Genomic DNA, 115,343 nt, shown 5'->3' on the forward strand with positions numbered 1-115,343 from the left:
GCCCTGCTTGCTGCATTTCGGCTACAATCACGGTGCCCGATTCGAGCGCTGCTTTAGCTTGAATACGGCGCATTAACTCGCTGTTGGTTGAATCAATCAGTGGTTGCACTTCAATATTCGCGATATTAGCGCCTAACTCAGTATAGTGCTGCTGTATACTTTGCTGATTAAGTAAACCTACTTGGTTATTTAAGCAATAGCCTTTACCCGTAACTTTAAATACATCTAAGCCCATAGCCTGTAAGCTTTGAATATGCTTACTTACCGCCGCGCGACTTATTCCTAATTCATCACCTAGTGCTTGCCCAGAGACAAACCCACCTTCATTCAGTGCATTTAAAATAGCCAGCTTGTTTCCATCAGGTGCTTTCATACTGATTGCTCCAAAGAGATATGGCATTCATTGTGTTGATCAATTAACCGCACTTCGTGTTCTAAACTTATGTTGTAACGTGTTAAAACAATATCCTGAATGTGAGCAATCATATTAATTAAATCATCCCCTGTACTATTACCATGATTAACTAGTACCAGCGCTTGCTGTTGATGCACTTCTATATCTGCAATTTTATATCCCTTTAATCCCGCTTGCTCTATTAACCACCCTGCAGCCACTTTATGGTGACCGGCACCATGCGGGTAATGAGGTACCTCAGGATATGTCGTAATTAACTGCGCTAATTCACTATTAGTGATAATAGGGTTCTTAAAAAAACTGCCTGCATTAGCCAGCTTATAGGGATTTGGGAGTTTGCTGTTACGCGTTTGTATCACTTGTGCGCACACTTGCTGTGGCGTCGGGTTTTTTAGTTGTTGTAGCGGCCCATAACTGAGTACTGGCTGCCATATTTTGGACAACTTAAAGTGCACTTGGGTGATCACTGCTTTATTTTTTAGCGCGTGTTTAAATACCGATTCACGATAAGCAAAGTGACATTGCTGATTAGTTAAAGATTTAAAGCTACCGCTATCAATATCAAAATAGTCAACAGCTTCAATAAACTGAGCTATTTCTACGCCATAGGCACCAATATTTTGTACTGGTGCAGCGCCGACTGTACCAGGGATGAGAGCTAAGTTTTCAAACCCCGCAATACCTTGTTCCAGCAAGTAAGTCACTAATTGATGCCAATTTTCACCGGCAGCTACACTAACTAAAAAGTCATGCGAGCGCTCAGTTATAGTAATGCCTTGGGTTGCCATTTTAATGACCGTGCCTGCATAGTCATTTAAAAAAATAGTATTACTGCCCTCACCCAACAAACAAAAAGGGACTTTAAAGCACTGACTTTTAAGCTGCGCTGAGTCGGTAATCTCGACAAAATTTTGGCATTGGCTACTTAATGCAAATGTATGTAGGGGTTGTAATGAGTGCGGCACAAAGCCCTCTAAAGGTAGCAGTAATTAATCGCTCTAGTTTAACTCATCGTCGCAAATTGCGCATCAGCTTGTAAAAATTGTTCAACCCACTGCAGCAATCATGATATAAAACCTGCACTTTTTTTATTTGTACTCAAGGTAATTATGAAAATCACACCTCTTTTTTTAAGCCTCGCTATGGCAGGTATGTGCTCGCAAGCAATGGCCAGCGCTATTGATCAAAATTCCTACGCCAACCTTGATGATGTTATCACCACGCATTTAAACCTTGATTTAGACATCGACTTTGCTGATAAGCAATTGGAAGGTTTTGTTGAGCATACGCTACAGTGGCAAAATGCCAACAGTAAAAAGCTAGTACTTGATACCCGTGATCTTGATATTGATAAAGTGATGTATCAAACGGCAAATGGCAATTGGCATAAAGCTAGTTTTAACCTTGCTAACCGCGATGATGTTAAAGGCTCAAAATTAACTATTACCTTTAAAAATCAAGCACAAAAAGTTCGTATTTACTATAACAGCCGCCCAGAAGCGTCTGGCTTACAGTGGCTAACGCCAGAGCAAACTGCCAGTAAAACTCACCCGTTTATGTATAGCCAATCGCAAGCGATTCATGCACGTAGTTGGATTCCAGTGCAAGACACCCCTGCAATGCGCGTAACTTATAATGCGCGCATTCATACCCCTGAGGATATTCGTGCGGTAATGAGTGCTGATAATAAAGATGCTCTTTATAAAGATGGTGATTACCACTTCACTATGCCACAAGCAATTTCACCTTACTTAATTGCAATTGGTGCAGGTAACTTAGAATTTAAGGCCATGTCTAAGCAAACTGGTATTTTTGCAGAGCCAACTATTTTAGACGCCTCGGTTGCTGAATTTAATGACACCCAAGCGATGATCGACAAAACCAATGCCATGTACGGCGACTATGCATGGGGTCGTTATGATTTACTTATGCTACCACCTAGCTTTCCGTTTGGTGGTATGGAAAACCCACGCTTATCATTTATTACGCCTACGGTTGTTGCCGGCGATAAAAGCTTAGTTAATCTGATTGCGCATGAACTTGCACATTCTTGGTCTGGCAACTTAGTGACGAACGCTACATGGGAAGATTTATGGTTAAACGAAGGTTTTACCTCTTACGTTGAAAACCGCATTATGGAAGAGGTATTTGGGCGTGACCGTGCTGTTATGGAACAAGCACTTGATGCAGCTGGCCTGCGTGCGCAACTTAAAACCATTGATGCCCCAGATACACGCCTTAATTTAAAACTAAATGGCCGCGATCCGGATGATGCGTTTAGCTCAGTGCCTTACACAAAAGGTCAGCTATTTTTAATTTACCTAGAAGAAAAATACGGCCGTGATAAGTTTGATGACTTTGTTAAGACCTATTTTAATGAGTTTGCATTTAAATCGCTAACCACTGCGCAATTTGTTTCTTACATCAAAGCTAACTTAATTGAAAAGTATCCAGGCGTAGTGACCATGGATAAAGTAAACGAGTGGATTTTTCAGCCAGGTTTACCAAGTGATGCACCTAACCCAACCTCTGACGCGTTCGATAAAGTCGATACTGCAACAGCGAGCTGGTTAAAAGGGGATACAACTGCCGCACAATTACCCACTACAAATTGGACTGTGCATGAGTGGCTACACTTTTTAAACAACTTACCGCGCGATTTAAGCATTGAAAAAATGACTGAATTAGACGGCGAGTTTAACTTAACCCAATCAACCAACGCAGAACGTGCGTTTGCATGGTACATGCTAGCAGTAGGTAATGGTTACCAACCGATTTACCCTGCGCTTGATAAGCATTTATCGGGTATTGGTCGTCGTAAGCTTATCGTGCCGCTTTATAAAGCGCTTATTACCAATGGTAAAAAAGATTGGGCACAAAGCGTATACTTAAAAGCACGTCCGGGTTATCACCCACTGGCACAAGGTACCATTGACGCATTATTTAAATAGCGTTATCAATAAATTAAAAAGGGCCAACTTGGCCCTTTTTTAATGCTTAATTATTTTGTTACTTTATCTAAAAAAGCCTGCCTTTCAGCGAGCGTTGCTTGTTGCCACCAAAAGTCGAGCATATTGGCAGCGCTTGGCATGCCCTTACCATTAATTGGCGCAATCGGTTTAATTGGGCGGCTTGGTTTTTGTGGACCGGCAGGGGTTTCTGAGGCCTGCTGATTAAACTGTGAACTTTGTAGTTGTCGTTCAGCTATCACATTTAATGGCTCAGCTAAGGTACTGCCTTTTGCTTTTAAGCTTACTTGCGGTGCCTCAGCAAATACTTTCGCTGCCACCGCATTTTCAGCACGATTAAATACTAAGGTGTAATCTTTACCTGCTTCAACAGTTACATTGACCCAAAAAGGCTCTGACTCAATCACTTCGTGATCGTCATAACCTAAATCATATAAATCTGTGTATTTAAGCTTTAACTGATAAGTACCCGGTGCTAATTCAACATCATCAACACGACTAAAAATCGAACTTTCAATGACTCGTTCACCCACTTGTAAAGGAACAAACTCCTCGGGAAAGTGAATGTTTTCTGCCAAACTAGATGCACTCACCAAGAGCGCCGCTACACTGCCTAATAATATTGATTTACGCATAATTACTCCTTTAGTTGATTTCAGTTTGACACTGCTGGCAAAATTTGTCATTAGTGACATACATATTAATCGAACAAATTAGAGTCATCATTATGAGTCAAGAGACTATTTTTACTAAAATTATTAATCGTGAAATTCCTGCTGACATTATTTACGAAGACGACCTAGCACTTGCATTTAAAGATATTAACCCTCAAGCACCCTTTCATGCGTTGATTATTCCTAAACAAGCCATTGCCACGATTAATGATGTCACTGAGGAAAACTCACATCTTGTTGGTCATCTATATGTGGTAGCGGCTAAGCTTGCCAAACAACTTAATTTTAGCGATGACGGCTACCGCGTGGTGATGAACTGCAATGAACACGGTGGACAAACCGTTTACCATATTCATTTGCATATGCTGGCGGGAAAAGAAATGGGCTGGCCTCCGTATCAAAACACTAAAAAAGTTGCGCTATAATCACCCATTAAATCCTGTATCTTAAAAAATACATTAAAAATACGGCGTTTTTCTTATATACCAAAAAAACAATTACTTATTTGCAACATTTTATGTTTAAATAATTGGAAATCGCACCTTTTCTCCAGTGAAATTGTTATTCCCTAATACAAAAGGTGTGCAGGGATCGTGGTAAGATTAATTAGCCAGCTTTATAAAAGAGTAAAAAAACATGAGCAGTTCAGCCTTTTTGTTGTTAGACGAAGAACCAATTAACACTATTGGTATTAACGTTTTAGAGCCTTTGTTAAAAACACAGGGCCTTGACGTAACTACGGGTACAAATATTTTAGATGTTCCGGTAGGTACTCGCTTATTGTTCATTGAAACATCAAGTAAAGACGCGTGGACTAAGCTAAAAGAACAACTCGTTAATTTGCGTATCAAATGCGATATTGTGTTGTTTAATTTAGATGAAAACCCAGAGCTTGCTAATCGTGCATTACTCAGTGGTATTCGCGGTGTATTTTACACCACCGATAATGCTGATGTACTCATGAAAGGGATTCGTTTACTACTTGAAGATCAGCTTTGGTATCGTCGCGATATTATGTGTAATGCGCTTAACCGCATGCTGCAATTTAATAAAGACGCATTACACAAGCTAACCGATGGTGATATTGAGCCAATCAAACTCACTAAACGTGAAAAAGCAATTATCTCGTTAATGAGTAATGGTTCTAAAAATAAAGAAATTGCTGAAGAGTTAAGCATTAGCCCGCACACGGTTAAGACTCATTTATACAGTGCATTTAGAAAAACTAAATGTCGTAACCGTATTGAACTACTCTCTTGGGCACAACAAAATATTCCTGACGAGATTCGTTAAGGCTTATTTTAATAAATTCAATACAGGCACTTTAGGTGCCTGTTTTTATATCTTCTTTAAAAATCGCTGTTGGGGTCTTAATGCTCGACTCATTTACGCTTTATTTTGCCAGTATCGCTGTTATGACAGTGATGACGTTACTAAATTTTTTAACTTGGCGTACCAACAAGCATGTTCCCGGCACGTTACTTTATATTTCCTACCCTTTACTACTATTAGCCGCTATTGTGGGCTTTGCGCTCATAGGTAAAATCCCTGAAAAGCTTGCCATTACCTTTGCTAATAGCATGATGTTTTTAGCGTCCATTGTGCATTGCTTATCGCTGAGTCAGTTTTTAAATTATCGTGGTCGTGGTTTTAAATTTGTTTGCCTATTTACCGCTGCCAGCGCTTTATTGCTTGTTTACTTCACTTTTTTTCAGCCATCTATGCGCTCACGGGTTTATATTTCTGACTTTCAACATATTGTAGAAGCCGCTTTTTTACTATTTGTTTTTTTTAAATATGCGCGAAAACCTTATCCTAATGCCAGTATTGTTTACATTATTATTTTAACCTTGGTTGCAGCCAGTTTTATCACTCGAACTATTTTTATGGATCGCGTTGCACAACAAGATGCAATATTAAACCCATGGTTTGACTCACTATTATTTTTGAACAGTGTGATTGCCCCTATGTTTTATGCAGCCGGTATGGCGCTATTGTGTAATGAACGCAGAGAATTAAGGCTTAATAAACTTACCGAAAAAGCACACAAAGACTTAGAGATTCGCGGGCTCTTTTTATCAACTATAAGCCATGAAATACGCACCCCATTAAACGGCATTTTAGGCAGCGCACAACTGGTGTTAAACCAAACTAGCGACAGCCGCAATAAAGCTTATTGTGAAGCCATTATCAACTCAGCTGAGTCACTCAACTTACTAGTAGATAAAGTGCTGGAATACGCAAGCTTAGATCAGCATGACGAAGCCTTGTACGAAGAAGACATAGAGTTCAAAACTTGGCTACAAAACTTATGCCTGCTGTTAAGTCCTCTGGCCGAACAAAAACAGCTTAAATTTGAGCTTGCCTGTAACATCCCTGATAAAGCCTGTTATTACTGCGACCAACAAAAGCTCAGACAAATCATTATTAATCTTGTTGGTAATGCGATTAAATTTACCGACACCGGCACAGTAAAAGTACAGATTGATTTAATTAATGAAACTCAGCTCGATCATACTCTTAAAGTAAGTGTACTCGATTCGGGCCCGGGTATTGAAAAAGATGAAATTGATTACTTAACTGAGCCCTACATTCAAAGCAGCGCTGGTAAGGAAAAAGGCGGAACGGGGCTTGGTCTGGCTATAACTAGTCGCCTTCTCGATAAAATAAATAGCCAACTAGAAATCACCAGTGAGCTCGGAGTGGGTAGCGTATTTAGCTTTAACATGACACTAGCCATAGGTGAACTTAGCCTTGTAGAGCAGCGCCATCAAAGTAAGGATTATTTAACCGGACTTGATGTGTTACTTGTTGAAGATTTAGATTTAAACCAAAAAATAGCTGTTGAATTTATGGCTGACGACGAGCATAAAATTAAGCTCGCCAAAGATGGCAAAAGTGCGATTGAGTTGATGAAAAAATATCACTTTGATGTGGTGTTACTTGATATGAACTTACCCGACTTAACAGGGCAGCAAGTGCTAAAAACACTCAAACGAGTGGAGCATAAAAATCAGCGAACTCCGGTGCTGGCCTTTACTGCCAGCTTGAGCCCTGATGAAATAAAAGAATACTTAGCACTGGGTATTAAAGACATTGTTGGCAAGCCATTAAAGCAAGAAAAACTACGCCAAGCATTGAGTGATTCACAGTCAACACAAACAGCTAATATTGCCGTCGAGCTGATTGATACGTTATACGATGAAACCGCAACAGAGACCTTAACAAGCTCTTTTAGTATTGATGAAGTATCTTCTATCTATAATGAATTTATTCTTTCTGCTCGTAATAAGCTGAGCCGTTGCCAAGCTTTATTAGAGCAAGACCCCGAGCAATGCATTAAGTTATTACATCGCCAAGCCAGTACCGCAATGCAACTTGGCTTTAATAGCTATGGACTGGCTCTTAAAAAAATAGAACGACGCCTGCTAGATAAAAAACCATTAAATAACTCGTTAAATGAAGCCAGCACACTGTGGCAACACAGTTTAGAGGCGTATTTAAAGTATGTGCGCCAAGGGCTAGGGTAATACGGTTACGGGCTACCAAGTTTCACGACAGTAACAAATGATCAACCATATTTACTATTTATACTGTTATTTTCTACCGTATATATCGTCAAATCGCTCTATATCGCTTTCATCTAAAATGGCACCCGTTTGAACTTCAATAACAACTAAGGGTTCGGGCTGATTATTCGCTAAGCTGTGCAGTTGTTTTGCACCAATATAACAAGATTGGTCGTGAGTCAGCGTCAAGCTTTGCTGGTCAATACATATATCTGCAGTACCTGAGACAACCACCCAATGCTCGGCACGGTGCTGATGACGCTGGGTTGAGAGCCTAGCCCCACTTTTTACGGTAATTTTTTTAACCTTAAAGCCGATACTTTCTACTAGCGTACGATAATTTCCCCAAGGGCGGTAAACCACCTGATGATGCGCCAGTTTGTCATTTTGCGTAATTGCCAATTGCTTAAGTATTAAAGGCAAGCCTTCAAGCGAATCTTGCTTTGCAACCAAGGTAGCATCATGAGTATGAACAATCGCTAAATCGCTCACACCTAAAGTAGCAATTGTGTGTCCATCTTCACTAATAACTAGGTTATTAATACTGTTTTGTGCAATATGTTGCTGATTTTGACTATTGCCCTGCGAATCCTTTTTACTCAGCGCAGCCAGTGCAGAAAAACTGCCGACATCGCTCCACTTTAACGCCACTGGCATTACCACTACATTATTGCTGCGCTCTAAAATAGCGTAGTCAATTGAGTCACTTGGGCAAGCTTCAAGTGCATGGGCATTTGCTCTGGTAAACGCTAAGTCTTTTTTAAAATCAGTAGCATTAGCAACACTTTTAGCTATTTTGGGGGCAAAGCGTTCCAGTTCTTTTAGATATGCCGCGGGAGTAAATAAAAACATACCACTATTCCAACTATAACCGCCCTCAGCTAAATAGGTTAATGCAGTTGCTAAATCAGGCTTTTCCTTGAACTGGTCAACTTCAAAGCAACAGGTACCTTCGATTGCTGCGCCCTGTTTTATATACCCATAACCTGTGTGTGGCTCTGTTGGCGTAATTGAAAATGTAACTAATTTACCTTGCTCAGCAAGTTTAATCGCATCAGATAACTGAGCCGTTAATCCGGTAAAATCTGCAATATGATGATCGGCAGGCATCACCAACAATGGGCCCGTGATATTATTTTTTAAGGCATAGTGCGCGGCAAGGGCAATAGCTGGTGCGGTATTTTTACCTTCTGGCTCAAGTACTATGGCATGGGGTTTTGCAAATGCAGCCTGCTCCGCGGCAATAAATCGATGCTGCTCATTACAGACCAAAATAGCGGGATTAAAGTCCTCAGTTGCAACCCGTAATAACGTACTTTGTAATAATGACTGCTGATTTTTATCATCCAGCAAAGATAAAAACTGCTTTGGCATTGCTTGGCGCGATAGCGGCCAAAGCCGTGTGCCAATGCCGCCTGCTAAAACTACCGGTGTAATAAGGGTTGTATTCATAAAGCCGCCAATAAAAATATCAGCGGCTATTTTAGCACTTTATTGGCTAGGCGCTAATTTATACCAATGTAAAAGCATCTGCATCTAAATGTGCCGGGAATTTAGCTCTAAACTCATCAAGCGGCGCTTTATTTAACGTGATTGTTAATAGTGCTTGCTGGTCGTCATGCGCTTTAATCAGTGGCTCACCTTTAAAGTCATACACTGCGGTTCCACCGCTGTGGTCAATACCATTACCATCTTCGCCAACCCGATTTACGCCAACCACGTAGCACAGGTTTTCCATTGCTCGCGCCATTAATAAGGTATCCCACACATTACGCCTTGCCGCAGGCCAGTTGGCAATATTTATCATCACGTCGTAGTCATTGCTATTGCGCTGAAACACCGGAAAACGTAAATCGTAGCAAACTTGCGGTAAAATTTTAAACCCATTGAGTTCAAACACTTCACGGGTTTGTCCTGCTACTACAAATTCGCCCTCGTTACCCAAACAAAGTAAGTGGCGCTTATCGTAATAACGTACCTCACCACTTGGTTGTACCCAGTAAAACCGATTCGCTTTTTTACGTCCTTGGGTTACCAATACCGAGCCTGCAAATACCGCATTATAGTGCTTCGCCTGTGCCTTTAGCCAACTCAGTACTGAGCCATTTTCAGGTTCGCCACAATCAAGGTTAACCGCAAATCCAGTGGCAAAGGTTTCGGGCAATACAATTAAATCAGGTTGATTGGTGATATTAGCAAGCTGTTTTTCAAACATAGCTAAGTTAGCATCTTTATCAAGCCAGTGTAGCGAACTTTGTAGTAGTACTAACGTTAAATTTAACATGGTGATAGAAGACCTTTATTGCATATATTGATAACAACTAATTATAGTTTACATACAGTAAACAAAAATACCCTAATAACAAACAACATCTGTTATCATTCCGTGGTGATAAAAGTGTAAATAATTAAAGGATTAGGCATGAGGTTAGCTAGTTTTCTCACTAAAGGAAATATTGTCGTAATTGGTGAGTGGCAACTTAACATTGATCTTCAAACTATTAGCGACGGCGATAATACCAGAGAGTTAGAGCCTTTATTATTCAAATTATTATGCTATTTTATTGAGCATAATGGGCGGATAATTCCTCGTCAAGAACTCGCTGAAAAGATTTGGCTACAAAGCTATGTAGATGATAATGCGATAAATCGAGCTATTTCAGAGTTAAGAAAAGCTCTCAAATCAGCAAAACAGCCAGGCCAAAGCATTAAAACCCATTACCGTACTGGCTACAGCTTATTCATTCCGATAACAATGCCAGAAGCGTCTCCAATAATAGCTTCTACAGAATCTGTTGAAACTATTCAAAACGTAGTCTCGGTTCAAAAAAGCACTACTACCTCTAATAATACCTATTTCACAATTGAGCGCTCGCGAAAGCTCATTCTACCTTTACTTAGTTTTATTTTATTACTTGGAGCATTCGTGGCTGTTACAATGACATCCACCGATCAAAAACAAAAAAAACAGCAAACACATTCAGCGCCAACGCCTAAAGAGCTAAAGCTCTCCGCACAAACAATATCTTGGCACAAAGGTACGCATTACAATCTCAAACTGTCCCCACATAAAGATAAGCTTGCTTTTTTAGTTGATAGTATGGACAAGAATACTAAAACCACACTTTACATAATTAATTTAGAAACGGGAAAAGAGCTATTGATCGACTCAGGCTACCTTGTGGTTAATGGCTGGTCTCATGACAGTGAAAGACTATTTTATACCCAATGTAAAAACTCTACCAAGGCAGAATGTGAGATAATTCAAGCAAGCGATTTATTGAGTGCGCAGCCCAAACTTCAACATCTAGATAACCCACTTTTAGATTCAAATTTAAAATATATATATGATTACACTGAAATAGACAACACAGCCATATTTTCACGTAATAATTATCGTAATATTGCTCATTTAACAGCCTTGTATTCATTAGATTTAGATACTAAAGAAGAGATTCGAATTACCAACCCCAATATTAATGGTACCGGAGATTTATTATTAGCCGTCATACCAAATCCAAACCGAATTATATATGAGCGCCATCAAATTACCCACTCTGAAATATATATGTCTAACTTAGATGGTAGCTCTCCTATGAAGCTCTTCGATCAGCCATATAGAACATGGGTTATAACTTATGATAGAAAAAATAATGAACTACTATGGTATAACCGCCATAAAAGCTCGATAGAATCATATTCTTTAGATGAAATGCAGATGTTGCCAGCTATACATGCCCCCATAGCAAGATCTAACTACGCTTTTTCACTAAGCAAAAATAGTATTTTAAGTAGTACAGATCTGCATGATCATGATTTATTAATTTTGGATTTAGATAAAAATACTCAAGCAGAAATTGCTAATTCAGCTAAAAATGAAGCGAATGGCTTCAAATTAGAAAAGCAAAAAACTTACTTTCAAGTAAAAAACTTTCATGGGGTTAGCCATTGGCTAAAACATAATAGTCAATACAAAGACATTACCTCTATTATTGGTAAAAATAATAAGGTAATGGATGCTGATTTAAGCCAGAGTGCATTACTGACATACAATAAAGAAAAATTATTACTAACACTTTTAAACACAAATGACTTTTCTGTCATCGAGCAATGGCCAGCTAGAGGAAGTGTAATAACTGCAAAAATTAACGGCCAATACATCGCCCTATTAAGCACAGACAAGCAGATGAATAGCACATTGAATATTTACGACCGTCAACAATCTACATGGGATAAAGTTGATATCTTAACGCCATTTTCATTTGACTGGATCAATAGCACTGAACTCATTGCAAACAATAAAACCCAGCAACTCATCCAATATGACGTGGTAAGCCACCAATTTAAAAAGCTATCTCTATCGAAAGAGCTACAAAAAATAAAACAATCATTACAGCAACTCAACTACGATAGCGGATTTTTATACTTTACTACCGAAACTGATATTTACAGAGCACCTCTCGATAAGCTTACAAAGGTTGAAACTGTATTTAGCCTCTCGAATAAAGGAATGAGCTTTATACTTGGTAGTAACATTCAAGATAACACTCTTCATCTCTCAGTTTTAAGAGCACGAAATAAAAACTACATTGAGCTTTATACTGACGTCACAAAAAATACGCATGCAACCGAACGGCCTGTGTCTTTTTTTAGTCTCTAATTTAAAGTGCTTAGCATTCTGCCATTGCCTATATAAATAATGGCAGAACACAAGCAACCTCTTCATACCTTGAACTTGCTACTGCGGTAACTTTAACTCTCCCGAAAGAAAGCGAGGAGCATTTAAAATGAGCCTAATAGGCTGAAGCCTCATAAGCCTTTTTTTGCAAGTAGCACAACTATATTGAAACTATAGCTTACTAAAATATCTATTACGACTTATTTATGATTTTCGTAAATTTTGTCTAATGGCTCAGAAAGGCCGCTCTCTTGCACTATACGTACATGTTTACGTTTTAATTCGCGAGCACTGGTAACGCCACAAGAATGTGCAATAAGCCCTGCCCCGTAATGGATGTATTTATTATAATTTGCGACCCGCTGCGCTTTATCTTCAACATTCAAACCACGTTGTAAACGTTCATTATGCGTAGTAATCCCTGTTGGGCAAGTATCTTTATTACATTGCATAGCCTGAATGCAGCCTAGTGCAAACATATGCCCTCGCGCAGAAACTACAAAGTCGGCTCCTAGTGCTAATGCCCATGCGACTTTGGATGGCACAATTAATTTACCCGAAACAATAATTTTAACTCGCTCTCTAAGACCATGTTTCTTTAATAGCTGTATAACTAAAGGAAGGCTTTCTTTAAGCGGTAACCCCACAGAATCTAATAAAGATTGTGGTGCTGCGCCGGTACCGCCATCCGCACTATCAATAGTAATAAAGTCGGGTGCGGACTCAATGCCACGATGATTAATCTCGGCGAATAAACTTTCTAACCAAGTATGTTCACCAATAACCGCTTTAAAGCCTGTCGGTTTACCCGTTGCAGTTCTGATGGTGGTAAGCATGTCTAGAATATCGTTTGGATTTTTTATTTCTGGGTGCCCGTTTGGACTAATCGAATCCTGCCCTTCGGGTATATCTCTTATTTTGGCAATTTCAGCATTCACTTTTCGCCCAGGTAACATGCCGCCTTTTCCGGGCTTAGCACCTTGGCTCATTTTCAGTTCAAACATTTTAACCGCTGGATGTGCAGCAACGGCTTTTAGCTTTTCTGTACTTAAATTTCCCTGCTCGTCGCGTACACCATATTTTGCGGTGCCAATTTGAAATACAATATCGGCACCTCCTTCTAAGTGATATGGGCTAAGGCCGCCTTCTCCCGTGTTCATCCAACATCCTGCTAATTTTGCCCCCTTAGATAGTGCACGCACAGCAGGGCTTGATAGCGCACCAAAGCTCATGCCCGATATATTAAATAGCGAATTTGTGGTGTAAGGAAATTTACAGTAAGGGCCAAGAGTTACGTTGCTCGGCGCTAAGGCTTCTTCATCTAAGGTAGGAAATGCACAGTTCATAAACATGACGGTGCCTGTGGCCTCTAAACTTTGAGTTGAACCAAAAGCGGCCGTGTGATCAACATCTTTAGCCGCGCGGTAGACCCAACTACGCTCGGCACGATTAAAGGGCATTTCTTCACGATCGAGGGCAAAAAAATACTGTCTGAAAAACTCACCTTGGCGCTCAAAGAAATAACGAAAACGTCCAATCACGGGATAATTACGCCTAATAGCATGCTTTGTTTGCGTAACATCTCGAATATAAAAAATAGCAATTAATACAACCAGCAACCCCAATGCAACAATAAATAGGCTGGCAAACACATCGATACTGAACATTATAAACTGACTCATTACTTATCCTTAAATGCTAAAAAAGCGTGATGCCATCAAATAACACCACACTTTTATAGTTTCAAAATAATGCGCTTTTAGCTATCTGTTTTTGCTAACTCCACTTGTATATACAAACGTATTTGTTGCTCAAGCACCGACAAAGGCACTGAGCCATGGCGTAATATTTGATGATGAAACTCACGAATATCAAATTGTTGACCTAATGCTTGCTCAGCCTCTGCGCGCAGACGCTTAATTGTTAACTCACCAATTTTGTAAGACAGCGCTTGTGCTGGCCACGAAATATAACGGTCGGTTTCCGTTTTTACATTATGCAATGAAAGCGCCGTATTATCAGCCATAAAATTCATTGCACGCTCTCGACTCCAGCCATACATATGCATCCCCGTATCAACCACTAAACGTGCAGCACGCCACATTTCGTAGGTTAAACGACCAAAGTTGCTATATGGGTCTTGATAAAAACCAGCCTCAACCCCTAAGTACTCTGAATATAACCCCCAACCTTCACCAAATGCTGATAAATAGGCATCTCGGCGATAGCTAGGTAAGCTTTCAAGCTCTGCATTGAGTGATATTTGTAAATGATGGCCCGGTACGGCTTCGTGCAGCGTTAACGCTTCTAAAGCATAGAGTGGTCGTTTATCTAAAGCGTACGTGTTCACCCAATAGAAACCGGCTTGATCATCACGGCTCGAACCTGAATAGCGCCCAGTAGTGTACTTAGGTGCAATATTGGCGGGCACCGGCGCTACGCCATAGGGTTTGCGTGGTAAGGTATGAAATAATTTAGGTAACTGTGCATCCATTTTTTTGGCAATGTACGCGGCCTCTTTTAATAATTGTTCAGGCGTTGTGGCGTAAAACTGCGGATCAGTACGTAAAAAGTGGATAAATTCTGCAAACGTGCCCTTAAAGCCCACCTCTTTGATGACCGCTTCCATTTCACTGCGAATACGCGCCACCTCAGCTAAACCCAACTCATGGATTTCTTTTGGGGTCATTTGTGTCGTGGTGTAATACTTAGCACGATTTGCATAAAAGGCTTCGCCATTAGGAGTTGACGAAATACCAATATCACTGCGCGCGCCAGGTAAGTATTCAGTATTAAAAAAAGTTAAGTAATCTTTATAGGCTTTAATAACTTGGCCACTGATAGTGGCTTTAGCCTGTTGTTGTAACGCTATAAATTCACTATCACTTAAACCCGCGGTATTGTTTAAAAACGGCTTGTAAAATTCAGACTGTGTTACATCATCAACAATATAGGCAGTAATAGAATCTTGGTAGCCAATTAATACCGCTTTGGGTTGAGTTAAACCAACTTCTAACCCTTTACGCATCCAGCCTATATTTTGCTCAAAAAAGCGCGGCACTTGCTGTAATCGCTTTAGGTAGTTTTGATAATCTTGTGCAGTTTTATAATCCGAGCTATTAACAATAAACGATAGGCTTGAATGAAAGCCATACTCTGACGTTAAAGGCATGTAGTGTGCGTTAAATACATATTCATCAACACTATTTTGCACTTGCGCTCGAATAATACTGTAATTAATTTGATTCTCGTCACTCAGCTTGCTCATATCTATTGCATCTAAATCAGCCAATAACTGGGTGTTTTTTTGATACTGCAGCGCTAAAAAGTCAGCCGATAAGTTAGGTAATAAATAGCCATCAACTCCCTCAGGATTACTATATGGGCTTACATTTTGGCGGTGTTGTACGATATTTTCAGCGGTTTGCGTAAATTGCTGATCGGCATTAATTGTAGTGAGCTGACACGCGCTTAATGAGCACATTAAGGTGACACTTAATAAGGAAAGGCGCATTTTTTTTGAAAGAGATAAATTCATAGTTATTGAGCTTAATGACGTTACAGATGTGGTAAACCTATCTTAGGCTGAATAAATAGCAAATAGATATACGACCAACTGCGAAAAATATACGCCAGCAGTCATTTTATTAACTTAAGTTAATTAGAGTAATTGCTCAAAAAAGCAACGGTTATTGAATTTATAGCGTCATTTTAACCAACTACGACTCATTTTACTTTTAAATCACAGATATAATGATTATTGTATCTGCGCTTGGAAGCAAATTGCCTCATTGGACGAGTTTTATAAATCAGCATTTATGCGTATTTGGTTGGTAATTGCAAATGATGTTCCATGACTCCATGGCTATAGCACAAGAAAAAATGACAAAAGTATGTATGTTTTTAGAGCATCATGTTTTGCCTCCTACCCCCTTAAATTTTCAAGTTGTGTATACATACATTAGTAAAATCCATTTTGCGCTTAACAATGCTATTGATGATGCCATAGATGCAAATCAAAATATTGATGAGCTATTTATTGAGCAACTCTATTTTGAATATTTAAATCAGGGTCATAAAACCGAAGTAGCAATGATTGAAAACGTCAATGGCGTGATCAATTCACTATCGCGAAATGCACAGCAAACAGAAAAAAAACTTAACGATTTTGCAGGCCATGTTAATGACTGCTTGCATTCTTTAGATGAAAATAATATTGCTAACAGCCGCCTCGCTTTAGAAAGGTTAAATGAGCAAACACAGTTACTTCTCTCACAACAAGCGCAATTTAAACAAGAACTTAGCCAGGCAAAAAAACTACAAGAAGCCACTAAAAAACAACTTAATACCTTGCGCAAACAACATGTGATTGACCCACAAACAGGCTTATACAAACGCCATTATTTAACTAAGCAAACACAATTATGGCTAAAACAAGACAAGTCAATTTCAGCAATTGCCATTCAAATTGATAATTTAGAGCATTTTATTAATAACTTTGGTGATGCCATTGGAGAAGTGATTTTAAATAAAGTAGCTAAGCAAGTTCAAAAGTATGTTTCACAAAGTGGCTTAGCCGGGCGCTCTGCAAAAGACCAATTTATCGTTCTACTTGCTAACATTGAGCCAGAAACTGCTAAGCTGATTGCAGAAAAAGTAATAGCTGGAGTTGAAAAACTACGCTTTATAAGTTCAAAAAGCGATCTAAAACTCCCTCCCATTTCTCTCTCATTAGGGATTACGGAACAACAACAAGGCGACTTTAACCAACTAGTTAAAAGTGCCTCAAACGCGGCGTTTAAATCACGCACATCTCAATAACCCAGTACACTGTTCAAACAATAAAGTTAACTGATAAATCATATTCAAATTGCACCCCTAGTGCACAATCAAGTACACTAGTCTTTATTACCACGATAGAGATTAATCATGAACGAGAACCCTGAAAAGACCACGCATTTTGGCTATAAAACTGTTGCCGAAACCGAAAAAGCTTCTATGGTTGCTGATGTATTTCATTCTGTTGCGACAAAGTACGATGTTATGAATGATCTCATGTCTTTTGGTATTCATCGTTTATGGAAACGTCAAACAATTGCCAGCTCAGGTATTCGTAAAGGTCATCATGTATTAGATTTAGCCGGCGGTACTGGCGATTTAACTGCAAAGTTTAGCCAGCTTGTTGGCGAAACCGGTCAGGTTGTTTTAGGTGATATAAACTCTTCAATGTTAAAAGTAGGCCGCGAAAAGCTGCATAACTTAGGCCTTGTAGGCAACATTGATTACGTACAAATGAATGCCGAAGCCTTACCTTTCCCTGATAATAGTTTTGATTTAATTACGATTGCTTTTGGCTTACGTAATGTCACCGACCAAAATAAAGCATTGCGCTCTATGTACCGCATTTTAAAGCCAGGTGGTCGTTTACTCATTCTTGAGTTTTCAAAACCAGAGCAAGAGCTTCTCAGCAAGGCGTATGACTTTTACTCTTTCAACATTTTACCTACTATGGGTAAACTAGTTGCTAACGACAGTGAATCATACCAATACTTAGCAGAGTCAATTCGTATGCATCCAGATCAAGAAACCCTTAAAGCGATGATGGTGGAAGCAGGGTTTGAGCAAGCGACTTATCAAAATCTAACTGGTGGCATTGTTGCCCTGCATCGTGGATTTAAATACTAAGGTTAGTAATTTATGGCGCTTGAAGAACACAGTAAAGAACAACCGGCTGCAGGCAATTTTTTTATGCTACCGAGCTTTGTACTTTCGCTTATTGAGCAAGTATTAAATCAAGCGCTTAAACTCGATCCGAGCTTACTCGATAAACTAAAAACGGTAGAGCATCAGCGCTTATTAGTTGAGGTTAGAGACTGGCAGCAAAAAATAGCCATTACTTATGCCAATCAGCAGCTACATCTTTACACTGCATTCGAACATGCTGACGCTGATTGTATGATCAGCGCCAATATAGATACCTTGTTAGCACTGAAAAACCCAGCCATGCTGACTCAACTTATTCGCCAAGATAAGCTTGATTTACAAGGCGATTTAAATATAGCTCAACACTATAGTTCAGCCTTTTCAAGTGTAGAGATTGATTGGCCAGAGCAACTAGCAAAGCATATTGGCGACGCGCCTGCACAACAACTTTATTTGCACTTGCAGTCGCTTAAGCAGCAGGGTAAAAAAGCAAAGTCTCAGCTCGATAATACTTTTATTAGTGTGTGCCAAGACGAACTGGCAATCACCATTCACCCATTAGAGCTTGAGCAATTTAAACAACAAAATAGAGCACTAAAAGGCCATGTTGCCGCCATTGAGCAACGTATTAACGCCCTAATTAAAGCCCTTTAACGCGCTAAGGATTTTTTGTGTCAACTGCCCGACTGTATTACATAACTAAAACCCTGCTTAGCTTCGGACTTGATGAGCTTGTACCCAAACATAAAGTACCTTGGTTTGCTAAACTTGCTCGTGGCAGTTTGTTTTGGTTGCGCAACCAACACAAAGATAAACCTCCTGGCTTAAGACTTCGTTTAGCACTACAACAACTTGGCCCTGTGTGGATAAAGTTTGGCCAAATGCTTTCAACTCGGCGCGATTTACTGCCTCATGATATCGCCTTGGAATTAGCCTTTTTACAAGATCAGGTAGAACCGTTCGAAGGTGAACTAGCCCAGAGAATCATCGAAAAAGCATTAGAAATAGATGATATTAGCCAGCTATTTAGCGAATTTTCACAAATACCTTTGGCATCGGCCTCAATTGCTCAAGTGCATACTGCTACTCTTGTTGATCCTCAAGGTGAATCGCAAGATGTTGTTATTAAAGTTATTCGCCCTAATATTGAGCAACAAATCAACGCTGACTTAGCACTAATGGAAAAATTGGCTAAGGTTGTCGGTAAGTTAATTAACGAAGCCAAGCGATTACGCCCAGTGGAAGTGGTTAAAGAGTATAAAAAAACATTGCTCGATGAGCTCGACTTAATGCGTGAGGGCGCTAATGGCATTCAATTAAAGCGTAACTTTGAAGGTTCAGAATCGTTATACATTCCAACAGTATATAGTGATTATAGCCGCAGTAATGTACTGGTTATGGAGCGTATTTACGGTATTCCGGTTTCGGACACTGAAGCGTTGATGGCACAAAACACCAACATGAAGTTATTAGCAGAACGCGGAGTAGAAGTGTTTTTTACTCAAGTATTCCGCGACAGTTTTTTTCATGCTGACATGCACCCGGGTAATATTTTTGTGTCACGCGAAAACCCGCATAATCCTAAATATATTGGTATAGATTGCGGTATTGTTGGAACTCTTAACAAAGAAGATAAACGCTATTTAGCTGAAAATTTCATTGCCTTTTTTAACCGCGACTACCGCCAAGTAGCACAGCTACATGTTGATTCAGGCTGGGTACCACCTGATACCAGCATTGAAGAGTTTGAATTTGCTATTCGCACCGTGTGCGAGCCTATTTTTAATAAACCACTAGCTGAAATATCATTTGGTCATGTATTGGTTAACTTATTTAATACCGCACGTCGTTTTAATATGCAGGTTCAACCGCAACTCGTATTATTACAAAAAACCTTGTTGTATGTTGAGGGCTTAGGTCGTCAGCTATACCCACAACTGGACTTGTGGAAAACAGCAAAACCATTTTTAGAAGACTGGGTTAAACAACAAGTGGGCCCGCTGTCTGTGCTAAAGCAAATGTATGCAAACTTACCGTTTTGGGCAGAAAAAATGCCTGAACTACCCGATTTAATTTATCAAAATTTAAAGCGAGCACCACACTCTCATGCACCTGAAATTAAGGTTTCACATAAACCATTGGTTTTAGGACTGTTTAGTAGTGCTGCGATGATTGTCTCAGCTTTATTTTATTTACAACACAACTTAATCGCTGCTGGCGTTGTCTTAAGCTGTGCTGTTATTGGCTTTATAGCGGCTTGGCGCCGCTCATAAACTAAGTGCTATTTACATATTGCTGAGTATAATCAGCGTACACATACAATGAAATTTGGAGTAAAAGTTATGCTTGGAAATGTTGGTTGGGCTCAATTACTAATTGTTTTAGTTATTATTATATTACTTTTTGGCACTAAAAAGTTGCGTGGTATTGGTGGTGATTTAGGTGGCGCAGTTAAAGGCTTTAAAAAAGCTATGTCTGATGACCAAAATGCTGAAAAACAAGCTAGCGAAGATAAAACTGAACAGATCCAAAAATCATCAGAATCAACACCAATCGATTCAAGTACAACTAGCAAAACTAAAGATAACGACAAGGTTTAACTAGCATGGGAATGTGGGAGCTTGTTGTGGTATTTATTGTCGGCTTGGTAGTACTAGGGCCTGAACGCTTACCTGTTGCTATTAGAACCGTAAGCCGCTGGGTTAAAACAGCCAAAGCAATGGCTAACTCAGTAAAAGCTGAAGTGAGTGAAGAGCTTCGTGTAAACGAGCTACATGAAAACCTAAAAAAAGCAGAGCAACAAGGTCTTAAAGATTTAAGCCCTGACCTACAAAACTCTGTTTCTGAGCTGCAACAAGCAGCGCAATCAGTTACTCACAGCTATAAAAAAAATCAAAGCCAAGCCACTAATAACCAAGCAACAGATGACTCTAAGTAATTATGGCACTCTCTTTTTTCATGCGCTTAATGCAGGTATAGAAAACAATGACTGAAGAAGTAAAATCAGGATTTGTCGCTCATTTAATCGAGTTGCGTGACCGGTTGATAAAATCGCTATTGAGTATTTTAGTGATATTTATTGGTTTGGTTTACTTTGCAAACGATATTTATACGTTTGTAGCTGCTCCTCTAGTCGCTCATTTACCTAGTACTGCCACTATGATAGCAACGGATGTCACTGCGCCATTTTTTGCTCCCTTTAAACTAACGTTGTTTGTTGCTTTATTTGCGGCCATCCCTTGGATTTTACATCAAATTTGGGGATTTATAGCCCCAGGTTTATATCAGCACGAAAAGAAAATGCTGATGCCAATATTAGCTTCCAGTATTTTCTTATTTTATGGTGGCATTGCTTTTTGCTACTTTGTAGTACTGCCAATTATTTTAGGGTTTTTCACCAGTGCAGGTCCTCAAATGATGACCCTAGCCCCAGATATCAGTAGCTATTTAGGCTTTGTTCTTAAGCTATTTTTTGCTTTTGGCATTGCATTTGAAATTCCAGTGGCGATTATGTTGCTCTGTTGGAGCGGTGCAACAACCACACAAAGCCTAAAAGAAAAGCGCCCTTATATAGTGGTCGGCGTATTTGTAGTGGCGATGTTTTTAACGCCACCAGACGTTTTATCACAAACTCTATTAGCACTCCCTATGCTGCTGTTATTTGAGCTTGGCTTAATTTTAGCGAAATTTTATACCGCAAAACCACAACAAGAATCTGAGGAATAATATGAATAAGCATTTACTTTCTTTACTCGCTTTAACAAGTGTACCGGTTTTAGCCGCAACTCCTATCAATGAACAAGCGTTGCAAGCCTGTAGTTTTATTGAAAACGATTTTAATCGTTTACTATGCTATGACAACACCATTGCCGGAAAATCGCTCACTCAATCAGCTCGTAAACAGCCAGAGCAACCTGCTCAAGCTAATGTAAAAGCTGACACGTCTACCGTAACAGCACCCGTGGCTATCAAAGAAAAAGAATTTGGTTTAGAGCACAAAGAAATTACTGAAAATGGGGAAGAGTCTATTACATCAATAATTTCATCTGTTAAAAAAGCACCTTATGGTGAGCTAATTATTACTTTAGAGAATAATCAGCAGTGGCGTCAAATTGGCTCAGATAGCTTGAGATTAGATGAGGGCGATACCGTTATTATTAGCCGTGGCGTATTCAACTCTTTTTTACTTAAAAAAGCAGATCAAAACCGTTCAATTCGTGTAAAACGCACCCAGTAATGCAATACACCTTAATTGATGCTGGCGTAAATTTAACTAATCATCAATTTGATGGTCAGCATCAAGAAGTGCTCGCTCGGGCAATAGAGGTCGGTGTTAAGCATATGCTAATTATTGGCTGCGATATCAGCTCCAGCGAAGAATCATTAGCACTTGCTGCACGCTATGACCAATATGCTAGCGCGGGTATTCACCCTCATGATGCAAAAACAGCAACCTCTGAACTTGAGCAACAACTCACTCAGCTAGCTCAACATGAGCAGATTATTGCCATAGGTGAGTGCGGGCTAGATTATAATCGCGACTTTTCTCCAAGAGATGTGCAGCGTGATGTGTTTCGTCGTCAGCTCGCATTAGCTGAAAAGCTAAACCTGCCTGTTTATTTGCATGAACGCGACGCCAGTGACGACATGCTTGCTATTTTAAATGAGTTTACTGTACGCGGTGTACTGCACTGTTTTACTGGTGATGCACAAGCACTCGCAGGTTACTTAAATTTGGGCCTTTATATTGGTATCACCGGCTGGGTATGTGACGAACGACGTGGCAAAGAATTACAACAACTGATCCCTAGCATTCCCATTGAGCGTTTATTAATTGAAACCGATGCACCCTTTTTAATCCCTCGCACTGTTAAACCTAGGCCAAAATCAAGACGTAATGAGCCAGCATTGCTGCATTATGTTTGTGACACGCTTGCTCAGCTTTATGGTATTCCTGCATGTGATGTTGCAAAGCATACAAGTGAAAACTTTAATCATTTGTTTGGAATAGAGAAAAAATAATGCGAACCTTTTGCGCTTTGCTGGTATTCACTATGGTGTTTTATGCATCCTGTTTTCCTGCAAGTGCAATCGAGATAAATAGCGAATTTAATTCAAAAACAATAGAAGGTATTCATTATTCGTTTGTTCCTACCTCATTAGAAGATGCACGACAAAGCAATTTACAAGAATGGCTGCTACTTAATAATAAGCCACTTAATTTAGGCCTTGAGTCTCGGCCTGTGTGGATTCAATTTCAACTAAATAATTACCTTAATGAGCCAATAGAGCCAATCCTATCGTTCGATAACCCACTTCTGAACAATATATACCTGTACCACTTTATAGGTGAGGAGCAACTAAAATCGGAACATATTGGTGATGCTCTGCCTTTATCTGATAGAGCGATTAGAAGTGAGTCTTTGCTGGTTAAATTAACTCTTCCCGCTAACAGCGAAACCACCGTTTACCTCGAAGTTAATAATAATGCGGGAATTGGGCTTCGCGTCCCTCTCACCTTATGGCAACAGGATGCATTATTAGCCCATAAAAGCATGGTTAACTTGCTTTATGGATTGCTGATTGGATTTATTTTTTCACTGGCTATCAGTTGCATAGTTTTATTTGCTTTTTCACGTAAACATTATTTTGCTTATGCAGGTGTGATTACATTGATGCTTAGCCTGTTTTTAGCTTACTTAGGCGGGTTTGGATTTCGTTATGCTCCCTCAAGCATAGCTGGCCTGCAACAGTTAATGATGCCTCTATTGCTTATGCTGATCACAATACTGCTTCTGCCCTTACAGCGGCATGTGTGCAAACCTAACGCCTCTAAGCTACTCAAGGGTCAAACTGCTATTACGACACTGTATGCGTTAATTATCGGTTTTATATGGTTATTACCTACTCCCAGTGTAACTTTATTTGCCATCTCAACTATACCTATAATTCTTATTTACCACGTGATAACTACATTACTTTATTTGCGCCAGCAACCGACAAGCCCTAATAAAAGCTTATTAATTGCCCTTATATTGTTTTTCATTATTGTGATTCATTTTGCCATTGCATTAACCGGCCTTTATACAGTGACTCGAGCTAGCTTAATGATAACCTTTGCAGCGTCCTTAGGTTGCTCATTTTGTTTAAGTTATACCGTCATAAAGTTATTTATATTACAACGCGATGAGCAAGTAACAGCGCAGCAAGCATTAATTGCACAAAACGCTGCACAAGATGCGCTATTAAATGAGCGGATTGAATTACAAGAGCGCACCCGCCAAGAGCTTGAAAGCCAAGTAGATGAACGCACCTTTGAGTTACAAGTAACACTGAGGGAATTAGAAGATAAAAACCGCGAACTTGAACAACTCAATATGGAAGATGCCTTAACAGGCATTAAAAATAGGCGCTTTTTCGATAAAAAACTAATTATGGAAATTCGTCGTTCGCGCCGCGAACAAACGCCACTGAGCATTATTATGTTAGATATTGACAAATTTAAGTCAATTAACGATAACTATGGCCACCTAACCGGCGATCAAGTTATAAGGGCTGTGTCTGATACCATTAAACAACAGCTTAAGCGCCCACTAGATGAAGTAGCACGTTATGGTGGTGAAGAATTTGTCATTTTGCTACCTAATACTAATAACCAAGGTGCACTGGTCATTGCAGAGCAGACACGCTTAGCAATAGCAAATAATAGTGTGAATGTAGCGGGGACTATTATCGACTTTACCATTAGTGCCGGTGTTTATACTCAAATTGCCGATGATATTCATAACCCTGAACTATTTACTGATTATGCCGATAAGGCACTCTATTTAGCAAAACAACATGGCCGCAATCAAGTGGTTAATTTTTCAATCCCACAGTAGGAGCGTATACTTATGGCCCAATCTGGACTAGACCTTTTCCCATATACTCGCATGCGTAGAATGCGCCGTAATGATTTCTCTCGTCGCCTTATGGCTGAAAATCAGCTGAGTGTTAATGATCTTATTTACCCTGTTTTTGTGCTTGAAGGCAAAAACCGTCGTGAAAGCATTGAATCGATGCCCGGTATTGAACGCTTATCAATTGATCTACTGATCGAAGAAGCTAAAGAATTATTTGATTTAGGTGTGCCTGCGGTGGCTATCTTCCCTGTTACGCCTGCAGATAAAAAATCATTATATGCCGAAGAAGCGTATAACGATGATGGCTTAGTACAACGCACTGTTCGTGCTTTAAAAGAAGCCCTCCCTGAACTTGGGGTGATCACTGACGGGGCGCTCGATCCATTTACTACTCACGGGCAAGACGGCATTATTGATGACGAAGGCTATGTAATAAACGATGTAACCACTGAAATATTAGTTAAACAAGCATTATCACATGCAGCTGCAGGTGCCGATGTTGTTGCTCCATCAGATATGATGGATGGCCGTATTGGCGCAATCCGCGAAGCGCTCGAAGCGGATGGCTTTATTCACACTCGTATTATGGCTTACTCAGCTAAATACGCATCTAGCTACTATGGCCCATTTAGAGATGCCATAGGATCTGCTGGTAACTTAAAAGGCGCTGATAAAAAAACCTACCAAATGGATCCTGCTAACTCAGATGAAGCAATTCGCGAAGTCGCGCTTGACCTTCAGGAAGGCGCCGACATGGTAATGGTTAAACCTGGTATGCCATACCTTGATATTGTACGCCGCGTTAAAGATGAGTTTGGTGTACCAACATTTGCTTATCAGGTAAGTGGTGAATACGCGATGCATAAAGCCGCTATTGATAATGGCTGGCTGAGCGAAGAAGCTACTATTATGGAATCTTTATTAGCATTTAAACGCGCTGGCGCAGACGGCATCCTGACTTACTTTGCTAAGCAAGCTGCTCGCTATTTAAATAAATAATAACGACATATTGATATAAAAGGGCTTTATTGCCCTTTTGTATATTTAAAGGCAGCCCTTTTTTATGCGGCGTTATTCCCATTCCTGAAGAGTAATAACACTACATAGGCCTCTCCTCACCCAAAACTAAAAACTAAAAACACAACGTATTTTCAACCTCAAAAAATAAGCAAATCTCAACATTGTTAACATTCTGTATTCTATTTGTAATTATTTTTCATTACACTAAGCGTCCCATTTGGGGAAACAAAAACACGGGAAAAATAATAATGTTGAAAACAAAAATAACGCCATTGGCGCTTGTATTAGCAAGCCTCAGTGCACCCGCTACCGCTAACCTCGTTATATCTGAGTACGTAGAAGGCAGTAGCTATAATAAAGCAGTAGAACTATTTAATAATTCGACTACCCCTCTGTCATTAGATGGCTACACGCTAAGCCTCTATTCAAATGGCAATACAGATGCAAATAATACATTCGATTTAACAGGTGAACTTGCTGCAAACAGCACTTACGTCATTGTTAATGGGAATGCATCAGCAGAACTAAAAGAAAAAGCTGACCAACTCAGCGCCGTGACTAACTTCAATGGCGATGATGCGCTGGTACTTACTCAAGGCTCTGTGGTTATTGATAGCTTCGGCCAACGCGGTGTAGACCCTGGTTCATTTTGGTCAGAAGGGGGCGTGAAAACACAAAATAAAACATTGCGCCGCAAAGAAACCGAACTAAACGGACGCACCGATGCCGATGGCGTTTTTAATCCAAGTGAGCTATGGCTGCAATTTGATCAAGATGACTTTAGTGATTTAGGTATCTTTGCAGGGAATTCTTCACCTAGCCCTGAACCAGACCCAGAACCTGAAGAGCCTTTATTATGTGGCGCTGATAAAACATTAATTAGCAGCATTCAAGGCGAAGGCGCAAGCAGCCCACTGGTTAACACTGCTGTTGAGTTTGAAGGTGTAGTAACAGCTGACTTCCAGGCTGATGATCAGCTCAAAGGCTTTTTTGTTAACTCACTGAGTTATGATGAAGATACAAACCCACTTACCTCTGAAGGGGTATTTGTTTACTTTACTAATACTGATGTTAATGTTGGTGACCACGTTCGCGTACGAGGTACTGTTGAAGAATATTTTGATGCCACCCAAATTGGCAATGTTAGTCAAGTTGCTATATGTGACACCGGTCTTTCAGCTTACCCGATTAAAATTACTTTACCCGTTACCGATCAAAGTGAATTAGAAGCGTTTGAGGGTATGTTAGTGACCTTAGAGCAGCCACTTATTGTTACTAACAATTATGGTTTAGGTCGATATGGTGAACTAGAGCTTGCTACTGAACGCTTATACCAAGGTACTCAAGTTTCACTTCCTGGCGCGGCTGCGAATGCGGTTGAAGCGCAAAATCTAAATAAAAAAATACTCTTAGATGATGGCTCAACTCGTCAAAACCGCGATCCTATCGCTTACCCTGTCCCAGGATTATCAGCAGAGAATACTCTACGCACAGGCGATACAGTAAATTCTGTAACAGGTGCGCTAGCTTACAGCTTTAGTACTTACCGTATTCACCCAACAACAACACCTCAGTTTATAGCAACCAATCCACGCACCGATGCGCCAGAGTTAAACCCTGACGCTGATTTACGTGTTGCCAGCTTTAACGTACTTAACTACTTTAATGGCGATGGCCAAGGCGGTGGTTTTCCAACTAGCCGTGGTGCTGATTCAGAAGCCGAGTTAATTCGCCAACAAGCCAAGCTAGTCAGCGCTATTAGTGCTTTGCAAGCGGATGTGATTGGCTTAATGGAAATTGAAAATGACGGCTTTGGTGAATTCAGTGCTGTTGCAAGCTTAGTAAATGCACTTAATGACGCTGATAGTCAAAATCAGTATGCATTCGTGGATTTTGGTGTTGATAAAATCGGCACAGACGCTATCACGACTGCGCTTATTTATCGTGCTGATAAAGTGCAGCAAGTGGGTACTGCAGCAATCACTACCGATGCGCCTTTCGATTACAGCAACCGTGCACCAATTGCACAAAGTTTTAAATCTTTAGATACAGAGGAAGTCTTTACTGTTGCCGTAGCACACCTAAAATCTAAAGGTGGTTGCAGAAGTGCCACTGGCGGCAATGCAGATCAAGGTGACGGTCAAGCATGTTGGAATGAAATCCGAACTGCTGGCGCAAATGCATTTGCTGATTGGCTAAATAGCAAACCAACAGGAGTTGATGATGAAGATATCATTCTTGTTGGCGACATGAACGCGTATGCAATGGAAGATCCTATCCGTGCATTTGCTGATAAGGGCCTTAAAAATGTGGTTGCTGAGTTAGATGGCAACACCTTAGGTTATTCTTACAGCTTTTCTGGTCGTGCAGGAAGTTTAGATCACGCCCTAGCAAGCCCGAGCTTATTAAGTAAAGTAGTGAGCGCCAGTGATTGGCATATTAACGCCGATGAGCCTATTTCACTTGATTATAATGTTGAATTTAAATCTGACGCACAGCAATCAAGCTTGTATGCTCAAGGACCTTACAGAGCATCAGATCATGACCCTGTTATTGTCGATATTCGTTCAACGATTATCGCGCCACCTGAGCCAGAACCAGAGGTGATCACCGGTGAAATTGATAATATTCGCGGCTGGTTTTGGTGGAAAAACTACCGCATTGATATTCCTGAAGGTTATGACGAGCTAACTATTAGCCTAGACGGTGGATGGGGCGATGCAAACTTATTTGTTAGACACAAAAGAAGCCCGACTTTGTTTAGAAGTGACTGCGCATCAATTAGTAGAGGAAACGCAGAAAACTGTACATTTACCAATCCTAAATCGGGTAAATGGAAAGTCCGCGTAAATGGCTTTTTACCATTTGGCAATGTAAAACTCACTTATAAAGCAACCAAATATGCTGATTAACTTCGACTTCAATAACCGGTTCATGACTTAAAGTTATTGCCAGTATCTACTTGAAGTAACTCAAAAGCCGCATTCGCGGCTTTTTTTATTTTATATACAAATGTAATTCAGACAGGCTTCAGCAAGCACTGCTTATTATCTATGCAAGCATTGACTTAGTACACATCTAACTCAAGGTAACTCTAACACTGTTTGTTTTTCGAAAAGTCAAAATGCGTTATGGCGGCTTGATTGAAAGTGAAAAACAACTTGTCCTTCTAATCCATACCAAGAGCAACTGAGATAAACGTCAATCTTAGCAGTAAACATATTTTTTATAAAGGATTCAAAATGAAAGCGCGCATTCACCTTATATCTACTTATCAAAGGGTTTTTAAAAAGCCTTTGTTTGGGATGTTGATGGTTTTTTCACTGTGGGGAACTAACAGCGCCATTGCTGCAACTTCACTTGAAGCCGCAATACCGCAGAGCAGTTTATTTGATGTGCTAAGTGCGCGAGCTAAAAAGCTTGCTGAACAAGATTACATTGCACCAAAAGAAATACAGTTAGATGCGCTTAATAGTATTGATTATCAAGACTACCGCTCAATCCGCTTTAAGCAAGACCAATCGGTATGGAAAGATGAAGGGCTTTATGAGCTGCAATTATTTCACCCCGGTTTTTTATATAAAACGCCAGTAAAAATCAATATCGTTGATCAAAATGCAAAGCTTAGCCGCCTTCCATTTAGCACAGAGTTTTATCAATATGATGGAACAGCAGCACACCTAAAAGATGAAATAGCAAAAAGTATTGAAGGTACGCAGTTAGGGCATGCTGGTTTTAGATTACATTACCCATTAAATAACGATGACTATAAAGATGAGGTTATGGTATTTCAGGGCGCTTCTTATTTTCGCTTAGTTGGGCCTAACCAAGTTTATGGTTTATCTGCACGAGGACTGGCGATTGATACCGCACAAACATCTGGTGAAGAGTTTCCTTCATTCAAAGAATTTTGGTTAGTTAAACCAACACCCGAGCAAACTAATATTACTATTTTTGCTTTACTTGATAGTCCATCAGTAGCGGGAGCTTACAAGTTTGAGATAGACCCTAACACGCAGACAAGTGTTGGCGTCGACATGCAAATTTTTGCCCGTAAAGATGTTAAAAAGCTTGGTATAGCACCATTAACGAGTATGTTTTATCACGGTGAAAATAGTACCAAGTTTTTTGATGATTATCGCCCTGAGGTACACGACTCAGACGGTTTGCTCACGCAATCACAAGAAGGTAACTGGGTATGGCGTCCACTTAATAATCCATCCCAACTTAGCGTAACCTCTTTTTCATATGAAAATCCTAAAGGCTTTGGCCTTGCACAGCGTGACCGTGACTTTAATAACTACTTTGATATAGAAGCGCATTATCATGACCGCCCTAGCTTTTGGATAGAACCACAAGGTGAATGGGGGAATGGCCGTGTTGAGCTTGTTGAGATTCCAACAGATACTGAAACTAACGATAATATTGTAAGTTATTGGGTTCCTGAAAAACCGTTCAAAGCAGGAGAAGCATTAAAGTTTAGCTACAAAATATCGACCTTTAATGATTATCTAAGCCAAAATAATTTGGCTAAAGTGGCTAGAACACGCATTGGCAGTGCAGCATTGCCTGGTGAAGATAACCCACCTCCAAAGAGCCATCGTCAGTTTACTGTTGACTTTACTGGCCCTGATATCAATCAATTATCTGAAAAATTAGTACTTAGCGCAGACTTGCAACTTACCACAGGTGAAGCGCGTGATATTACAGTGCAAAAGCTACCAAAATCATTAGGCTGGCGAGTTGCCTTCAAAGTCGCCCCAAAAGACAGTAATCCTGTAGATATGCGTTTATCGCTAAAACTACGTAACAAAGCAGTGAGCGAGGCATGGAGCTATGTTTGGTATCCAAATGACATCAAGTAAACAAAGTACTGGCACACCAATGCCTTTTAAAACACTTCGCGTATGGTTATTTGCTATAGCTGCTATTGGCCTCTCAGGCTATGGCATTTCAATTATGTTTGAAATTTTAAACTCAAATGGCATGACCTTGCTTGAATATGCACTGCTTGCTTTGTTTTCTATTACCTTTGCTTGGATAGTCACCGCGTTTTGTAGTGGCTGCATTGGTTTTATACTGCAGCTATTTCGTATAGATCCGCTCACGCTTAGAAGAATAAAACCGGTCTCCATTAACAATGAAGTACTATCACAGCAAAAAACGGCTGTAGTTATGCCTATTTATAATGAAGATACCCATAGAGTTATTGCTGGCTTTGAAGTGAGCTTGCAATCGTTAAAAGCCACTGGGCAATTAAAACACTTTGATTTTTATTTACTGAGCGATACACAAGACGCAACTATTGCCAGTAATGAATTAAGCGCATGGCATGCTTTATGTGAACGTCTTGGCGATACAGCAAAACAAATATTTTACCGTCGTCGTGAAGATAATAAACATCGTAAAGTAGGTAACTTAACCGATTTTTGCGAACGTTGGGGTAGCCAATACGAGCATATGATTGTATTGGATGCTGATAGTGTGATGACGGGTCAATGCATGCTAGAACTCACTACTAGTATGCTGAATAACCCACAAGCGGGATTGATTCAAACTATTCCTATTCCTGTGCGCCAAGATACTTTTTTTGGACGCTTTTTACAGTTTGCTTCGATTCTTTATAGCCCAATGTTAGCTACTGGCTCTGCTTTTTGGCAAACCGATAAAGCCAATTACTGGGGGCATAATGCCATCATTCGTGTTAGTGCGTTTATTGATTGCTGTGGCTTGCCAACACTCAAAGGTAAAGCCCCCTTTGGTGGAGAAATTTTAAGCCATGATTTTGTGGAAGCTTCTCTATTACATAGCGCAAATTGGGACGTATTATTACTTGCCGATATTGAAGGCAGTTATGAAGAGGTTCCCAGTAATATCTTAGATTATGCTGTACGAGATAGACGTTGGGTTCAGGGTAATATTCAACACCTAGGTTTACTTTCATCAGCAAAGCTAAAGCTAATGAGCAAACTGCACTTTTTACTAGGTGCAACAGCGTATATTTCATCTCTTATTTGGTTGTCTATGCTGGCATTAAGTACCATAGATGCGGTAACACGTGCTTTAAATAGTGATGTCTACTTTAATCGTGCCTATCAGTTATTTCCGACTTGGCAAATAGCCAAAACAGATCTCATTGACTCATTACTTTACCTAACAATTATTATTTTGTTATTACCTAAACTTATGGGCGTCATTGTTACTTTAGTGCACCGTAAACAGCGCTTTGGTGGCGCATTAAAGCTCATTTTAGGATCTGTCATTGAAACCATTTTTGCTATTATTGTGGCACCATTGATGATGGTATTTCATGCGTACTTTGTAGTCTGTGTATTTTTAGGCAAAAAAGTAAAATGGGATGCTCAACCGCGTGAAGGTAGAATGGTGCCATGGAAAGAAGCGTTTGGTTATACATTGTTTTCTTCGCTTGTTGCCATTGTATGGGGTAGCGTTGCTTATTACTTTACACCGGTCTTTTTTTGGTGGTTATCTCTTATTTTATTAGGGCTCATCCTCGCTGCTCCTATTGTGCGTTACTCAAGTAGTATCAAGCTAGGCATTAAGCTAAGGCAGTGGGGCATTTTCCTCTGCCCGAGTGAAGTAGATGACGATGCAACATTAGCGGCTCTTAAAGTACACCTCAAAGAGATAGCCGTTCCACCTGTAGGGCGTTATTCAACAGCAGCACCGCTGTTACCATTAGAGCATAAAGTGACAATGCCTATTCAGAACTTTAGTAGTGAATCACATCGAAAGAAGTTTAAAGCACTCATCACAAAAACTGCTAATAAGCTAAGTTAATGCCACTACAAATAAAAAAGGAGCAACCTTGTGTTGCTCCTTTTTTTTAGCTGCGTTTACACTTATTTTTTTAAGCCATGTTCATTTAATACGACGGGCTTCATTATCTTTAAATCAATCATGCTTTATAAAAGTTAAACAATAAAAAACCCGCAGCAAGTGCGGGTTTTTTAAAGAGTTAGAGTGCTAATTACTTAGCAGCATTTTTCTCTTTTTCTGCAGCGATTACTGTGTCAGCTACGTTTTGTGGACATGCAGCGTAGTGTGAGAACTCCATAGAGAACTGACCACGACCAGATGTCATTGTACGTAGTGAACCGATGTAACCGAACATTTCTGATAACGGTACGTCAGCTTTAATACGAACGCCAGTTAAACCAGCTTCTTGATTGCTTAGCATACCACGACGACGGTTAAGGTCACCAATTACATCACCTACGTGATCTTCTGGTGTGAACACGTCAACTTTCATGATTGGCTCAAGAAGTTGTGCACCCGCTTTAGGGATAGACTGACGGAAAGCGCCTTTAGCAGCGATTTCGAAAGCAATTGCAGATGAATCCACGGCGTGGAAGCCACCGTCGAAAAGCTCAACTTCAACGTCAAGTACTGGGAAGCCAGCTAGAACACCTTCACCCATCATTGACTTAAAGCCTTTCTCAACTGCAGGCCAGAATTCTTTAGGTACGTTACCACCAACAACTGATGAAGTGAACGCGAAACCTGAACCCACTTCGCCTGGCTTGATGCGGTAATCGATTTTACCAAATTGACCAGAACCACCAGATTGTTTCTTATGCGTGTAGCTATCTTCGATTTCACGAGTGATAGTTTCACGGTAAGCAACCTGTGGTTGACCAACGATAAGGTCTACACCGTAAGTACGCTTAAGGATATCTACTTTGATATCTAAGTGAAGCTCACCCATACCTTTAAGGATAGTTTCGCCTGAATCTTCATCAGTCTCAACTTGGAAAGATGGATCTTCTGCAACCATTTTACCGATAGCAACACCCATTTTCTCATTACCGCCTTTATCTTTAGGCTGTACAGCAATCGAGATTACTGGAGTTGGGAATACCATTGGCTCAAGTGTTACTGGGTGCTTAGGATCACATAGAGTGTGACCAGTTTGCACGTTTTTCATACCAACGATAGCGATGATATCGCCCGCTTGTGCTGTAGTAAGCTCTTTACGCTCATCTGCTTGCATCTCAACCATACGGCCAACACGCTCAGTTTTACCTGTAAATGCATTAAGGATAGTGTCACCCTTGTTAAGCACACCAGAGTAGATACGTACGAATGTTAACGCACCAAAACGGTCATCCATGATTTTGAATGCAAGCGCTTTGAAAGGTTCGTCTGCAGATACAATTGCATGCTCGCCGTTTTCGTTACCTTCTTCATCCATAAGAGGTTGAGGATCAACTTCTGTAGGTGCAGGTAAGTAATCTACTACTGCGTCAAGAACAAGTTGCATACCTTTGTTTTTGAATGCAGAACCACAGAACGTAGGGAAGAATGCAAGGTCACGAGTACCTTTACGGATACAACGCTTGATATCTTCAACTGAAGGTACTTCACCTTCCATGTATGCTTCCATTAGGTCATCGTCTTGCTCTACAGCAGTCTCGATAAGCATTTCATGGTATTCGTCAACTTTGTCTACCATGTCTGCAGGAACGTCAGTGATTTCGTAGTTTTCAGGAAGACCAGTGTCATCCCAAACGTATGCTTGCTTGTTTAAAACGTCAACAACACCTACGAATTCATCTTCAATACCAATTGGTAAAGTCATGATAAGTGGAGTAGCACCAAGTACTTTTTGTACTTGCGCTGTTACACGGTAAAAATCAGCACCCATACGGTCTAATTTGTTTACGAAGATGATACGTGCAACACCTGATTCGTTCGCATAGCGCCAGTTAGTTTCTGATTGTGGCTCAACACCACCAGAACCACAGAATACACCCACACCGCCATCTAATACTTTAAGTGAACGGTAAACTTCAACTGTGAAGTCAACGTGTCCAGGAGTATCGATAACGTTAAAACGGTGATCTTTCCAGAAACAGCTTACTGCCGCAGACTGGATAGTAATACCGCGCTCAGCTTCTTGATCCATGAAATCGGTAGTCGATTCACCATCATGAACCTCACCTGTTTTGTGGATAGTACCTGTAAGCTTTAGGATACGCTCAGTAGTTGTGGTTTTACCCGCATCAACGTGCGCGAAAATACCAATGTTTCTGTACTTCGATAAATCTGCCATTAATTTTACTCTTAATAAAGTCGATAAATTATTCGGCGGGAGTATAGCATTACTTAAAGCGAACATCACCATAGAAGTCGCTTAAAATGCAATCAATTTATAAAAAACTTGCTTTAAAGATATTTTGGGGTATGAGATGGGCTTGATAGGGGCCCGTTATAAACTGAATTTAAATGACTTAAGTGCTTAATAAGTGCAATGCAGTGATGGCATGAAGCATATAAAATTATTTTGCTCCATGCCCATCATTAGTAAAATTACTCAAAAGTCATGGTTTTGACTTTGTCGTTAATAACTAAATTACCCGCCGTTTTGGCTTTAATTTCATCAACACTTACTCCTGGCGCGCATTCTAACAAGTGAAAAGCGCCGTCTTTAATTTCTAATAAAGCGAGATCCGTAATTACTTTATTAATACAGGCAACACCGGTTAGTGGCAGGCTACATTCACTTAATAGTTTTGACTCACCATGTTTGTTTGCATGGGTCATGGTGCAAATAATATTTTTTGCCCCAGCCACTAAATCCATCGCTCCGCCCATACCTTTAACCAGCTTGTTAGGAATCATCCAACTAGCAATGTTGCCATTTTGGTCAACTTCAAAAGCCCCCAAAACAGTTAAATCAACATGCCCACCGCGGATCATGGCAAAGCTTTCTGCAGAATTAAAAATAGCGGCACCAGTTGCTGCGGTTACTGTTTCCTTCCCCGCGTTGATCATATCCGCATCCACTGAGCCAGCGTGTGGATATGGCCCCATTCCTAAAAGGCCATTTTCCGATTGCAACATCACCTCAATGCCTTCAGGCACATAATTCGCGACAAGTGTTGGTATACCAATGCCTAAATTGACGTAGTAGCCATCTTCGAGTTCCATCGCCACGCGTTTTGCTATTTGCTCTCGTGTTAATGCCATAACTATGTACTCCTTATTGCTCGGCCGGTTGCGTTGTGATTTTTTCAATCCGTTTTTCAAATTCACTTTTAATAACACGGTCAATATAAATACCGGGTGTATGAATTTGGCTTGGTTCAAGCTCGCCTGGCTCGACAATTTCTTCAACTTCGAGCACGGTTATTTTACCTGCGGTTGCGGCTATGGGGTTAAAATTCATCGCTGTATGGCGGTAAATGCAATTTCCATAGCGATCCGCTATCCACGCTTTCACAATAGCAAAATCACCGGTAATACTCGGCTCAAGTAAATAATCACGGTCGTTAATAGTGCGTGTTTCTTTGCCTTCGGCGACCGGAGTACCTACACCTGTTGCCGTATAAAAGGCAGGAATGCCCGCACCACCGGCACGCATTTTTTCGGCTAGCGTCCCTTGTGGCGTTAGTTCAACATCTAACTCACCACTCAACAACTGCTGCTCAAATAACGCATTTTCACCAACATACGAGGCAATCATTTTACTAATTTGCTTGCCTTCGAGTAGCAACCCTAAACCAAAACCATCAACACCACAGTTATTCGACACTAAGGTTAAGTCTCGGGTGCCTTGGCGCTTAATCTGTGCAATTAATCCCTCTGGAATACCACATAAACCAAAACCACCAGCGATAACTGTCATACCATCTTCAAGACCCGCCATCGCTTCGCTGTAACTTGTAACTACTTTATCAAAACCTGCCATTGGCTCCTCCTATTGTGCAGTCCAACCGCCATCAATGGCGATCGCTTGGGCGGTAATGTTACGAGCTGCATCGGCCATTAAAAAACTAACGGTATGTAGGATCTCGTCTAAGCCGATAAATGCTTTTTTCGGCATGGGCGCTAGCATAATCGTGTCGATCACTTGTTGCTCAGAAATACCATGTTCTTTTGCTTGTGCGGCAATTTGCTGTTCTACCAAAGGCGTTTTCACATAGGCAGGGCAAACAGTATTAATAGTAATATTGGCATCCCCTGTTTCGAGTGCCATAGTTTTAGTAAAGCCGATTAAGCCATGTTTTGCAGCGATATAAGCCGACTTATATTTAGAGGCGACCATCGCATGAATAGAACCAATATTTATGATTCGACCAAAGTTTTGCGCCCGCATACGTGGCAAAACTGCTTTACTCATCATTGCGGGGCCAACCAACATCACTTGCTGTAAAAGCAGCCACTTATCTGCAGGAAAGTCTTCAAGTTTTGCCACATGCTGTATTCCTGCATTATTAATTAATACATCGATAGGTTGCGTAAAGGTGTTAAAAAAGTCCTCAATCGCTTGGCTATCAGCAACGTTAAGTGCGTAACCATGAGCGTTACCACCCTGATTAACTATTTTTTGCGCTGCTTGTTGAGCCTGTTGCTCATTAAGATCGGTAACAATAATAGTATGCCCAGCAAGAGCTAACTGCTCAGCAATATAAAACCCTATTCCACTAGCTGCACCGGTGATTAAAACGTTTTGACTCATACTGCTATTCCTCTAAAAACTCACTGATAAGCTGCGCTTTAGGCAAGATTGAAAAAATGCCATCCAAATGTCCCCAACCGCCTTCAATTTCAGAAAGCTGAACGTCTTTCCCCAGCGACTTCATTGACTCATACACGGTTCGCATATTTTCAGGGCGTAGAAGTAGGTCATTGGTGGCAGGTAATAACAATGTTTTAGCGCTGACCTTTTTAAGTGCTGTACTTAAGTCTTGCTCCATACCGGCAGTAAACAGTTGTGATGCCCGTACCAAATACAATACGTGATTTGCATCTTGGGCTTTTGCTCTTGCCATGGCTCTTTGCGCCAGTGTTTGGCTTAATTTTGGCAAGATACGAATGTCTTTTAACGCGCCTTCATCAAGTACGTTAAAGTCAGGGAAGCTAGCGTTATAAATAATCGGGTGCATGGCATCTTGGGTAATATTAAGCATGGTGGCGGCAAGTCCATCTAATGGGCGTTCCTTGCCGTAGTAATTACCTTGCTGCCAGTTTTTATCTAACCGAATTGGCAATGCCCACTTTTCAAGGGCAGCGACTGTCCATGCATCCATTTTTGCAGCGCCAATCACATGAATTAACCGCTCTACTTTATCTGGGTAACGCGTTGCCCACTCAAGAGCTTGAAACGACCCCATTGATGCGCCCATCACGGCATGTAACTTAGTGATACCTAGACTTTCGAGTAAACGCTTTTGCACATTCACAAAGTCAGTAATCGTAACCACAGGAAAATCTAAACCATATGGTTTACCTGTTTTGGGATTAGTTGACGCTGGGCCTGTGGTGATTACATTTTCATCATGCCAGTTGGCATTGACTAAGGTGTCAGAGCTGATCACAAAATACTTGTTAGTATCTATGGCTTTTCCTGAGCCAATTAACGCATCCCAGTACCCTGCTGCGGCGTCGTCGGCTGAATATTTACCTGCAGCATGAGAGGTTCCAGAAAAATAATGAGTGATCAAAATCACATTATCTTTGGCTTCGTTAAGCTCACCATAACTTTCCCAGCCAATATCAACCTGTGGCAACGTTGTACCTGAAACCGTTGTGAAGTTTTCAGTGCTAAAATGTTGCTTTTCTACTAGTAATGGCTCTGCTTTATCAGCGCCAAACACGGTACTACTAAATAAAAACAGCAACCCTATTAATAATATTATTCTCATTGCAATTCCTTAAAAAGTGATGAATAAGCTTAGTGCAAGAGCCACCCCAACCAATGGGATAACCACGGTCAATGCAGCTAATGGCCAATAAGCGCGTTGATGTGTTTCTTTACAAATGGCCCTAATGGTTGTGACCACGTAGCCATTATGTGGCAGGCTATCTAATGCACCAGAACTAATAGCAACCACTCTGTGTAATTGCTCTGGATTAACTCCCATATCCAAATATCCAGGAGCCACAAGCGGTAGTGCAATCGCTTGCCCGCCGGATGCTGACCCCGTTAACCCAGCTATGACGCTCACTGCAACAGCAGCCCCCACCAGCTCATTACCTGGCATATGAGTCATAGCATCAACAGCAGCAATAAAAGCCGGTGATACTTTAGCCACAGCGCCAAACCCAACTACAGCTGCAGTGTTACCTATCGCCACTAAGGCACCAGTGGTACCCATATTGATTGCATTGGCCATGTTATGGAAATACTTATAATTAATGACCACAATACTTAAAACACCACCAAGCAGCGCCACAATCAGCGCAGTTTGCTGTAAAACATCATGTAATATAAATGATAGAAGTAGCACCACCAGCAAAGGAATAACGCCGGTGATTGGGTGCGGCCGCTTACGCTCTAAAATAACCGGATCGTCGTCTCTAGCAGCAAAGCGCTCACCTTTGGCAACCGCCTTTTTAATCATTTTATTTAGCCAAAAGTAACCTACTGTCGCCATAAAAATAGCCACCACTAAGCTTACTTCCCACGCGGCATAAGGTGAGGTACCTAAATGCTTTACGGGTATCCAATTTTGAATTTCAGGCGAGCCCGCAGAGGTCATAGTAAACGTCACTGAACCAAACGCTAACGTTGCAGGTATAAAGCGCCGTGGCAAATCAGCGTCTTTAAATAAACTGAGCGCCATCGGGTAAACCGAAAACGCCACTATGAATACGCTAACTCCGCCATAAGTCAGTACGGCACAAGCAATCACCACCGCGAGCACCGCATGCTTCATACCTAATTTGCCAACAATGTAACTGGCTACACTGTCTGCTGCGCCTGTATCTTCCATAAATTTACCGAACAACGAGCCCAGCAAAAACATAAAAAACCATGCGCTTAAAAATCCAGCAAAGCCATCCATATACGCGTTAATAAAATTACTATCGGCAGTCACCGGGAATATAGCCATCCCACTAGTTAGTGCAACCAACAATGCACATATTGGCGCGGCAATAAATAAATTGACCCCACGCAACGTTAAAATTATTAGCAGTATTAAACCGCCTAACAGCCCTATCATACTCAGCATAGACATTCCTATAATTATTGTTATTACCCAGATGAGGTGACATCGCAGTAACTGCTGTTAGTTTTATCGCTCAGCGAAAATAAAGACATAACACTAAGGTACTACATGCTTTAAACTTGGCTTAAAAGCAAGATAAGTCAAGGTGTTAAAAACATATAGCACTATGGTACTAATTCATTTTTTAACACTATCTTCTACATTAAGTGCAGGTGACATGAGCAAACAAATAATCAACTAATAACAACAGGAACACACCAATGATAAAGCTCAAACAAAATATCACACCCGTTACACTCGCTGTTTCACTGGCCTTATTAAGCACAACAAGTGTGGCAGCTGAACAAGCCTCTACAGTAAAAAAAGCAGAGTTAGAGCGAATAGAAGTAACCGCTCGCAAAACCGTTGAAAACTTACAAGAAGTTCCGGTTGCCGTAACCTCAATTGGCGCACAAGAATTAGCAGAAAATGGCATTAGTGTGATGACCGAGGTACAGCAGTTTTCGCCCAACACCACACTACAATCAAGCCGAGGCACTAACTCTACTATCACTGCGTTTATTCGCGGTGTAGGTCAGCAAGACCCTCTCTGGGGTTATGAACCTGGTGTAGGTATTTACATTGATGATGTATACATCGCCCGCCCGCAAGGTGCCGTGCTCGACTTACTTGATGTGCAGCAAATTGAAGTATTACGTGGCCCGCAAGGTACGCTATATGGCAAAAACACTATTGGTGGTGCAGTAAAGTATGTCACCAAAGAAATGAGCGGAGATGCAACGCTAAATATTCAAGGCACCGTAGGCAGCTACAGCCAAAAAGATTTAAAAGTTACTGGACAGCTCCCACTTATTGACGAAAAACTCTATGTTGGTTTTGGTTTTGCCACATTGAACCGTGATGGCTATGGTGAATTTTTAACGTCTGCGCTTGATAACCAAGATCGCGAAAACTACAACAAAGATGTTACCGCTGCACGGGTTACGCTAGAGTACACCCCAACCGATGACTTATTCTTTCGTTTAGCGTGGGATAAAACCGATGATGACTCTAACGCGAAAGGCGGATATCGCTTACTTCCAAGCATATTAACTAATGCGCCTGTGCCAGATAGCGTGTATGACTCTTATACTAGTTTACCAACATGGAACAAAGTAGAACTTGAAGGTATGAGCTTAACTGCTCGCTGGGATATGAGCGCAAACACCAGCATTAAATACGTTGCAGCAACAAGAGAAAGCTATTCACCAACCAATATCGACTTTGATAATACCTCTTTACCTATTTTTGATGTTCCAGCCATTTATGACGATGAACAAACCACGCATGAATTGCAGCTAAATCACAGTGGCGATGACTACAAATTAGTATCGGGCTTATATTACTATGATGGTGAATCTTGCGGCCAATTTGAGGCTGTACTAGGTGTGCTTGGTCAAAGTTTAGGGGCCCCTGGGCTTACTCGTGAAGTAAGCGGTTGTAGCAACTCCACCAGCAAAGCAGCTTATATACAAGGAAGCTATGACTTTGATGAAAAATGGTCAATGACTCTAGGCGCACGCTATACCAAAGACAGCAAAGAAGCGATTGTAAATAATGGTCTTATTTTTGACGTTGTTTATCCTGAATCAGGTTGGATCCCGGGTTATGTACGCCCTGAAGGCCAATTAGTGCCTACCGTACTCGATGACAGCGAAGATTGGTCACGCTTTACACCTCGTGCCGGTGTGGAATACCAATACAATAACGACATTATGTTTTTTGCTAGTTACTCGCAAGGCTTTAAATCAGGGACATTTAATCCACGAGCTACAACAGCAGAACCAGCAGCAAGGCCCGAAGTGGTTGACTCTATTGAGTTAGGTATGAAAAGCGAATGGAATGATAATTTACGCGCAAACTTAACCGTATTCACACTTGATCACAAGGATCGTCAGTATATTTCGGTATTACCTGGTGACAGCGCCGCAGATTTAAACCAGCGCTTAGGTAATATTGGCGAGTCTAAGTCTGATGGCGTTGAATTAGAACTTAGCTATGTTGCAAGCGATGCACTAACTTTCGACGCGTCAATCGGTTACATCGACAGTAGTTTTGAAAATGTAATTGATACCAACCCTGATACCGGTGAAACATTTGATAAATCAGACCGTTTTAGTGTTTCAAACACCCCAGATCTAACTTTCAACTTAGGTGCTACCTATCGTTTATACACAGAAATGGGCGACTTCGTTATAAATGGTAATTACTATCACCGTGGTGATTACGCACTGTTCGAAGAAGATAGCCTCTTAACACAAGACGCCTACGGATTATTAAATATTGGTGTTACTTGGTACAGCACAGATGGCCATTGGACTGCGGGTATTTATGGTAAAAACCTAACCGATGAAGAATACATGATTGGTGGTTATCAGTTCGTGGCTCCTGATCCGTCAGATCCAACTGATACCAGCAAATACACGCCGGGTCTTGGTGGCGATAATACCTTGATTGGTTACTACGGCGACCCTCGCGCAATATCACTCACTGTGGGCTATCGTTTTTAAAATTTAATTTAAGCGTTAGGGTTTGCCTGTTTATCCCCACAGACAAACCTTGTTTCACATCGCAAAATCACATATAACTTAATGCATTGGAGACTATTTGAAATGGCTTGTGCTGTGAATACCATAATTGCTGATGACCATCCTTTATTCAGAAGTGCGCTACGTCAAGCAGCAGCGACTTCCGTACCAGAACAATATATAAAAGAAACCAGCGATATCGACGGGTTGTTTAGCTTATTAAAATCACACCCCGAGATAGAGCTGATATTTTTAGATTTAACAATTCCTGGCGCCAATGGTTTACAAGCGCTCTCACAACTAAGAAATCAATACCCTGATATATTAATTATTATGGTATCGGCTAACGAAACCCCCACTATCATAAAACAAGCCATGAGCTTAGGTGCTGCAGGCTATATTCCAAAGTCATCATCCCTTGATGTGATCAGTGAAGCCATTGAACATGTACTCAATGGAGACTCTTGGTTGCCAACAGATATTGACTTAACTGATGTGGTTGTTAATGACGAACAGAGCAATTTTGCCCGCAACCTAGAAAAACTCACTCCACAGCAATACCGTGTACTCGCGATGATAGCCGACGGGCTTTTGAACAAACAAATTGCCTTTGAAATGTCGATTCAAGAAACCACCATAAAACAACATGTATCGGCCATTTTGCGAAAGCTGAATGTGTATAACCGTACCCAAGCAGGCATTTTGTTTAATCAGCTATCTCAAGTTGGTAAGTTAGAGGCGAGCTAATATAGTGTACGTCTCTAAGTCAGTCGTTTTATCATTCTTTTTAATGCCGGTGCTTTAAGTGGTTTGTACAATAAAGGATAACCTGCATCGAGTACGCGCTCGCGTATTTGCTCATCGTGGTTTGCAGTATTAACAATGGCAGGCAGCGTCATTAATCCTGCTTGTTCAATCACCTCAAGACCCGTTACACCGTCATCCAACTGATAATCAACAATAAGTAGCTGTGGTAGTGTATTTTCTGCTTTGAGTTGCTCAAGTTCAATTAAGTTAGTGGCCGTGGCAATTTCACAGCCCCAGTTTTCTAGCAACTGTTTCAGCGCTTCAAGTACATTACGATCGTTATCCACAAGCCAAATACATAAACGACCCAATTCAGTTTCTGAATTGGCAGGTACATGCGCAGTGGCTGGTGTTTTTAAACTAGGTTTGCATGGCATGGTTAAAGTAAATTGGGTGCCTTGATTAAGTTGCGACCCCATTACTAACGGGATCCCGAGTAAGTCACAAATTCGTTTGGTGATCGACAACCCTAAACCAAGTCCTTCAGCATTGGGTTTTTCACCCAATTGTTTAAATTCCTGATAAATACTCTGCTGATCACTAGTGGCAATACCTATGCCTGTGTCTTCAATCACAAACGACACATGGCGTTCATCAAGTAAGACTCTTAAGCGTACTTCACCGTGCTCAGTGTAGCGAATCGCATTACTTAGTAAGTTTCTTAGTACACGCTTAAGTAATGCTTTATCTGTGTAAATTCGCGCTTCACACGACTCAACAACAAAGCTGAGGCCTTTTTCTTGAGCAAGAGCTAAATAATCATTACGCAATGGCTCTATTAAACTACTCACATTAAATTCCGTTAGCTGTACTTTAAACGAGCCCGAATCGAGCTTAGTTAATTCCAAAATACTTGAAAGTAACTCTTCCGCACTGCCTAATGAATTTTTAATATTCATGGCTAGCTCTTTAAGCTCAGTATCTTGAGCTTTTTCGTTCATCAGCGAGCAAAACAAACTTGCTGCATTAAATGGCTGCAATAAATCGTGACTCGCTGCGGCAAAAAAACGCGTTTTACTTACTGTTGCTTGCTCTGCTACTTGCTTAGCTTTAGAAAGCGCTTGGTTAGCCTGTGTTAATGCCGCAGTTCGCGTAGCCACTTTTTCTTCAAGGCTTACATTAGCTTGTGTGAGCGCTTTTTGTTGTTTTACAAATTCACTTATGTCGGTATAGGTCGTTACAAATCCACCGCCAGGTAAAGGGTTACCTTGCATTTCAAATACTCGCCCATCGTTGTGAGCACGCTGATATTTATAAGCACTACCTTGCTTTAAATACCCTAAACGCTTATCAACTTCAGTATTAATATCCTCACCACGAAATAAGCCTCGCTCAGCGTTAAAGCGAATAATATCGGCAACAGGTCGGCCTATATACAAAGCACTATCAGGATAATTAAACATCTGCTTATAACCTTGATTCCAGGCTACCAAGCGAAGTTCCCTATCAACTACGCTAATGCCTTGCTGAATATTTTCGATTGTAGACTGCAGCAAATCACGATTAAATTTAAGTACTTGGCTAGCTTCATCTACAAACTCGGCGACTTGCTCTAAAGGCTGACGCTGCTCATTTTTCGCTACATCTAAAATTAGCCGTGCTGATGCGCCACCAATAACCGCTGACATTTCACGCTCAACTAATAACTCAAGCTCAACATTAGCAATCCGCTTCCATTGGCTTTTTTCATGTGGGAAATACTGCTGCACTAAAGAGTGGCTCGCGTCTTTTTCAGCAAAACGCTGTAATAAAGCACCTAGGTCTTCATAATTGAGTGGCTGTAATGCAGTGTTTAATCGCGAGTCATTTAATTGTGAAATAAACTTATTACTTTGTAGACGCTCAGCAAGCGTTGCACGACTAAATAGTGGTACAAGCAAATACACTAGCGTATTAACCCCTAACGACAATAGTAATGATTGGCTTATACTTTCTAAACCCAATGAAAATAAATCAGTAGGAGCCAACCACTTAATATTCCACGGCCCTTCAACTAACCAACTGCTTTGGCTGCCTAAGCCACTGGCCAAGTTCGGTAGTAATAGAGTGTACCCCCAAATAACAAAGCCGCTTAAAATCCCAAACTGTGCACCACGACACGATGCGTGTCGCCACCACAAACCAATGATCATCGCAGGAGCAAATTGTGCCACCAAGGTAAACGACATTAGCCCAACACTGGCTAGCGTGGTAGTTTCTGCAAGCACTCTATGAGTGAAATAGCTAAGTAACAATATCAGCACAATCACTATTTTACGCGCATGCAGCAAGTGATTTTTATCTAGCCCTCGGCTACTTGAAGTTAACTGTGAACGACGTAAGATAAACTGATTGATAAAATCGTTAGTGATCATCACCGACAACACAATTGACGAGACGATTACCATACTGGTAGCCGCCGAAAAGCCACCTAAAAAGGCAAGTAAGGTTACCCCGCTATTGTCTGCCGCCATTGGCAACGCTAATACAAAGGTATCTTGACCTACACTATTGCCGTTAAAGTAAACCAGCCCCGCATAAGCAATGGGTAATATAAATAAATTAATGGCCAATAAATAAAGCGGAAATAACCACCGAGCGGTAGCCAGTTCATTATTATTGTTATTTTCAATAAAGCTCATATGAAACTGGCGTGGTAAACATAACGTTGCCAGTATCCCTAAAAAAGTATGCGCAACATATACATAAACAGGGCTTTGAGTTGCCGCAACTTGATTAGGTATATTTAGCGCTAGTGCTTGCTCGTAGAGTGCAACTGGGCTATCAAATAAAACAAAACAGACATATAAACCCACCCCAATAAAAGCCAGTAACTTTACTATTGATTCAAAGGCAATACTGGCGATTAGTCCAGGGTTATGCTCGCTAGGTTTAAGCCTTCGGGCACCAAATAAAATCGCAAATAAAGCCAGTAATAAAGTGATATAAAACGTACTATCAGCCCACACTTGGTTACTTTGAGTAGGGGCTCGGTCGGTGACTAAGTTGATGCTCTGCGCAGTTGCACTTAGCTGAAGAGAAATATACGGCACAATCGCTATTACTGAAATAAGTGAGATCAGCCCTGACAGACTTGACGACTGCCCATATCGCGTAGCAATAAAATCAGCCAATGACGTGAGTTTTTGTTGTCGACAAATATGTGCAATACGGCAATACAATTGCCAGCCAAAAATAAATAATATAATAGTGCCCGCATAAGTTGGTGCTAACCACCAACCATTACTTGCGGCTTGCGCAGTTGTGCCATAAAAAGCCCATGAGGTACAATATACACCCAGTGACAGACCATAAATCATACCTTTGAATGGCAGCACCTTACGCCTATCTGCCCACCCCGCCACTGCAAATAATACTCCTAGGTACACCACGGCAATAAGGCTAATAAACCAAATAGAAAACATATTTTTGTTCTTGTTATTATTTTTATAATACTTAACTTAGCATAAGGAGAATTGCAGCAAAAATCAGCCCTTACTTTAGTGCTATAAATGAACAAAAAGTTAAAATAAGAATTATTTGCATTTAGGTGTTGACAGTTACTTAGATCTAACTGATAATCAATCTCAACAAGAAGGAAGTACATTGCTTTTTGTGACGGTAAAGTTCATTTGTTTCTCGACCCTGAAACAACGTGTGGCTCACGTTAAAGCTAAGATTATCTGTTATTAATCACAACGCCCCTTGATATTGATTGCAGATAATCGTCTATTACTTACTTGCTACATTGCTCATATCGGTGACGGTTGATATGAAACTAAAAAGCCCTTACGGGCTTTTTTTATGCCTGTAATTTAATATACAATCAGCCCAAAGTTAATGAGAATTATTTGCATTAAGATGTTGACAACCACTCAAATCTAACTGATAATCACTATCAACAAGAAGGCGGTACATTGCTTTTTGTGACTGAAAAATTCATTTGTTTCTCGACCCTGAAACAGACGTGTGGCGCACGCTAACAGCTATGGAAACCTGTTATAAACCACAACGCCCCTTGCTGTTTATGACCTGTTTCCGCCCTACTCATTTACTTGCTACATTGCTCATATCGGTGACGGTAGATATGAAACTAAAAAAGCCCTTACGGGCTTTTTTTATGTCTGTAATTTAATGCGTAAGGCTTTAACCTACGCTTTAAAAATTAACGGCGGTTTTTTCGTGCACGTGCTCGGCGTTGTTTTTTCTCTTCTTCTTTGGCTTGCTTTTTAGCCTCTGCAGCAGCGCGCAATCCAGCCACCATTATTTCTTCCTCTTCACGCATGGTAGGTGTTTCCATGGTGATGCGGCCAATAATACCATCTCGTAATTCATTAATTAGAATTTCTGACATTTTATACGTATCGATTTGGTTACCACCGCGAATACAGCCGCGTTTTTTACCCGCCATTTCAACAAACTCCCAATCACTTTCTGGTAGCTCATCTAACTTATAACGTGCTTTTAAAAGCTCAGGATAAGCATGCAATAAATACTCAGCGGTGTAACTTGCTACTTCTTCGTACTCAATAGCGGTATCACGTATCGCACCGGTTGCGCCTAAACGATAACCTGAGTTTTCGTTTTCTACTTTTGGCCACAGCATCCCTGGCGTATCGTAAAGCATAATGCCATCATCAAGCTTAATACGTTGCTGCGCCTTAGTTACTGCAGGCTCGTTACCTGTTTTAGCCACTATACGCCCAGCAAGCACATTAATAAGCGTAGATTTACCTACGTTTGGAATACCCATGATCATGGCTTTAATTTGCTTATCGGCACCGACTTTATGTGGCACTAACTTTTTACATAGCTCATTAATTCGATGCACTTCAGCCGCTTTATCGTTACCAAATGCAATGGCTTTTACGCCATTTTCTTGCTCAAAATAGTCTTTCCAGGTTTGCGTCATTTTAGGATCAGCTAAATCGGCTTTATTGAGAATTTTGATGACCGGCTTACCTTCACGCAGGGTAGCCACCATCGGGTTTTCGCTACTGTAAGGAATGCGCGCATCTAGCACTTCAATGATCACATCCATTTGTGGCATTATTTCTTTAATTTCATTTCGGGCTTTATTCATGTGCCCAGGGAACCACTGGATAGCCATTTTTAACTCCTAACATATAATTTGTAGCTATTTTAACTGGCAATTCATTTAATTGCGCTATACTGGCGCAAATTTTTTCAGATTAGATATTATGGCTCTCAAATCTACCATTATTAAAGCGCAACTATCGCTTAGCGATATGGACCGTCACGTATACCAAGACTTTAATTTAACCTTGGCACAACACCCTTCAGAAACTGAGCAGCGCTTGATGATCCGCTTACTAGCGTTTGCACTTAATAGCTGTGATGGATTAGAGTTTACTAAAGGTTTATGTGCTGATGATGAGCCGGAGCTTTGGCATATTAATTACAGCGAAGAAATAGAGCTGTGGATTGAGCTGGGGTTACCAGATGAAAAGCGCCTTAAAAAAGCCTGTAATAAAGCTAAAAAAGTAGTTTTATATACCTATGGCGAGAATAACCAAGCTATTTGGTGGCAAAAGCATCAGCCTAAATTGTACGAGTTTAAAAACTTAAGCATTTTTAGCCTTGATTATGCTGCTACTCAGTTATTAGCTGCGTTGGTTGATCGTAATATTAAATTGGCTATTACCATTCAAGATGGTGAAGTTTGGGTTAATACCGACACCACTAACATTGAGATAAAACCTCAGCAATTAATGTAATTAGAATAGGTTATACCAATTGCATTAAATTAGTTATCCATTATAGCGACAAAGAAATAAGTCGATAACAAGGCGAAAATGATGACATATAGTTGCTCTATATAAATAATTTTTAACGCAGGTAGCGGATTATTTAATACGCTAGAATGATCATGTTTTTAATAAAATTGGTATTTGGGGGCGTATGAAAGTTAAACGCGTTATTGTTTTACATGGCTTGTATATGTCTGGCTTGGTTATGCGCCCGTTATGTTCGCGTCTAGAAGAGTCGGGGGTTAAAGTTTTAAACTTAACCTACAATACTCGAGACCCTAATCGAGATGCTATTTTTACGCAAATAGATGAGTTTATTAGCAATGAGCCTTCTGCTTTAGTCTGCCACTCTATGGGAGGCTTAGTTGCCCGCGCCTATTTAGAAGCAAACTCAGCGCCAAGTCATCATGTTGAAAAGGTGATCACCTTAGGGACGCCACATACTGGCAGTCATATTGCTGAGAAAATGCAACAAAAAGGGTTTGAGCTATTATTAAAAAATAGTGTTGAATTTTTACTCTCAAAAAATGGTGATTGGCCTTTTAAAGCCAAGCTATATAGCATTGCCGGCGACTTACCGATTGGCTTAATGCCACTCATTGTAAAAGGCAGCCGCTCTGATGGCACCGTATTACTAGATGAAACCAAACTCAAAGGTATGGCTGAACACAAGGTGTTTCATTTAAGCCATACCAGTATGATTTACTCTCGCCAAGTCGTTAATTATATTCTTGAGCGCTTGAACGAGGACATTTAGTCCTCAGCTGCAGCGGCCACTTTATAGCTGATCAAAAATATAATACCTAACACCAGCGGCATGGGTGCAGCGATATAACCAAAGGTATCAGAGTTTGCAAAACTCGCACCCGCTAAGTGCGCAACTAATCCAACAACAAACGCGACCAAAGCAATACCAATAACGATGAGTTCAGCTTTATTCTCTTTACGTGTTTTAGCTTCCATTATTTCTCTCCGCATCTAATCAAGTAGCCCCTTAACTTAATAAAGTACTCTCTATCAAGTTGGGTTATATTGATTATGCGCTTTACTTGTGCGCGTTTTTTGACCTAAATCAATAAATAAAATAAGTCTGTGCTGAGCCTTTCAAAAGCTTGTTTTAGATCATATTTTGTACTCACAAAATAAACAATTTCGCTGCTCAAGGTAGTATTTTTATAAACACAACCCATATCTATTGAACAGCGTTAGTTAATTCATTTATAAAACCACAGATACGCTGATAGCTTTTAGCTATGGCATCAATATGTATAAACGATTTTATTCATAGACGATTATGAGCAATACTTATTTTACTGAGCAATATGTGAAAATTCATAAAAACGGTTATTTAAGGAGCAAGGTATGTCGCAAGTAAATGCAATTGGTTTAAACAGTACAAAAAGTGAAGATATTATTAAGTCACTGAATACGCTTTTAAGCAGCTATCAAATTCAATATATGAATGCGCGCGGTTTTCACTGGAATATTAAAGGCCGAAACTTTTTTGAATTACATTTAAAGTTTGAAGAAATTTATAACTTACTACTATTAAAAGTAGATGAAATCGCAGAACGTATTTTAACGCTTGATGGTGCACCGCTACATGCGTTTTCAGATTACTTAGAAGTAAGTGAAATTAAAGAAGCAAAAGGGATCAGCGATGGCGTAACCGCAGTAGAGAACTTACTTGCCGGATACAGCAGCTTAATTAAAATGCAGCGCGATATTCTTGCACAAGCCGCTGAAGCTGATGATGAAGGTACCGCGTCATTAATGAGTGACTACATTAAAGAGCAAGAAAAACTAGTGTGGATGTTAAAAGCCTACCTAGATTAAGTTATTTTAAAAAATAGAAAGCCTCAGTTATTACTGAGGCTTTTTTGTGATAATCATATACTGGCTATGACAAAGCGATAAAAAAGGCCATTTCTAGCGCTTTTTCTTCTAAGCTCTTAAAGCGACCCGATGCCCCACCATGCCCTGCATCCATGTCGGTTTTAAACACTAAAATATTATCATCGGTTTTATATTCACGCATTTTAGCCACCCATTTCATTGGTTCCCAATACTGTACTTGTGAGTCATGCAAGCCGGTTGTCACCAATATATTGGGGTAGTGTTGCGCACTAATATTGTCGTACGGTGAATACGCTTCAATAATCTCGTAAAAATGGGGGTCGTTTGGGTTACCCCATTCATCATACTCATTTGTTGTAAGCGGAATGCTTTCATCTAACATGGTGGTGAGCACATCTAAAAATGGCACATGGCAGCCCACTCCACAGTAAAGTTCAGGCGCTTGATTTACCACAGCTCCCATTAATAACCCCCCAGCACTGCCACCAGAGGCAAACACTTTACTTTTGTTGCCGTACCCTTGCTCAGTGAGCGCTTTGGTTACATCTATAAAGTCATTAAAGCTATTTTGTTTATGCTGTTTTTTACCATGTTCGTACCATGAACGCCCTAGCATTTCACTACCACGCACATGCGCAATTGCATAAACAAAACCACGGTCGAGTAAACTCAGTGATGTACTTGAAAAGCTTGGATCTATGGTGATCCCATACGCGCCATAGCCATATTGAAATAACGGATTTGAACCATCTTGTTTAAAACTATCTTTACGATAAACCAACGACACCGGTACTTTTATCCCATCACGAGCGCTGACCATGAGTCGCTCTGACTGATAGTCTCCTACGTTAAAATCACCAAGTACTTTTTGTTGTTTAAGTAAGGTTTTTTCACCGGTGGTTAAATCAACATTATAAAGCGAGCCGGGAGTCGTTAAGCTCGAATAGTAAATGCGTGCATGAGCTACATTTGGCTCTGGGTTCATCGCAATAGCGGCGTAGTAACAAGGATCATCAAACTCAAGGTTCATTCGCTCGGCGTTTTGATTAACCACAACAAAGCGTGCTTGGCCTTGTTCGCGCTCGCTAAGCACTAAAAAGTCGTTAAATAGTTCAACGCCTTCTAATAATACAGTTTCACGATGAGGGGTATGTGTTTGCCACTGGTTTTTATCAGCAATGGTATTGCTTGTCGCGGTCATTAATCTAAAGTTTTTAGCCTGCCAGTTAGTCACTATATAAAAAGTATCACCAAGCTTATCGATATCAAATTCATGGCCCTCTTCACGCGGCATTAAAGCAGTAAATTCGCCATGGGGTTGATTGGCATCAAGTATCCACATGTCGTTAGTTTCTGTGCTTGCTAAATCGATAATAATTAAGCTTTCATCACGACTTTTACCCAACCCCATAAAAAAGCTACTGTCTTGCTCTTCATATACCAACACATCTTGGTCTTGCTCGGTCCCTAGCTCATGTCTAAAAACTTGATAACCCAATAAGGTTTTTAAATCCTTTTTTACATAAAATACGGTTTGATTGTCGTTCGCCCAAACAACCTGCCCCTCGGTATTTTCAAGTACATTGTCGAGCATTTTATCGTTGTTTAAATCTTTAAAGCGAACAGTGTAAATACGTCTGCCGTCGGTATCCTCAGAGTATGCCATTAATTGCTCACTGGGGCTCAGCGCCACTTCCCCTAGCTCATAAAACTCATAGCCGTTAGCAAGTTCATTCACATCAAGTAGCAACACTTTATTAGCCATTGCCATACTGCTACTGCGATAATGGCGTGCATATTCATCATCTCCGCGAACCTCTGAGTGATACCAATACTGGCCGTCTTTTACCGGTACAGTGTTATCATCTTTTACAATACGGCCTTTAAGCTCTTCAAATAATGCACTTTGTAATGGCTTAATAGGGGCTAATTGCTCATCACAATAAGCGTTTTCTTGTGCTAAATGCGCGAGTATTTCGACACTTTTTCGTTCATCATCGCGCATCCAATAATAATCATCACTGCGTGTTTTTGCGTGAGTTGTAAGCGCATAAGGTTGCTTTTTAGCAATAGGAAAATTAGGCAATAAGCTTAAAGAATAATCAGAAGAAGACACAAAAAAACCGCTTAAAAAATAACAATGGCGGCCAGTTTATCATAAAAATAAAAAAGCCCACTCATAGTTGAGTGGGCTAAAGCGGTATAAATTCGATAACTAAAAACTACGTGAATTTTATTGTTGTCGTTATACCTAAGGGAAGTTGATTTACTGTACTTGCTGCCAAGCCATAGTCCAGCTCTCGCCAACGCCAGGCTCAAACATAGTGTTATGCTCATCTACACGGCAAAATTCGCTAAATGGCCATGCCTTACACTGGTATATATGCCCAGTTTTTGGCTGTAATACTTTGGTGCCCGCACTATACATATCGCCATTTTGAGGATAAATTGCGTCGTATCCAAGGCTATTTACAGCAATTAATTTTTTATTTTTTTCAGCGCGATTAAAATGGACCACCGCGCTACAAATACCACTGCTTTCAAGTGCAAATATTTTGTTATGTCGATACGCAACAACCAATCCTTGCTCTGTCATTCTGCCAGCGCACACCAGTGGAATATGCATATTAATATGCTCAACTACCAGTAAACTCCAAGCATGGGGTTCCCCCTGTTCAGGGGAAAGTATTTCATAATCAAACGCTAGCTGAGTTAATTCGCCATGCTCATCGTAAAAGCTCACACTAACCGTATCACCAACAAATAGCTGGCTATACTGATCCAGCCCAAGACAACCAATAGTTAACCATTCTCCACACGTTAATGATGAATGTATAAACACTGCAACACCTTAAAGAGTCAAACGTCTCGCCCATATCATATGGCTTACAACAGGCAAACTAGCTCGTAGGCTAATATACGTTAACCAACATCAACCATTGTAATCAGCAACGTCACAACAATCAAACAAAAGAATGTAACTGAAGTTTAAAAACAATACTTAAGTATAGAATCATAAAAATAAAAAAAGCCAACCGCTTTAACGGTTGGCTTTTTGATTTAACTGCATGATATGTGTGATGTTAACTTACACTCACCTTTTTACTTGCGAACGGGCGTTTAATTAGAGCGCCTATATCGGTTAAAATAATATACAAACACGGTACCAAAATAAGGGTGATCAGTGTTGCAAACATAACCGCAAAACCAAGTGCTACCGCCATAGGTATTACAAACTTAGCTTGTAGACTGGTTTCAAACATAATCGGTAATACGCCGGCAAAGGTAGTAATTGAGGTAAGTAGTATCGGCCTAAAGCGTGCACAGCCTGCCTCAATAACCGCATCTTTTATACTAATACCCGCGCGACGCGCCTGATTAATAAAATCAGTCATTACTAATGAGTCATTAATAACTACCCCAGCCGCGGCAATTAAACCAAAGCCCGACATTAAGCTAATATCTAAGCCAAACCAAAAATGCCCCCATATTGCGCCCGTTAAACTAAATGGAATAACCGACATTACAATTAATGGCTGAGAGTAACTTTTTAGCGGCACGGCAAGTAATATGTAAACTAAAATCATACCACCAGCAAAAAACAGTAACTGCTCATCTGCTTGTGCCTGCTGCTCTTCAATTGCGCCACCTAGTTCTGACTTAACGCTCGGATATTCGTCCAACAATTGTGGTAGTAGATTTTCTTTTACTTGCTTAACCACTTCGCCTGGCTCAATTACTTCTTCGTCTATGTTGCCATACACATAAACAGTACGATAACCGCCTTCACGACGAATATAACTAATACCAGGGGTTTCAGTTAGCTCAACCACATCTCCCAGCAGCACTTCCCTACCTTGTGGCGTGGTGATAACCGCGTGTTTAAGCGATGAAAACGCTTCACGGGTAAGTTTAGGGTAACGTACCATCACCCGCACTTCTTCACCGCGGCGAATAACACGTTGCGCCTCGCCACCATAAAAACTCGCACCTACTTGATTTGCAATTGAGGCCAAATCTAACCCTAAGTCAAAAGCGACTGGTTTTAAGCTCATTTGTACTTCTTTGCTAGCAGGGTCAATGGTAGAGCTTATGTCGAATAAGCCTTCTTGTTGCTGCAATAATCCAATAAAGCGACGCCCGGCTTCATTCAATGTATCAATGTCAGAGCCATACAGTAAATAGCCGAACTCACCGCCACTACCGCCGCCTCCACCGCCAACATCATCCTGAATAGTTAGCGATTTAACACCTGCAATATTTGGCATAGCTTCACGCCAGCGGCGCGAAAGCTCAAAGGCATTATAAGGGCGTAAATCTTCATCAACCAATGGCGCCAGTAGTTGCGCTTCTGTACGACCTTGATTAAATACCAATACATCGCGAATCATTTTTTGCCCTTCTTCGCGCGCTGTTTGCTTATCTATTTCAAGCACCATGGCTTCGATTTGGCGAATAGCATTAATCGTTTGGATGTCTGATACGTTATCGTTCATCTCAAGATTAATTTGCGGGAAGTCATGCGGCACTTTAGGTGATGGGATCATTCTCACCTGATTAGACGATATTAACGCAAAGGTGAAAATTAATAGCGCAACAAAACTAAATAGCACCGTCCAACGCCACTTTATACAAGTAACAATAAACTGCCTATACGGCCCATTTACAAAACCAAAAAAGCGCTTATTAAAGCGCGCTCGCCAACCGTCAGGGTTAATAGGAGAAAAGTGAGTATGCGCAATGTGTGCCGGTAATATCAGCTTAGATTCAATCAAGCTAAATATTAAACATAAAATTACCACCACTGAAATACCTATAAAAAAGGAACTTTCAGGGCCGCTTGAAAGCGTAAATGGCGCAAACACAGCAATGGTTGTTAGTACACCAAAGGTAGCAGGGGTTGCCACTCGTTTGGCGCCATTAACCACATTAACAACACCACCGCCTTTTTTTTCTATTTCGGTGTAGGCACTTTCACCTATGACAATGGCATCGTCCACCACAATCCCCAGCACCATAATAAAGGCAAATAAAGACACAATATTAATCGTGATACCAAATAATGGCATCAGCATCATCGCACCTAAAAAGCACACTGGTAAACCAATCATTACCCACAGTGCCAGCTTAAAACGTAAAAATAACGAAAGCATAAGAGCAACTAAAATTGCACCTTGCAGCAAATTAGCTTTCATCATATCTAAGCGTGCATTTAGGTAATAAGTAAAGTCCATTAGTGGCTCTATACGAACACCCAATGGCAGTTCTTTATTTTTTTTATCAATATACGCTTTAACTGAATCGGCCACCGGAATAATGTTTTGATCTTCGGTGGCTTTTACCGACAAATAAACCGCGTTTTCGCCATTAAATTTAAAGTAACGCTCACCTTCAACAAACTGATCTTTGATGGTAGCAATATCTTGTAGCAACACTTTGGCACCGTTCGCACCAATTTTTACCGGAATTTGCCTAAATTCTTCACCAGAATAAAACTGATTTTCTACTCGAACCGAAATAACACCAGCATCAGTTTTTAATTGTCCCGCCGAAAAATTAGCCGAATAACGACGTACCGCGTTCGCTACATCCGATAAGGTTAAATTATATTGGCGAAGTGTGTCGGGCTCTATTTCTATGGCAATTTCATCCAGTGGCACATCATTTACCACTAAAGATACATTCGATAACTGCAATAATTCATCTTCAACCTGATTTGCGATTGGCTTAAGTTCATTTAGCGGTAGGTCGGCAACGAGCGTCATACCAATTACATCTTGGCGAAACTCTATTTGGCTAATGGTAACCGGCTCCATTCCCGCTGGAAAAGTTGCAATACCATCTACTCGCAGCTTGACCTTATCGAGAACGTCGGTGAGCTCTGCGTCAGTATTAATTTCAAGGCTGGCAGAACCACCATTACGAAAAGCGCGATACACCCCTTTTTTTATCTCAGTTATATCTTTTAACGACTCTTCAATTTTTATTAAGATGCTTTCTTCAATTTCCTGTGGCGACGCCCCAGGGTAGTTTGCATTCACCGTAATATAGTTAACTTCTATATTGGGGAACATTTGTCGCTGAATGGTAAAGTAGCTTATAAGCCCCATGACAATGATAAAAAACATCATCAAATTGGCAGCAACAGAGTTATTAGCAAAATAAGCAATTAACCCTGTTTGTTTGGTTGTATTGGGCTGTTCTGTGTTATTCATAACTCACCCTACCTTAAAGTTTTTCAGTGGATGCGTTTTCTGCTGCATCTGTACTTTTAGTCTCTGTTAAACCGGCTATTTTTACTGCCATTCCTTTTTGTGGATATTCCGGCAAGGTAGTAACAAGCTTGTCGTTGGCTTCTAAGCCATCACTGATATAGAAGTATTCACCTTCTTCACGAATTACTTTCACCTTACGCGGCTCTAACTGTTGCTCATCATTAACTACCCACACGGTTTGGTTATTTACTAACTCTTGCGGTAAACGATAAATGTTATTGAGCATAGTGCCAGCAAAGTTTACTTGTACATAAGTGCCAAATTTAATTGCAGGCTGCTGATTAGTAAGACCATAAGGATCTTCAATTCTTACTACTAAACTGCTCATGCGAGTCGCGTTATCAACAATCCCTAAATCGCGATCTATTACTGCTTGGCGAGTAAACCCATTTAATCCTGTTTTAATAACCGTTGCAGTTACCCCTTTAACACGCTCAGGTAAAAACACACTGTCAAAGCCAGCGATCGGAATAATCACTTCAGCGGTTTCAATATTATTCAGCTCGGCAACTTGAGCGCCCATAGTGACAAACTGACCAACACCTACATTACGACTCACCACTAGTGCATCGTATGGTGCGCTCACTTCACAATTATCTAAATCGCGTTGTGCCCTTTTCAATGCAGCTTGGGCCGATTTAACCGATGCCTGCGCACTCAACACTTGTGGTTTACGTAAAAATAAATCTGTACGCGCTTTATTTGGGAAACGTTTTGCTTCGTCTTCTGCTACTTTAGCTTGCGCTTGCTCTTCAATTAACATCGCTTGCGCGCGGGCAAGTTCAGCCTCGGCTTGCAGTACTGCTGCTTCGTAGTTATCTTTTTCAATTGTAAATAAGATTTCGCCACGACCCACGACCCCACCGGCCACAAAGCTTGGATGCCAGCTAACTACCTCACCGGATACTTGCGCTGAAAGCTGGGTATTTTCTAGCGGCTGCACTTCACCATAACTATTAATGATAACTTGATGATTGTTAGCGGAAACAGCTTCAACCTGCACCGTTGGACGAGTGTCTATGACTTCTTTTTTATCTGACTCTTTTGCAATCGCATTAATTGCAGCAAAACCAACCACACCTAATGTTAATGCTACGAACGGAAAAATCCACCTAAGTACATTACCTTGCATCTGTTTATTACTCCCAAATTACTATTAACACCATGATACCAAAGCTTAATGAAACATTAACGTGACATTTGTAAGCAACTGTTACAAAAAAGTATAGGTTAGGTCTTATGCAGTGAAGTATAAATCAATAAAAACCCTCACTGAGTCGCTTATAAATGTATTGTTACAAATTTTTACCATTATAAATCATAAAGCTAATCACTTTGAGGTAGTATTTAGGAACGATACTGTACGAAATAGCATGACAAACCGTACAGTAAAATTACATTAACAACGACAAAAGACAAATTATGAAATTAACCACACTTACCTTGGCGCTTAGTATAGCGCTTGGCAGTAGCTATACTGTTGCTGCAGAAAAAAAAGAAGAAAAAAAGCCACAAACATTAAGTGAAATGATTAAAGGCCAAACCGAATTTGCTGGCATTTTTAATCTTTACCAAGATGAAAAAACCGGTGACCACCTAATGGTAATTAACGAGTCACAGCTCGATACCCCTTTTGTTTATTTTGCACACACCATTGATGGTGCGACTGATGCGGGTCATTTTCGTGGCGCGTACCGTGAAACAAAGTTAATTGAATTTAGAAAGTACTTTGATCGTATCGATATTGTTAGTAAAACCCCGCGTTACTTATTTAACGAAAATAGCGCGCTAGCTAAAGCCAGCGAGGCAAACATTAGCGAAGCGGTACTTGCAAGTATAAAAATAGAAAAGCAAGAAGAAGGTAAAATAGCCTTTAATGTTAACAAGCTATTTTTAAGTGAAGCACTGCATAAAGTATCACCAACGCCTAATCCGAACGATAAAAATGCTAAAAAGCGTTTTAAAGTAGGTAAATTAGATGATAAAAAATCACGTATTATCAAACAGCGTCCTTACCCTAACAATCTAGATGTGGTGGTTGACTATGTATTTACTAATAGTAGCCCAACCGTTCGAGGCTCAGGTGCGATAAGCGATCCACGAAGCGTGTCAGTAAAAGTTCAGCACTCATTTGTAGCTTTACCTGATAATAGCTACCAACCTCGTTTTGATGATGCGCGCATTGGTTATTTCACTAATCAGTTTGATAAAATGACATCAACTGACTGGGCACCATACCAAGATGTAATAAAGCGCTGGGACCTACAAAAGAAAGATCCAAACGCAGCACTTTCAGAGCCAGTAAAGCCGATTACCTGGTGGATAGAAAATACTACGCCTGTTGAGTGGCGAGATACAGTTCGTGACGCCGTACTTGCTTGGAATAGCTCATTTGAAAAGGCAGGCTTTAAAAATGCAATAGAAGTAAAAGTACAACCTGATGATGCCGATTGGGATGCCGGCGATATTAACTATAATGTACTGCGTTGGACTTCATCGCCTAAGCCACCTTTTGGTGGATATGGACCAGCATTAGCTAACCCGCTAACCGGTGAAATTTTAGGCTCAGACATTATGCTTGAGTTTGTATTTATGAAAAACCGCTGGATATACGATACGCTTTATACTCAAGGCACTATGAGCCATACACAACCAGGAAGCAACACTGAGCTTAATTGTTCTTTAGGTCATGAGTTACAACAAAACCTAATACTTGCAAAAGGCTTAGCAAATGGTGCTAATATTGAAGATACTGAAATGTTACGCCAAGGTTTAACTCAGTTGGTTTTACATGAAGTAGGGCATACTTTAGGTCTTAATCACAACATGAAATCTTCTATTTTGTGGGATGAGAAAGAAGTTCACGACAAAAGTAAAACTCAAGGTATAGTGACCGGCTCAGTAATGGACTATGCGCCAGCAAATATAGCGCCAACGGGTGTAACTCAAGGCGATATCTTCCAAACTAAACCCGGTCCATACGATGATTGGGCAATAAACTACGGCTACAGCGCAGCTCTTAAAGATGAAGCAGCAGAACAAGCTCGTCTTGATAAAATACTCGCTCGCTCAAGCGAACATGCACTGGCCTTTGGTAACGATGCCGACGATATGCGTGCACCAGGTCGCCATATAGACCCTCGCGTGATGATTGGCGATTTATCGTCTAACCCTGCAGCTTATGGTGCAGATAGAATGGCACTGATCAATACACTATTTTCTGAACTTAAAGACAAAGCTACAGTAAAAGGCGAGTCTTACCAACAGCTTGTTACTTCTGCTAACAGCCTATTTGGCCAATACCGTGCGCAGGCAGGTGTGGTATCTCGTCAAATTGGAGGGGTTTATGTAGAGCGTGCCGTAGTGGGCGATGAAAATGCAGCAAAGCCTTTTACACCGGTGCCACTTGAGCGTCAAACTCAAGCAATGGCTATTTTAGCTGAGTATGTGTTTGCTCCAAATGTACTGCAAAGTATGCAGCCTTTGTATAACTTTATGCAGCAACAGCGTCGTGGGTTTAATCATTACGGTAAAAACGAAGACCCTAAACCGCATAAAATGATTTTAGGCATGCAAAAAGGTGTATTAGCGCAACTACTGCATCCTGCTGTGTTACTGCGTATTTCAGATACCGCTTTATATGGTAATGAATACAGCCTTACGCAATTTATGGGGGATTTAACTGCAAGTATTTTTGTTGATAGTAAAAATGCTAATTCGATCAGTCATAATTTACAGATTGAATACGTAAATCAGCTTATTGCAATTGCAGGCTTAAAAAAAGCAAGTAAATACGATAACTTAGCAAAAACAGCTGCGCTATATCAGCTAACTCAAATAGCCGATCAAGATGTTGCATGGGGTGCAGACACCGCAACCAAAGCACATAAAAAGTATATCGATCGCTTAATTAGCAAAGCGCTAGAAGCGTAAATAACACTGAGTAAACCAAGGCCACGTTTTACGTGGCCTTTTTTACACTAATTCAAAGGTAAATAGTACCTTTTAGGTACCTTACGGCATGACCCGTCAATGTTACTGTTGTATCACCCACTTCACAGTAAATCTTCCCGCCTCGTTGTGAGGCCTGATAAGCACTTAAAGAGTTTTTGCCAAATTGTTCTGCCCAATAAGGGGCAAGCCCGGTATGAATTGAGCCGGTCACAAAATCTTCATCACCACCACTGGCAGGCCAAAAATAACGAGAAATAAAGTCATACTCAACACTCGGTGCTGTTGCAACCACATCTAATGGGGCTAATTTTTTTAGTTGTTCATTGGTTGTTTTCAGATCTACAACCTGCTGCTCATTACCATAAATAGCAAAATAAGCTTGGCGGTTTTTCAGCACTTTAACAGGTTGTATAGACAGGCCAGCTAATAATGCATCAGGGATAAGCTGAACCTCTTCAGGGGCTTGTTTAGGAAAGGTCATAGCAAAGCTGCCATCGTTATTTTTATTAACAATCAGTTTGCCCACCGCCTCTGCGCTAAAGCGCACCTGCGATATACTATGTTGCTCACAAAGCACATAGGCCGCCGCTAAAGTAGCATGGCCGCAAAAATCAATCTCCATTAATGGCGAAAACCAACGTATCGCAAAGCTTCCATCTGCCGACTGACAAGTAAAAGCGGTTTCAGACACGTTGTTTTCCGAAGCGATATTCAGCATAAGATCATCACTAAGCCAAGACTCTAGTGGGATCACGGCAGCATAATTACCTTTAAACAGTTCACTGCTGAACGCATCGATTTGATGGATAGTTAATTTCATAGTGGGCACTTTTTATTTATTGGTCACTCAAAGTGCCACAAATGAAATTAACGGTCACTATAATTTTATGCCAACACAGGACGTACGCGATAATACTGCATACACGCAAATTGCAGCGCATTAGTTAGCAATATCATAATAAACATTAATATATGCGAAGTACTTTGCACTGGCATGGCTAGCTCTGCAAACAAGCCACAGATACCTGCTATAAATTGCAAACTAAAATAGCGCGCACTAAGGTTACTAATATTCCCTGTTCGCAGTGTTTTATAGGTTTGTGGCATAACCCGTACTGAACTCATAATTAAGCCCACATAAGTTAAGCCATTTAGCACAGTGGCAGTATCTAGGTTAGGGTTTAACAGCAACAAAAAAGGTAATAACGAAAAGCTAAGCATGCCAAGTAACTGCAGCTTCTGACGTTTAGCGGCATTATAACGTGCAAAAAAGTATAAAATTAAACCACTTAATAAACCTGTCGCAAAAAACGGCAAGGCAATATAAAAACGAGCAAAATAAAGATTGTAGCTAATAAAGTACACACTTTGCGCTAAACCAAATGTCATCATTAGCAGTGATACACCCGATACACTGCGGTTTTTAATAATTTTATTAAGTAACGGTAAAAAACTAAAAACCAAAATAAACACTGATAAAATAGGCAAATAATACGCCAAAGCAAACCTCGCTCGTTACATTGTTGTTAATAAAAAGGAAGAAATAAAACATTTTTTAAACATTTGTTTTTAAAGGCTTTATTTTTGTGCGCGCATTGTAGAGCTGGCTAGGTTTTATACAAGCTTCACACCTACTTTAGTTTCCTCCTGTGGCAACTTGAGTATACAAAAACCGTTGCTATAACTTCACAGTCTCACCACTTTATAATTGCAACACAAATGATAACTGTTATCATGCGCATATCTAAAAATTAACATGCAAGCTTAAGTAATGAGAAAAACACTGTTTAAAGTTCATAGTTGGTTGGCGCTAATTGCCATTATTCCGTTAATTGTTATTAGCATTACCGGCAGTGTTTTAGTGTTTAAAAGTGAAATTGATGGCTTACTGATGCCTGACAAACACTTTGTGGTACAGCAGCAAGCTGCTCGCTTACCTATGGACTCATTAATAGATAAAGCCGAAGCAGCCTTTCCTGAGTATGTAGTAGGAAGCTGGGAGCTTTTTAATAACACCACCGCCGACCGGCTTTATTTGGTTAAGCGTGGCACTGACGATTGGTATAAGTTGCATTTAGACCAATACACCGGAGAGGTTTTATCAGAACCAGTAAGCACAACTCATTATTTTACCGACTGGTTTCTAGAACTCCATTACACCTTTTTACTTAACGACTTAAAAAGCTTACCTGGGCAAACAGGTACCGTATTAGGGTTCTTTTTTGCTTTATTTTTATTAACTCTGGGCATTACAGGCTTAATTATTTACCGTAAATTTTGGCAGCGACTATTTAGCGTACGCTGGCGCGCAACTTTACAAATAGTACTTAGCGACATTCATAAAATGACTGGAGTATTAGGCTCACCTATCCTTATCGTTTTAGCGATTACCGGTGGTTATTTTAATGGTGCAGTGTGGTATCACGAAGTAATAGAACACGCAGAAGAAGAGCACTACACTATTACAAATAAATTATATAGTGACGACATCTCTTTTGAGCGGATTCTTAATGATAGCAAGCTGCAAATACCCACTTTTAATACAACTTTTTTAGTTTTTCCACGAGAGCCCGATGAAAATATTACTCTTTATGGCGAAGTAAATACCAGTAATCCACTTACCAGTGAATACGCCAATACCATAACTTACAATAAGCAAACAGGTGAACACATGGCTAACTGGGATATTCGAGAGGCTGGTGCTGGTTGGCAAGTAATAGACAGTTTTAGAAAACTACACTTTGGTTATTTTGCTGGGCTTATCAGTAAAATACTATGGTGTATTGTTGGCCTTAGCCCTGTTTGGCTCGCTGGTACGGGTTTTTATTTGTGGCTTACCCGCCGTAAACGTAAAAAGCATTCACAAAGAAATCGTGTCCTGCAGCGAAAAAGCGCTAACGTTTTATAATATTAGTACTCAGCTAAGTTACTAGCTTTAGGTAGTAACTTAGCTAAATAGGCTTTTATAATGAATAGTAAAAGCTTAACCATGCGCGCATTTCATCTTCAAAGCTGTCGCCTTCAACACGCGACAGTCCCATATCAAAAGTTAAGTCATTAACGCCCGCAGGACCCATCCCAAAGTTAAAGTTACTTTGGTATTTTAAGCCATAACTTTGTGCATAAACGCTGTTGTCTAATTGATGTTGCTTATAGTAAAGCCAGGGCATGCCTTCTTTAAAGCTGATGCCACCACCATAACCTTGGTAACGCTCTGCAGTTGCACTGTAATATGGCAGTTCAGCAGCAAGCACAAACTCGCTACTTTGTTGCTGATTAATCAGGTTAGAGCTAAACCCACCTAAAGCTAAATCACTATCGTCTCGCTGTTTTTGTTCAAAGCTCACAAACATGGGAATATTAAATGCTTTGCCAAATACTTTTGTTGCCAAGTCATAACCTTGCCAATGGCGACTGTGATTCCGCCCATCATAAATACTGGCATAAATACTCTGCCCTATGGCAAATGCTTGGCGGTCGTGTTGCCATTGCTGACTAATACTCAATCGTGTCCAATTTTTATGGCTATTTTTATAATCTGTATAGTTATAAGCAAGCTCTGGGGTTAACTGAAGCTGGCCAAACTTCAATGGGTGGCTTATTGCAGCAAAACCACCTCGGGCATCAATATCAGCGTTTAAGCTAGGTTGATATTGACGTGATGTATCCAAATTATAATCAAATAGCGCAACCTTAAACTTTGTATTTAACGCATTGTATTTTGCTTGTACAAATCCTCCATGTAATCCACCGTTATGCAAATCAATGTTATAACCCGCTTGTAAATCAAGTTGTTTTAATAGGTCGCTACTTTTTATACCTACACTTAGCAAACTGGTTGACGCTGAATAATACTGTGATCCCAAGGCAAACGTCGCTTGCTGATCAAGTACTGCGTAATCGCTTTGCTCTGCTATCTCATCGGTATATATTTTTGCCGGTGGCAGAGTGTGCTTATTTACCATCAACAATGGAGCTTCACTGTTTACAGCGAGATCCGTCACGGCTGCGCGATTTTTTGTTATTAGCGTTTTTACATCAGGGCCATCGGCATTAGTGGAAAAATAAAGTAGTGAGCCATCTTCTGTTTCAATCGGATATGCGAGCGCTTCTTGCCCGTTAGTTAAGCGGGTGAGGGTGTTATTTTTTATATGGTAATTATAAATATCAGTCTTATTATTTAAGCCAGCAACAAAATAGATAGACTCCCCATTTTGACTAAAACTCGGCTGGCTTAAATATTGATACCCATTAGGCATTGGGACTGACTGTCTAGTATCACCGCCCAAATCTTGTATATACAACTGCCAATTTTCGTTTAATGACGTTGATAAATAAGCTAATTTTGTTTCATCGGGGCTTAGGGTCGGGTAATCATACGTCGTTTTTAAGCTCTTGATAAAAAGTGGCGTGATTGTTTGTGTATTAAGATCGACTTTTACTAATTCAGAATACCCAGCTCTTATTTGCTCACCGTAAAGTGTTTCACCATCGCGGGTAACACTAAAACGACGAATACCAGCCAGCTCCGTGAGTTGTTCGACGTTGCCAGTATCTATGTTATAGCTAAAAATGTCAGACACTTTGTTATAAGTCCCCGACTCCTCACTACTGTAGGCATTAAAATAAAGCGTGTTATTGCCTACCCACTGCGGATTGGCAATACCTGCTCGATTTATTTGATTTAATATTTGTTTTTGTTCGCGCTTAAATACACTTGGCGCAGTATCAGGAATATCCTTAGCATCATCTTCAAGTAATTGCTTTTGTGCTTTAGTAAATTGCTGTTGCGCTTTAGTGTTGTCCTCAGTGCTATAAATTATGAGCTTGGTATTACTTTTTTTATCACGCTCCACTATGGCAATTTTGCTGCCGTCGCCAGAAAGAGCGGGGTTGCTAGCGTATAAATCAAGCTTTAACCAAAGCTTGCTATTAAGTGGTGACTCGGTTTGCTCTTGTTGCATTGCTTTGTAAGTGTACTCAGCAATAAATCGACGATATAGCTTGGCAGCGCTTTGCCCAAATACACCAGAAAATGCGTCGTCAAAATCTCGAGACTTAACCGCCCGCATACGAACCCATACATTATCGACCAGCTGCTCTGAGTAATTTTGCTCTAGCCAGTATAAAAAACGACTTCCCATTAAATACGCCATGGAGCCCGCCATAAAGCCTTCATCACTATTTAGTTGCCCATAGGTCGGAAGCGCTCCTTGCTGAGCAAACTCCCTGAGTATTGCCTCAGAATAGTTATCAAAGAGTCGCCCTCGGCCTGTCATTTTAGACTCAATTAAGGTGGCGTATCCTTCAGCTACCCAGCGCGGTGTATCGCCATAGGTTAAATCGTAAAGATCCCATACCCCTCTAATTTTTTGTTGCCACTCACTGCGGGTTGGCTGCGCTAAATGCACTAAGTGAATGTACTCATGCAATACTAGTAATTGCTGCCAGCCCGATGAGTTTGAGATTACCGTATCCGATTGTGGTGGCGTAGTAAAAAGCGCCATAACAGGATTATTAGAGGTTGGTAAGGCAAAGCCATTAGCTGCATTTAAAGGATCAAACACCACCACATCGACGATTTTATCAAGCGCACGGTTTTGTTGCTCAAGCACTTTAGTACGAACAATCTCCAGCTCTACTGCGGTCGATTTAGCAAAATCAATATGCTCACTACTAAAGTGTACATTGAAATGCTCGGTATGAATGGTTTGCCAATTAGCAGCGAAGCTTGGTGAGGCAAGTAATAAAGCGGATGCCAGCAGTGTCTGTTTCATAAAATTCCCTAAAATAATTCCTTAATACACCTAGGTTATTATTAAAAGGAAAAAACGGGCAGTAAAAAAGTGTAATAAAGCATGTGCAAATGTGTATTTACACCCGCTTTATTATTTAACCTTAACGCTAATTATTTACAATGGAGGAAATTACATCCAACTACGAGGATCTGACTCAGCCTGCATAAGCGTAAAATCAATAATAAAGTCAGCATCTTGCTGTTTTAAATACGGAACATACGCGCCACCTGCAGCAAGTTGTATATACAGGCTTCTTAAGCCAGAGCGACGCATAAAAAAGGTACTCACACTGCGAGCGCTCTGTGCTTTGTACAGCTCAAATACCCGGTAATGTACGCCAATCATACCTTTGCGTACCACCATATAAAAACGCCCATCTTGTTGATGAAGATAATACCCATAACGTTTATAAGACAAAAATACTAACGTAGCTAATACCAAAAATAACGCTAACGGAATTAATACATTAAGTTGCATAAAGCTAATTAAAAACCCAGAAGCAACACTCGGTAGCAAGGCATAAAACAGCATGTTCTTATATAACAACGCCCTTTCTACCGCCTTGAATGCCAGCTTTTTACTGTTAAACCATGGGTAAATCCACTGACACACATTATCAACTTGCCCCTGCGTGAGCACTGGTAACACTAAGGTTTGTTTATTCTTTTTCGCCATACTTGCAGCGCCACCACTGCTGGCTTGCAAACACTCAACAGTAAAACGTTTCAATAGCCTAGCAACTAAGTTTTGCTTAATAACAATCGATTGTACTTTATCTAAACTAATTGATAGTTGATGGCGTTCTAACAGCCCTGCAATACGTTTAAATTTTTTATTTTTAAAATAAAGCTGATAATTATAAAACCGAATGAGCGACATAGTTACCGATAAAAACACCGCTATAAATACCAATATAAAAATCAAAGTAATTACTGCAAATACCGCTGCATTAGCCATCATACCCAGCTCTTGCTGATAAAAACCCTCTATTTTTGTTATAAACTGCTGCTCTAAAAAATCGATTGCCACATTCATAAAAGGGGCAATAGCGGCAAGCGCTAAAATGGCCATGTTCGACATTAAACCAAACTTAGCTATTTCTTTATTTGAAATGAATAAACTATTTTCGTCCTGCTCTTCAATATGAGACTGCGCTGTGTCAGCTACTTCTGCTGATGGTTGCTGCTGTGCTTTGTAGTCAAATACTTGTTTGCGCATTTGCTGGGCATAACCGCTGGTTACTCCCGGCAATACCGCTTCTTGGGCAACACTGCCGGCAGCATCAAAAATGCAATTAACTAAACCTACTGGAGTAAAATAAAAGGGCTCAGCTATGTTTACATTTTGCACTCGAGAAAACTTTAAGGTGAGTCGCTCTTTTTTAAATACGCCTTTATTTAGTAAAATTTCATGCTCGTCAGTAATACAAAAACGAAAACTACGGTAATACAAAAAACAATAAGCAAGCAATGAAGTCAAAGCAATCGCAAGCGCAACTTGCCCCCAAAATAGTTTATTTTCTACCTGGGTAACAAATACCACTAACACAGGCAGTAAATTAAATAAGCCGTCTTTGACAAAGCGAACACTAAAATGCATCACAAAATAAGCCAATGCCCAGGGCGAGACTTTTTGCCAATTAAGTGAAGGTGGCGTCATTTGCGTAGCATCAACACTCACTGGCAGCAACCTCACTCGTGGTTTCATCGTGGCGATAGCTTTGTACAAACTGACGGATATTTTTGCACTTTTCGTGGGTCAGACCGCTAATTTGTAAATCAGCACTCATCCCCCCTGCGCTGTAAAGCCTTAAACTGGCTAAACCCAGTTTTCGCTCTATTGGCCCACGATGTATTTCAATATGCTGCACTCGTGCTAACGGTAAAATAGTTACCTGCTGCCAAATAATACCCTTTTTAAATGCTATATCGTGGGTACGCAATGCACTGCCTTGTAATTTAATACTGAACACGCTGTATAGCATACAAAGTAAAATTAATAGCGGAACAGCAACCAATAAGTAACCTTGTGCCATGGCAGCAAAATCTGTATTAAAATAACAAACAACCGCTAGCACTAAGCAAAAAGGAATGAAAAATAACAACCAATTCAATTGTGCATGCAATAACGCTTTATCGGCAAGCGGCTCAAACACTATGCTTTTATGTTGCGGTAGATCGGTTATTTGTTGATTAGTAAACACACTTTGCTCCATTGGACTTAGCCAAGCCACTTTATTGTTGTCACTAAGGTATGACTTTGTTTTGGCTCAAGCGTAACCGCATCTTCAAGCACATTCGCAGCTTCTAGGCATAACATGCTTTTATAATCATCATCGGCAAAATTTGATAGCCGCTTTGATTTTTCAATCCATGGATTCCATAGTACGCATGACTGCGAGTTTTCTCTGCTAACACTGATCACCCCTTGGGGAGTATCAATTGTTTGAACTGCTGCGGCTTGGGTATAAACCATATCGGTTTCACGGGAAAAGTCGACCACATCATGTTGCTGATGAGGCCCTTGACCAAACTCTATATATTGTGCCCCCTGCAGGCCTGTCACACGGGTATTATTAATATCTTCTGTTGGAAAGTAAGTATGCAGTGCTTGTGTATAACTAAATGGTACATTGCCTAAGTTACAGGTGGTTAAACGCACCTCTAATTGCTCTGATAAAATAAACTCAACCCGTAATGACGACTGATGCGGCCACAAAGTAGAATCTACCTGCTTCATTGGTAATTTAAGGCTCACAGTAACCTCGCTGTCGGTTTCATGCACTTCATCGGCTTGCCATACATGCGTACGGGCAAAGCCATGCGCGGGGAAGTCCGAATTTTCATGTTGCCCAAACCAAGGCCAGCAAATAGGAATGCCACCACGAATACTTTTCCCTTCGCTAAAGGTTTCATCCCCAGACACCCACAATAATGGCAATTTGTCTTTGGGTGTAAACTCAGTTATTTGCCCACCTTGTAAAAATATTTTCGCCTCACATTGGCGACTATTAATACTAATAAACTCTAAACCGCTATGTGTACGCTCAATACATACTGAGGGTGATAATTGCATTTTATTTCCTTTAACACTGAGACTATTTTAATACTTAACCTGAGTTCAGGTTACTTGTACACAAACAATAATGCATGCTTAAAGCATAAGCTACATAGAATAGTTATTTAAATTGAGTTAGTTACTATATTTTTATGCCACATCAATGGCTAAATTACGACTAAAGTTTTACATCCCAGGCTTGCGTATCGCTTTTAACCTACGTAAGGTGCGCAACCTTAGCAAACAGAATGTTATGAACGTTTAATAAATTAAAGATAATAAATACTATTTTAATTACTGCTCAAATTAATAAAAACCAATAAAAACTAATAACAGCGGGCTGAAATAACATATATCATTTGAATTCAATTTATTTGATGTGTAACATTTCATGATTACGGCAAATGATTCGCCTTCCATGAGACAAGCAAATGCAAAAATATGACGAATTACTAGTTTCTTTACGTAAGGTGATCCGTGCGATTGACTTACATTCAAAGCAACTTAATAAAACAGCGGGTTTAACAGGGCCACAACTGCTTATCATGCAGGAAGTGTCTCAAACTGATGGTATTACCGCCAGCCGTATTGCGCAAAACGTTAACTTAAGCCCAGCAACGGTTACTAATATTCTTGACCGAATCGAAAGTAAAAACTTAGTAACACGTGTTCGTAGTCAAATGGATAAGCGCCGAGTCAGCTTATACCTTACCGAACAAGGTAAAGAACTACTCGAAAAAGCACCACAGCCATTACAAGAGCATTTTATCGAAAAATTTTCAGCTCTTGCTGAATGGGAACAGAGTTTACTCCTTTCATCAATGCAGCGTATTGCCGCAATGATGGATGCAGATAAGCTAGACGCCTCCCCGCTTTTAGAAGTAGGCGCACTGTTTCAAACTCCTAAAGAATAAAACGCAGTATAAAAACAATAAAATCCCTTTGCTCGCCTTAAATGACTTAGTTGATAACTTGTAACTAAGCCATTTAAGCTTCATTTTATCCTGTAATTGGCTTACCTTTTACCGTTTAACTTATTAAATAGAGCTAGCGTGAAAATACAAAACGTTTTTATTTATTATAAAAATATCGGCTTTAAATTGCTGGGGTTGCTGTGTGTATTACTCGGCATTATTGGTGTTGTCCTACCCGTTATGCCAACCACGCCGTTTTTAATTTTAGCCTTAGCCTGTTTTGCTCGCTCATCTAGCGCGCTTGAATCTTGGCTATTAAACCATCCTCGCTTTGGCACAACATTACAACATTGGCGCGCTCATCAAGTAGTTCCTGTAAAGGCAAAATATGCTGCGGGCATAGGTATGCTAATAGGCTTTATATTTTTATTATACAGCAGCTCTCCTTCTTGGGTTATTGTCCTAGTTGCTGTTGTAGAAGTGCTGGTTTTGACTTACTTAATTTCTAAGCCCTCAACTCCACCTAAAAACTAATACGTTCGATATAAGCAAAATAAAGTGTAAAGTTTGGTAAATAAATTTGTAACAGCTAATGCAAATCATTATCATCCGTACAAATTAATTAAATCTGCACCTTTTATGCCCTTTGTTAATAAACGCGCTTTATATAGTACGAGTCGTGCTTTACATATCTATATTTCTACCGCTTTGTTTTTTTTACTTATTCTATTTTGTGTAAGCGGCATAGTGCTAAATCATGTTGACTGGTTAAAAAACGATAAAAACAACGGCCAAATTACCGCAGCAATTCCAGCTGAACTACTTGTAAAAGCACAAACAGAATTAAATACACTACCTACTATTTATCCCCAAATAGAAGCTTACCTAGCCAAGCAATATGGGCTGAATAAAGTAAAAAGCATTGAATGGGAAAAGCAAGATTCACTGGTCATGCTCGACTATCCATTACCAGCAGGCTACGCCTACGCAGAATTTGATTTTATTAGTGGCGAATTGTTACTCGATTATCAAACTGGGGGGTTTTTAAGTGTAATTGGCGACCTACATAAAGGTCGTTACAGCGGTGAAGTATGGAGCTGGGTTATTGATATATCAGCAGTGCTGATGATCCTATTTGCCATCACCGGCATGATTATTTTATTTCAAAATAGAAAAAAACGCTTAGCAGGAATATGGATAACCGCATTAGGTGTAGCAACACCTATTGTTATTTACCTGTGTTGGGTACCACAAATAAAAGGAGTGTCTTAATGTTTAAAATTAAACCATGGCTAAGCATCACGCTGTTAGTCGCCGCGCTATTTCAAATTAATGCTCATGCACAATCGCCAAGGTTAGAAGTTGAATTAACCCTCGCCGATTTAAACGTGCAACCTTACCACCGACCTTATGTTGCTGTATGGCTGGAAACACCAAAGCGCAAACACGTAACAACACTTGCACTATGGGTTCAAAAAGCAGAATGGTTTAAAGATCTACGCCAATGGTGGCGCAAAGCCGGTAAAAGTAATGCTCAGTTTGATGGTGTCAGCGGCGCAACCAAGCGTGCCGGCACATATACAATTAGTTGGGATGGCAACGATCTAAACGATAACCCTGTAACGCCCGGTAAATACCTACTTAATATTGAAGTTGTGCGCGAAGAAGGTGGCCGTGATTACAGCCGCATTGAGCTTGATTTAACCCAATCAGAGAAAATAACTATTGAAGGTAAAAACGAATTTGCGACCAGCTTTGTCACTGTAAGCGCTAGGTAGCCCTACTTATCATTCAAATTTAAAGGAAAAATAATGAACGTTAATTTATCAAAAATTGCATTAATAGGTGCACTGAGTTTATCGGCGCTTGTATCAACAGCGGCAAGTGCACATGCCCGTTGGTTACTACCTTCGCACACTTCGCTTTCTGGCGATAAAGCGCATTACGTTATGATTGACGCAAGTATTTCTAACGAAATTTTTGCACCTGATAAAGCATTTCGTCCAAGCACAAAAGGCGCAGAGTACGACGATACTCTGCTTATGGCACTTGCCCCAAATGGCGAGCAAGTTACCGATACCATTCGTGCCTATTACCTAAAGCGCAAAAGCTCTGCAGCAGTAAAACTTCAGCAACAAGGCACCTACCATATTGCGATGACGCAAAAACCTATGTACATGACATTTTACAAAAATGCAGCAGGTGAGCGAAGCCGTGTATTCGCTAAAAAAGCAGATGCCAACTTACCTAAAGACGCCAGCGATATCACCACAATTAAAACCATCTCTACTGTTGATACCTTTGTTAGCCATAATGGCACTTCAAAACCCGCTCAACTAGGTCAAGGCTTAGAGCTAAGCGGCCCAACCCATCCAAACGACTTATTTGTTGGTGAGCAAGCACGCTTTCAACTACTAAGCGATGGCAAGCCGGTTGGCGAAGGGATTGAAATAAGTATTTTAAAAGGTGATACACGTTACCGTAATAGCCGTGGTGAGATTAAAGTAACCACAGATAAAGACGGTTTTTTTGCCACTACTTGGCAACACCCTGGTTTATACCTAATTGAAACGTCTCAAAAAGTAACAGTTAATGAAGCTGGCGTAGACGTAGGTCGCTATGCACTATTTACAACCCTTGAAGTAGCACCTGAGTAATTATTAAATATTATTTATTAGGCCAAGCAAATAGTTTGGCCTTTTTTATCACTTAGTCTGCCATTTTCTCTGCATAAATCGGCATATTCTTAATATTTTTCACTTTTCGCTCTATCCTCATTTTAGCCTAGTATTAGGATCACTTCTTTTTATAAAAATAGTTGAATAACATAGTCAATTTAGATCTTTGCGGTGCACTAGCCGCTTCTATATGATGCGCACTTTTCAAAATCTTCAAGGCACGCTTAATGACTTTTCAGCATTTATCAGCTAATAAAAAATTAGCACTTAGCTTGGCTATTACCACCGCACTTAGCGCCTCTTTTTCAGTTGCGAATGCGGCTGAGCAAACTAACCAAGTGGAAGAGAATATCGAAGTAATATCAGTAACAGGCACGCGCCGCAGCTTACGAAGTATTGCGCAAAGTACCGTGCCTGTGGATATTATTAGCAGCGACGATATGGCAAGCACAGGTCAACTTGAAATCAGCCAAGTGCTCGCTAACCAAGTGCCAAGCTTTAACTACCCAAGTGCCACACTGTCTGATGGTACCGATCATGCTCGCCCAGCGGTTTTAAGAGGCCTTGCACCTGATCACACTCTAGTGCTTATTAATGGTAAACGTCGCCACTCTGGTGCGTTATTAAACTTAGGCGGTACGGTTGGTCGCGGCTCTACCGCGGTCGATTTAAACATGATCCCCACCTCTGCAATTAAGCGTGTTGAAGTACTACGTGATGGGGCTGCAGCCCAGTATGGCTCTGACGCTATTGCGGGTGTAATCAATATTGTTTTAAAAGATGCCACCGAAGGCGGCAGTGTTAGCGTAACTTATGGCCAATACGACAGCCAAATGGCCGGTGCGCCACAATTAAATAGCACTTGTGCGGATGATAATGGTAACCTTGCCTTTAATTTAGGCGACGATCGTCACGTTAACGACGGTAATACCCGCACAATTAGCGCAAACTCTGGTTTTTCACTGGCAGACAATGGCTTTGTAAATGTATCAATTGAATACCGTGATAACGACTCAACTCAACGCTCTGGTTTTGATCCGCGCGAACAATACAGCCGCCTAGATGATGGCAGCCTAGACCCACGCGAATTTACAATCAACCGCTACAATCACCGTTTTGGTAAAGCAGCGCTGGAAGATTACGCTTTGTTTTACAATATGGGATACGATTTAGAGAATGGCTTTAATGTTTATTCGTTTGGTAGCTATTCAGAGCGTGAAGGTAACTCGGGCGGATTTTACCGTCGTGCAAAAGACAGCCGCAATGTTTTAGAGCTCTACCCCAATGGCTTTTTGCCACAAATTGCTACCGACGTAAAAGATTACTCGCTGGCACTTGGTTTACAAGGCGATAGTGGCGACTGGGCGTGGGATGTAAGCACTAACTACGGCCGAAATGACTTTGGTTTAGGCGTTGTAAATAGCCTCAATACTTCTTTAGGTACTAATAGCCAAACTGAGTTTGATAACGGCGCCATGGTTTACGATCAATTTTTAGTTAATTTTGATGCCAATACCAGCGTTGATTTTGGTCTACCCGATGATGTGTTTTTCACTATTGGTGCTGAATACCGCCATGAAAGCTATAAAATAGAGCAAGGCGAGGAAGCCTCTTATATTACTGCGCTTGATAACAACGGCAACCCAATTGCTGCTGGCGGCGCGCAAGTGCTTCCTGGTTTTGGACCACAAAGCGCAACTAACGAAAGCCGTCATAACGTTGCCGTATTTGCTGAATTTGACACTTATTTAACTGATAAGTGGAATGTAGTTTTAGCCAGTCGTTATGAAGATTACAGCGATTTTGGTAACACATTTACTTCAAAATTAGCCACGCGTTACAGTATTACCGACAACCTATCATTACGTGGTGCTGCCAGTACTGGGTTTCGTGCGCCGTCACTTGCACAAAGCTCGTACCGTCAAATATCGACTATTCTTGAAAATAACCAGCCTTTTGAAGTTGGCTTATTTCCAAGCTCAGCCCCTGCAGCGCAAGCATTAGGTGCAAAACAGCTTGATGCCGAAGACTCGGTTAATGTTACCGCTGGATTTGTTTATACCCAAGGTAACTTTAGTTTAACGGTTGATGCGTACCGCATTGATATTGATGACCGGATCGTACTCTCTGAAAACTTAAGCGGTAACGCTGTGCAGCAAATTCTAGCCAATGCGGGCGAGCTAAATACCGAAAGTGTGCGTTACTTTACTAACGCCATAGATTCGCGCACGCAAGGTGTTGATATTGTGGCAACGTACACGCTTGATTTAAATACATTGGGTGATCTGCGCTTAAACGCAGCAGCAAACATTAATGACACCGAAGTGACTCATGTTGATGCAAACCCAAGCGAGCTAAATTCTCTAGGTGATGACTACGTGGTATTTGCCCGTCGTGAAGTCGGTCGTTTTGAGCAAGGCACACCCGATAACAAGCTAAACCTATCAGCCGTTTGGAGCTTTAACCAATGGCAAACAACCTTGCGTGCAACTCGCTATGGGGAAGTGGCAGATATTTCAACTACCAGCGATGGTGATGAATATTTAGATGCCAAATGGATCACTGATTTAGAAGTTGCTTATCGCCCTAACGATGCGTGGAAGTTTGCAGTCGGTGCAAATAATCTGTTTGATCAGTATCCACAAGCAACGGTAGATAACATTGGCTACTCTAACTTTGGGCAAATATTTCCATACACGCCTTATACACCCTACAGTTTAGATGGGCGCTTTTTATACGGTAACATTACTTATAGCTTTTAAGTAAACATCAATTAAAAATAGAGTAATTACAAAAGGATGCATCATGCATCCTTTTTATTAACATTTAGTCTTTTTCACCATATTTTGGCATTTTATCTTTTTAGCAATCACTGTCATTTCATATAAAACAATAACTTACATTTCGGTCTCATTTTTGCTCTATACTTTGTATATTAACTAAAATAATCAATATCAAAGGACTAAACATGAGCGCATCAACTCTATTCAACTTCACTAAGCCCGTTTCACTAATTAGCGGTATTTTATTACTCAGCGGTTGTGTATTTCATATATCGCCTAGCGTTGCGTCGGTAAAACAAACACAACAACTTACATTACCTAGCAATAACCTTGAATACCTAGACGTACTAAGCGGCGCAGGTTCACTTAAAATAACAGGCTCATCAACAGCAACCAGTATTAGTGTTAACGCCACTATATACACTGCCGACATTGACGATGAATACGAACTCACACTCGAGCAAAACGGTACAAAAGCAAAGCTTGTTGCACAAAACAAAAGTAATACTGGAATTACCTTTTACAGCGGTCAATCACCAAGCATTGATTTAGTGGTCACTGTACCTAACAAGCTAAATTTAGATATTAACGACGGCTCAGGCGATATTGTTATTAACGCGATGCAAAGCAATATTGATGTAAAAGATGGCTCTGGCAGTATTGATATTAATAGTGCTAAAAACTTAAATATTGACGATGGCTCGGGCAGTATTTACGTAAAAAATGTAGTCGGCGATTTAGCATTAAATGATGGTTCAGGTAGCATTGAAATTGATAATGTCAGTGGTAATGTCGCAATTGAAGATGGCTCTGGCGAAATACAAGTTACTAATGTAACAGGCGCATTAAACGTTGAAGATGGCTCGGGCGGCATAACTATCAAGCATATTAATGGCGCAGTTACCGTAGACGATAACTCTGGAGATATGCTGATTGAACATATTGACTCAAGCGTAACTATTGAAGATGGCTCTGGCGATATTCGCGTTAATCACGCTAAAGGGCTAACTATTACAGAAGCAGGCTCTGGCGATGTTAGCATCGATAATATCTCTGGTTCAGTAAAGCTAGACTAATAATCTAATTTTGCTTTCGAATTATATAAAACGGTCAATTAATTGACCGTTTTTGGTTTTGTATAATCAATAGTGTGGTCACAGCTGCCATCGTTTTCACAATCATTTATTCCATCGCCATCGCTATCCCAGCTTGGGTGCATAGTTTTTACAGGCACGGCTACATCTGCATGTTTAATAATGGTTAACTTATAATCGCTTGTTTCACCACGTCTCGCTGCATTACGCATTAAATAAACTCGCACAACATAATCTCCATCTGTGCTGAGTTGATATTTAGCTTCATGCCCTTCTATTGAGCCAATAAATACGGCTTCATTACTGTCTAAGGGCAAAATATTAAAGTAGTTACTTAAATTTGAAGGAGTCAGAGTCACATTCAGAATTTCACCTGCTTTTGCACTAACTAAATAGTCATTAAATTCATCACCAGTAATTTGCTGTTCAAGCTCAGCTCGCTGTGGCTCAAACTCAACCTTGTACTGTTGAGCTTGCACCGTTTGTGTAAATACCGCAGCAAACACAGTGGTCAGCATAATTTTTAAAAGCAGCTTAATACTCATTTTAGTTCCTATAAAAAACATATTATTAAATTTAATGGTACACAATAAAGTAATACCAATTCGCTTAATTAAGTGAGCTATTTTGAGGGAGGGCAATCGTGTCGATAGCAAGGTAAAACATTGTTATTTAGTTGTTCTAAAAGAGAAGTTTTTAACGCAACTAACATCTGGTTTACCCCTTCAAAATGATTAAATAGTATTGCGGATTAGTATGCGTTAATAATGTTTCTTTCACAATTAACTCAAACTTAATTTATAGTAGTATCAAAATACAAATAACTCCTAACCTCAAGAGAGCACCCCATGCTAGAAATTGCTTTAATTTACTTAGCCGCCGCTATCGTTGCAGTTCCCATAGCAAAACGACTTGGGCTTGGCTCTGTGCTGGGTTATTTAATTGCCGGCATTTTGATAGGCCCTTACGCATTAGGAGTTGTAGGTGACCAAACCGATGTAATGCACTTTGCCGAATTTGGCGTAGTGATGATGCTATTTTTGGTCGGCCTTGAACTGCAACCTTCGCGTTTATGGACTCTGCGCCACTCAATTTTAGGGCTTGGCGGATTACAAGTGGTATTAAGTGCAGCAGCTATTTTTGCTTTTTGTTATTGGTTTTTTGCTATGCATTGGCAAACCGCACTGGCTATAGGCTTAATGCTCGCGCTATCTTCAACGGCTATTGTGCTGCAAAGTCTTGAAGAAAAAGGCTGGTTAAAGCAAGAAGCTGGGCAAAATGCATTTTCAGTTTTATTATTTCAAGATATTGCGATTATACCTATTTTAGCGCTACTCCCCTTACTCGCTTTTGCACCACAAGGTAACTCAAAAGACGTTAACGACTCCATCATTGCTAGCTGGCCTATTTGGCAACAAGTAGGGGTTTCTGTTGCAGTTATTGCCGCTATTATTGCTGGCGGTAAATATGTATCGGCACCACTGTTTAGATACATCGCGCAAACCCACATGCGTGAAATATTCACAATTTTTGCATTGTTTTTAGTGGTGGCTATTTCGCTAGTGATGCAAAGTATTGGCTTATCACCCGCACTCGGTACTTTTTTAGCCGGTGTTGTATTGGCCGAAAGTGAATTTAGACACGAGCTAGAAGCCGATATAGAGCCCTTTAAAGGCTTATTACTGGGGTTATTTTTTATCACGGTTGGCGCATCAATTAATTTTGAATTGCTGTTTAACCAGTTCAGTATCGTGATTGCCTTAGTGGTGTTATTAATTGTCATTAAAGCCTGCATTTTATTTGCCCTTGCTGTCACATTTAATATCAGCTCAAAGCAAAAACTCTTGTTTACTCTAGCACTCGCACAAGGTGGAGAATTTGCGTTTGTACTTTTAAGCGTGACCACCACATTAAGTATTTTAACTCCAGAGCAAACCAGCCTAGTGACCTTAGTGGTTGCGGTATCTATGCTAATAGCCCCTTTACTCCTGATGTTTTATGAACAACTACAAAAACGAAGTAGTAGCACTAAGCCCGAGTTTGATAAACCAGAACAAATAAGCACAGCAAAACATGTGATCATTGCCGGATATGGCCGTTTTGGGCAAATAATGGGACGTTTATTACATACGCAAGGCTACGAAATTACCGTACTTGATCACAGCCCAAGCCAAATAGAACTGCTGCGCCGCTTTGGTAATACCGTATTTTATGGTGATGCAGCACGCCAAGAACTGCTTGAAGCAGCAGGCGCGCACACAGCACAAATGCTGGTTGTTGCAATTGATAACCCTGATAAAACCATTGAGATTATTAAGCTGGCGCATAAAAACTATCCACAATTAAAAATAGTAGCGCGTGCCATAGATCGCCGCCATGCATACCAATTACTTAATTTAAAAGTAGATGCATTTAACCGCGAAACCGTCGACTCAGCCATAAACTTAGCCATAGAATCGTTGCAATTGCTTGGTAATAGCAAAGAAGATGCTGAACGTGCTGGTAAATTATTTAGAGATCACGACCGTGCAGCGGTACTGCAACTTGCCGAACTATGGGGTGATGATGCCAGTTATGGTGTGGCTGTGCGTCAGCGTATGGAGGATTTAAAGCAAGTATTACAACAAGATAAACAAGCACGGCAAAACTTAAATACCTGTGACGCCAACGACTATAAAAATGGCTTAACCGAGAGCACGGTTAAGCCAAAAAATGCTAGTGATGATGCCCACCTTGAATAGCTTCGCCTTGCTGGTTATAAAAACCGGTACCGCCGTGCTCTATAAAACCTAGGTTAATCATTTTAGCTAAAAATGGATCGCTTTCGTTATCGCCAATATCCGCGTAATCGGTGGTTTGAAAGTTATCCCATTTTGCAAACTGAGCCTTAATTGCAGGTGTATCACTGTTTACATCATTTAAGCTAAGCAAGGTTTGAGTATCACTTTTTTTATTGGTCACACTAAAAGTTTTAACTAATTTTGCTTGCGGGAGAAAAGCCAGCTTAAATTGGTTATCGCCCTCATTAAGCACATAATTTTTTACCTCATTACAACCCTCACCTTGTGAACTGACTAGGGTCATTTTTGCAATTAAATGGTTATCCACCAGCTGACTTTTAGCACTCCAATTTTGCACTCCACGTACCTCCGATGGTTGGTACTCAATACCGCGTTGTTCGGCATTAAAGTAACGAATAGGACGAAGCTGGTTATTACTTAGCTGCTGCCAAAGCTCGGTTAGTGTTTCACTTTGATGCGCCACCTGCTGATTGTTTCGCCAAAGAGTAAGTGACTGGGTACTGTGCTGCGATTTGTGCTGATTGGTAATTTTATAGTCGGCTTTTAGTTGCGCAGCATCAATGTCGCACTGCTGGGCGAGCGCACTCGTGCTGGCCAGTGCTGAGAATATAAATAATAGCTTTTTCATTGGGGTAATCTCTTAGTTAAACATTACTTTATGACTCTAAAATAACGCTTAATAATGGCATTTGTATGACACAAAAAAGCCCGCACAGTGTGCGGGCTGTTTGTTTTGCTAGTTAATTTATTGCGCTACTTTTTCATCCGCCGCTTTTACAAAATCTGCGGCAAAGTCCATAACATGGAACAAAAAGCTTTGCTCATTAGTTCCAGTCACTAAGTGGGCACCAGGTCCGGTTGCATACACACCTACATCTTCACCGGCGTGGGTTTCTGATGATAGTGGCACAAGTGCTTCTTGGTGAAAGCCCGGCGTTGTAGTATCAACATTGCTTAAATCAACGCGCCCTGTAACGGGTGCAAAGTTATATCCTTCATCTGCATCGGTTTCATTGCCTAAGTCTCTAAAGCCACCACCATTAGTGTAGCCAACCGTTGTGTAAGGCATATCATCGGCAGCTAAACTTGGCTCTGTTTGGCCTACACCAACCACTTTACCCAATATTGGGTTACCACGCTTAGGGTAACCCGCAATGGTAAACACATGGCTGTGATCGGCCGTGACCACGATTAGTGTTTCTTCTGGGTTAGTATTTTCCATCGCCACTTTTACCGCATTCGCTAACTCAATAGTGTCGTTTAATGCATTGTAAGCGTTACCCGCATGGTGGGCGTGATCAATACGGCCCGACTCAACTGTTAAGAAAAAGCCTTTATCATTATTATCTAAAACATTAATAGCTTTTTCAGTCATTTGCGATAGCGAAGGCTCACCAGCGATATCGTTACCGCGATCAGCTTCGTATTGCATGTGCGATTCGTTAAATAAACCAAATACCTTTGTGGCATCATCGCTAATGGCATCAAACCCAGTTTGATCCATTACGTAAGTACCAGTCGGGTAAGTTGTTTGCCATTCTGTCACTAAATTACGCGCATCAGTACGGTCGCCTTCAACAGCACTCACCGCATCTGCAGAATTAAAGGCTGCATCTTTAGGTAAAAAATGACGACGCCCGCCACCCATAACCACTTCGATTCCGTCTACATCAACACCACTAAAACGGGCTTCTAAGTTCTTTTCAAAATTAACCAGCTGTGAAGCAATATCTTCACAATTGGCTGACTCTGAAGCTGGCATATCTGAAATATCTTCCCAGTTACGATCAGCCGACTTAGCATAAGTTGCCGCAGGCGTTGCATGGGTAATACGTGCCGTAGAAACAATACCGGTAGATTTACCGGCAATTTCCGCAAGCTCTAACGAAGTAACAAGCTCATGCCCTTTGCCTGATGCACAATTACCACGCTCAACCGCTTCATCAATACCAATTACACCCACATCGGTTTTTACACCAGAGGCCATTGCTGTCATCGTACCGGCAGAATCAGGTGTTTGTGCATCTACGTTATAAGTTTTTACAAACCCAGAATACGGCATAGTTTCAAAGCTTAATTGGTGATCTTCACCCATTTCACCCTGCAATTGCCCCGCTAAAATACGCGCTGCCGTTATAGTAGAAATACCCATACCATCACCAACAAACAAGATCACGTTTTTCGCTTTACCTGACTCTGTTACTACCTTACTTGCTGCATCTTGCGCACTAGCAAGTTTAGTTTGTGCGTCGCTAAACCAAGCATTGTTACTTAATGAAGCGAGCTGTTCACTCGTTAATGAGGTAGCTGGGTCGTTACATACTAAGTTAGTGTGCGTTACTTCGCTGCTCTCTAATTGCCCATTAGTATTGGTATCAACACCGCTTTGCGTTTCTACGCCGCCATTAACACATTGTGCTGAGCCTACTGCGATTTGGTTATCTACCGCTAAAATATTATTACTGTTTTTGTCGTCATCACTCGAACACCCAGTTAATGCGACCATTACTGCTAAAGAAAGTACTGTTAATTTATTCATGTGAGCCGCCATTATTGCTGAGTTAGTTCAAGAGCTTGATTAATTAAATGAAATACAACGTTTTGTTCTATAACACCTTGAGCAAGGTGAGCACCTGGGCCCATTGCATGCAATGAAATATCTTCACCTGCATGCGTTTCAGAGCCAAGTGGAACAGTAGCCTCTTGGTGAAAACCTGGCGTATTTGTATCAACACCATTTAGCTCAACACGTCCTGCAACCGCAGCTGTTTCATAGCTTGCATCTGCATCCGTTTCATCAACTAAGTTTCTAAAACCGAGGCCATTTGCATAACCTACTGTGGTGTATGGCATGTTATCAGCAGCTAGCGTTGGTGTAGTTTGGCCAACACCAACCACTTTACCTAAAATTGGGTTACCACGTTTCGGGTAGCCTGCAATAGTAAACACATGGCTGTGATCGGCTGTAACTAAAATAAGCGTTTCTTCAGGGTCGGTGTTATCAACGGCAGCTTGAACGGCTTTTGCAAATTCAATAGTGTCGTTAAGTGCGTTAAAAGCATTACCCGCATGGTGAGCATGGTCAATACGGCCCGACTCTACGGTTAAGAAAAAGCCTTTTTCGTTTTTACCCAGTACATCAATCGCTTTAGTTGTCATATCGGTAAGCGACGGCTCACCAGCTATATCGTTGGCACGGTCAGCTTCGTATTGCATGTGCGATTCGTTAAATAAGCCAAAAACTTGGGTTGCATCATCGGCAATAGCATCAAACCCAGCTTGATCCATCACATAAGTGCCATTTGGATATTGTGTTTGCCATTCAGTAACAAGGTTGCGCTCATCAGTACGATCGCCTTCTACGGCGCTCATTGCATCATTTGAATTTGCAGATGCATCTTTAGGTAAAAAGTGACGACGGCCGCCACCCATTACAAAGTCTAAGCCATCAACATCGGTACCTATAAAACGCGCTTCTAGGTTTTTTTCAAAGTTAACTAGCTGTGAGGCAATATCTTCACAGCCTGCATTAACTGCTGCCTCTGGCATGTCTGAGATATCTTCCCAGTTGCGATCAGCTGATTTAGCATACGTTGCACCCGGTGTCGCATGAGTGATACGTGCAGTTGAAACAACACCGGTAGCTAAGCCTTTAATTTCAGCCAGCTCCGTGGCTGTTAATAATTCATTACCGATAGCCGTTGTACAGTTACCTCGTTCAACCTTCTCATCAACCCCAATAACACCCACATCGGTTTTTACCCCTGAGATCATTGCTGTCATAGTGCCTGCTGAATCTGGCGTTTGTGCGTCAACATTGTAGGTTTTAACTTGTGCTGAATACGGGAATTTTTCAAAGCTTAAATAGCCTTCTTCACCGAGCTGGTTGTTTCGTTGACCTTGTAAAATACGCGCCGCTGTTAAGGTAGAAATACCCATGCCATCGCCAACAAATAAAATTACATTTTTAGCTTTGGTGCTTTTAACCGCTTGTGCTTGCGTTGTTTTAGTTGTTAGTTTTGTTTGTGCGGCACTGTACCAGCTGCTGTCTTTTTGACTTTGCGGTAGAACATTGGCATGACTAACGGCACTAAACGCACAGGTGAGTGCGATTGCCGCAGCGACTTTTTTAATTTTCATCCGTAATTCCCATTATGTAGTGGTTATTTTTAAAAACTGTGAGCTCAAAAACATCAACCGCTGCACTATAGGAAATAGATGTTACTAATAAAGGTAATTTTAATGACAAGAAGGTGACAGCCAAATTTTATATCAATAACACCTACTTTGTATTTCCATCGACTGCTTAACCCTTCTCATAATATATGTAACAGCTCTATAAAAGCACATCACAATATATTAGTTTATTGATCTCTTGCTTGAGCCTAAGCTTGCTATTGCCTACAATAGCGCATAATTAATTCAACGCAGATCACTATTATGACTGATACAAACAAACCAGAATTACCTAATCAACTGTCTATTAACCCACGTAGCAAATTTTATGTAGAAGAAGTATTTGAACATGAAATCGGTATTACACTTAACGGTAAAGAGCGTTTTGACGTTGAAGAGTACTGCATCAGCGAAGGTTGGATAAAAGTAGCGGCACCTAAAGCGCTAGACCGTCGCGGCCAGCCATTACTTATGAAAGTAAAAGGCACTGTAGAAGCGTTTTACAAGTAATAGCTTACTTGTAAAAAGAAAAGCGACACCTTACTGGGTAGTCGCTTTTTTTGTGCCTTTTAAAAACAGCTTTAACATGTTGAACTTCTTTCATACTCAACCTGATGAAGTTTCATTATGAATTTTCAAAAAGTATGTTTGAATAGCTTTAATTATTTAGAAGTATAGAAGTCCATTATGAGCAAGTTAATAATATTAGATGGCGGCATGGGTCGTGAACTCAAACGCATGGGCGCGCCGTTTTCACAGCCACTGTGGAGTGCGCAAGCTTTAATAGAAGCACCGCAATGTGTAACCCAAGCACACCAAGGTTTTATAGATGCTGGCGCTGAAATAATTACTGTTAACAGCTATGCATGTGTACCCTTTCACTTGGGTGAAACGCTTTACCAAGCAAAAGGTGCTGCGCTTGCTGAGCAAGCAGCGGTTATTGCAAAAAAGGTGACTCAAAACGCAAAGCAAACGGTACTCGTTGCCGGCTCACTGCCTCCTGCCTTTGGCTCGTATCGTGCTGATTTTTTCCAAAGTGATCGCGCATTTACTATTTTAGATACCCTTTATAAAGCACAAGACGAATATGTAGATATCTGGATTGGTGAAACCATATCAAACATTGAAGAAGCGCGGGTAATGGCAAGCGTACTGAAGAATTCAAACAAGCCATGTTATTACGCATTTACCCTAAGTGATGAAGTAAGCGAACAAGCGACATTGCGCTCTGGTGAATTAGTATCAGACGCTATCCTAGCACTGCTCGAATATAAAATAGCGGGCATATTCTTTAACTGCTCTATTCCCGAGGTTATTGAACAAGCGCTGCGCGACACTAATCGCGTGCTAAAACAGCAAAATAAACATGTTGATTTAGGGGCATTTGCGAATGGTTTTACACCAATCGCCAGTGATTATAAAGCCAATGAAGGCTCGCAAGGTTACCGCGATTTATCACCTGCTGAGTATGTAGCATTTGCTAAACAATGGCATAGCCTAGGCGCAACAATTATTGGCGGCTGCTGTGGTATTGGCCCCGAATTTATAGCAGCGCTGGTAAAGTGGAAAAGCGACATTAAAGCGATTTAATATCAATTATTTAACTATAAAAGCATCGAAAATCCATTGCGAGCTTATTGACTGCTTCCCAATACCCAATCAAGCCCTTGTATTGCGGTGGTTGGGAATGCGGTTGCATGCTGTGCCCCTTCAATAACAACACTTTTTAATTTTATATTATCACTATTGAGTGCATTAATTTTTTTCACAAGTTGCGCTGCGCCTTCAACCATATTTTGCCCTTCACCAAAGGCTGGAGTTTCCTTTGCCCCAACAGATACATAAACCTTTATTGGCATTTGGGGCTTATTCGCTTTTAACGCTAGCAGTGCATTATTATCAAACCAAACCGACGGGCTGCCAATAATATAATTGCTAAATAGCTCAGGCATCGTAAATAAAACAGCGGCGCCAAATAAACCGCCTAACGAGTTACCTATATACGTTCTTTGCGTGTTACTTGCTCGGTAACTTTTTTCGATAAACGGCAGCACAGTATTTTTTAAAAACAGTGCATGATTTTTAGCGTTACCGGTTTGTTTTTTCCAGCTCAGGGATTGAGTGGGTGTATAATCCCTAACTCGACTACTAGCTCCTCTTGAGCCTTTTTCATAGCTGATCGCCACAATAATAGCCTGTTGCATTTTGCCGCTATTCATTGGAAACCGTGTGGCACCGGCAACGATAGGAAATGCATACGGCGCATCGGTTAAATAAATAACAGGATACGCTTTATTAGGCTCCTTTGCATATGACTTAGGTAGCTGGATAAAAATAGGATACACCCGCTTGGTAGCAGGATCGGTGAGCTCAATGACACTACTTCTAGGGATCTCGTAGGGGGTATTTGCGCTTAATTTAAAACAGATGAAAACACAAAGTAACAGCAAAAGCCTTAAAGCAGTATTCACTAAATTAGTTTACCTAAAAAACGATATTTATAATTACAATGCCACATAGTCGCTATTTTTAACACTGGCAGTGTTAAACAAGTTGATCTGATTTATCACCTGAACAGAGGCAATTTTCGTTATTCTTTTTAAAACACTGTTGGTAATTAAACCAATGGGCTAGTGCGATAAAAGCGGAGCCAATTAAAGTGAGCGCTTTTTCGGCCTCTTCTTGACCTAGCAATACTGCAATTATCAAACAAGCTAGACCAACAACTCCACACGCCATATAACGTGTACGTTTGTGCTTTTTACAGCCTAAGCTCAAAGCTAATAAGCTTGTTGGTAATACTACAGCAAGAACCCATAAGTGAAACTGTTCAGCATTTATTTGTAGTACAGCAAAGCTTGGCAACAGCGCTAAAATAACCGGTGTTGCAAAACAATGTACCGTGCACATTAACGAAAGCCCAATGGCAAGCTTATCTGCTGTTGTTTGAGTCAGCTTCATTATTTATCCTTCTTTTTAATTGTGTTAGCGGTACTTTGCTGGCACCCAAAACAAACACCTGAGATTTCTAATTGCGAAGTTGCTGGCGTAAACCCTTTCATTTTCAGTTCCCTAAACAAAGATTTAACCGAATTGTTAAGGTCATTCACCTCACTTGCTTTATTACAAGAGCTACAAATTAAAAACATCGATAGTTGATGATCTCTATCATCATTAACGTGACTGCACGGTATAAACTTATTTTCTAACTTTAATCTATGTACCAGACCTACCGACTCTAAAAAACCTAATATCCGATAAACGGACATTGCCAAAATCGGTGTATTTATTTGCTTATTAAATTGATCTGTTAACTCATAAGCAGACAAAGGTTTATTTGCTTTCAATAGAATTTCAAATACCTGCTGACGTTTTGGCGTTAATTTTTTTTCAAAGGCTTCACATCTTTTTATCGCAAAGCCCATCATCTCTTTAAATCGCTGCTTTTTCATATTACCCACTCTAATGTAGTGGGCTGATGTTTTAACTTTGCCATCCTTGTTGCTCAATGCCTCCGCTGTGGTTTTATCTAAAAATTTATTAACTAGAGATAAATAAATGTAACAACTAACTTTTGCTTTACAGCAAACAGATCCCCCACGAACAACACCTAAATAATGACAGAAACACTTAACGCACTGAATTTAAATAAAAATTCAACTTAAGTTATGTAGGTGAAGTAGCCAAATTATATATCCTGAGTGATTTTTAGTTAATTAACTATTGATACAATATAACATTTCAAGCACAATTGATACAATATAACATTCGCAAAGGAATTCAAATGACACGAAAATCTCAATTAGCTTTGTTTATAGCAGCCCTACTACCAACAAATGCACTTGCAAATACCATCGAAGGTGTTGTTCTAAACAACCAAGGTAAAGTGGTGACTAATGCAACTGTAGAAGTTGAAGGCTCAGATATAACAGCAGTAACAGATGCAAGCGGTAAGTTCGTAATAACTGATTTAAAAAGTGGTTTAAAAGAACTTCATATTACCGCCCCTGGTTATGCCCATCTGCATCGAGATATCACATTTAGTGATGATAAAAGCCAGTCAATTACCTTTAACTTAGAACGTTCACCAATTGAAGTAATTGATATTGAAGCGACGCCTATTCACATGTCGGCAATGGAATCCTCGTCTCCCGTTAGCGTGTTATCTGGCGAACAATTAAGACGGCAGCAAGCTGCAACCCTTGGCGATAGCCTTGAAAAACTCCCGGGGGTTAATACTAACTTTCATGCAAAAGTAGCCAGTACTCCTATTATTCGTGGCTTAAGCGGGCCGCGTGTTCTAATTACACAAAATGGCCTTGATGTCAGTGATGTTTCGCGCGTTGGCCCTGATCACTCAGTCGCATCAGAGGCATCAACCGCAAAACAAATCGAAGTATTACGTGGCCCTGCCACATTATTTTATGGCAGCGGCGCCATTGGTGGTGTGGTTAATGTAGTTGATGATCGCGTGCCAACAGATAGCACTACTCGCGGTGAGTGGAATGTAGAGCACAACTCTGTTGATAATCAAAAAATCGCCTCATTTAATGCCACTACTGGCACTGATTCTTTTGCATTTTATGCTGATGCCTTTTGGCGTGAAGCTGATGACTATGAAATACCCGTGGCCGCTGAATTAGCCCACGATGACCATGACCATGACCATGACCATGACCATGAAGAGCATAGTGGCGATTACACCGTTGCAAACAGCAATGAGGAGTCTGACGGCTTTACCTTAGGTACTAGCTACCTCTTTGATCAAGGTTTTGTAGGTATAGCTGTTGAGCAATTTAATCGTCAATACGGCATTCCAGGCCACACCCATGGTGGCGAAGATGTTAATAGCGCTGAGGAAAGCGTATATGCCGACTTAGAGCAAACTAAAGTGCAGTTGCTAGGTGAATATAACCTTGATAACAAATGGCTTAATAGAGTAAACCTGCGCGCAGGTTTTACAGATTACGAACATGCTGAAATTGAACATGGCGCAGTGGGTACCACGTTTGAAAATGAAACCAATGAGTTACGCGTAGACTTAATGCATAACCCGTTTGCGCAGTGGAATGGTGGTTTGAGCTTTCATTACAAACACAGTGATGTTGAAGCGCAAGGCTCTGAGGCATTCACACCACCGTCACAAACACAAAGCTTTGCTATAGCACTAATGGAAGAAAAACACTTTGGTGACTTTTTAGTGCAATTAGGTGGCCGAGTTGAACGGGTAACCATCGATGCTGATAACGTGTTACTACCTAACATTGATGCACACGCACACAATGACACCGGTGTTCATGACGATCATGCTCATGAAGAACATGCCGGCAATACTCGCGTATTTGACGTAGAACAAGAATTCACACCAGTTAGTTTATCAACAGGTGTCGTGTGGGATTTTGCACCTAGCTACAACTTAGGCTTGTCGGTATCTCGTTCTGAGCGTGCTCCTTCGGTGTCTGAGCTATTATCATTCGGCCCTCACATTGGAACTGGTACTTATGAAGTAGGCGCACTATTTGATATTCATGAAGACGGCCATTTTGGTTTATCTGAGCAAGCGCTTGACCTAGAAACAGCAAACAATATTGATTTAACGTTTCGTAAAACCCAAGGTGATATCGGTTTCATTCTTAATGCTTTCTACAACCAAGTCGACAATTATTATTACCAAATCGACACAGGCCTATACGCCGAAAGCGGCCACGACCATGGTGATGAGCATAATCATGACCACGGTGACGAGCATGATCACTCATCTGAACTCCCAGTTTATTTATTTAAAACAGATGACGTAATTTTACATGGCTTTGAAGCACAAGTTGCATGGCAGTTAACCGATGAGTTTAAAGTTGATTTATTCTCAGATTACGTTCGTGCACGCCTTAAAGACGGTGGCGATTTACCACGCACACCACCGCTACGTTTTGGTACTGAGTTTAGCTACCAAACAAATAAGCTGAGTGCGCACCTCCACGTAACTCGTTATCAAGAGCAAGACCGTACCGCGCCAGAAGAAACAACCACAAACGGCTACACCATACTTGATGCCAGCGTTTCATATGACTTATCAGTGCTAAATCAAGATGTGTCTGTGTATCTACGTGGCACTAACTTAACAGACACAGAAGCGCGCGTGCATAGCTCATTTTTAAAGAATATAGCACCACGTCCAGGTCGTAGCTTTGCACTAGGTATTCGCGGTTACTTTTAAGCGCTAAAAAATTATAAATAAAGGAAATTAACATGACTAAACTATTCAAATTAAAATTAATTGCACTGGCAATAAGCAGCACATTAATCACCGCTTGTGGTGATGCAGAAACAAACATTGTCGAAAAAGACCCAATAGAAGTACCTGATGACGGCCACGATCATGGCGATGGTGGCGACCACGGTGATGAATACACTATTGATTCATTAGGTAGGCTTGCGATACTTGCTGGCGATAGCAACGAAGCGAACTTTTTCGACTTAGACGACAATGAGCTTCTTGATACATTCACTCTTACTAATGATTCAAACACGCTATCGTCGTCGCCTGACTTTCGTTATGCCGTGATTGCTAGCCGCGCTCAAGATTACCTCGGCTTTATAGACGGTGGCTTATGGCGTGAAGATCACGGCGCACACCTGCATGATTACGAACAAAGCCCTGAGTTTAGCAGTTATGAGCTAACTAGCGGCAGTCGCCCTACTCACTTGGTAAAGCACGATGGTAAATTAGCGGTATTTTATGATGGTGATGCAGCATCAGGCACAATTGCGTCTGTTGAAGTATTAACAGATAACGACATAACAAGCGCAACAGCGACCTTACCTGGTATTAGTTACGACATTAATATGCACGGCGTCGCTGAGCCTCGTGGAGAGCATTTATTAGCGACCATTCGCCGCGATGATGCTCAAAGTACATCAAACGCTAAAATCCTGCCTGACCAAGTGGGTGTTTATCATTTTCATGATGGCGAATACGAACTTGAACAAACGTTAGAGTTAACATGCCCTGATTTGCACGGCGCAGCACAAAACCATGATTACGTAGCGTTCGGCTGTAGTGACGGTGTGCTATTAGCCCACCAGCATGATGACGAATATCACGCTGAAAAAGTAATAAATATTGCTGCAGTAGGTGGCTTACGCATTGGTAGTATATACGGCCATGAGGGCAGCGAAACCTTTATTGGTGTTGCATCTGGTCACGGCGGCGGCCCTGCTGTGATTGTGAGTATAAATCCTGCGAAAGCTGAAATGGAAGAATTTGAATGGCAACTAGCTGATGGCGCAAGCGCTGTTTCTTACTCTTTTTCTGCCAACGGTGAGCACTTTTTAGTTTTAGACAGCCTTGGTTTTTTAAACGTGCTTGAGGCGCATGCGCACGACGATCACATACACTGGGAGCTAGCAGGTCAAGTTGATATTACACAAGAAGATGTAACAACTATGCCTGAAGGCATGAAGTTTAGTATGACAGTAGCGCAAAATGGTCAGTTTGCTTACGTAGCCGACCCAATAGCCCAACACGTTGTACAAGTACACCTAGAAGACTTAGAAATTGAAGGTGAACTAGAACTTACATTCCCACCAGCCGCGATCACTTGGTTAGGTATTGCACAAGAGGAAGAGCACGACCACGTACATTAATTTTACGTTTTAAAAAGAGTACTCCCTTGAAGGTTGGCATTTTAATGCCAACCTTTTTTATTCACATTTTGTAACAGACCTTTTATCGTAAGTGCATCGCTATTTTGCACCTTATTGTTATGATGGGATAGCTATTAATATAGGATGTAATTCCATGAAAAAACTAACAACATTGGCTCTTGCCTTGGCTGCAGCAATCGCGCCGGGTGTATCGGCCTATGAGACTAAAGACACTCGTTTACTCCGCTTTCCAGATATCCATAACCAAACCGTTACTTTTGTCTACAGTGGCGATATTTATATTGCGAATACGCAAACAGGCGAAAGCAAACGCTTAACCGACCATATTGGCTTTGAAACATTTCCTAAGTTTTCCCCTGACGGTAAGCGCATTGCATTTTCAGCCGAGTATAACGGTAGCCGACAAATTTATGTGATCAACAGTGACGGTTCAAACCTAAAGCAACTTACTTATTATAATGACGTTGGCCCAATGCCACCGCGTGGAGGTTTTGATTACCGCGTTTTAGATTGGACCGCCGACGGTAAAAATGTGGTATTTAGAGCTAACCGCACACCATGGGGGAAACGTATGGGTCGCCCTTACATGATTCCTGCAGATGGCGGACTTGAACAGCCATTAGCGATTCCAGAAACTGGTGGCGGCATGCTATCTCCAGATGGCAGCAAATATGTTTATACGCCAATTGATCGAGAATTTCGTACGTGGAAACGTACTCGTGGTGGTCGTGCGCAAGATGTATGGATTTATGATTTAGAAAAAAACACATCAGAACAACTAACTACAAACCGTGCAACCGACCAGCAACCAACTTGGGTTGGTGACGATATTTACTTTGTGTCTGACCGTGATTACACGCTAAACCTTTATCAGTACCGCAAAGGCAGCGAACCAAAAAAACTTACCAACTATAAAAACTTTGACGTACTTTGGCCTTCAGCTGGCCCAAATGCGATTGTTTATGAAAACGGCGGTTATTTATATCGCTTTGACGCAAAAACACAAAAAAGCGCTAAGCTAAGCATTAACATTGCAGGCGTGCGCCAATACGCAATGCCGTATAGCAAAAATGTTAGCGATTTTATTGATTCTATGTCGCTCTCTCACGATGGTAAACGTGCTGTATTTACTGCCCGTGGTGAGCTGTTTAGTGTACCAATTAAACAGGGGCCTACACGCAACTTATCTTACACAGAGAAAAGCCGCGAAATAGATGCAAGCTGGTCACCAAATGGGCGTTACATTGCTTACATGAGCGATGAAAGCGGCGAGTACGAAATTTACTTAAAAGATCGCAGTAAAAACAATGCCATTAAGCAACTTACTAGCAATGGTACCATTTGGCGCTTTACGCCTATTTGGTCACCCGATAGCGCTAAGCTATTGTTTGCAGATAAAAACAACACACTTTGGTGGTTAGATGCAAAATCGGGCAAGCAACACAAAATTGATACCGGCATTTACGACGAAGACGGCATTACTCAGTATACGTGGTCGCCTAATAGCCAAGACATTGTGTATGTTAAAAATAACGAAAACCGTTATGCCTCACTGTGGCACTACAACCTTAAAAAAGAAAAGGTGACGCGCCTAACAGACGAAATGAGTAATGAGCAAAACCCTACTTTTTCGCCTGATGGTCAATACCTTTACTTTAGCTCAGAGCGCGACTTTAACCTGGCATTTAGTAGCTACGAGTTTGATTACATGTTTAATCGTGCAACCCGTATTTATGCAGCTGCAGTAAACGATAGTGTTAAACCGCTTATTGCCTTACAAAGTGACGAAGCCACGATTGTCCAAGATAAAGAAGATGAAAAAGAAGACGACAAAAAAGTTAAAAATGCACTGCAAAGCAGCGACTTTATGCAGCGTGTTACCGCTCTTAATGCCCCAGCGGGCGATTACCGTGGCTTAACCGCAGTAAAAGACGGCGTACTGACGCTTGCTAATGGCGGTTTACAGCTAATAGGCACCGATCACAACAGTGAGCTAGAAACAGTCGCCAAAGGCGTTAGTAATTACACTATTTCAAGCAATAGCGAACACCTACTTGTACATACAGATGGCGGTTACAGCTTAATTGAACCTAAGCCAAAACAAGACCTAGACGCAAATAAGCTCGATTTAAGCAAAATGACGCTTAAAATTAATCCGCAAGCAGAGTGGCAACAAATGTATGTTGAGGGTTGGCGTACACTGCGTGACTGGTTCTACGATGAAAACCACCACGGTCAAGATTGGAATGCTATTTTAGCAAAGTACCAACCTATGGCTGATGCCATTAGCCATCGTAGCGACCTTGATTATGTTCTTAGCGAAATTGCCGGTGAAATTAACTCTGGCCATATTTATGTGCAGTCGGGTGATATGCCAAAAGCAGAGCGTAAAAACCATGGTTTATTAGGCGCTAAGCTTGCAAGCGACCCATCTGGTTATGTAAGAATAGAACAAATCTTTAAAGGTGAAAACTGGCATGACGATTTCCGTTCACCGCTTGGCACCACAGGGGTAAAAGCACATAACGGCGATTACATTATTGCGGTAAATGGCCGCTCGGTAAAAGACGTTGCTAACTTTTACGAACTACTTGAAAACACCCAAGGTGAGCAAGTAGAGCTAGTGCTAAACAACAAGCCGCGTAACAAAGGTGCATGGCAAATAACTGTAAAACCGATAGCAAGTGAGCAAGGCCTACGTTATTTAGACTGGGTTAATTCGCGTGCAGCCTACGTTGATAAGCTATCAAGTGGACGTATTGGCTATGTGCACCTGCCAAATACAGCCTATGAGGGTAACCGCGCCATGTTTAAAAACTACATGCCGCAAACAACCAAAGATGCCATGATTATTGATGACCGTTACAATGGCGGTGGTTTTATTCCTGAGCATATGATCACTTGGCTTGCGCGTAAACCGCTTAACTATTGGAAACGCCGTGGTGTAGAGCCAACTAAAACACCGCAGTTTGCGCACAATGGTCCTAAAGCCATGCTAATAAATGGCTATTCAAGTTCTGGTGGTGACGCAATTCCTTACTACTTCCGCCAAGCTGGTCTAGGTAAGCTAATTGGTACCCGTACATGGGGTGGTTTAATTGGTATTTCTGGTAATCCAAGCCTTGTAGACGGCGGACAAGTAATTGCTGCTACATTCCGTATTTTAGATACACAAGGTAACTGGATCATAGAAAACGAAGGTGTTGCACCAGATATTAAAGTAATTGATCGTCCAGAGCTTATTTATAAAGGCCAAGATCCATCAATAGAGCGTGCTGTACAAGAGTTATTAAAGGAGCTTAAAGAAAATCCTAAACAACCCTTAGTGATACCACCAGCACCTTCTAAGTTTTAATTTGCTGCATAGCTAAACAAGCTAATACCAATAAAAAAACCCTGCAAATTTGCAGGGTTTTTTATGACTTGGATTTAATGACTTATATGTATTAAGGCTTATCTTTTTCTCCAGCCGCTCCATACATCATCTTCTTGGTTGGCTTTTTTCTTCTTTTTCTTACCTGTACCTTCTGGCTTGGCCATTGGCTTGTCGTTTTTTAGCGCCTGTGCCGCATCAAGGTTGGCTTGGTTTACAGCAAAACCTGCTACCTCTTCGCGCTCTAAGCGAAGTTTGTTTTTCTTTTCGATAATTCTAAAGTGATGGAAGTCTTCATAATCAATTAACGATAACGCTAAACCGACTTCACCAGCACGGCCGCTTCGGCCAATACGGTGCATGTAATCAGCGGGGCTGCGCGGTAAGTTAAAGTTAATAACAACAGGCAGTTTGGCAATATTTAAACCACGGGCTGCTATATCGGTGGCAATAAGTACTTCTATTTCGCCAGCTTTAAATTTTTCAATTACGCGAGTACGCTCGCTTTGGCCTTTATCGCCATGGAATACTTGTGCGTTCACGCCGCGTTTTTCAAGTTTGCTGGCTAAGTGCTCACAATCTTTTTTAGCGTTGACAAAAATAAGTGCTTGGCGCCATTGATGCGCTTTAATTAAGTGCGCTAAAACCGTGGTTTTCTCGCCTTTATTAACCGTAAATACGCGCTGAACTAAAGTGCTTTCGTCTTTGCTTTGTACTTGTATTTCAACAGGGTTGGTTAACAGCTCTTGCGTTAATTGTGTGACTTGCTCTGGGAAAGTCGCTGAAAACAACATGGTTTGTTTTTTAGCAGGCATAAGCGCTAATAGCTCAGCAAGCTCTTCAGTAAAGCCAAGGCTTAACATGCGGTCAGCTTCATCAAGCACTAAGGTTGTTACTTTATCGAGCTTAATCGCATTGCTTGAGATTAAATCGAGTAAACGCCCAGGGGTTGCAACAATGATATCAGCACCGCCGCGAAGTGCTTGCATCTGGGTATTAACCGACACACCACCAAATACCGCCACCGTTTTAATGGCGCCATTAAAATTAGCAGAATACGATTTAACACTATCGGCTACCTGCACTGCCAGCTCGCGAGTAGGTACCAAAATAAGCCCTGTTACAAAGTTGCCTTTGCTCGCTGCTTTTTTAGCACCTTGCGCTAAAAATAGCGTTTGTAGCATAGGCAAAGCAAAGGTTGCTGTTTTACCTGAGCCGGTATTTGCCCCCGCAATTAAGTCGCTCCCCGCCAAGATACTTGGAATTGCTTTTGCCTGAATCGGCGTAGGTTGCGAGTATTCAAGATCAGACAAACGAGCAATTAGCTCTGGAATAAGGCCAAGTTCGTTGAAATTACTAGGATTTGCGGCTGAGGTCATAAAAGGTGCGGGCTCATTGCTAAAAATAGCCTGTAATTTTAGCGTATTTAGCAACTATTAAGTAGAGGTTAGTGATTTAAATAATATTTAGCTACAGGTAATAAAAAGACGCTTGCGCGTCATTTTTATTTAACAGTAACTAAAAACCCTAGTTACGCTTATCTAGCTCTACCTGTAACCTAGCTTTTGTTTCTTTTAAGTAGTTTATATAAGGATATGAGTCATCTGCAATGGCTAATGCAGACTCCATCTGTTCAAGTGCTTGGCGAGTATCACCCTGCATTTCATAGCCATAAGATAAAGCTGAAAGCGCATCGACTGATTTTGGGTGGTTTTTTAAATTGTACTTAAACACCTCAATAGCACGGGTAAACTGCTTGCTGCCCGTTAGGTTATAACCGAGTGATCTAACAGCGCGGTCTGGTGGAGATATCAGCTCGCCCCATTGTTGAGATAATGTTTTGTAATAAGCATCAATAGAGGCTACATCGTCAGTTAAAGCACTTATAGGCATTTGTTTAGGTAAAAATAAGTTGTAGTAGGCATTAAATATGCCAGCAGCAGTGGTTAAGCCATGCGAGATGCCATCAAACGCATCATTAAAAAAGCGTAACCCTCGCGCTTTATGCGATTGCAGTGATTGCTGTAATTCATCATACCTTTCTCGCATTATGCCGGCTTCTTCGCCGATATTGATATAAACGTAACTGTTAAGCTCTTTGTTTTTAGTTATAAACGATTTTGTGCTTTTTACCATTGCGCCATAGTTCCACCAAACCGCAGGGCTATACGCAATATGCGCTTGAAATAGTTCGGGATTTGCCTGCAACGCGTATAGCGCAAATACACCACCAGCAGATGCGCCAGCAATCACTTTATAGTCATGCGTGCGATAGTTCTTATTTACTAAAGGAATGAGCTCTTGTTCAAAGAACGCTAAAAACTTTGCCGCGCCGCCCCCTTCACCGACAGGCCCTTGTGGCTCTTTATTCACTGTAGGATACATATCTCTAAGTCGATTAGTGTTTTCAATAGCGACAATAATAACCTCAGGCGCACGATTATCATTTTGTAAGCGCTCAATAACAGCACTTGCAAGCGGTATATTACCCGCTCCATCTAAGCGATAAACAACTGGGTATACCTTATTTGGCTGAGCTTGGTAGCTTTTAGGCAATTGCACGACAACTGTGCGTTCTTCGTTTAAAACAGCCGATTTAATAGTGTGCATGAACTGAGAGTCATCAGCACTTTGCTGTTTAATGCCAGCTTGTGCAAAGGCACTTTGTGAACTAAAAGCAAAAAAGCTAAAAAAACAAATAACGGTTAATAAACGCATAACTAATCCCTTAGAGAATAATAAGTTACTTAAGCTAACAGAGTTTCAGGCACAAAAAAAGCGCATTGAGCGCTTTTTTAACATTAATAAAAACCTATAACCTTTTGATTTTACTCAACTGTAACCGATTTTGCTAGGTTACGTGGTTGGTCAACATCAGTGCCTTTAATGACCGCTACATAGTACGACAGTAACTGTAGTGGAATTGTATATACAACAGGGGCAATTACGTCATCTACGTGGTTTACGTTGATTACACGCATTGTGTCGTCTGACTCAAAGTGTGAGTCTTTATCAGCGAATACATAAATGATGCCGCCGCGAGCACGTACTTCTTCTACGTTTGATTTAAGCTTTTCAAGCAATTCATTGTTTGGTGCTACAACAATAATTGGCATGTCGGCATCAATAAGCGCTAATGGGCCGTGTTTAAGCTCACCTGCTGCGTAGGCTTCAGCATGAATGTATGAAATCTCTTTAAGCTTAAGTGCGCCTTCCATCGCGATTGGGTATTGCGACCCGCGACCTAAAAACAGTGAATGGTGTTTATCAGCAAATTCTTCAGCAAGGTCTGCAATGCCATCAGCCAATAGTAGCGTTTCTTCTAATTTAGCTGGTAGCAGTTTAATAGCGTTAACAATCGCGCTTTGATCTAAGCCTTTCTCTTGCGCAATAGACGCAGTAAGCATTAACAAACCAACAAGCTGTGTAGTAAATGCTTTAGTAGAGGCTACACCAATTTCAGCGCCTGCTTTGGTCATAAAGGCAAGGTCTGATTCTCGCACAAGCGATGAGCCAGGTACGTTACAAATAGTCATTGACCCCATATAGCCTTGCTCTTTAGCTAAACGCAGTGCAGCTAAAGTATCAGCCGTTTCGCCTGATTGTGAAATAGTTACTAGTAGGCTATTTTCGTGTACAAATGACTGACGGTAACGGAACTCAGAGGCAATTTCTACGTTACAGCTAACACCTGCATATTGCTCAAGCCAGTAACGAGCAACCATACCTGAGTGGTATGACGTACCACAGGCAATAATTTGTACGTGTTTTACGTCTTTAAATATTTGCTGTGCGCTATCGCCAAAAGCATCAATCGCTACGCGGTCATCGTTTAAACGTCCTTCAAGGGTGTTACGTACTGCAAGTGGCTGCTCATAAATTTCTTTTAGCATGTAGTGACGGTAATCACCTTTACCTGATGCATCTTGTGTGATGTTTGATTCAACAACTTCACGCTCAACCGCGTTGCCATCTGCATCAAAAATTTCTACAGTGTCGCGAGTAATACGCGCTACATCACCTTCTTCTAAGAAGATAAAGCTGCGAGTCACTGGTAATAATGCAAGTTGATCAGAAGCAATAAAGTTTTCACCAAGGCCTAAACCAATAACTAACGGGCTACCTGAGCGAGCTACAATAATTTCGTTATCATTCGCTTTATCGAACACAACGGTACCAAATGCACCTTCAAACTGCTTAACAGCTGCTTGAACTGACGCTAATAAAGTGGTGTGCTGCTGACGTAACTGATGAATTAAATGCACCATGACTTCAGTGTCGGTGTCTGATAAAAACTCGTAACCGTCACCTTTAAGTGCTGCACGCAAGCTTGCGTGGTTTTCAATGATTCCGTTATGTACAAGTGCTAATTGATTGCTTGAAACATGTGGGTGAGCATTGGCTTCAGTTACACCGCCATGAGTCGCCCAACGAGTGTGTGCAATACCTGTGTGGCCGCTAACACCAGCTTGTTCAAGTGCTGACTCTAAGTTTACAACCTTACCAACTGCTTTAACTGTATTAAGTGTATTGCCTTCAAGTAAAGCTACACCTGCTGAGTCATAACCGCGGTACTCAAGACGCTTAAGGCCTTCAACTAAGATTTTATTTACTGGACGTTCTGCAACAGCCCCAACGATTCCACACATAGTGTCTCCATTAATTTTTTAATTCTAGCAACTTACGTTTTAGTTGCTATTCCATAATTTCTGCGCAAATTAGTTTTACACCACACGCCTCTATGGCTGCACGTTTATCACTTGCTAAGCCACTGTCGGTTATTAATGTGGTTACTGTTTGCCACGGTAATTCTAAATTTGGTATTTTTCGGCCAATCTTTTCTGACTCAACCAGCACAATAACTTCGCGCGCCGCTTTAGCCATCACTTGGCTTAATCCAACAAGTTCATTAAACGTGGTTGTTCCACGCGCTACATCAATGCCATCGGCACCAATAAATAGTTGATCAAAATCATATGAGCATAGAACATTTTCAGCTACTTGCCCTTGAAACGATTCTGAATGCGGATCCCACGTGCCACCTGTCATCAAAAGTGTTGGTTCATTTTCAAGTGCTAATAAACGCGTTGCCACTTTAATCGCGTTAGTCATAACAACTAACCCCTGCTTGCTAGCCAACTCAGGGATCATCGCTGCAGTGGTGCGCCCACTGTCTATAATAATGCGATTATGATCTTTTATAAGCGCAGCTGCCGCTTTGGCAATGGCCACTTTGCGCTTAGAATCAATCTCATCGCTAACAATCTCTTTTGGCAGAGCAATAGCACCGCCGTAACGGCGCAGCAATAAGCCACTTTTTTCAAGCGCGGTTAAGTCTTTTCGAATAGTTACTTCTGATGTTTGAAACTGTTCAGCTAAAATATCGACAGCCACTTCACCTAATTCATTAACTTGAGTGAGGATCAGATGGCGGCGTTGCTGAGTGTTTCGTTTGGTCATAAGTGATTACAATTAAGTTTCGTTTCGAAAGTTAGTGAATTTTAAACGAAACATAATAAATGGCAAGTGAATGCATAAAAAAAACGCAGTTTTATTCAAATTATCATCATGCTCAAAGTAGGTTAAGCTAGGCACCATTATTTAAGTTAAACAAAATTGATATGCAGCCATTTAATAGTATTAGTAAAGAGAATCTGGCGCAGCGTAAAGCTGTGCACGAAATTTGCCGCTTATTTAATAAAAGCCCCAGTAAAGGTAATTTAAAGCGAATAAAAGAATTATGCTCACACTGTGGTGATGGAGTAATTATTGAAGCGGGCTTTCATTGTGATTATGGCTCGCAAATACATATAGGTGATCGGACTTTTATAAACATTAACTGCACTGTGTTGGATGCGCCAATAAATGAAGGAGCCATAAGCATTGGCGACGATTGTTTAATCGGCCCAAACGTTCAACTTTTGGCAGTATCTCATGCAATTGAGCCTAAACAAAGGCTACAAAAAGAAAACTTTGCAGCACCGATTACTATCGGTAATAACGTGTGGATTGGCGCGGGAGTTATTGTGTTAGCTGGCGTTACCATTGGCGAAAACGCTGTTGTGGGCGCAGGGTCGGTAGTAACCAAAGATGTGGCTGCGAACACTGTTGTTGCTGGTAACCCCGCGATAAAGCTCAAGGATATTTAACACGCTAAAGCCCGCCCTAAAGGTCGTTGTTTACGGCGATATTTAATTTATATTGAGCTAGCCTTTAATTCCTAATTCAACCCTTAATTTTTCAATATCTTTATGCTGCTCAAAATACTGTACAACAGCTTGAATCTGTTGTTGCTTTATACCTTCAAAATTATCGGTTAGATAATCGTTAATCTCTCTAAAGGCCCATTTTAATTCCATTTCCGTTGGGATTTTGGTTAAGGCAGTAAACACCTCTTCAATCGTTTTGTCGTCAAGTAAAAAGCGAATAAACTGCATTACGGCTAAGAGCTGTGGGTTCTCTGAGTATTTTTCTGCCTCTGCAACACGAATAAGGACTTGCTCTGGCGTTTCATAAAGTAATGCTTGTTCTGCAATATTGGCTTTTGAATTAGCTATGATTTTTTTAATCTCACTGTTTTCTGAGTTATGAAATGCTTCAAGTAACATTGAATGCGATTTTAGAGCTGTGAGGAAGTCTTTGTTCAGACCATATACAGCACTCTGGCTACACATCGCTTCAGCCACCTGAATTTGAACCTCTTCATTCGCTGAACCTTTGAACTGCTCAATCAAGGTTGCGTAGCTTCTGATCTCATTATCAAGTTTGCCTTGCTGACCATAAGCAATGCCTTGGTTAATCATTGCCTTAGCCACTTGAATTTGAATCTCTTCATTCGATGAACCTTTGAACTGCTCAATTAAGGTTGCGTAGCTGCTGAGCTCCTCATCAGGTTTGCCTTGCTGACCATAAGCAATGCCTTGGTTATACATCGCTCTAGCCACCTGAATTTGAATCTCTTCACTCGATGAACCTTTGAACTGCTCAATCAAGGTTGCGAAGCTGCTGAGTGCATCATCAAGTTTGCCTTGCTGACCATAAATAACGCCTTGGTTAGTCATCGCTTTAGCAACCTCAATTTGAAGCTCTTCATTCGATGAGTCTTTAAACTGCTCAATCAAGGTTGCGTAGCTGCGGAGTGCATTCTCAAGTTTGTCTTGCCGACCATAAGTAATGCCTTGGTTAATCATTGTAATGGCATACAGCATCGGCTCTTGTTCGCTGTCAACTAGCCCTAATACCTTATTCCAGGCATTGAGAGCCTCATCATATTCACTATTAGCGAACGCATTTATACCCGCTTTAAACCATTCTTGAGCTGTTTGATATACTTTCGGTTTATTATGTTTGGTAGCTGTATTGTCTTCTTTATTTCTTTTCGAGGTAACAACATCTTTGTTTTCTGCTAAGAGGGCGTCCCAGGCTTGTTGCTGCTCTTGCTTGATTTTTTCCAGCGCAGCCCTTGCCTCTGCTTCTAATTTCTCAGCTCGCTCTTTTAGCTCAAGGCTCACCTTTTCAAGCTCAACTTTGGTCTCTGAAATTAATTTACCTTTATTATCTAATAACCATTTTTCCATATGACTTTCTGAGGCTGTATTAGCAGCCTGCTTGGCTTCGTATACAGCTCTGTTTTTTGCGTTAAAGCCGAGCCCTACTGCTGCAACCGTGATTATCAAACCAAAAAGAGTGAATATCGATCCCCAAATATTAGTATTACTTGCAATATCACTTATCCGCCCATCAATCCCACTCATTTGATTAGTTTGCAGCTTTTCTTGCGTTTCGAGTTTAGTTTGTAAGTTAGCAAGTTGAGCTTTGAGTGCTTGCTGCGCGGCTTCTAAGGTCTTAAAATCATTACCGAGTGATTTTTGTTGCTGTAACTTTTCATCTAGTCGAACGAGCTGGCTTTGCATACTAAACAGTTGCTGATACATCAAATCTTGGCTATTTTGCGTATTAGCTATAATAGGAGCAGAATTTACAGGCGTTGAATTAGGTGCAGTTGTAGCAAAAGCTGCGCTAGTCAAGCCCCATAAAAATACAAATAAGAAAAAACGCATTAATCATCCCTAAAATAAATTTGCTTTGCCAAGGTTGTAGTTATAACTACATAGTAATCTTTTAATCTAACCGAGTTTTGTAGCACATACCACCTAAAACCAACCATTTATAAAATATTCTAAGTTATATTTTTGATGCTAAATCAACCTAAAGATCACCGGGCTTACCAATATAAGTCCGCAATAAAAGCCAGCTCTAACTTGCCATGCTTTATATTTACCTGTGACTTTAATTCCTAACAGTGGGCTTAATAAGTCGATACGGCGCGCAACAATAAACACCAGCCAACAAATAATGAAAGTGAGGCTGAGTATAAGTAATGGCTCCACAAAACCACCTAATTGCAGCTTCGACAAATAAAACGCAAGGCCAATAATCACACTTTGATGCAATAGATAAAAAGGGAATACTGCACCGTTTAATAAAGCCAGTTTAGGGTGATCGTGATTCAAAAAATGTTGTGCTAGTGCCAGCATTAACAACACGCCCATTAATCGTTGCGCAGTATACAGCATATCCATACTGGTAATTTGCCATTGGCTAGCAGCAGGGTTTTGCCAAATGGTGTTGTAACACAGCACAACAACTATATAACCTAACGTAAATACCACGAATAATACTCGCCAATGGCGAAGTAGCTGGCTATAAAATGTAGGCTGCCAAGCAAGCAAGTAACCATAAAGTAAGAACAGCGCGCCCATGGGGTATCGAAAAGTATCGCTCGGCCAGCTGAATTTTAAAATACACAGCGGCAATAGCAATACAATAAAAATAGTCAATAACGAGCGCCCACATAAACGCGTGATTATTGTATGCACAGTAGCGTGATGAAGCAGCGGCATTGCTAGCACCAGCAATAAAGTAAATTGCCATAACGAACGTAAGTACCAAAGGTGGTTTACATCAACATGTGGCCAAACCCCTGCTTGATAGCGCTCGAATAAAGGGTTGGTTAAATCAAAAAACTGGCTGTAAAACTGCCAAAAGCCCATAGCTAAACTGGTTTCTTGGCTCATTTGCGCATAAAGCTGAATAGGCACAATAAACCAAATGCCAAACAATAAAGGCAGTAATATTTTTACACTTCGTGTAGTTAAAAACATACCTAGACTAAAGCGCGCAACAATAAAGCGCAGCGCCACACCTGAAATAAACCAAATTAATCCCATCCGCCATGGCGACAATAAAAGCATAATGCTTTCAATACCGCTGGATAAGTACTGACTTTTAAAATGAAAGCCCCAATTTTCACTGTATAACATACCGGTGTGGTAAAAAATTAATAAGCCAAAGGCAAGTACTCTCAGCCAATCTAAATCATAACGGCGAGATGGTAACTCTTCACCTTGGTTAAACACATTTACCCAAGGTTTTAATAGCGTACGTGTTGTATTTTTAATGACTATTTTAAAATTCATAGAAGATTTAACTTACGATTAATTAATAACAACTATGGACAACACACTGTGTTAATCAATCACAAAAGGCTTATAAAACAGTCAATAGGGATAAACGGTGGATATCAGGGATGATATAAACTTGGTGTTTTATCACTCTCTTGCTAGTCTAATTGCGGTCTTTTAAAGAGTTACAATAATAATGATCACTTTATCGCACTTTCAGCGCTATCAAACTTGGTACGCGGCTTTATTTTTATGTAGTTATATTTTTATAAACAACACGATTAATGCCAGCTCAAATATTATGGAAGCCCAACGTGATGGCTCACTTCCTTTTATGCTCTGGGAGCCCTTTGTGTGGGAATACTCGAGTGCTATTGGCACTTTATTATTGTTTCCGGCTTTAGTTTGGTTATTAAAAGCTAAGCCCTTTAATTGGCAAAAAATCTCTCATTCAATATTACTGTACTTAGTAGCGAGCATTGCTTTTTCGTTATTACATATAGGTATTATGGTCGCTATCCGCAAACTCATTTACACCGTGCAGGGTATGCAATATGACTTTGGGTTAGTGTGGTTTGAGTTACTTTATGAATACCGCAAAGATTTGTGGGGATTCTTATTTTTGATTGTTGTTATTAAAACCTATCAATATGTCGTGAGCCAATTAACAGGTGAAGCAGCCCCGATCAGTCAAGGCGAAGATACTGCTGAACATGTAAGCTTAGACAGGCTACTGGTAAAAAAGCTGGGAAAAGAATTTATTGTTCGCGTAGCAGAAGTAGATTGGCTTGAATCAAATGGCAATTATGTAAATCTACATATTGGCGCTCGAATTTACCCTTTTCGTGCAACCATGACACAACTTATAACTCAGTTAGAGCCACAAGGATTTTGCCGCATTCACCGTTCTCATGCGGTTAGATTAGACGCGGTTGAATCAATCACACCATTAGCAAGTGGCGATAGTGAAGTAAAACTTACAACAGGAAAAATACTTAACTTATCGCGTCGCTATAAAGATCAATTTAAGGAACTGTTAAATTCAACTACAAGTCATTCTTAACTCACCCTATGTTAAGCTTACCTGCTTTAGGTTAGCCGCATTTATATTTTCGGAGTAGTGTAGTACGTGTTCTCAAATCGATTTATCCGCATTTTGCCATTAGTATTTCTTTTATCCGGCTGTGAAACCACACCCGATACACCAACATCAACCTCTGAAATTAAGGCTAACCCCAAAACAATTGTTAGTGAACAGCGCAAAGATATTGCACAAATAGCGCCACTCACCACAAAAGAACTTGATGATGTATGGCAACGTATTCGCGCACAGCTTACATTTGCCAATTCTAGCCACCCAGATGTACAACAACGCATTGCATGGTATTTATCTCACCCAAATTACATGGATGAAATCAGTCGCCGTGCTGAGCCTTACCTTTATTATATAGTCACAGAGGTTGAAAAGCGGAACTTACCCATAGAATTAGCATTAATGCCGCTAATTGAAAGTGACTTTGATGCCAGTGCGTACTCACATAAACATGCCTCTGGGTTGTGGCAACTAACGCCTGCTATTGCTAAATATTTTAAAGTGCAAATATCCCCTTGGTATGACGGACGTCAAGACGTAATAGACAGTACCCGAGCTGCGTTGGATTTTATGGAATATTTACACAAACGCTTTGATGGTGACTGGTATCACGCTATAGCAGCCTATAACTTAGGTGAAGGCCGTGTACTTAGAGCAATTAGTAATAATAAAAAACAAGGCAAACCCACCGACTTTTTTAGTTTAAAACTGCCCAAACAAACCAGCCAATATGTGCCAAAGCTCCTTGCAGCAGCACAACTTTTAAAAAGTAATAAAATGGTCTTTCCACCCATCAGCAATCAACAGACTATAGTAGCCTTACCCGTCTCTGGTGCAGTTATTTTAGATAACCAAGAAGAATGGCGGTCATTAGAGGGGTTAAACTATGGCGTTATCCGCTTCCCTGCGGTCATTGATGCACCTCACATTGTTGTGCCAGCGAGTAAACAAGCCGAATTTAAGAGTATGTTGGCTAATCAAAAAGAAAACGATTACAGCCAATGGCAGCATTACACAATTCAACCGGGGGATAGTTTAAGCGTGATTGCAAAACGTTATGCAATCAGCGTTAAACAGCTAAAAGCGTTTAATAATTTGAAGACTGATCGCATCCGCGCTGGTAAGAAATTAATACTGCCGATGTTGGCAGATCAACAGGTAGAACACTTAGTAAAGTCAGGCGAAAGTTTATGGAAAATAGCCAAACGCTACAACGTCAGCATTACCAAGCTAAAACAATGGAATAACCTGTCGCGAGATCGTTTGCAAATAGGTGAGAAGTTAACGGTGTTTTTATCTAATAGCTAAGTGAAAGGGGGCTGGCAAAGCTGTCAGCCCCTTTCGATTAGGTGGTTTTAGTTTGTTTCATCGTCTTGCGGGTGCCTGCCGTACCAGTTTACTCTGCGCGTCAACATCATTATTAAACTGAGTACCACGAACACCAGTACACTGCCCATTAATAATGCGTAATCCTCTGCACTGAGTAATCCGTATAAAAGACTATAGAGAAATAACACCCCACATAAGAATAGCCCTCCATGTTTGCTATTTTTAAGCATACCCGCAACATAAACACTCAATAGAATTGCTGATGCAAGCGCCGATAATAAATACGCAATATTAAAGCCCAAGTGCTCACTAAGTGAAATCAGTAGTAAATAAAATACCGCTAAAGCAAGCCCGACAAAACCATACTGTACAGGGTGTATTGGCTCATCACGCAGTACCTCGAGCAAAAAGAAGCTCGCAAAAATAAGTACAATAACCAAGATGGCATAATTACTTGCTCGATAATTTTTAAGGTAGTGATTAACACTATCGACTAAATTAACTCCCATGTTACGTTGCTTGAACAAGGTGCACTCATTACGAAATAAACATCGGTTAAATAGCTCTTTTAAATTGGTCGCAAAGTAATTGGTTTGCCAACTCGCAGAAAAGTCCTGGGCCGAAATTGATGACTCGATAGGCAGGTAATCCCCTACAAAACTTGGGTGTGGCCAATCGGCTTGCATTGTCAATGAGCTGTTTTTACCAACCGGTGCAAATGAAAGTTGACGCATACCTTGCAGGTTTAAGCCTATTTGATACGGCAGTACCTCACTTTTGCGAATGGTTTCATAATCAAGCTCTACACGAATCCCTTGTGGTAACTGATCTAGCTGGGTACCGGGGAGTAATTCATAACTTCGCTCGTTAACATTAATGTGTGATCCTTGTCCTATCCCTCGGATATCAGAAATGGCTAAAATAAGGTTGAGGCGTTTTATCTTTTTGTCCGCTAAGACAGCTAATGCACTCGTTTTAAACCGCCCTTCAAATTGGTTCTGTGAACGATATAACAACGCTTTATAAATACCACGGTACTTTTCAAATGTTGCTAGATTACTACTGACATTGAGCGATTCAGGTAAAAGCGTCATATTCATCAATTGCTCGCTCGTTTTACCATCAACCGTAACAGTTTCTAGGTACTGAGCATGAATAAATGGGCCAATAACCTGCTGTTCATCACTGCTACTCTTAGCTATATCAGCCTGAACTTGCTGCTGCAATTCTGATCGTTCATCAATTAGGTTTTGGATCATAAAGATAGGGATCAATAACAACACGATAAGCCCTATTATTATGATCAGTTTGGTTTCTATTTTTTGTTTCACTGTTATGTACTCCATCTATTACATAAGCATAGAGTAACGAAGCTATATGGATTTACTGAGGTGCTTAGATGGAGCTTTTATGGAGTAGGCATATTTATATGAACACGGACGCCATTTTTAGTATTTTTTATGTTGAGCTGCCCTTTATGTAATTTAACGACCTGCTCAACGAAGTTTAGGCCTAATCCAGTGCTTTTTTTACCATTGGCTCTAGGGAGTGAATAAAACCGTTCTGTGATGCGTTCAAGGGCATAATCTGGGATACAAGGCCCCGTGTTATCAATATAGATTTGAACATAGGATGGCTCTTGTATTACCTGAATGTGAATCTCTCCCCCCTCGTTGATAAAGTCCAATGCGTTATCAAAAATATTGTATAGCGCTTGTTGAATTAGAAATACATCTCCTAAACACACACTGCTAGGGTCGCAGCTAATTACTACTTGTACATTTTGCGTTGTGGTTCTGGCAATAAAAGAATCTTTAATTGCTTCAAATAAAGGTTTTACAAACACCTTCTTTCGCTGTTCAAGTTCAGGAAGCTGCTCTAATTTGGTAAGCGTAAGCAGCTTATCTATTAGCTGCTGCATTCTCACTGTTTCAGACTCAATATTATTTGCAAATAACTGTTTTTTATCTGTGCTTAGGGGAGACTGTAAAATCTCGCTTGCACCTTTGATTGCAGATAGAGGACTTTTTAATTCATGAGTTAGTGTTTGAACATAATGCTCAACGTAACGTTTGCCATCTAACTGATTGCGCATTTTTTCTAGCGCATCACTTAACAAGCTATATTCATAGAAAACCCTAAACCTTGGTTTAGATGCTTTTTCACCTCGCCCCATTTTATCCGCATAGTTTGCCAGCTTATACAAGGCACCATTGATTCGCCAGGCAATCAATGCTCCAACCATTAATGCCAAAATACTCATCACCACTAACCAACTTAATACACGGTACTTAGACATATTTATAAAAGGTTGTACAGAGCGATTAGGCTTAGCCACAGTGACTGACCCAATAATATTACCATTATCGATTATGGGCGCAGCAACATGCATGACGGTTGAAAGTGGGTCATCTTGAGCAGTTGCGGTTGAGCGAGCACCGTACTCTCCCCGTAATGTGAGATAAACATCATTCCATTGTGAAAAATCTTTTCCTATATCTTGCTGCCAAGAATCAACAACAACGATTCCCGCAGCATCCGTAATATATATACGGTGATTTGTCCCTTGTTTATTTACCCCCCAGATTTTCGCATTTGGTTGCCTGCTGCCATATGAGTTAACCACATTAGTAAAGTGGCTCTGTGACAGCGTACCACGAGCTAAATCATCTCGCGCCATCACTGCAAGCAAATTAGCCATATCAACCAAGGTTTCCTCGGTAACCTGACGAACTGTGGGCTTAATCTCGCGCATAACCGTTGAACTAACTAAGTAAGTCGTTAGTATCACGAGGATAAAATAAAGCAAAAACAATCTCAGCCCAAGCGGGATTTTAGGCCAACGCTTTAAGCGAGCTAATGAATGCGTGGAGCGTTTAAATAGGTTCATAAAAATAACCAAAGCCTCGCTTAGTATGAATCATGGGCTCATGACATACAGCGCGTAATTTATTTCTAATGGCTTTGATATGGCTATCAACATTGCGGCTATATACACTGTCTTGGCATAGTTGTGCTGATGATAGCAGTTGCTCTCGAGAGAATACCTGCTTAGGGGATAACACTAGCTTATCAAGCAATTTAAACTCTAAAGCCGTTAAATTTAACGGGGTATTATTGAAGTAGTAATCAAAATTATTACTGTACAGACCTGATTGCTCAGTAGAAGTATTTATTTGTGTTTCTCTGACAGCATAAGGCTTTAAACGAAGTTTAACGCGAGCAAGCATTTCTCGAGGGCTAAAGGGTTTAGTGACATAGTCGTCTGCGCCAATCTCTAATCCAACAACGCGATCGATTTCATCGTTGCGCGCCGTTAAGAAAATGATGGGTAAAGAAGAAAATTCGCGAACTTGCTTACATAGCTCAAAACCATTTGCATCAGGTAAACCAACGTCTAAAATCAGTAAATCTATCTGTGTAGCTTTAATATAACTAAGACCAGCCCCTGCGGTATCGAACCAAACGACGCTAAAGCCATCCATCTCGAGCGTATGGATCAAGGTGTCTGCAATTGCTTTTTCGTCTTCAATGATCACTATCTGCGCCGTTGCCATACAACTTATTCCTTTACTACAACCTAATAAACACGCTTATAGTTACAGTAAGTAACAAGTCAGTCAATATCCTTTATAAGGATGCTCTTTGAGCACAATGAAGTGGTTAAACGCTTTATTTAAATTAGAGGTGAAATTTTCACAGCCTAAGACCCTCTAGCTATTTCACTTCCCTGCAGATACAAGAAAGCCCGACTCGAAAGAGTCAGGCTTTTTTGTATTTGGAGCCATTGTGCGCTACGCAGTAGGATGACCTACTTTCATACACTTGATGTTCTTTAATGGAGATGCACTTAGCTCTAGACTGGTCGTGGCGTTCTTTTATCCGTGGGGTTCTAGATACTCAACCACGCTACGATGGTCAGGTTAACGCTGTGCAGCTGATAGCTGACGGCTAATACTTTCACTTTCCTGCATACGTAAAAAAGCCCGACTCTTTCGAATCGGGCTTTCTCTTATTTGGAGCCTGGTAATGTCCTACTTTCACATAACAAATGCTACACTATCATCGGCGCTGTTTCGTTTCACTACTGAGTTCGGCATGGGGTCAGGTGGGTCCAAAACGCTATTGTCACCAAGCAAATTTGGTGTCAGTCCGTATCGCTACGTACTAACTAAAATTTGGAATTCTGATAATAAAGTCTTCTAGTATCTACTTTAGTCTATTAACTTCTTCGCTTGTTTCACTATCACATAAAACGCGTTTGGCGTTGTATGGTTAAGCCTCACGGGTAATTAGTACAAGTTAGCTTAATGGCTCACACCACTTCCACATCTTGCCTATCAACGTTGTAGTCTTCAACGGCCCTTCAGAGACTTTAAAAGTCTAGTGAGAACTCATCTCGAGGCCTGCTTCGCGCTTAGATGCTTTCAGCGCTTATCAGTTCCGAACGTAGCTACCGGGCAATGCCATTGGCATGACAACCCGAACACCAGCGGTTCGTTCACTCCGGTCCTCTCGTACTAGGAGCAACCCCTCTCAATTCTCAAACGCCCACGGCAGATAGGGACCGAACTGTCTCACGACGTTCTAAACCCAGCTCGCGTACCACTTTAAATGGCGAACAGCCATACCCTTGGGACCGACTTCAGCCCCAGGATGTGATGAGCCGACATCGAGGTGCCAAACACCGCCGTCGATATGAACTCTTGGGCGGTATCAGCCTGTTATCCCCGGAGTACCTTTTATCCGTTGAGCGATGGCCCTTCCATTCAGAACCACCGGATCACTATGACCTACTTTCGTACCTGCTCGACGTGTCTGTCTCGCAGTTAAGCTGGCTTCTACCATTACACTAACCGTACGATGTCCGACCGTACTTAGCCAACCTTCGTGCTCCTCCGTTACTCTTTGGGAGGAGACCGCCCCAGTCAAACTACCCACCAGGCACTGTCCGTAACCCCGATTCAGGGGCCAACGTTAGAACATCAAAACTACAAGGGTGGTATTTCAAGGACGACTCCAACAAAACTAGCGTCTCATCTTCAAAGTCTCCCACCTATCCTACACATGTAGGTTCAATGTTCAGTGCCAAGCTGTAGTAAAGGTTCACGGGGTCTTTCCGTCTAGCCGCGGGTACACAGCATCTTCACTGCGATTTCAATTTCACTGAGTCTCGGGTGGAGACAGCGTGGCCATGGTTACACCATTCGTGCAGGTCGGAACTTACCCGACAAGGAATTTCGCTACCTTAGGACCGTTATAGTTACGGCCGCCGTTTACCGGGGCTTCGATCAAGAGCTTCTCCGAAGATAACCCCATCAATTAACCTTCCGGCACCGGGCAGGTGTCACACCGTATACGTCATCTTGCGATTTTGCACAGTGCTGTGTTTTTAATAAACAGTCCCAGCCACCTGGTCACTGCGGCTCCAATCAGCTTAGAGAGCAAGTCTCATCACCAATCGGAGCGTACCTTCTCCCGAAGTTACGGTACGATTTTGCCTAGTTCCTTCACCCGAGTTCTCTCAAGCGCCTTAGTATTCTCTACCTGACCACCTGTGTCGGTTTGGGGTACGATTCGGTATAATCTGAAGCTTAGAGGCTTTTCCTGGAAGTATGGCATCAGCAACTTCATCACCGTAGTGACTCGTCTCGTGTCTCAGCCTAACAGCAACCCGGATTTACCTAAGTCGCTAGCCTACACACTTTCACATGGACTACCATCGCCATGCTTGCTTAGCCTGCTCCGTCCCCCCATCGCAATTATACCAAGTACGGAAATATTAATCCGTTTCCCATCGACTACGCCTTTCGGCCTCGCCTTAGGGGTCGACTTACCCTACCCTGATTAACATGGGATAGGAACCCTTGGTCTTCCGGCGTGCGGGTTTTTCACCCGCATTATCGTTACTCATGTCAGCATTCGCACTTCTGATACGTCCAGCATACCTCCCGGTACACCTTCAACCGCTTACAGAACGCTCCCCTACCACTCAGAATAAATTCTGAATCCGCAGCTTCGGTGCATAGTTTAGCCCCGTTACATCTTCCGCGCAGACCGACTCGACCAGTGAGCTATTACGCTTTCTTTAAAGGATGGCTGCTTCTAAGCCAACCTCCTGGCTGTCTGGGCCTTTCCACATCGTTTCCCACTTAACTATGACTTTGGGACCTTAGCTGGCGGTCTGGGTTGTTTCCCTCTTCACGACGGACGTTAGCACCCGCCGTGTGTCTCCCGGATATTACTTTACGGTATTCGGAGTTTGCAAAGGGTTGGTAAGTCGGGATGACCCCCTAGCCTTAACAGTGCTCTACCCCCGTAAGTATTCGTCCGAGGCTCTACCTAAATAGATTTCGGGGAGAACCAGCTATCTCCCGGTTTGATTAGCCTTTCACTCCTAACCACAGGTCATCCCCTAACTTTTCAACGTTAGTGGGTTCGGTCCTCCAGTTGATGTTACTCAACCTTCAACCTGCCCATGGCTAGATCACCGGGTTTCGGGTCTATACCTTGCAACTATTCGCCCAGTTAAGACTCGGTTTCCCTACGGCTACCCTAATCGGTTAACCTCGCTACAAAATATAAGTCGCTGACCCATTATACAAAAGGTACGCAGTCACCCTCGAAGGGCTCCTACTGCTTGTACGTACACGGTTTCAGGTTCTATTTCACTCCCCTCACAGGGGTTCTTTTCGCCTTTCCCTCACGGTACTGGTTCACTATCGGTCAGTTGGGAGTATTTAGCCTTAGATGATGGTCCACCTATATTCAGTCAAAGTTTCACGTGCTCCGACCTACTCGATTTCACTTAAAATGCGTTTTCATGTACGGGACTATCACCCTGTATCGTGGCACTTTCCAGAGCCTTCCATTAACACATAATAAGCTTAAGGGCTGTTCCGATTTCGCTCGCCGCTACTATCGGAATCTCGGTTGATTTCTTTTCCTACGGGTACTTAGATGTTTCAGTTCTCCGCGTTCGCCTCGTTAACCTATGTATTCAGTTAACGATACCTGCAAGCAGGTGGGTTTCCCCATTCGGAAATCCTAGTCTCAAGTGCTTTTTACTAGCTTGACTAGGCTTATCGCAAGTTAATACGTCCTTCATCGCCTCCAACTGCCAAGGCATCCACCGTGTACGCTTAGTCACTTAACCATACAACCCAAACGGGTCTTTGTTTCGTGACAGTTTAACTTCGCCAGAAGTTAATATTGAATACTAAAGTAGATACCAATTAATCCGAAGATTAAATGGCACTGAATGATACTGCTATCATTCTTTTTTACTTTTGAAAACTCTGTACAAATACAATGTATTCATACGAATTTTATTATCAGCTTTTCCAAATTTTTAAAGAGCATATTAATTAGTTAACCCAAAGGGTAAAACTAACTAACAATCATCTGTGTGGACACTACGAACAAATAAGTTCTAAATCGTATAAGGAGGTGATCCAGCCCCAGGTTCCCCTAGGGCTACCTTGTTACGACTTCACCCCAGTCATGAATCACTCCGTGGTAAACGTCCTCCCGAGGGTTAGACTATCTACTTCTGGAGCAACCCACTCCCATGGTGTGACGGGCGGTGTGTACAAGGCCCGGGAACGTATTCACCGCGTCATTCTGATACGCGATTACTAGCGATTCCGACTTCATGGAGTCGAGTTGCAGACTCCAATCCGGACTACGACGCACTTTAAGTGATTCGCTTACCTTCGCAGGTTCGCAGCACTCTGTATGCGCCATTGTAGCACGTGTGTAGCCCTACACGTAAGGGCCATGATGACTTGACGTCGTCCCCACCTTCCTCCGGTTTATCACCGGCAGTCTCCTTAGAGTTCTCAGCATTACCTGCTAGCAACTAAGGATAGGGGTTGCGCTCGTTGCGGGACTTAACCCAACATCTCACAACACGAGCTGACGACAGCCATGCAGCACCTGTATCAGAGTTCCCGAAGGCACCAAACCATCTCTGGTAAGTTCTCTGTATGTCAAGTGT

The 115,343-nt window shown here is 41.0% G+C and carries 84 protein-coding genes and 3 rRNA genes (2 of these 87 cut by a window edge); 42 read left to right on the forward strand and 45 right to left on the reverse strand.

All coding sequences use genetic code 11. The features are described 5' to 3' along the window. A protein-coding gene (birA, locus tag PUND_RS14535) for a bifunctional biotin--[acetyl-CoA-carboxylase] ligase/biotin operon repressor BirA (RefSeq protein ID WP_010392296.1) crosses the window boundary here: on the reverse strand, nt 1–373 show its 5' end (the start). Its footprint begins 620 nt before the window's first position; 373 of the gene's 993 nt are visible here — the first part of the coding sequence; the start codon lies at nt 371–373; the stop codon falls past the left edge of the window. Continuing rightward, nucleotides 370–1,380, reverse strand: coding sequence for a UDP-N-acetylmuramate dehydrogenase (gene murB / locus PUND_RS14540; protein ID WP_010392293.1), 1,011 nt, complete (start codon nt 1,378–1,380; stop codon nt 370–372). The genes birA and murB overlap by 4 nt, the downstream gene beginning before the upstream one ends. 144 nt (nt 1,381–1,524) lie before the next feature. Between murB and PUND_RS14545 the strand changes: the two genes are divergently transcribed. After that, nucleotides 1,525–3,366: a M1 family metallopeptidase gene (locus PUND_RS14545; RefSeq protein ID WP_010392291.1), complete on the forward strand. Its 1,842-nt coding sequence runs from the start codon at nt 1,525–1,527 to the stop codon at nt 3,364–3,366. A 50-nt stretch (nt 3,367–3,416) separates the two neighbouring features. On the opposite strand, the gene PUND_RS14550 is transcribed toward PUND_RS14545, so the two are convergent. Next, entirely contained in the window at nt 3,417–4,019 is a 603-nt protein-coding gene (locus PUND_RS14550; RefSeq protein WP_010392289.1) for a DUF2057 domain-containing protein, read from the reverse strand. 92 nt (nt 4,020–4,111) lie between these two features. On the opposite strand from PUND_RS14550, the gene PUND_RS14555 reads away from it, so the two are divergent. The 3 genes from PUND_RS14555 to PUND_RS14565 all read left to right on the forward strand — a co-directional run bounded on the left by PUND_RS14555 (nt 4,112) and on the right by PUND_RS14565 (nt 7,588). Next, entirely contained in the window at nt 4,112–4,483 is a 372-nt protein-coding gene (locus tag PUND_RS14555) for a histidine triad nucleotide-binding protein (RefSeq protein ID WP_010392287.1), read from the forward strand. 211 nt (nt 4,484–4,694) lie between these two features. Then, nucleotides 4,695–5,351 carry a helix-turn-helix transcriptional regulator gene (locus tag PUND_RS14560; protein WP_008108518.1) on the forward strand — a complete coding sequence of 219 codons (657 nt, stop codon included), beginning with the start codon at nt 4,695–4,697 and terminating at the stop codon, nt 5,349–5,351. 80 nt (nt 5,352–5,431) lie between these two features. Beyond that, nucleotides 5,432–7,588: a response regulator gene (locus PUND_RS14565; RefSeq protein ID WP_041709752.1), complete on the forward strand. Its 2,157-nt coding sequence runs from the start codon at nt 5,432–5,434 to the stop codon at nt 7,586–7,588. Nucleotides 7,589–7,654: 66 nt separating this feature from the next. Here PUND_RS14565 and PUND_RS14570 read toward each other — a convergent pair whose 3' ends face one another. Then, on the reverse strand, nt 7,655–9,079 hold the full coding sequence (locus PUND_RS14570) for a mannose-1-phosphate guanylyltransferase/mannose-6-phosphate isomerase (RefSeq protein ID WP_010392281.1): 1,425 nt from the start codon (nt 9,077–9,079) through the stop codon (nt 7,655–7,657). 58 nt (nt 9,080–9,137) lie between these two features. After that, complete coding sequence (locus PUND_RS14575) at nt 9,138–9,911, reverse strand: amidohydrolase (RefSeq protein WP_010392278.1); 774 nt, start codon at nt 9,909–9,911, stop codon at nt 9,138–9,140. 138 nt (nt 9,912–10,049) lie between these two features. Here PUND_RS14575 and PUND_RS14580 point away from each other — a divergent pair, with 138 nt between their 5' ends. Further along, nucleotides 10,050–12,287, forward strand: a complete 2,238-nt coding sequence (locus tag PUND_RS14580) for a winged helix-turn-helix domain-containing protein (protein WP_010392277.1) — start codon at nt 10,050–10,052, stop codon at nt 12,285–12,287. A gap of 218 nt (nt 12,288–12,505) precedes the next feature. On the opposite strand, the gene PUND_RS14585 is transcribed toward PUND_RS14580, so the two are convergent. Together PUND_RS14585 and PUND_RS14590 are read right to left on the reverse strand one after the other, a co-directional pair. Further along, on the reverse strand, nt 12,506–13,987 hold the full coding sequence (locus PUND_RS14585; protein WP_010392275.1) for an FMN-binding glutamate synthase family protein: 1,482 nt from the start codon (nt 13,985–13,987) through the stop codon (nt 12,506–12,508). 77 nt (nt 13,988–14,064) lie between these two features. Further along, the gene (locus tag PUND_RS14590; protein WP_010392273.1) at nt 14,065–15,843 is read right to left on the reverse strand and encodes a DUF885 domain-containing protein; all 1,779 of its coding nucleotides are present in this window, start codon (nt 15,841–15,843) and stop codon (nt 14,065–14,067) included. Between the two features lie 323 nt (nt 15,844–16,166). Here PUND_RS14590 and PUND_RS14595 point away from each other — a divergent pair, with 323 nt between their 5' ends. The 14 genes from PUND_RS14595 (at nt 16,167) to mdoH (ending at nt 32,731) form a co-directional block, all read left to right on the forward strand. Beyond that, nucleotides 16,167–17,126: a GGDEF domain-containing protein gene (locus tag PUND_RS14595; RefSeq protein WP_010392271.1), complete on the forward strand. Its 960-nt coding sequence runs from the start codon at nt 16,167–16,169 to the stop codon at nt 17,124–17,126. 108 nt (nt 17,127–17,234) lie between these two features. Further along, entirely contained in the window at nt 17,235–17,990 is a 756-nt protein-coding gene (gene ubiE, locus PUND_RS14600; RefSeq protein ID WP_008108541.1) for a bifunctional demethylmenaquinone methyltransferase/2-methoxy-6-polyprenyl-1,4-benzoquinol methylase UbiE, read from the forward strand. A 12-nt stretch (nt 17,991–18,002) separates the two neighbouring features. After that, nucleotides 18,003–18,662 carry a ubiquinone biosynthesis accessory factor UbiJ gene (locus tag PUND_RS14605; RefSeq protein WP_010392268.1) on the forward strand — a complete coding sequence of 220 codons (660 nt, stop codon included), beginning with the start codon at nt 18,003–18,005 and terminating at the stop codon, nt 18,660–18,662. Between the two features lie 17 nt (nt 18,663–18,679). After that, on the forward strand, nt 18,680–20,281 hold the full coding sequence (ubiB, locus tag PUND_RS14610) for a ubiquinone biosynthesis regulatory protein kinase UbiB (protein WP_010392267.1): 1,602 nt from the start codon (nt 18,680–18,682) through the stop codon (nt 20,279–20,281). 69 nt (nt 20,282–20,350) lie between these two features. Continuing rightward, nucleotides 20,351–20,608: a twin-arginine translocase TatA/TatE family subunit gene (tatA, locus tag PUND_RS14615; protein WP_010392266.1), complete on the forward strand. Its 258-nt coding sequence runs from the start codon at nt 20,351–20,353 to the stop codon at nt 20,606–20,608. Nucleotides 20,609–20,613: 5 nt separating this feature from the next. Continuing rightward, on the forward strand, nt 20,614–20,946 hold the full coding sequence (gene tatB, locus PUND_RS14620) for a Sec-independent protein translocase protein TatB (protein WP_010392264.1): 333 nt from the start codon (nt 20,614–20,616) through the stop codon (nt 20,944–20,946). Nucleotides 20,947–20,993: 47 nt separating this feature from the next. Beyond that, complete coding sequence (tatC, locus tag PUND_RS14625) at nt 20,994–21,734, forward strand: twin-arginine translocase subunit TatC (RefSeq protein ID WP_008108549.1); 741 nt, start codon at nt 20,994–20,996, stop codon at nt 21,732–21,734. Nucleotide 21,735: 1 nt separating this feature from the next. Further along, nucleotides 21,736–22,245, forward strand: coding sequence for a hypothetical protein (locus PUND_RS14630; protein WP_010392263.1), 510 nt, complete (start codon nt 21,736–21,738; stop codon nt 22,243–22,245). Then, nucleotides 22,245–23,030, forward strand: a complete 786-nt coding sequence (locus PUND_RS14635; protein ID WP_010392262.1) for a TatD family hydrolase — start codon at nt 22,245–22,247, stop codon at nt 23,028–23,030. Before PUND_RS14630 ends, PUND_RS14635 begins: the two co-directional genes overlap by 1 nt. Continuing rightward, nucleotides 23,030–24,889 (forward strand): sensor domain-containing diguanylate cyclase, encoded by a 1,860-nt coding sequence (locus tag PUND_RS14640; RefSeq protein WP_010392261.1) that lies wholly within the window; start codon nt 23,030–23,032, stop codon nt 24,887–24,889. The genes PUND_RS14635 and PUND_RS14640 overlap by 1 nt, the downstream gene beginning before the upstream one ends. Nucleotides 24,890–24,901: 12 nt before the next feature. Then, entirely contained in the window at nt 24,902–25,909 is a 1,008-nt protein-coding gene (hemB, locus tag PUND_RS14645) for a porphobilinogen synthase (protein ID WP_010392260.1), read from the forward strand. A gap of 269 nt (nt 25,910–26,178) precedes the next feature. After that, nucleotides 26,179–28,842, forward strand: a complete 2,664-nt coding sequence (locus PUND_RS14650) for an ExeM/NucH family extracellular endonuclease (RefSeq protein WP_010392259.1) — start codon at nt 26,179–26,181, stop codon at nt 28,840–28,842. 330 nt (nt 28,843–29,172) lie between these two features. After that, a complete protein-coding gene (locus tag PUND_RS14655; protein WP_010392258.1) occupies nt 29,173–30,795 on the forward strand; it encodes a glucan biosynthesis protein G in 1,623 nt (540 codons plus the stop codon). Further along, entirely contained in the window at nt 30,767–32,731 is a 1,965-nt protein-coding gene (mdoH, locus tag PUND_RS14660; protein ID WP_010392257.1) for a glucans biosynthesis glucosyltransferase MdoH, read from the forward strand. The genes PUND_RS14655 and mdoH overlap by 29 nt, the downstream gene beginning before the upstream one ends. Before the next feature lie 190 nt (nt 32,732–32,921). Here mdoH and fusA read toward each other — a convergent pair whose 3' ends face one another. From fusA to PUND_RS14690, 6 genes are all read right to left on the reverse strand, one after another. After that, complete coding sequence (gene fusA, locus PUND_RS14665; protein ID WP_010392256.1) at nt 32,922–35,006, reverse strand: elongation factor G; 2,085 nt, start codon at nt 35,004–35,006, stop codon at nt 32,922–32,924. Nucleotides 35,007–35,263: 257 nt separating this feature from the next. Then, a complete protein-coding gene (locus tag PUND_RS14670; RefSeq protein WP_010392255.1) occupies nt 35,264–35,923 on the reverse strand; it encodes a CoA transferase subunit B in 660 nt (219 codons plus the stop codon). 13 nt (nt 35,924–35,936) lie between these two features. Continuing rightward, entirely contained in the window at nt 35,937–36,644 is a 708-nt protein-coding gene (locus PUND_RS14675; protein ID WP_010392253.1) for a CoA transferase subunit A, read from the reverse strand. A gap of 9 nt (nt 36,645–36,653) precedes the next feature. Beyond that, on the reverse strand, nt 36,654–37,415 hold the full coding sequence (locus PUND_RS14680; protein ID WP_010392252.1) for a 3-hydroxybutyrate dehydrogenase: 762 nt from the start codon (nt 37,413–37,415) through the stop codon (nt 36,654–36,656). Between the two features lie 4 nt (nt 37,416–37,419). Further along, a complete protein-coding gene (locus PUND_RS14685; protein WP_010392251.1) occupies nt 37,420–38,601 on the reverse strand; it encodes an E22 family MetX-like putative esterase in 1,182 nt (393 codons plus the stop codon). Nucleotides 38,602–38,610: 9 nt separating this feature from the next. Continuing rightward, nucleotides 38,611–39,912, reverse strand: a complete 1,302-nt coding sequence (locus PUND_RS14690) for a GntP family permease (protein WP_010392249.1) — start codon at nt 39,910–39,912, stop codon at nt 38,611–38,613. A gap of 257 nt (nt 39,913–40,169) precedes the next feature. On the opposite strand from PUND_RS14690, the gene PUND_RS14695 reads away from it, so the two are divergent. Together PUND_RS14695 and PUND_RS14700 are read left to right on the forward strand one after the other, a co-directional pair. Beyond that, on the forward strand, nt 40,170–42,458 hold the full coding sequence (locus PUND_RS14695) for a TonB-dependent receptor (protein WP_010392248.1): 2,289 nt from the start codon (nt 40,170–40,172) through the stop codon (nt 42,456–42,458). A gap of 102 nt (nt 42,459–42,560) precedes the next feature. Further along, complete coding sequence (locus PUND_RS14700; protein ID WP_010392247.1) at nt 42,561–43,223, forward strand: response regulator transcription factor; 663 nt, start codon at nt 42,561–42,563, stop codon at nt 43,221–43,223. Nucleotides 43,224–43,237: 14 nt separating this feature from the next. Here PUND_RS14700 and PUND_RS14705 read toward each other — a convergent pair whose 3' ends face one another. Together PUND_RS14705 and ylqF are read right to left on the reverse strand one after the other, a co-directional pair. Further along, the gene (locus PUND_RS14705; protein WP_010392246.1) at nt 43,238–46,687 is read right to left on the reverse strand and encodes a PAS domain-containing hybrid sensor histidine kinase/response regulator; all 3,450 of its coding nucleotides are present in this window, start codon (nt 46,685–46,687) and stop codon (nt 43,238–43,240) included. Nucleotides 46,688–47,427: 740 nt separating this feature from the next. Continuing rightward, the gene (gene ylqF, locus PUND_RS14710) at nt 47,428–48,372 is read right to left on the reverse strand and encodes a ribosome biogenesis GTPase YlqF (protein ID WP_010392245.1); all 945 of its coding nucleotides are present in this window, start codon (nt 48,370–48,372) and stop codon (nt 47,428–47,430) included. 91 nt (nt 48,373–48,463) lie between these two features. Here ylqF and PUND_RS14715 point away from each other — a divergent pair, with 91 nt between their 5' ends. Together PUND_RS14715 and PUND_RS14720 are read left to right on the forward strand one after the other, a co-directional pair. Then, nucleotides 48,464–49,000, forward strand: coding sequence for a YaeQ family protein (locus PUND_RS14715; RefSeq protein WP_041709750.1), 537 nt, complete (start codon nt 48,464–48,466; stop codon nt 48,998–49,000). 184 nt (nt 49,001–49,184) lie between these two features. Then, a complete protein-coding gene (locus PUND_RS14720; RefSeq protein ID WP_010392243.1) occupies nt 49,185–49,790 on the forward strand; it encodes a PGAP1-like alpha/beta domain-containing protein in 606 nt (201 codons plus the stop codon). On the opposite strand, the gene PUND_RS14725 is transcribed toward PUND_RS14720, so the two are convergent. Further along, on the reverse strand, nt 49,787–49,996 hold the full coding sequence (locus PUND_RS14725; RefSeq protein ID WP_008112863.1) for a hypothetical protein: 210 nt from the start codon (nt 49,994–49,996) through the stop codon (nt 49,787–49,789). The two genes, PUND_RS14720 and PUND_RS14725, sit on opposite strands and share 4 nt — an antisense overlap. A 399-nt stretch (nt 49,997–50,395) precedes the next feature. Between PUND_RS14725 and PUND_RS14730 the strand changes: the two genes are divergently transcribed. After that, the gene (locus PUND_RS14730; RefSeq protein ID WP_008112861.1) at nt 50,396–50,869 is read left to right on the forward strand and encodes a Dps family protein; all 474 of its coding nucleotides are present in this window, start codon (nt 50,396–50,398) and stop codon (nt 50,867–50,869) included. Between the two features lie 64 nt (nt 50,870–50,933). Here PUND_RS14730 and PUND_RS14735 read toward each other — a convergent pair whose 3' ends face one another. From PUND_RS14735 to PUND_RS14750, 4 genes are all read right to left on the reverse strand, one after another. Further along, complete coding sequence (locus PUND_RS14735) at nt 50,934–53,006, reverse strand: S9 family peptidase (RefSeq protein WP_010392241.1); 2,073 nt, start codon at nt 53,004–53,006, stop codon at nt 50,934–50,936. Between the two features lie 150 nt (nt 53,007–53,156). Further along, nucleotides 53,157–53,732, reverse strand: coding sequence for a hypothetical protein (locus PUND_RS14740; RefSeq protein ID WP_010392238.1), 576 nt, complete (start codon nt 53,730–53,732; stop codon nt 53,157–53,159). Between the two features lie 241 nt (nt 53,733–53,973). Then, nucleotides 53,974–57,105 carry an efflux RND transporter permease subunit gene (locus tag PUND_RS14745; protein WP_010392236.1) on the reverse strand — a complete coding sequence of 1,044 codons (3,132 nt, stop codon included), beginning with the start codon at nt 57,103–57,105 and terminating at the stop codon, nt 53,974–53,976. Nucleotides 57,106–57,118: 13 nt separating this feature from the next. Then, the gene (locus PUND_RS14750) at nt 57,119–58,297 is read right to left on the reverse strand and encodes an efflux RND transporter periplasmic adaptor subunit (protein WP_010392234.1); all 1,179 of its coding nucleotides are present in this window, start codon (nt 58,295–58,297) and stop codon (nt 57,119–57,121) included. Between the two features lie 290 nt (nt 58,298–58,587). Here PUND_RS14750 and PUND_RS14755 point away from each other — a divergent pair, with 290 nt between their 5' ends. Further along, nucleotides 58,588–61,098: a zinc-dependent metalloprotease gene (locus PUND_RS14755; RefSeq protein WP_010392232.1), complete on the forward strand. Its 2,511-nt coding sequence runs from the start codon at nt 58,588–58,590 to the stop codon at nt 61,096–61,098. A 52-nt stretch (nt 61,099–61,150) separates the two neighbouring features. On the opposite strand, the gene PUND_RS14760 is transcribed toward PUND_RS14755, so the two are convergent. Continuing rightward, the gene (locus PUND_RS14760) at nt 61,151–61,939 is read right to left on the reverse strand and encodes a PhzF family phenazine biosynthesis protein (RefSeq protein ID WP_010392230.1); all 789 of its coding nucleotides are present in this window, start codon (nt 61,937–61,939) and stop codon (nt 61,151–61,153) included. A gap of 65 nt (nt 61,940–62,004) precedes the next feature. After that, entirely contained in the window at nt 62,005–62,619 is a 615-nt protein-coding gene (locus tag PUND_RS14765; protein WP_010392228.1) for a PQ-loop domain-containing transporter, read from the reverse strand. A gap of 271 nt (nt 62,620–62,890) precedes the next feature. Here PUND_RS14765 and PUND_RS14770 point away from each other — a divergent pair, with 271 nt between their 5' ends. Beyond that, entirely contained in the window at nt 62,891–64,027 is a 1,137-nt protein-coding gene (locus tag PUND_RS14770; protein ID WP_010392226.1) for a PepSY-associated TM helix domain-containing protein, read from the forward strand. A gap of 55 nt (nt 64,028–64,082) precedes the next feature. Here the strand turns inward: PUND_RS14770 and PUND_RS14775 are convergent, their stop codons facing one another. From PUND_RS14775 to PUND_RS14790, 4 genes are all read right to left on the reverse strand, one after another. Continuing rightward, nucleotides 64,083–66,896, reverse strand: coding sequence for a TolB family protein (locus tag PUND_RS14775; protein WP_010392224.1), 2,814 nt, complete (start codon nt 66,894–66,896; stop codon nt 64,083–64,085). Nucleotides 66,897–67,046: 150 nt separating this feature from the next. Continuing rightward, complete coding sequence (locus tag PUND_RS14780) at nt 67,047–68,576, reverse strand: PH domain-containing protein (RefSeq protein ID WP_420826514.1); 1,530 nt, start codon at nt 68,574–68,576, stop codon at nt 67,047–67,049. Between the two features lie 10 nt (nt 68,577–68,586). After that, nucleotides 68,587–69,132: a PH domain-containing protein gene (locus tag PUND_RS14785; RefSeq protein ID WP_008112838.1), complete on the reverse strand. Its 546-nt coding sequence runs from the start codon at nt 69,130–69,132 to the stop codon at nt 68,587–68,589. Nucleotides 69,133–69,137: 5 nt separating this feature from the next. Continuing rightward, nucleotides 69,138–69,992, reverse strand: coding sequence for a D-hexose-6-phosphate mutarotase (locus PUND_RS14790; protein ID WP_010392220.1), 855 nt, complete (start codon nt 69,990–69,992; stop codon nt 69,138–69,140). Between the two features lie 413 nt (nt 69,993–70,405). Here PUND_RS14790 and PUND_RS14795 point away from each other — a divergent pair, with 413 nt between their 5' ends. The 7 genes from PUND_RS14795 to PUND_RS14825 all read left to right on the forward strand — a co-directional run bounded on the left by PUND_RS14795 (nt 70,406) and on the right by PUND_RS14825 (nt 77,425). Next, nucleotides 70,406–70,888: a MarR family winged helix-turn-helix transcriptional regulator gene (locus PUND_RS14795; RefSeq protein ID WP_008112832.1), complete on the forward strand. Its 483-nt coding sequence runs from the start codon at nt 70,406–70,408 to the stop codon at nt 70,886–70,888. A 138-nt stretch (nt 70,889–71,026) separates the two neighbouring features. Continuing rightward, on the forward strand, nt 71,027–71,422 hold the full coding sequence (locus PUND_RS14800; RefSeq protein ID WP_010392216.1) for a YbaN family protein: 396 nt from the start codon (nt 71,027–71,029) through the stop codon (nt 71,420–71,422). A gap of 105 nt (nt 71,423–71,527) precedes the next feature. Next, complete coding sequence (locus PUND_RS14805; protein ID WP_041709754.1) at nt 71,528–72,160, forward strand: PepSY-associated TM helix domain-containing protein; 633 nt, start codon at nt 71,528–71,530, stop codon at nt 72,158–72,160. Then, nucleotides 72,160–72,666 carry a DUF2271 domain-containing protein gene (locus PUND_RS14810; RefSeq protein ID WP_010392212.1) on the forward strand — a complete coding sequence of 169 codons (507 nt, stop codon included), beginning with the start codon at nt 72,160–72,162 and terminating at the stop codon, nt 72,664–72,666. Before PUND_RS14805 ends, PUND_RS14810 begins: the two co-directional genes overlap by 1 nt. 33 nt (nt 72,667–72,699) lie before the next feature. Further along, on the forward strand, nt 72,700–73,545 hold the full coding sequence (locus PUND_RS14815) for a DUF4198 domain-containing protein (protein WP_010392210.1): 846 nt from the start codon (nt 72,700–72,702) through the stop codon (nt 73,543–73,545). Between the two features lie 248 nt (nt 73,546–73,793). After that, nucleotides 73,794–76,328, forward strand: a complete 2,535-nt coding sequence (locus PUND_RS14820; RefSeq protein ID WP_010392208.1) for a TonB-dependent receptor plug domain-containing protein — start codon at nt 73,794–73,796, stop codon at nt 76,326–76,328. A gap of 206 nt (nt 76,329–76,534) precedes the next feature. Next, nucleotides 76,535–77,425, forward strand: coding sequence for a DUF4097 family beta strand repeat-containing protein (locus PUND_RS14825; protein ID WP_010392206.1), 891 nt, complete (start codon nt 76,535–76,537; stop codon nt 77,423–77,425). Nucleotides 77,426–77,463: 38 nt separating this feature from the next. On the opposite strand, the gene PUND_RS14830 is transcribed toward PUND_RS14825, so the two are convergent. Then, complete coding sequence (locus PUND_RS14830) at nt 77,464–77,988, reverse strand: hypothetical protein (RefSeq protein WP_010392204.1); 525 nt, start codon at nt 77,986–77,988, stop codon at nt 77,464–77,466. Nucleotides 77,989–78,291: 303 nt separating this feature from the next. Here PUND_RS14830 and PUND_RS14835 point away from each other — a divergent pair, with 303 nt between their 5' ends. Further along, nucleotides 78,292–80,184, forward strand: coding sequence for a monovalent cation:proton antiporter-2 (CPA2) family protein (locus PUND_RS14835; RefSeq protein ID WP_010392202.1), 1,893 nt, complete (start codon nt 78,292–78,294; stop codon nt 80,182–80,184). Here the strand turns inward: PUND_RS14835 and PUND_RS14840 are convergent. From PUND_RS14840 to PUND_RS14850, 3 genes are all read right to left on the reverse strand, one after another. Further along, nucleotides 80,159–80,872, reverse strand: a complete 714-nt coding sequence (locus PUND_RS14840; RefSeq protein WP_010392199.1) for a hypothetical protein — start codon at nt 80,870–80,872, stop codon at nt 80,159–80,161. The genes PUND_RS14835 and PUND_RS14840 overlap by 26 nt on opposite strands. A gap of 117 nt (nt 80,873–80,989) precedes the next feature. Next, a complete protein-coding gene (locus tag PUND_RS14845; protein ID WP_010392197.1) occupies nt 80,990–82,783 on the reverse strand; it encodes an alkaline phosphatase in 1,794 nt (597 codons plus the stop codon). Between the two features lie 11 nt (nt 82,784–82,794). Continuing rightward, nucleotides 82,795–84,384 carry an alkaline phosphatase gene (locus tag PUND_RS14850; RefSeq protein WP_010392195.1) on the reverse strand — a complete coding sequence of 530 codons (1,590 nt, stop codon included), beginning with the start codon at nt 84,382–84,384 and terminating at the stop codon, nt 82,795–82,797. 300 nt (nt 84,385–84,684) lie between these two features. On the opposite strand from PUND_RS14850, the gene PUND_RS14855 reads away from it, so the two are divergent. Further along, entirely contained in the window at nt 84,685–84,930 is a 246-nt protein-coding gene (locus PUND_RS14855; RefSeq protein WP_008112798.1) for a DUF3297 family protein, read from the forward strand. Between the two features lie 177 nt (nt 84,931–85,107). After that, nucleotides 85,108–86,010, forward strand: coding sequence for a homocysteine S-methyltransferase family protein (locus tag PUND_RS14860; protein WP_010392193.1), 903 nt, complete (start codon nt 85,108–85,110; stop codon nt 86,008–86,010). Nucleotides 86,011–86,054: 44 nt separating this feature from the next. Here the strand turns inward: PUND_RS14860 and PUND_RS14865 are convergent, their stop codons facing one another. The 3 genes from PUND_RS14865 to PUND_RS14875 form a co-directional block, all read right to left on the reverse strand. Then, a complete protein-coding gene (locus tag PUND_RS14865) occupies nt 86,055–86,891 on the reverse strand; it encodes an alpha/beta hydrolase (protein WP_010392190.1) in 837 nt (278 codons plus the stop codon). Nucleotides 86,892–86,964: 73 nt separating this feature from the next. Beyond that, the gene (locus tag PUND_RS14870) at nt 86,965–87,381 is read right to left on the reverse strand and encodes a MerC domain-containing protein (RefSeq protein WP_010392188.1); all 417 of its coding nucleotides are present in this window, start codon (nt 87,379–87,381) and stop codon (nt 86,965–86,967) included. Beyond that, a complete protein-coding gene (locus tag PUND_RS14875) occupies nt 87,381–87,872 on the reverse strand; it encodes a Fur family transcriptional regulator (protein ID WP_010392186.1) in 492 nt (163 codons plus the stop codon). Before PUND_RS14875 ends, PUND_RS14870 begins: the two co-directional genes overlap by 1 nt. Nucleotides 87,873–88,204: 332 nt before the next feature. Here PUND_RS14875 and PUND_RS14880 point away from each other — a divergent pair, with 332 nt between their 5' ends. The 3 genes from PUND_RS14880 (at nt 88,205) to PUND_RS14890 (ending at nt 95,440) form a co-directional block, all read left to right on the forward strand. Then, a complete protein-coding gene (locus PUND_RS14880; protein WP_010392184.1) occupies nt 88,205–90,634 on the forward strand; it encodes a TonB-dependent receptor in 2,430 nt (809 codons plus the stop codon). 32 nt (nt 90,635–90,666) lie between these two features. Then, a complete protein-coding gene (locus PUND_RS14885) occupies nt 90,667–92,064 on the forward strand; it encodes a hypothetical protein (protein ID WP_010392182.1) in 1,398 nt (465 codons plus the stop codon). Between the two features lie 154 nt (nt 92,065–92,218). Continuing rightward, nucleotides 92,219–95,440 (forward strand): S41 family peptidase, encoded by a 3,222-nt coding sequence (locus PUND_RS14890; protein WP_010392180.1) that lies wholly within the window; start codon nt 92,219–92,221, stop codon nt 95,438–95,440. A gap of 98 nt (nt 95,441–95,538) precedes the next feature. On the opposite strand, the gene PUND_RS14895 is transcribed toward PUND_RS14890, so the two are convergent. From PUND_RS14895 to PUND_RS14910, 4 genes are all read right to left on the reverse strand, one after another. Then, nucleotides 95,539–96,837, reverse strand: a complete 1,299-nt coding sequence (locus tag PUND_RS14895) for a DEAD/DEAH box helicase (RefSeq protein ID WP_010392177.1) — start codon at nt 96,835–96,837, stop codon at nt 95,539–95,541. Nucleotides 96,838–96,985: 148 nt separating this feature from the next. After that, nucleotides 96,986–98,176, reverse strand: coding sequence for an alpha/beta hydrolase-fold protein (locus tag PUND_RS14900; RefSeq protein ID WP_010392176.1), 1,191 nt, complete (start codon nt 98,174–98,176; stop codon nt 96,986–96,988). Nucleotides 98,177–98,286: 110 nt separating this feature from the next. After that, on the reverse strand, nt 98,287–100,107 hold the full coding sequence (gene glmS / locus PUND_RS14905) for a glutamine--fructose-6-phosphate transaminase (isomerizing) (RefSeq protein ID WP_010392174.1): 1,821 nt from the start codon (nt 100,105–100,107) through the stop codon (nt 98,287–98,289). A gap of 46 nt (nt 100,108–100,153) precedes the next feature. Continuing rightward, nucleotides 100,154–100,918 carry a DeoR/GlpR family DNA-binding transcription regulator gene (locus PUND_RS14910; RefSeq protein ID WP_010392171.1) on the reverse strand — a complete coding sequence of 255 codons (765 nt, stop codon included), beginning with the start codon at nt 100,916–100,918 and terminating at the stop codon, nt 100,154–100,156. Nucleotides 100,919–101,079: 161 nt separating this feature from the next. On the opposite strand from PUND_RS14910, the gene PUND_RS14915 reads away from it, so the two are divergent. Beyond that, nucleotides 101,080–101,607 carry a sugar O-acetyltransferase gene (locus PUND_RS14915; RefSeq protein WP_010392169.1) on the forward strand — a complete coding sequence of 176 codons (528 nt, stop codon included), beginning with the start codon at nt 101,080–101,082 and terminating at the stop codon, nt 101,605–101,607. A gap of 57 nt (nt 101,608–101,664) precedes the next feature. Here the strand turns inward: PUND_RS14915 and PUND_RS14920 are convergent, their stop codons facing one another. Further along, the gene (locus PUND_RS14920; RefSeq protein ID WP_010392166.1) at nt 101,665–103,518 is read right to left on the reverse strand and encodes a tetratricopeptide repeat protein; all 1,854 of its coding nucleotides are present in this window, start codon (nt 103,516–103,518) and stop codon (nt 101,665–101,667) included. Between the two features lie 138 nt (nt 103,519–103,656). Continuing rightward, nucleotides 103,657–104,937, reverse strand: coding sequence for an acyltransferase family protein (locus PUND_RS14925; RefSeq protein WP_010392164.1), 1,281 nt, complete (start codon nt 104,935–104,937; stop codon nt 103,657–103,659). 184 nt (nt 104,938–105,121) lie between these two features. Here PUND_RS14925 and PUND_RS14930 point away from each other — a divergent pair, with 184 nt between their 5' ends. Together PUND_RS14930 and PUND_RS14935 are read left to right on the forward strand one after the other, a co-directional pair. Beyond that, nucleotides 105,122–105,985, forward strand: coding sequence for a LytR/AlgR family response regulator transcription factor (locus tag PUND_RS14930; protein ID WP_041709227.1), 864 nt, complete (start codon nt 105,122–105,124; stop codon nt 105,983–105,985). Nucleotides 105,986–106,051: 66 nt separating this feature from the next. Continuing rightward, nucleotides 106,052–107,323 carry a LysM peptidoglycan-binding domain-containing protein gene (locus PUND_RS14935; protein WP_010392160.1) on the forward strand — a complete coding sequence of 424 codons (1,272 nt, stop codon included), beginning with the start codon at nt 106,052–106,054 and terminating at the stop codon, nt 107,321–107,323. A gap of 47 nt (nt 107,324–107,370) precedes the next feature. Here the strand turns inward: PUND_RS14935 and creD are convergent, their stop codons facing one another. The 6 genes from creD to PUND_RS14965 form a co-directional block, all read right to left on the reverse strand. Then, nucleotides 107,371–108,675 carry a cell envelope integrity protein CreD gene (gene creD / locus PUND_RS14940; protein WP_010392159.1) on the reverse strand — a complete coding sequence of 435 codons (1,305 nt, stop codon included), beginning with the start codon at nt 108,673–108,675 and terminating at the stop codon, nt 107,371–107,373. Nucleotides 108,676–108,752: 77 nt separating this feature from the next. Then, nucleotides 108,753–110,234 carry a two-component system sensor histidine kinase CreC gene (creC, locus tag PUND_RS14945; protein WP_010392157.1) on the reverse strand — a complete coding sequence of 494 codons (1,482 nt, stop codon included), beginning with the start codon at nt 110,232–110,234 and terminating at the stop codon, nt 108,753–108,755. Next, nucleotides 110,221–110,901 (reverse strand): response regulator, encoded by a 681-nt coding sequence (locus tag PUND_RS14950; protein ID WP_010392155.1) that lies wholly within the window; start codon nt 110,899–110,901, stop codon nt 110,221–110,223. Before PUND_RS14950 ends, creC begins: the two co-directional genes overlap by 14 nt. A 464-nt stretch (nt 110,902–111,365) precedes the next feature. Then, a 5S ribosomal RNA gene (gene rrf, locus PUND_RS14955) occupies nt 111,366–111,480 on the reverse strand. Nucleotides 111,481–111,615: 135 nt separating this feature from the next. Beyond that, nucleotides 111,616–114,500 (reverse strand): 23S ribosomal RNA (locus tag PUND_RS14960). A gap of 286 nt (nt 114,501–114,786) precedes the next feature. Further along, nucleotides 114,787–115,343: ribosomal RNA gene (locus PUND_RS14965) — 16S ribosomal RNA — on the reverse strand (it continues 979 nt past the right edge of the window). Together the 16S, 23S and 5S rRNA genes form the textbook arrangement of a ribosomal RNA operon.

The organism is Pseudoalteromonas undina, from assembly GCF_000238275.3.
Taxonomy (GTDB): Bacteria; Pseudomonadota; Gammaproteobacteria; order Enterobacterales; family Alteromonadaceae; genus Pseudoalteromonas; species Pseudoalteromonas undina.

What these genes read in the sequence shown, in the direction of transcription:
- PUND_RS14545 (WP_010392291.1), top strand. Translation starts at nt 1,525, where the DNA reads ATGAAAATCACACCTCTTTTTTTAAGCCTCGCTATGGCAGGTATGTGC.
- PUND_RS14550 (WP_010392289.1), bottom strand. Translation starts at nt 4,019, where the DNA reads ATGCGTAAATCAATATTATTAGGCAGTGTAGCGGCGCTCTTGGTGAGT.
- PUND_RS14555 (WP_010392287.1), top strand. Translation starts at nt 4,112, where the DNA reads ATGAGTCAAGAGACTATTTTTACTAAAATTATTAATCGTGAAATTCCT.
- PUND_RS14560 (WP_008108518.1), top strand. Translation starts at nt 4,695, where the DNA reads ATGAGCAGTTCAGCCTTTTTGTTGTTAGACGAAGAACCAATTAACACT.
- PUND_RS14565 (WP_041709752.1), top strand. Translation starts at nt 5,432, where the DNA reads ATGCTCGACTCATTTACGCTTTATTTTGCCAGTATCGCTGTTATGACA.
- PUND_RS14570 (WP_010392281.1), bottom strand. Translation starts at nt 9,079, where the DNA reads ATGAATACAACCCTTATTACACCGGTAGTTTTAGCAGGCGGCATTGGC.
- PUND_RS14575 (WP_010392278.1), bottom strand. Translation starts at nt 9,911, where the DNA reads ATGTTAAATTTAACGTTAGTACTACTACAAAGTTCGCTACACTGGCTT.
- PUND_RS14580 (WP_010392277.1), top strand. Translation starts at nt 10,050, where the DNA reads ATGAGGTTAGCTAGTTTTCTCACTAAAGGAAATATTGTCGTAATTGGT.
- PUND_RS14585 (WP_010392275.1), bottom strand. Translation starts at nt 13,987, where the DNA reads ATGAGTCAGTTTATAATGTTCAGTATCGATGTGTTTGCCAGCCTATTT.
- PUND_RS14590 (WP_010392273.1), bottom strand. Translation starts at nt 15,843, where the DNA reads ATGAATTTATCTCTTTCAAAAAAAATGCGCCTTTCCTTATTAAGTGTC.
- PUND_RS14595 (WP_010392271.1), top strand. Translation starts at nt 16,167, where the DNA reads ATGGCTATAGCACAAGAAAAAATGACAAAAGTATGTATGTTTTTAGAG.
- ubiE (WP_008108541.1), top strand. Translation starts at nt 17,235, where the DNA reads ATGAACGAGAACCCTGAAAAGACCACGCATTTTGGCTATAAAACTGTT.
- PUND_RS14605 (WP_010392268.1), top strand. Translation starts at nt 18,003, where the DNA reads ATGGCGCTTGAAGAACACAGTAAAGAACAACCGGCTGCAGGCAATTTT.
- tatA (WP_010392266.1), top strand. Translation starts at nt 20,351, where the DNA reads ATGCTTGGAAATGTTGGTTGGGCTCAATTACTAATTGTTTTAGTTATT.
- tatB (WP_010392264.1), top strand. Translation starts at nt 20,614, where the DNA reads ATGGGAATGTGGGAGCTTGTTGTGGTATTTATTGTCGGCTTGGTAGTA.
- tatC (WP_008108549.1), top strand. Translation starts at nt 20,994, where the DNA reads ATGACTGAAGAAGTAAAATCAGGATTTGTCGCTCATTTAATCGAGTTG.
- PUND_RS14630 (WP_010392263.1), top strand. Translation starts at nt 21,736, where the DNA reads ATGAATAAGCATTTACTTTCTTTACTCGCTTTAACAAGTGTACCGGTT.
- PUND_RS14635 (WP_010392262.1), top strand. Translation starts at nt 22,245, where the DNA reads ATGCAATACACCTTAATTGATGCTGGCGTAAATTTAACTAATCATCAA.
- PUND_RS14640 (WP_010392261.1), top strand. Translation starts at nt 23,030, where the DNA reads ATGCGAACCTTTTGCGCTTTGCTGGTATTCACTATGGTGTTTTATGCA.
- hemB (WP_010392260.1), top strand. Translation starts at nt 24,902, where the DNA reads ATGGCCCAATCTGGACTAGACCTTTTCCCATATACTCGCATGCGTAGA.
- PUND_RS14650 (WP_010392259.1), top strand. Translation starts at nt 26,179, where the DNA reads ATGTTGAAAACAAAAATAACGCCATTGGCGCTTGTATTAGCAAGCCTC.
- PUND_RS14655 (WP_010392258.1), top strand. Translation starts at nt 29,173, where the DNA reads ATGAAAGCGCGCATTCACCTTATATCTACTTATCAAAGGGTTTTTAAA.
- mdoH (WP_010392257.1), top strand. Translation starts at nt 30,767, where the DNA reads ATGTTTGGTATCCAAATGACATCAAGTAAACAAAGTACTGGCACACCA.
- fusA (WP_010392256.1), bottom strand. Translation starts at nt 35,006, where the DNA reads ATGGCAGATTTATCGAAGTACAGAAACATTGGTATTTTCGCGCACGTT.
- PUND_RS14670 (WP_010392255.1), bottom strand. Translation starts at nt 35,923, where the DNA reads ATGGCATTAACACGAGAGCAAATAGCAAAACGCGTGGCGATGGAACTC.
- PUND_RS14675 (WP_010392253.1), bottom strand. Translation starts at nt 36,644, where the DNA reads ATGGCAGGTTTTGATAAAGTAGTTACAAGTTACAGCGAAGCGATGGCG.
- PUND_RS14680 (WP_010392252.1), bottom strand. Translation starts at nt 37,415, where the DNA reads ATGAGTCAAAACGTTTTAATCACCGGTGCAGCTAGTGGAATAGGGTTT.
- PUND_RS14685 (WP_010392251.1), bottom strand. Translation starts at nt 38,601, where the DNA reads ATGAGAATAATATTATTAATAGGGTTGCTGTTTTTATTTAGTAGTACC.
- PUND_RS14690 (WP_010392249.1), bottom strand. Translation starts at nt 39,912, where the DNA reads ATGCTGAGTATGATAGGGCTGTTAGGCGGTTTAATACTGCTAATAATT.
- PUND_RS14695 (WP_010392248.1), top strand. Translation starts at nt 40,170, where the DNA reads ATGATAAAGCTCAAACAAAATATCACACCCGTTACACTCGCTGTTTCA.
- PUND_RS14700 (WP_010392247.1), top strand. Translation starts at nt 42,561, where the DNA reads ATGGCTTGTGCTGTGAATACCATAATTGCTGATGACCATCCTTTATTC.
- PUND_RS14705 (WP_010392246.1), bottom strand. Translation starts at nt 46,687, where the DNA reads ATGTTTTCTATTTGGTTTATTAGCCTTATTGCCGTGGTGTACCTAGGA.
- ylqF (WP_010392245.1), bottom strand. Translation starts at nt 48,372, where the DNA reads ATGGCTATCCAGTGGTTCCCTGGGCACATGAATAAAGCCCGAAATGAA.
- PUND_RS14715 (WP_041709750.1), top strand. Translation starts at nt 48,464, where the DNA reads ATGGCTCTCAAATCTACCATTATTAAAGCGCAACTATCGCTTAGCGAT.
- PUND_RS14720 (WP_010392243.1), top strand. Translation starts at nt 49,185, where the DNA reads ATGAAAGTTAAACGCGTTATTGTTTTACATGGCTTGTATATGTCTGGC.
- PUND_RS14725 (WP_008112863.1), bottom strand. Translation starts at nt 49,996, where the DNA reads ATGGAAGCTAAAACACGTAAAGAGAATAAAGCTGAACTCATCGTTATT.
- PUND_RS14730 (WP_008112861.1), top strand. Translation starts at nt 50,396, where the DNA reads ATGTCGCAAGTAAATGCAATTGGTTTAAACAGTACAAAAAGTGAAGAT.
- PUND_RS14745 (WP_010392236.1), bottom strand. Translation starts at nt 57,105, where the DNA reads ATGAATAACACAGAACAGCCCAATACAACCAAACAAACAGGGTTAATT.
- PUND_RS14750 (WP_010392234.1), bottom strand. Translation starts at nt 58,297, where the DNA reads ATGCAAGGTAATGTACTTAGGTGGATTTTTCCGTTCGTAGCATTAACA.
- PUND_RS14755 (WP_010392232.1), top strand. Translation starts at nt 58,588, where the DNA reads ATGAAATTAACCACACTTACCTTGGCGCTTAGTATAGCGCTTGGCAGT.
- PUND_RS14760 (WP_010392230.1), bottom strand. Translation starts at nt 61,939, where the DNA reads ATGAAATTAACTATCCATCAAATCGATGCGTTCAGCAGTGAACTGTTT.
- PUND_RS14770 (WP_010392226.1), top strand. Translation starts at nt 62,891, where the DNA reads ATGAGAAAAACACTGTTTAAAGTTCATAGTTGGTTGGCGCTAATTGCC.
- PUND_RS14775 (WP_010392224.1), bottom strand. Translation starts at nt 66,896, where the DNA reads ATGAAACAGACACTGCTGGCATCCGCTTTATTACTTGCCTCACCAAGC.
- PUND_RS14780 (WP_420826514.1), bottom strand. Translation starts at nt 68,576, where the DNA reads ATGACGCCACCTTCACTTAATTGGCAAAAAGTCTCGCCCTGGGCATTG.
- PUND_RS14785 (WP_008112838.1), bottom strand. Translation starts at nt 69,132, where the DNA reads ATGGAGCAAAGTGTGTTTACTAATCAACAAATAACCGATCTACCGCAA.
- PUND_RS14790 (WP_010392220.1), bottom strand. Translation starts at nt 69,992, where the DNA reads ATGCAATTATCACCCTCAGTATGTATTGAGCGTACACATAGCGGTTTA.
- PUND_RS14795 (WP_008112832.1), top strand. Translation starts at nt 70,406, where the DNA reads ATGCAAAAATATGACGAATTACTAGTTTCTTTACGTAAGGTGATCCGT.
- PUND_RS14805 (WP_041709754.1), top strand. Translation starts at nt 71,528, where the DNA reads ATGCCCTTTGTTAATAAACGCGCTTTATATAGTACGAGTCGTGCTTTA.
- PUND_RS14810 (WP_010392212.1), top strand. Translation starts at nt 72,160, where the DNA reads ATGTTTAAAATTAAACCATGGCTAAGCATCACGCTGTTAGTCGCCGCG.
- PUND_RS14815 (WP_010392210.1), top strand. Translation starts at nt 72,700, where the DNA reads ATGAACGTTAATTTATCAAAAATTGCATTAATAGGTGCACTGAGTTTA.
- PUND_RS14820 (WP_010392208.1), top strand. Translation starts at nt 73,794, where the DNA reads ATGACTTTTCAGCATTTATCAGCTAATAAAAAATTAGCACTTAGCTTG.
- PUND_RS14825 (WP_010392206.1), top strand. Translation starts at nt 76,535, where the DNA reads ATGAGCGCATCAACTCTATTCAACTTCACTAAGCCCGTTTCACTAATT.
- PUND_RS14830 (WP_010392204.1), bottom strand. Translation starts at nt 77,988, where the DNA reads ATGAGTATTAAGCTGCTTTTAAAAATTATGCTGACCACTGTGTTTGCT.
- PUND_RS14835 (WP_010392202.1), top strand. Translation starts at nt 78,292, where the DNA reads ATGCTAGAAATTGCTTTAATTTACTTAGCCGCCGCTATCGTTGCAGTT.
- PUND_RS14840 (WP_010392199.1), bottom strand. Translation starts at nt 80,872, where the DNA reads ATGAAAAAGCTATTATTTATATTCTCAGCACTGGCCAGCACGAGTGCG.
- PUND_RS14845 (WP_010392197.1), bottom strand. Translation starts at nt 82,783, where the DNA reads ATGAATAAATTAACAGTACTTTCTTTAGCAGTAATGGTCGCATTAACT.
- PUND_RS14850 (WP_010392195.1), bottom strand. Translation starts at nt 84,384, where the DNA reads ATGAAAATTAAAAAAGTCGCTGCGGCAATCGCACTCACCTGTGCGTTT.
- PUND_RS14855 (WP_008112798.1), top strand. Translation starts at nt 84,685, where the DNA reads ATGACTGATACAAACAAACCAGAATTACCTAATCAACTGTCTATTAAC.
- PUND_RS14860 (WP_010392193.1), top strand. Translation starts at nt 85,108, where the DNA reads ATGAGCAAGTTAATAATATTAGATGGCGGCATGGGTCGTGAACTCAAA.
- PUND_RS14870 (WP_010392188.1), bottom strand. Translation starts at nt 87,381, where the DNA reads ATGAAGCTGACTCAAACAACAGCAGATAAGCTTGCCATTGGGCTTTCG.
- PUND_RS14875 (WP_010392186.1), bottom strand. Translation starts at nt 87,872, where the DNA reads ATGAAAAAGCAGCGATTTAAAGAGATGATGGGCTTTGCGATAAAAAGA.
- PUND_RS14880 (WP_010392184.1), top strand. Translation starts at nt 88,205, where the DNA reads ATGACACGAAAATCTCAATTAGCTTTGTTTATAGCAGCCCTACTACCA.
- PUND_RS14885 (WP_010392182.1), top strand. Translation starts at nt 90,667, where the DNA reads ATGACTAAACTATTCAAATTAAAATTAATTGCACTGGCAATAAGCAGC.
- PUND_RS14890 (WP_010392180.1), top strand. Translation starts at nt 92,219, where the DNA reads ATGAAAAAACTAACAACATTGGCTCTTGCCTTGGCTGCAGCAATCGCG.
- PUND_RS14895 (WP_010392177.1), bottom strand. Translation starts at nt 96,837, where the DNA reads ATGACCTCAGCCGCAAATCCTAGTAATTTCAACGAACTTGGCCTTATT.
- PUND_RS14900 (WP_010392176.1), bottom strand. Translation starts at nt 98,176, where the DNA reads ATGCGTTTATTAACCGTTATTTGTTTTTTTAGCTTTTTTGCTTTTAGT.
- glmS (WP_010392174.1), bottom strand. Translation starts at nt 100,107, where the DNA reads ATGTGTGGAATCGTTGGGGCTGTTGCAGAACGTCCAGTAAATAAAATC.
- PUND_RS14910 (WP_010392171.1), bottom strand. Translation starts at nt 100,918, where the DNA reads ATGACCAAACGAAACACTCAGCAACGCCGCCATCTGATCCTCACTCAA.
- PUND_RS14915 (WP_010392169.1), top strand. Translation starts at nt 101,080, where the DNA reads ATGCAGCCATTTAATAGTATTAGTAAAGAGAATCTGGCGCAGCGTAAA.
- PUND_RS14920 (WP_010392166.1), bottom strand. Translation starts at nt 103,518, where the DNA reads ATGCGTTTTTTCTTATTTGTATTTTTATGGGGCTTGACTAGCGCAGCT.
- PUND_RS14925 (WP_010392164.1), bottom strand. Translation starts at nt 104,937, where the DNA reads ATGAATTTTAAAATAGTCATTAAAAATACAACACGTACGCTATTAAAA.
- creC (WP_010392157.1), bottom strand. Translation starts at nt 110,234, where the DNA reads ATGAACCTATTTAAACGCTCCACGCATTCATTAGCTCGCTTAAAGCGT.
- PUND_RS14950 (WP_010392155.1), bottom strand. Translation starts at nt 110,901, where the DNA reads ATGGCAACGGCGCAGATAGTGATCATTGAAGACGAAAAAGCAATTGCA.